Annotated in this window: 105 protein-coding genes and 1 riboswitch (1 of these 106 running past the window's edge); of the genes, 50 read left to right on the top strand and 55 right to left on the bottom strand. The window is 38.2% G+C overall.

The annotated features are described in order from the left end of the window. On the bottom strand, positions 1-65 hold the 5' end (the start) of the coding sequence (locus H4J52_RS08140; protein WP_182224498.1) for a hypothetical protein. It extends 811 nt beyond the left edge of the window; the window shows 65 of its 876 coding nt (coding positions 1-65); it begins with the start codon at positions 63-65; the stop codon falls past the left edge of the window. A 298-nt stretch (positions 66-363) separates the two neighbouring features. On the opposite strand from H4J52_RS08140, the gene H4J52_RS08135 reads away from it, so the two are divergent. Beyond that, positions 364-588 (top strand): hypothetical protein, encoded by a 225-nt coding sequence (locus tag H4J52_RS08135; protein ID WP_182224497.1) that lies wholly within the window; start codon positions 364-366, stop codon positions 586-588. Next, positions 582-779, top strand: coding sequence for a hypothetical protein (locus H4J52_RS08130; protein WP_182224496.1), 198 nt, complete (start codon positions 582-584; stop codon positions 777-779). Before H4J52_RS08135 ends, H4J52_RS08130 begins: the two co-directional genes overlap by 7 nt. A 399-nt stretch (positions 780-1178) precedes the next feature. On the opposite strand, the gene H4J52_RS08125 is transcribed toward H4J52_RS08130, so the two are convergent. Further along, positions 1179-2702, bottom strand: coding sequence for a YifB family Mg chelatase-like AAA ATPase (locus H4J52_RS08125; RefSeq protein WP_182182347.1), 1524 nt, complete (start codon positions 2700-2702; stop codon positions 1179-1181). 502 nt (positions 2703-3204) lie between these two features. Between H4J52_RS08125 and ilvG the strand changes: the two genes are divergently transcribed. The 7 genes from ilvG to H4J52_RS08090 all read left to right on the top strand — a co-directional run bounded on the left by ilvG (position 3205) and on the right by H4J52_RS08090 (position 12391). Continuing rightward, complete coding sequence (ilvG, locus tag H4J52_RS08120; RefSeq protein WP_182223760.1) at positions 3205-4869, top strand: acetolactate synthase 2 catalytic subunit; 1665 nt, start codon at positions 3205-3207, stop codon at positions 4867-4869. A gap of 1 nt (position 4870) precedes the next feature. Beyond that, positions 4871-5116 (top strand): acetolactate synthase 2 small subunit, encoded by a 246-nt coding sequence (gene ilvM / locus H4J52_RS08115; RefSeq protein WP_182182345.1) that lies wholly within the window; start codon positions 4871-4873, stop codon positions 5114-5116. 115 nt (positions 5117-5231) lie between these two features. Further along, positions 5232-6158 (top strand): branched-chain amino acid transaminase, encoded by a 927-nt coding sequence (locus tag H4J52_RS08110; protein WP_182182344.1) that lies wholly within the window; start codon positions 5232-5234, stop codon positions 6156-6158. 236 nt (positions 6159-6394) lie between these two features. Then, positions 6395-8257 carry a dihydroxy-acid dehydratase gene (ilvD, locus tag H4J52_RS08105; RefSeq protein WP_182224495.1) on the top strand — a complete coding sequence of 621 codons (1863 nt, stop codon included), beginning with the start codon at positions 6395-6397 and terminating at the stop codon, positions 8255-8257. Between the two features lie 35 nt (positions 8258-8292). Then, positions 8293-9864: a threonine ammonia-lyase, biosynthetic gene (ilvA, locus tag H4J52_RS08100; protein ID WP_182224494.1), complete on the top strand. Its 1572-nt coding sequence runs from the start codon at positions 8293-8295 to the stop codon at positions 9862-9864. A 137-nt stretch (positions 9865-10001) separates the two neighbouring features. Further along, positions 10002-11444, top strand: coding sequence for a DUF418 domain-containing protein (locus H4J52_RS19980; RefSeq protein ID WP_259367838.1), 1443 nt, complete (start codon positions 10002-10004; stop codon positions 11442-11444). Positions 11445-11668: 224 nt separating this feature from the next. Next, positions 11669-12391, top strand: coding sequence for a helix-turn-helix domain-containing protein (locus H4J52_RS08090; protein ID WP_182224493.1), 723 nt, complete (start codon positions 11669-11671; stop codon positions 12389-12391). Positions 12392-12448: 57 nt separating this feature from the next. On the opposite strand, the gene H4J52_RS08085 is transcribed toward H4J52_RS08090, so the two are convergent. Then, positions 12449-12697 (bottom strand): ubiquinone biosynthesis accessory factor UbiK, encoded by a 249-nt coding sequence (locus H4J52_RS08085; RefSeq protein ID WP_182182340.1) that lies wholly within the window; start codon positions 12695-12697, stop codon positions 12449-12451. A 137-nt stretch (positions 12698-12834) separates the two neighbouring features. On the opposite strand from H4J52_RS08085, the gene rep reads away from it, so the two are divergent. From rep to H4J52_RS08035, 10 genes are all read left to right on the top strand, one after another. Next, complete coding sequence (rep, locus tag H4J52_RS08080) at positions 12835-14853, top strand: DNA helicase Rep (protein ID WP_182224492.1); 2019 nt, start codon at positions 12835-12837, stop codon at positions 14851-14853. A gap of 194 nt (positions 14854-15047) precedes the next feature. Then, positions 15048-15602, top strand: a complete 555-nt coding sequence (locus H4J52_RS08075) for an LPP20 family lipoprotein (RefSeq protein ID WP_182224491.1) — start codon at positions 15048-15050, stop codon at positions 15600-15602. Between the two features lie 42 nt (positions 15603-15644). Next, positions 15645-16397: an ETEC_3214 domain-containing protein gene (locus H4J52_RS08070; protein WP_182224490.1), complete on the top strand. Its 753-nt coding sequence runs from the start codon at positions 15645-15647 to the stop codon at positions 16395-16397. 27 nt (positions 16398-16424) lie between these two features. Next, positions 16425-17735 (top strand): murein transglycosylase domain-containing protein, encoded by a 1311-nt coding sequence (locus tag H4J52_RS08065; RefSeq protein WP_182224489.1) that lies wholly within the window; start codon positions 16425-16427, stop codon positions 17733-17735. Between the two features lie 3 nt (positions 17736-17738). Further along, positions 17739-18662 (top strand): LPP20 family lipoprotein, encoded by a 924-nt coding sequence (locus tag H4J52_RS08060; protein WP_182224488.1) that lies wholly within the window; start codon positions 17739-17741, stop codon positions 18660-18662. A gap of 15 nt (positions 18663-18677) precedes the next feature. Beyond that, positions 18678-19673 carry a hypothetical protein gene (locus H4J52_RS08055; RefSeq protein ID WP_182224487.1) on the top strand — a complete coding sequence of 332 codons (996 nt, stop codon included), beginning with the start codon at positions 18678-18680 and terminating at the stop codon, positions 19671-19673. 44 nt (positions 19674-19717) lie between these two features. Then, positions 19718-20746 (top strand): bifunctional oligoribonuclease/PAP phosphatase NrnA, encoded by a 1029-nt coding sequence (locus H4J52_RS08050; protein WP_182224486.1) that lies wholly within the window; start codon positions 19718-19720, stop codon positions 20744-20746. A 35-nt stretch (positions 20747-20781) separates the two neighbouring features. Continuing rightward, the gene (locus H4J52_RS08045) at positions 20782-21279 is read left to right on the top strand and encodes a YqhA family protein (protein ID WP_182224485.1); all 498 of its coding nucleotides are present in this window, start codon (positions 20782-20784) and stop codon (positions 21277-21279) included. A 128-nt stretch (positions 21280-21407) separates the two neighbouring features. Beyond that, on the top strand, positions 21408-21590 hold the full coding sequence (locus tag H4J52_RS08040) for a hypothetical protein (RefSeq protein ID WP_182224484.1): 183 nt from the start codon (positions 21408-21410) through the stop codon (positions 21588-21590). 342 nt (positions 21591-21932) lie between these two features. Then, positions 21933-22199 carry a DUF1232 domain-containing protein gene (locus H4J52_RS08035; RefSeq protein ID WP_182224483.1) on the top strand — a complete coding sequence of 89 codons (267 nt, stop codon included), beginning with the start codon at positions 21933-21935 and terminating at the stop codon, positions 22197-22199. Between the two features lie 117 nt (positions 22200-22316). Here H4J52_RS08035 and ubiB read toward each other — a convergent pair whose 3' ends face one another. The 3 genes from ubiB to ubiE are packed head-to-tail and all read right to left on the bottom strand — an operon-like array spanning position 22317 to position 25330. Further along, positions 22317-23882 carry a ubiquinone biosynthesis regulatory protein kinase UbiB gene (ubiB, locus tag H4J52_RS08030; protein ID WP_182224482.1) on the bottom strand — a complete coding sequence of 522 codons (1566 nt, stop codon included), beginning with the start codon at positions 23880-23882 and terminating at the stop codon, positions 22317-22319. A 15-nt stretch (positions 23883-23897) separates the two neighbouring features. Next, positions 23898-24536, bottom strand: coding sequence for an SCP2 domain-containing protein (locus H4J52_RS08025; protein WP_182223757.1), 639 nt, complete (start codon positions 24534-24536; stop codon positions 23898-23900). A gap of 2 nt (positions 24537-24538) precedes the next feature. Continuing rightward, positions 24539-25330 carry a bifunctional demethylmenaquinone methyltransferase/2-methoxy-6-polyprenyl-1,4-benzoquinol methylase UbiE gene (gene ubiE, locus H4J52_RS08020; protein ID WP_182224481.1) on the bottom strand — a complete coding sequence of 264 codons (792 nt, stop codon included), beginning with the start codon at positions 25328-25330 and terminating at the stop codon, positions 24539-24541. Positions 25331-25503: 173 nt separating this feature from the next. Here ubiE and H4J52_RS08015 point away from each other — a divergent pair, with 173 nt between their 5' ends. Next, complete coding sequence (locus H4J52_RS08015; RefSeq protein WP_182224480.1) at positions 25504-25779, top strand: hypothetical protein; 276 nt, start codon at positions 25504-25506, stop codon at positions 25777-25779. A gap of 21 nt (positions 25780-25800) precedes the next feature. Continuing rightward, on the top strand, positions 25801-28419 hold the full coding sequence (locus tag H4J52_RS08010; RefSeq protein ID WP_182224479.1) for an immune inhibitor A domain-containing protein: 2619 nt from the start codon (positions 25801-25803) through the stop codon (positions 28417-28419). 61 nt (positions 28420-28480) lie between these two features. On the opposite strand, the gene recG is transcribed toward H4J52_RS08010, so the two are convergent. From recG to H4J52_RS07970, 8 genes are all read right to left on the bottom strand, one after another. After that, on the bottom strand, positions 28481-30571 hold the full coding sequence (recG, locus tag H4J52_RS08005; protein ID WP_182182333.1) for an ATP-dependent DNA helicase RecG: 2091 nt from the start codon (positions 30569-30571) through the stop codon (positions 28481-28483). 64 nt (positions 30572-30635) lie between these two features. Continuing rightward, the gene (trmH, locus tag H4J52_RS08000; protein WP_182182332.1) at positions 30636-31343 is read right to left on the bottom strand and encodes a tRNA (guanosine(18)-2'-O)-methyltransferase TrmH; all 708 of its coding nucleotides are present in this window, start codon (positions 31341-31343) and stop codon (positions 30636-30638) included. 170 nt (positions 31344-31513) lie between these two features. After that, the gene (locus H4J52_RS07995) at positions 31514-31906 is read right to left on the bottom strand and encodes a RidA family protein (RefSeq protein WP_182182373.1); all 393 of its coding nucleotides are present in this window, start codon (positions 31904-31906) and stop codon (positions 31514-31516) included. Positions 31907-31940: 34 nt separating this feature from the next. Continuing rightward, on the bottom strand, positions 31941-34058 hold the full coding sequence (spoT, locus tag H4J52_RS07990; RefSeq protein WP_182182331.1) for a bifunctional GTP diphosphokinase/guanosine-3',5'-bis pyrophosphate 3'-pyrophosphohydrolase: 2118 nt from the start codon (positions 34056-34058) through the stop codon (positions 31941-31943). A gap of 170 nt (positions 34059-34228) precedes the next feature. Continuing rightward, positions 34229-34513 (bottom strand): DNA-directed RNA polymerase subunit omega, encoded by a 285-nt coding sequence (gene rpoZ / locus H4J52_RS07985; RefSeq protein ID WP_182182330.1) that lies wholly within the window; start codon positions 34511-34513, stop codon positions 34229-34231. 107 nt (positions 34514-34620) lie between these two features. Further along, positions 34621-35250: a guanylate kinase gene (gmk, locus tag H4J52_RS07980; RefSeq protein ID WP_310649609.1), complete on the bottom strand. Its 630-nt coding sequence runs from the start codon at positions 35248-35250 to the stop codon at positions 34621-34623. A gap of 177 nt (positions 35251-35427) precedes the next feature. Beyond that, entirely contained in the window at positions 35428-36456 is a 1029-nt protein-coding gene (gene tdh, locus H4J52_RS07975; RefSeq protein ID WP_182182328.1) for an L-threonine 3-dehydrogenase, read from the bottom strand. A gap of 22 nt (positions 36457-36478) precedes the next feature. Then, complete coding sequence (locus tag H4J52_RS07970) at positions 36479-37690, bottom strand: glycine C-acetyltransferase (protein WP_182224478.1); 1212 nt, start codon at positions 37688-37690, stop codon at positions 36479-36481. A gap of 178 nt (positions 37691-37868) precedes the next feature. Here H4J52_RS07970 and H4J52_RS07965 point away from each other — a divergent pair, with 178 nt between their 5' ends. After that, positions 37869-38297 (top strand): Lrp/AsnC family transcriptional regulator, encoded by a 429-nt coding sequence (locus H4J52_RS07965; protein WP_182182326.1) that lies wholly within the window; start codon positions 37869-37871, stop codon positions 38295-38297. A gap of 14 nt (positions 38298-38311) precedes the next feature. Here H4J52_RS07965 and H4J52_RS07960 read toward each other — a convergent pair whose 3' ends face one another. Beyond that, on the bottom strand, positions 38312-39151 hold the full coding sequence (locus H4J52_RS07960; protein ID WP_182182325.1) for a hypothetical protein: 840 nt from the start codon (positions 39149-39151) through the stop codon (positions 38312-38314). A gap of 122 nt (positions 39152-39273) precedes the next feature. Here H4J52_RS07960 and waaA point away from each other — a divergent pair, with 122 nt between their 5' ends. Further along, positions 39274-40575, top strand: coding sequence for a lipid IV(A) 3-deoxy-D-manno-octulosonic acid transferase (waaA, locus tag H4J52_RS07955; protein WP_182224477.1), 1302 nt, complete (start codon positions 39274-39276; stop codon positions 40573-40575). A gap of 67 nt (positions 40576-40642) precedes the next feature. On the opposite strand, the gene H4J52_RS07950 is transcribed toward waaA, so the two are convergent. From H4J52_RS07950 to H4J52_RS07930, 5 genes are all read right to left on the bottom strand, one after another. Continuing rightward, entirely contained in the window at positions 40643-41449 is an 807-nt protein-coding gene (locus H4J52_RS07950) for a DUF4198 domain-containing protein (RefSeq protein ID WP_182182323.1), read from the bottom strand. A 59-nt stretch (positions 41450-41508) separates the two neighbouring features. Then, a complete protein-coding gene (locus tag H4J52_RS07945; protein ID WP_182224476.1) occupies positions 41509-42027 on the bottom strand; it encodes a DUF2271 domain-containing protein in 519 nt (172 codons plus the stop codon). A gap of 54 nt (positions 42028-42081) precedes the next feature. After that, positions 42082-42672 (bottom strand): PepSY-associated TM helix domain-containing protein, encoded by a 591-nt coding sequence (locus tag H4J52_RS07940; protein ID WP_182182321.1) that lies wholly within the window; start codon positions 42670-42672, stop codon positions 42082-42084. Positions 42673-42742: 70 nt separating this feature from the next. Then, positions 42743-44836: a TonB-dependent siderophore receptor gene (locus tag H4J52_RS07935; RefSeq protein WP_182182320.1), complete on the bottom strand. Its 2094-nt coding sequence runs from the start codon at positions 44834-44836 to the stop codon at positions 42743-42745. Between the two features lie 247 nt (positions 44837-45083). Then, a complete protein-coding gene (locus H4J52_RS07930; RefSeq protein WP_182182319.1) occupies positions 45084-46157 on the bottom strand; it encodes a glycosyltransferase family 9 protein in 1074 nt (357 codons plus the stop codon). A 52-nt stretch (positions 46158-46209) separates the two neighbouring features. On the opposite strand from H4J52_RS07930, the gene H4J52_RS07925 reads away from it, so the two are divergent. Continuing rightward, positions 46210-46980: a 3-deoxy-D-manno-octulosonic acid kinase gene (locus H4J52_RS07925; protein ID WP_220460156.1), complete on the top strand. Its 771-nt coding sequence runs from the start codon at positions 46210-46212 to the stop codon at positions 46978-46980. A 25-nt stretch (positions 46981-47005) separates the two neighbouring features. On the opposite strand, the gene H4J52_RS07920 is transcribed toward H4J52_RS07925, so the two are convergent. Both H4J52_RS07920 and H4J52_RS07915 read right to left on the bottom strand, forming a co-directional pair. Beyond that, entirely contained in the window at positions 47006-51184 is a 4179-nt protein-coding gene (locus H4J52_RS07920; RefSeq protein ID WP_182224475.1) for a two-component regulator propeller domain-containing protein, read from the bottom strand. Between the two features lie 26 nt (positions 51185-51210). Continuing rightward, positions 51211-51453, bottom strand: coding sequence for a hypothetical protein (locus H4J52_RS07915; protein ID WP_182182317.1), 243 nt, complete (start codon positions 51451-51453; stop codon positions 51211-51213). Between the two features lie 766 nt (positions 51454-52219). On the opposite strand from H4J52_RS07915, the gene H4J52_RS07910 reads away from it, so the two are divergent. Beyond that, a complete protein-coding gene (locus tag H4J52_RS07910; protein WP_182182316.1) occupies positions 52220-52879 on the top strand; it encodes an AMP-binding protein in 660 nt (219 codons plus the stop codon). Positions 52880-52952: 73 nt separating this feature from the next. Here the strand turns inward: H4J52_RS07910 and H4J52_RS07905 are convergent, their stop codons facing one another. Next, positions 52953-53609: a TetR/AcrR family transcriptional regulator gene (locus tag H4J52_RS07905; protein WP_182182315.1), complete on the bottom strand. Its 657-nt coding sequence runs from the start codon at positions 53607-53609 to the stop codon at positions 52953-52955. 170 nt (positions 53610-53779) lie between these two features. On the opposite strand from H4J52_RS07905, the gene coaD reads away from it, so the two are divergent. Next, positions 53780-54253, top strand: coding sequence for a pantetheine-phosphate adenylyltransferase (gene coaD, locus H4J52_RS07900; protein WP_182182314.1), 474 nt, complete (start codon positions 53780-53782; stop codon positions 54251-54253). Between the two features lie 19 nt (positions 54254-54272). Here the strand turns inward: coaD and mutM are convergent, their stop codons facing one another. The 9 genes from mutM to radC all read right to left on the bottom strand — a co-directional run bounded on the left by mutM (position 54273) and on the right by radC (position 59421). Beyond that, a complete protein-coding gene (gene mutM / locus H4J52_RS07895) occupies positions 54273-55088 on the bottom strand; it encodes a bifunctional DNA-formamidopyrimidine glycosylase/DNA-(apurinic or apyrimidinic site) lyase (RefSeq protein ID WP_182182313.1) in 816 nt (271 codons plus the stop codon). Positions 55089-55118: 30 nt separating this feature from the next. Further along, positions 55119-56018, bottom strand: a complete 900-nt coding sequence (locus H4J52_RS07890; RefSeq protein ID WP_220461079.1) for a RimK family alpha-L-glutamate ligase — start codon at positions 56016-56018, stop codon at positions 55119-55121. Between the two features lie 41 nt (positions 56019-56059). After that, on the bottom strand, positions 56060-56542 hold the full coding sequence (locus tag H4J52_RS07885) for a hypothetical protein (protein WP_182182312.1): 483 nt from the start codon (positions 56540-56542) through the stop codon (positions 56060-56062). A gap of 97 nt (positions 56543-56639) precedes the next feature. Next, positions 56640-56795 carry a 50S ribosomal protein L33 gene (rpmG, locus tag H4J52_RS07880; protein WP_070375415.1) on the bottom strand — a complete coding sequence of 52 codons (156 nt, stop codon included), beginning with the start codon at positions 56793-56795 and terminating at the stop codon, positions 56640-56642. 24 nt (positions 56796-56819) lie between these two features. Next, positions 56820-57056, bottom strand: a complete 237-nt coding sequence (rpmB, locus tag H4J52_RS07875) for a 50S ribosomal protein L28 (RefSeq protein WP_070375416.1) — start codon at positions 57054-57056, stop codon at positions 56820-56822. 233 nt (positions 57057-57289) lie between these two features. Further along, positions 57290-57670, bottom strand: coding sequence for a hypothetical protein (locus H4J52_RS07870; RefSeq protein WP_182182311.1), 381 nt, complete (start codon positions 57668-57670; stop codon positions 57290-57292). After that, entirely contained in the window at positions 57657-58325 is a 669-nt protein-coding gene (locus H4J52_RS07865; RefSeq protein WP_182182310.1) for an AAA family ATPase, read from the bottom strand. Before H4J52_RS07865 ends, H4J52_RS07870 begins: the two co-directional genes overlap by 14 nt. Before the next feature lie 65 nt (positions 58326-58390). Next, complete coding sequence (locus tag H4J52_RS07860; RefSeq protein ID WP_182182309.1) at positions 58391-58723, bottom strand: PilZ domain-containing protein; 333 nt, start codon at positions 58721-58723, stop codon at positions 58391-58393. A 26-nt stretch (positions 58724-58749) separates the two neighbouring features. Further along, the gene (gene radC / locus H4J52_RS07855) at positions 58750-59421 is read right to left on the bottom strand and encodes a DNA repair protein RadC (RefSeq protein ID WP_182182308.1); all 672 of its coding nucleotides are present in this window, start codon (positions 59419-59421) and stop codon (positions 58750-58752) included. Positions 59422-59505: 84 nt separating this feature from the next. Here radC and coaBC point away from each other — a divergent pair, with 84 nt between their 5' ends. The 4 genes from coaBC to H4J52_RS07835 all read left to right on the top strand — a co-directional run bounded on the left by coaBC (position 59506) and on the right by H4J52_RS07835 (position 63743). Continuing rightward, positions 59506-60726, top strand: coding sequence for a bifunctional phosphopantothenoylcysteine decarboxylase/phosphopantothenate--cysteine ligase CoaBC (coaBC, locus tag H4J52_RS07850; protein ID WP_182224474.1), 1221 nt, complete (start codon positions 59506-59508; stop codon positions 60724-60726). An 11-nt stretch (positions 60727-60737) separates the two neighbouring features. Beyond that, on the top strand, positions 60738-61322 hold the full coding sequence (gene slmA / locus H4J52_RS07845) for a nucleoid occlusion factor SlmA (protein WP_182182306.1): 585 nt from the start codon (positions 60738-60740) through the stop codon (positions 61320-61322). Between the two features lie 95 nt (positions 61323-61417). After that, on the top strand, positions 61418-62890 hold the full coding sequence (locus tag H4J52_RS07840) for an aminoacyl-histidine dipeptidase (RefSeq protein ID WP_182224473.1): 1473 nt from the start codon (positions 61418-61420) through the stop codon (positions 62888-62890). A 193-nt stretch (positions 62891-63083) separates the two neighbouring features. Next, positions 63084-63743, top strand: a complete 660-nt coding sequence (locus H4J52_RS07835) for a response regulator (protein WP_404851873.1) — start codon at positions 63084-63086, stop codon at positions 63741-63743. 23 nt (positions 63744-63766) lie between these two features. On the opposite strand, the gene H4J52_RS07830 is transcribed toward H4J52_RS07835, so the two are convergent. After that, positions 63767-67204, bottom strand: coding sequence for a PAS-domain containing protein (locus H4J52_RS07830; RefSeq protein ID WP_182182303.1), 3438 nt, complete (start codon positions 67202-67204; stop codon positions 63767-63769). Positions 67205-67391: 187 nt separating this feature from the next. On the opposite strand from H4J52_RS07830, the gene H4J52_RS07825 reads away from it, so the two are divergent. Genes H4J52_RS07825 through H4J52_RS07815 form a run of 3 tightly spaced genes read left to right on the top strand, consistent with a single transcriptional unit; the run spans position 67392 to position 72347 of the window. Then, complete coding sequence (locus tag H4J52_RS07825) at positions 67392-68114, top strand: TetR/AcrR family transcriptional regulator (protein ID WP_182224472.1); 723 nt, start codon at positions 67392-67394, stop codon at positions 68112-68114. Between the two features lie 28 nt (positions 68115-68142). Next, positions 68143-69249: an efflux RND transporter periplasmic adaptor subunit gene (locus H4J52_RS07820; RefSeq protein ID WP_182224471.1), complete on the top strand. Its 1107-nt coding sequence runs from the start codon at positions 68143-68145 to the stop codon at positions 69247-69249. Next, a complete protein-coding gene (locus H4J52_RS07815; RefSeq protein WP_404851975.1) occupies positions 69249-72347 on the top strand; it encodes an efflux RND transporter permease subunit in 3099 nt (1032 codons plus the stop codon). Before H4J52_RS07820 ends, H4J52_RS07815 begins: the two co-directional genes overlap by 1 nt. A 96-nt stretch (positions 72348-72443) precedes the next feature. On the opposite strand, the gene H4J52_RS07810 is transcribed toward H4J52_RS07815, so the two are convergent. Beyond that, positions 72444-72866, bottom strand: a complete 423-nt coding sequence (locus H4J52_RS07810; RefSeq protein WP_182182300.1) for a VOC family protein — start codon at positions 72864-72866, stop codon at positions 72444-72446. A 265-nt stretch (positions 72867-73131) separates the two neighbouring features. Between H4J52_RS07810 and H4J52_RS07805 the strand changes: the two genes are divergently transcribed. From H4J52_RS07805 to H4J52_RS20260, 3 genes are all read left to right on the top strand, one after another. Further along, positions 73132-74004, top strand: coding sequence for a DMT family transporter (locus tag H4J52_RS07805; RefSeq protein ID WP_182224470.1), 873 nt, complete (start codon positions 73132-73134; stop codon positions 74002-74004). 1146 nt (positions 74005-75150) lie between these two features. Then, a complete protein-coding gene (locus tag H4J52_RS07800) occupies positions 75151-75612 on the top strand; it encodes a hypothetical protein (protein WP_182224526.1) in 462 nt (153 codons plus the stop codon). Further along, entirely contained in the window at positions 75609-75734 is a 126-nt protein-coding gene (locus H4J52_RS20260; protein WP_310649977.1) for a PEP-CTERM sorting domain-containing protein, read from the top strand. The genes H4J52_RS07800 and H4J52_RS20260 overlap by 4 nt, the downstream gene beginning before the upstream one ends. On the opposite strand, the gene H4J52_RS07790 is transcribed toward H4J52_RS20260, so the two are convergent. The 4 genes from H4J52_RS07790 to H4J52_RS07775 form a co-directional block, all read right to left on the bottom strand. Continuing rightward, positions 75702-76721, bottom strand: coding sequence for a reverse transcriptase/maturase family protein (locus tag H4J52_RS07790; protein ID WP_259367837.1), 1020 nt, complete (start codon positions 76719-76721; stop codon positions 75702-75704). The genes H4J52_RS20260 and H4J52_RS07790 overlap by 33 nt on opposite strands. Positions 76722-77404: 683 nt before the next feature. Next, the gene (locus H4J52_RS07785; RefSeq protein WP_182182297.1) at positions 77405-77845 is read right to left on the bottom strand and encodes a hypothetical protein; all 441 of its coding nucleotides are present in this window, start codon (positions 77843-77845) and stop codon (positions 77405-77407) included. 236 nt (positions 77846-78081) lie between these two features. Next, positions 78082-79821: a sodium:solute symporter family protein gene (locus H4J52_RS07780; protein ID WP_182224469.1), complete on the bottom strand. Its 1740-nt coding sequence runs from the start codon at positions 79819-79821 to the stop codon at positions 78082-78084. After that, positions 79821-80072, bottom strand: coding sequence for a DUF4212 domain-containing protein (locus tag H4J52_RS07775; protein WP_182182295.1), 252 nt, complete (start codon positions 80070-80072; stop codon positions 79821-79823). Before H4J52_RS07775 ends, H4J52_RS07780 begins: the two co-directional genes overlap by 1 nt. 315 nt (positions 80073-80387) lie before the next feature. On the opposite strand from H4J52_RS07775, the gene H4J52_RS07770 reads away from it, so the two are divergent. Both H4J52_RS07770 and H4J52_RS07765 read left to right on the top strand, forming a co-directional pair. Beyond that, positions 80388-82265, top strand: a complete 1878-nt coding sequence (locus tag H4J52_RS07770; RefSeq protein ID WP_182182294.1) for a putative nucleotidyltransferase substrate binding domain-containing protein — start codon at positions 80388-80390, stop codon at positions 82263-82265. A 16-nt stretch (positions 82266-82281) separates the two neighbouring features. Beyond that, positions 82282-82983, top strand: coding sequence for an exonuclease domain-containing protein (locus tag H4J52_RS07765; RefSeq protein ID WP_182182293.1), 702 nt, complete (start codon positions 82282-82284; stop codon positions 82981-82983). 143 nt (positions 82984-83126) lie between these two features. Here the strand turns inward: H4J52_RS07765 and H4J52_RS07760 are convergent, their stop codons facing one another. From H4J52_RS07760 to H4J52_RS07745, 4 genes are all read right to left on the bottom strand, one after another. Then, complete coding sequence (locus H4J52_RS07760; RefSeq protein ID WP_182182292.1) at positions 83127-83420, bottom strand: hypothetical protein; 294 nt, start codon at positions 83418-83420, stop codon at positions 83127-83129. Positions 83421-83536: 116 nt separating this feature from the next. Beyond that, positions 83537-83788 carry a YdcH family protein gene (locus H4J52_RS07755; RefSeq protein ID WP_182182291.1) on the bottom strand — a complete coding sequence of 84 codons (252 nt, stop codon included), beginning with the start codon at positions 83786-83788 and terminating at the stop codon, positions 83537-83539. Positions 83789-83797: 9 nt separating this feature from the next. Continuing rightward, positions 83798-84112, bottom strand: coding sequence for a TraR/DksA C4-type zinc finger protein (locus tag H4J52_RS07750; RefSeq protein ID WP_182182290.1), 315 nt, complete (start codon positions 84110-84112; stop codon positions 83798-83800). A gap of 172 nt (positions 84113-84284) precedes the next feature. Continuing rightward, positions 84285-86576, bottom strand: coding sequence for a DPP IV N-terminal domain-containing protein (locus tag H4J52_RS07745; RefSeq protein ID WP_182224468.1), 2292 nt, complete (start codon positions 86574-86576; stop codon positions 84285-84287). Between the two features lie 298 nt (positions 86577-86874). Here H4J52_RS07745 and H4J52_RS07740 point away from each other — a divergent pair, with 298 nt between their 5' ends. Further along, a complete protein-coding gene (locus tag H4J52_RS07740; protein ID WP_182182288.1) occupies positions 86875-87921 on the top strand; it encodes a DcaP family trimeric outer membrane transporter in 1047 nt (348 codons plus the stop codon). 292 nt (positions 87922-88213) lie between these two features. Here the strand turns inward: H4J52_RS07740 and H4J52_RS07735 are convergent, their stop codons facing one another. Together H4J52_RS07735 and yihA are read right to left on the bottom strand one after the other, a co-directional pair. Beyond that, entirely contained in the window at positions 88214-90562 is a 2349-nt protein-coding gene (locus H4J52_RS07735; RefSeq protein ID WP_182182287.1) for a Tex family protein, read from the bottom strand. A gap of 191 nt (positions 90563-90753) precedes the next feature. After that, positions 90754-91395 carry a ribosome biogenesis GTP-binding protein YihA/YsxC gene (yihA, locus tag H4J52_RS07730; protein ID WP_182224467.1) on the bottom strand — a complete coding sequence of 214 codons (642 nt, stop codon included), beginning with the start codon at positions 91393-91395 and terminating at the stop codon, positions 90754-90756. A 201-nt stretch (positions 91396-91596) separates the two neighbouring features. Between yihA and H4J52_RS07725 the strand changes: the two genes are divergently transcribed. From H4J52_RS07725 to H4J52_RS07710, 4 genes are all read left to right on the top strand, one after another. After that, positions 91597-92832 (top strand): cytochrome c, encoded by a 1236-nt coding sequence (locus tag H4J52_RS07725; protein WP_182182285.1) that lies wholly within the window; start codon positions 91597-91599, stop codon positions 92830-92832. Between the two features lie 180 nt (positions 92833-93012). Further along, a complete protein-coding gene (locus tag H4J52_RS07720) occupies positions 93013-93636 on the top strand; it encodes a cytochrome c (protein WP_182182284.1) in 624 nt (207 codons plus the stop codon). A gap of 346 nt (positions 93637-93982) precedes the next feature. Beyond that, positions 93983-94261 (top strand): paraquat-inducible protein A, encoded by a 279-nt coding sequence (locus H4J52_RS07715; RefSeq protein WP_182182283.1) that lies wholly within the window; start codon positions 93983-93985, stop codon positions 94259-94261. Between the two features lie 217 nt (positions 94262-94478). After that, the gene (locus H4J52_RS07710; RefSeq protein WP_182224466.1) at positions 94479-96014 is read left to right on the top strand and encodes a DUF418 domain-containing protein; all 1536 of its coding nucleotides are present in this window, start codon (positions 94479-94481) and stop codon (positions 96012-96014) included. Between the two features lie 11 nt (positions 96015-96025). On the opposite strand, the gene thiE is transcribed toward H4J52_RS07710, so the two are convergent. The 5 genes from thiE to thiC are packed head-to-tail and all read right to left on the bottom strand — an operon-like array spanning position 96026 to position 101764. Then, positions 96026-97555, bottom strand: a complete 1530-nt coding sequence (gene thiE / locus H4J52_RS07705; protein WP_259366526.1) for a thiamine phosphate synthase — start codon at positions 97553-97555, stop codon at positions 96026-96028. A gap of 4 nt (positions 97556-97559) precedes the next feature. Continuing rightward, entirely contained in the window at positions 97560-98369 is an 810-nt protein-coding gene (locus H4J52_RS07700; RefSeq protein ID WP_182224521.1) for a thiazole synthase, read from the bottom strand. A gap of 2 nt (positions 98370-98371) precedes the next feature. Then, on the bottom strand, positions 98372-98584 hold the full coding sequence (thiS, locus tag H4J52_RS07695; RefSeq protein ID WP_182182281.1) for a sulfur carrier protein ThiS: 213 nt from the start codon (positions 98582-98584) through the stop codon (positions 98372-98374). A 21-nt stretch (positions 98585-98605) separates the two neighbouring features. After that, positions 98606-99796 (bottom strand): glycine oxidase ThiO, encoded by a 1191-nt coding sequence (gene thiO / locus H4J52_RS07690; protein ID WP_182224465.1) that lies wholly within the window; start codon positions 99794-99796, stop codon positions 98606-98608. Positions 99797-99802: 6 nt separating this feature from the next. Continuing rightward, positions 99803-101764: a phosphomethylpyrimidine synthase ThiC gene (thiC, locus tag H4J52_RS07685; protein WP_220461078.1), complete on the bottom strand. Its 1962-nt coding sequence runs from the start codon at positions 101762-101764 to the stop codon at positions 99803-99805. 105 nt (positions 101765-101869) lie between these two features. Next, a riboswitch (TPP riboswitch) is annotated at positions 101870-101992 on the bottom strand. A 174-nt stretch (positions 101993-102166) separates the two neighbouring features. Here thiC and H4J52_RS07680 point away from each other — a divergent pair. Further along, the gene (locus H4J52_RS07680) at positions 102167-103843 is read left to right on the top strand and encodes a M1 family metallopeptidase (protein ID WP_220461077.1); all 1677 of its coding nucleotides are present in this window, start codon (positions 102167-102169) and stop codon (positions 103841-103843) included. A gap of 82 nt (positions 103844-103925) precedes the next feature. Here H4J52_RS07680 and H4J52_RS07675 read toward each other — a convergent pair whose 3' ends face one another. After that, positions 103926-104486: an outer membrane beta-barrel protein gene (locus tag H4J52_RS07675; RefSeq protein WP_182182279.1), complete on the bottom strand. Its 561-nt coding sequence runs from the start codon at positions 104484-104486 to the stop codon at positions 103926-103928. Between the two features lie 154 nt (positions 104487-104640). Here H4J52_RS07675 and H4J52_RS07670 point away from each other — a divergent pair, with 154 nt between their 5' ends. The 5 genes from H4J52_RS07670 (at position 104641) to H4J52_RS07650 (ending at position 110182) form a co-directional block, all read left to right on the top strand. Beyond that, the gene (locus H4J52_RS07670; protein ID WP_182182278.1) at positions 104641-105582 is read left to right on the top strand and encodes a tetratricopeptide repeat protein; all 942 of its coding nucleotides are present in this window, start codon (positions 104641-104643) and stop codon (positions 105580-105582) included. Between the two features lie 343 nt (positions 105583-105925). Continuing rightward, complete coding sequence (locus H4J52_RS07665) at positions 105926-107074, top strand: S-(hydroxymethyl)glutathione dehydrogenase/class III alcohol dehydrogenase (RefSeq protein WP_220460153.1); 1149 nt, start codon at positions 105926-105928, stop codon at positions 107072-107074. A gap of 18 nt (positions 107075-107092) precedes the next feature. Next, positions 107093-107944 (top strand): S-formylglutathione hydrolase, encoded by an 852-nt coding sequence (gene fghA / locus H4J52_RS07660; RefSeq protein ID WP_310649978.1) that lies wholly within the window; start codon positions 107093-107095, stop codon positions 107942-107944. Beyond that, complete coding sequence (locus H4J52_RS07655; protein WP_182223755.1) at positions 107941-108513, top strand: HutD family protein; 573 nt, start codon at positions 107941-107943, stop codon at positions 108511-108513. Before fghA ends, H4J52_RS07655 begins: the two co-directional genes overlap by 4 nt. A gap of 166 nt (positions 108514-108679) precedes the next feature. Continuing rightward, entirely contained in the window at positions 108680-110182 is a 1503-nt protein-coding gene (locus H4J52_RS07650) for a S10 family peptidase (RefSeq protein ID WP_404851976.1), read from the top strand. 71 nt (positions 110183-110253) lie between these two features. Here the strand turns inward: H4J52_RS07650 and H4J52_RS07645 are convergent, their stop codons facing one another. The 5 genes from H4J52_RS07645 to H4J52_RS07625 form a co-directional block, all read right to left on the bottom strand. Next, entirely contained in the window at positions 110254-110844 is a 591-nt protein-coding gene (locus H4J52_RS07645; protein WP_182224462.1) for a DUF4252 domain-containing protein, read from the bottom strand. Positions 110845-110854: 10 nt separating this feature from the next. Next, a complete protein-coding gene (locus H4J52_RS07640) occupies positions 110855-111397 on the bottom strand; it encodes a DUF4252 domain-containing protein (protein WP_182224461.1) in 543 nt (180 codons plus the stop codon). After that, the gene (locus H4J52_RS07635) at positions 111394-111945 is read right to left on the bottom strand and encodes a hypothetical protein (RefSeq protein WP_182182272.1); all 552 of its coding nucleotides are present in this window, start codon (positions 111943-111945) and stop codon (positions 111394-111396) included. The genes H4J52_RS07640 and H4J52_RS07635 overlap by 4 nt, the downstream gene beginning before the upstream one ends. Further along, positions 111935-112435 (bottom strand): RNA polymerase sigma factor, encoded by a 501-nt coding sequence (locus H4J52_RS07630; RefSeq protein ID WP_182223754.1) that lies wholly within the window; start codon positions 112433-112435, stop codon positions 111935-111937. The genes H4J52_RS07635 and H4J52_RS07630 overlap by 11 nt, the downstream gene beginning before the upstream one ends. A gap of 62 nt (positions 112436-112497) precedes the next feature. Then, positions 112498-113763, bottom strand: a complete 1266-nt coding sequence (locus H4J52_RS07625; protein WP_182224460.1) for an acyltransferase family protein — start codon at positions 113761-113763, stop codon at positions 112498-112500. Positions 113764-113919: 156 nt separating this feature from the next. Here H4J52_RS07625 and H4J52_RS07620 point away from each other — a divergent pair, with 156 nt between their 5' ends. Then, positions 113920-114768, top strand: a complete 849-nt coding sequence (locus H4J52_RS07620; protein ID WP_182223752.1) for a LytTR family DNA-binding domain-containing protein — start codon at positions 113920-113922, stop codon at positions 114766-114768. The last annotated feature ends 575 nt before the right edge of the window (positions 114769-115343 follow it).

The following is a 115343-nucleotide window of genomic DNA, read 5'->3' as shown; positions in this document are numbered from 1 at the left end:
TCAAAAGATAGTGAACTTGATATGACAAGCGCGGATGTTAATACGGTTAGTGCTTTTTTGAACACGAATCATTCTGGTAGACTTTTTAAATCTTGTCAATGAGATGTATATTTTTTGTTAAATAAGTTGGCGGTGAGCGGAATTACAAGGTAAACTTTACATTTATTGCTCTATTGCTCTATTGCTCTATTGCTCTGTTACAGCGGCTTACAGCCATTTGCCTCATTGTTGTAAAGTTTTCGAAATCAACATCCTTTAGTTGAAATAGTATTAATAACTGGGAATGCGGCTCATGCTTTTGATCAAGTTCAACAGCAAGCAGTTGATTTTGTCATGGGTATAAAACCATAAAGTCTGTCATGTATGTTTTATTTTCAGTACATTGCTAATGTACCTTTAGCTGCGATAGCGCCAAACATGGCCTGTAGGGTTCATCAACAACTTCAAGAAGACATTATTGTTTGGTCTAAAACTCCAATCATTTACCCGAACTCGATGCAGCACGTACGCGCTTGGAATATTGGTATCGAAAAAAGCAATAAGGAAAATCAAACATTTATGCCACAGTTTCAGGGCATGATGTGTTGATGAGTATGGTTGCTTTAGGCTGTGGGATGGGTATTGCCCTTAAAGTGGTTGTTGCGAATAGCCCTGTAAAAGATCGTGTTCAATATTTAAAAGACATTGGTGACATAGCGCCTTTTGATTTGGTGATTTGTTGTTTAAACCAAAGTAGAGAAAAAACCTTAGTGAAAGCCTTTTTTGAAGCGATTAAATAACGGTAGCATCAGTATCAAAAGTTGTATCAGTAGTCGGTCCATTGCTGAGTAATTATCAGAACAATGCTTGAATATTATTGAGTGGATGTTTGGTTAAAGAGAAACAGTATCGGTATTGAAAGTTGTCTCAGTAGTTGCTCCATCACTGAGTAATTATCAGAAGAATGCTTGAAAATTATTGAGTGTAATGTTTAGTTAAAGAGAAATAGCATCGGTATTGAAAGTTGTCTCAGTAGTCGCTCTATCACTGAGTAATTATCAGAAGAGTGCTTGAAAATTATTGAGTGTAATGTTTAGTTAAAGACAAGTCGCATCAGTATCGGAAGTTGTCTCAGTAGTCGGTCTATTGCTGAGTAATTATCAGAAGAGTGCTTGAAAATTATTGAGTGTAATGTTTGATTAAAGAGAAACAGCATCGGTTAAGTGCCTCAGCAGTCGGTCCATGGCTCGATAAGACAAAGCTTCGATGATATGTTCATGCTGTATATCCTCAATGCCATTCATGTCTGCCAAGGTGCGCGCTATCTTCAATATTTTGTGGTGGGCGCGGGTAGACAAACCTAGTTTTTCAACGGCGAGCTCTAAGAGTTCATGTTCAATAGCACTAAGTTTACAAAATACACGTGTTTCAGCACTGCTTAAATGAGCATTCGCTTTTCCCTGTCGGTGTAATTGTAATTCTCTGCAGAGCGCAACCCTTTCTTGAATTTGTGCAGAACTTTCATTGTGATGGTCATTTTTTGCCCACATACCTTTTGGTAAACGGGTGACTTCAATTTGAATATCAATGCGGTCAAGAAAAGGGCCGGATAAACGATTTAAATAACGTAAAACTTGCTCGGGAGTACTACGATTATCATTGTAAAATCCGGTAGGGCTAGGATTCATCGCGGCCACTAACTGAAACTTGGCTGGAAAAGTTTGCTTGTACATCGCACGTGAAATAGTGACCTCGCCTGACTCCATCGGTTCACGTAAAACATCGAGCACTTTACGTTCAAACTCTGGTAACTCATCAAGAAATAAAACGCCGTTATGTGCTAAAGAAATCTCTCCTGCCTGCGGTTGACTGCCTCCGCCAACAAGTGCTGCTGACGATGCGGTATGGTGTGGGGCACGAAAAGGTCGAGTTAACCAAGATTTATGGTTTATTTTTTGATGGCTAATGGAGGCAATAGCAGCGGCTTCTAATGCTTCACTTTCACTCATGGGGGGTAAAATTCCAGGTAGACGACACGCTAGCATGGTTTTTCCTGTACCGGGTGGACCAATAAACAGAAGATTGTGGGCACCACAAGCAGCAATTTCTAAGGCTCTTTTTGCTAAAGGCTGTCCAATAACATCAGCAATGTCTTTACTGGTTGGCAGATGATAATGTTCGACTTCTTTTGTGGTAACCAAAGGTAGAGGGCTTTGCTTTAAAAAGTGTGGATATAACTGGTTTAAATGCTCTATAGATAAAATATTGGCTTGTTTAACCCAGCTGGCTTGTTCAGCATTTTGCTTAGGAATAACTAAGGTTCTTTTACTTTCAGCACAAGCCATTGCCATAGGAATTTCACCCAAAATTTCGCGTAGCTCACCAGAAAGTGCAAGTTCACCAGCAAATTCATATTGGTTTAAATTTGCCTTAGGTAATTGATCACTAGCGACTAAAATACCTAGGGCAATGGGTAAGTCGAAGCGGCCACCTTCTTTTGGTAAGTCAGCTGGCGCAAGGTTTATGGTAATACGCTTCGCTGGAAACTCATAACCACAATTGATGATTGCACTGCGAACGCGATCTTTTGATTCACGTACTGAAGTTTCTGGTAAACCAACAATATTAAAAGCAGGCAGTCCATTCGCTAAATGTACTTCAACGCTAACAAGGGGAGATTCAAGGCCAACTCGGGCTCTACTGTAAATACAAGCGAGACTCATAAAATTCCATTTTATTAACAATCCTATAACGTTAGTTTAGGCAGACTTTATTCAAAGCGCCAACAGAGCATATAACTAAATTTTTTATTTAAATTTAAAAAGGCTAATAAAAAAACTTGCACTTGATATTAGAGCTATGGTACTAATTTAAATAGGCAGTGAAACAGCCAACACATTTAAAAAATTTTCATTTTGTTTTTATAAAAAATCAAGGTAATTGAATAAACATGCAAATATTTAGCTCAGTGATTATTAGCATTCTCGTCGTGGTGATTATTAAATCATCGCGGGGTTGTTTGTTGAGCTAAGAAAAATTTAAGCAAAAAACAAACCCTCGCTCCGAAAGGAACGGGGGTTTTTTTATAGATAAATATTTGAATAATAGCGTGCAGCGTTTAAATCAATATTTTGTATCAATAAATCATAAAAATTTAGCATAAGGGAGAAAGCTCAAACTAACAGTTATGCAAAATATATTCAGTTGGGTGGGGTTAAAAAAAAGATGACAAGTGAAAAGAAACAAACAGGCGGTTCTTTACTTTTTGACGTACTTCAGCAGCATGGTGTTGAGCATGTTTTTGGTTATCCTGGTGGCGCTATAATGCCAATTTATGATGCACTTACCGATAGTGATATCCAACACTTTTTGTGTCGTCATGAACAAGGTGCCGCATTCTCAGCGGTAGGTTATGCAAGAGCCGCCGGCAAAGTAGGGGTTTGTTTTGCGACTTCTGGTCCTGGTGCGACTAACCTCATTACCGGCCTTGCTGATGCGCTTGCTGATTCTATTCCGATTGTTGCCATAACCGGACAAGTTGCTACCTCGGTGATGGGCTCTGATGCTTTTCAAGAAATTGATATTTTTGGTTTGTCATTAGCCTGTACCAAGCATTCCTTTCAGGTGACAGATATTAATGATCTCGAAAAAGTATTGCACCAAGCTTTTGCTATAGCACTTGAAGGCAGGCAGGGACCTGTTCTTGTTGATATTCCTAAAGATATTCAGATGGCACATGTAGTTAGCCAAGGCAGTGTTGTATCAACGTTGAAAAATAAAGTTAACTTACCACCTGCTAATGTTGGTTCTGCAATTGCTATGCTTTGTCATGCTAAACAACCTGTTTTATATGTGGGTGGTGGCGTCGGCATGGCAAATGCTGTTGATGAATTGCGCGGTTTTATTGATATTACTCATATACCGAGCGTTTCAACATTAAAAGGCTTAGGTTCTATTTCACCAGACAACGAAAACTACTTAGGCATGCTCGGCATGCACGGCACAAAAGCGGCAAATTTAGCGGTTCAAGGAAGTGATTTATTAGTGGTTGTTGGTGCACGTTTTGATGACCGGGTTACGGGGAAGTTAAGTGAATTTGCGCCCAATGCAAAAGTTATTCATTTTGATATTGATACCGCTGAAATTAATAAACGCCGAGCGGCTGACTCTGCTATTTTAGGTGATTTAAAAACAAATTTGCCCGCCTTAGCTATTCCTTTAGAAATCAAAAGTTGGCAACAAAAATGTCAACAAATGAAAGCTGATTTTGGTTGGGATTACAATCATCCTGGTCAGACTATTTTTGCGCCAGCCGTCCTTAAAGAAATCAGTGAAAAAATGCCCCAAAACACCTGCGTTACCACTGATGTTGGTCAACATCAAATGTGGGCGGCACAGCATATGTCATTTGATCATCCGAGTAACTTTCTAACCAGTGCTGGTATGGGCACTATGGGCTTTGGTTTACCAGCAGCGATCGGTGCACAAGTGAGTCGTCCAACAGATTGCATTATTACTGTTTCTGGTGATGGTTCCATCATGATGAATATTCAGGAATTAGCGACAATTAAGCGTTTTCAGTTACCAGTAAAAATTGTGCTAATAGATAATGCCAAGCTAGGTATGGTCCGCCAATGGCAAGATTTATTTTTTCAAGGGCGCTTAAGTGAAACCGATCTTTCTGACAACCCAGACTTTGTCATGCTCGCTAATGCTTTTGATATCAAAGCTAAACAGGTGAGTCGTAAAGAAGAGGTTTCTGCAGCAATAGAAGAGATGCTTGAACATGACGGCCCTTACCTTTTACAAGTTAAAATAGATGCAGCAGACAATGTTTGGCCGCTAGTACCCCCTAATACAGCCAATGATAAAATGATGGAGAGTACTTAAGATGAATCATTATCAATTACGTATAAAGGCTGATGATAAGCAAGTGGTTTTAGAACGTATTTTACAAGTTGCTCGCTACCGTGGTTTTCTAATCGAAGGTATTAAAGCGAAGGTTAATACAGGGACTAATATTGGCACGATAGAATTAATGGTGCGAAGTGAGCGACCTATTTCACTTTTGGTTGATCAAATTAATAAATTGATTGATATCAAAGACGTTAAGGTAGACAAAAATACCACGCAGTAATATCGCGCATAACCAGTTATAATCATTGCGCGACAAGCACCCATAAAAATTTAGAGTTAGTTGGGTGATTAAACTACAACTAACTCGTTAAAAATATTATAAATTAGGAAACAAAATGGCTAAAGTAAATGCAGAACTCATTTGGTTTAATGGCGAACTCATGCCGTGGCAAAACGCTACCGTACATGTAATGAGTCACGCGTTGCATTATGGTTCTTCAGTATTTGAAGGTATTCGCGCATACGATACTCACAAAGGCACGTGTATTTTTCGTCTAGAAGAACATATTAAACGTTTATTCGATTCAGCAAAAATTTATCGCATGAATATCCCTTTTACCCAAGAAGAAATTGTTCAAGCTTGTAAAGATGCCGTTGCTAAAAATGGTTTAGCTTCAGCTTATTTACGTCCATTGGCCTTTCTAGGCGATATTGGTATGGGCTTACGTCCACCTATTGATGCAAAAGCGGATGTCATGATTGCCGCATTTAGCTGGGAAGCCTATTTAGGCGCTGACGCTATTGAAAACGGCGTAGAAGTTGGGGTGTCAAGTTGGAATCGACTAGCTCCGAATACTATGCCAACAGCTGCAAAAGCTGGCGGTAATTACCTTTCATCACAATTGATTTCAGCGGAAGCTGCTCGTCATGGTTATGCTGAAGGTGTCGCACTTGATATCAATAATATGGTCAGTGAAGGTGCAGGACAAAATTTATTTTTGATCCGCAAAGGTATTCTTTATACACCTCCTGGAACGGCTTCTATTTTACAAGGTTTAACGCGCGATACCGTATTCTTCCTTGCCGAGCAGCTTGGCTATGAAGTTCGTGAAGAGCCCATTTCTCGTGAGTCTTTATACTTAGTTGATGAGTTCTTTATGTGTGGCACAGCAACGGAAGTGGTACCGGTGAAATCAGTTGACGGCATGCTAGTAGGTAATGGTTCTCGTGGGCCTATTACTAAAGCTATTCAAGAAGCATTTTTTGGTATTTTTAACGGAACTACAGAAGTACCTGACAACTGGTTAGATCCAGTTAAATAGTTGTAATAACTCAACTCACTGTTATGTAGACTTTATCGGCATCCGGAATGCTCATTTATACTTATAAGCTCCGTGTTCCTTCTTTGTTAAAGAGCTAAATGACGTAGAGTTGAGTCATCACAGAAAACGATAAATAAAACCCTTAAGGTTTTATTTTAAAAGCTTACCGATTAAGTCGCTTTCAAAATAAAACTTTCACAGTATTAATTCACATTATCAATTGGAATGTAACTATTATGCCTAAATTAAGATCTGCAACTTCTACTCAAGGCCGTAATATGGCTGGTGCTCGCGCTTTATGGCGCGCAACAGGAATGACGGATAATGATTTTGGCAAACCAATTATTGCGGTTGTTAACTCTTTTACTCAGTTTGTACCAGGTCATGTGCATTTAAAAGATATGGGGCAACTTGTCGCTGGCGCTATCGAAGAAGCGGGTGGTGTTGCTAAAGAATTTAATACCATTGCGGTTGATGACGGTATTGCTATGGGACACAGCGGCATGCTTTACAGTTTGCCATCACGCGATTTAATAGCCGACTCAGTTGAATACATGGTCAATGCTCATTGCGCTGATGCCATGGTTTGTATCTCCAACTGTGACAAAATTACACCGGGCATGTTAATGGCCGCTATGCGCTTAAATATTCCTGTGATCTTTGTTTCCGGTGGCCCAATGGAAGCTGGAAAAACTAAACTATCAAACCAAATTATCAAACTTGATCTTGTTGATGCGATGATTCAAGGGGCTGACCCAAAAGTCTCTGATGCACAAAGTGATCAAGTTGAACGTTCCGCTTGTCCTACTTGTGGTTCATGTTCAGGCATGTTCACCGCTAATTCAATGAACTGTTTAGCTGAAGCGTTAGGTTTAGCACAACCGGGTAACGGTTCAATGCTTGCAACCCATGCTGACCGTGAGCAATTATTTTTAAATGCAGGTAAAGAAATTGTAAAATTAACCAAGCGCTATTATCAAGAAAACGACGAATCAGCCTTACCACGTAATATCGCTAACAAAGCGGCGTTCGAAAATGCCACCTGTTTAGATATTGCGATGGGTGGTTCAACGAATACGGTGCTGCATTTAATCGCCGCAGCGCAAGAAGCTAATATCGATTTTACTATGAAAGACATGGACCGCTTATCTAGAATTGTGCCGCAGTTATGTAAAGTTGCGCCTTCTACCCCTAAATACCATATGGAAGATGTGCATCGCGCTGGTGGTGTCATTGCTATTTTAGGTGAGTTAGCACGCGCCAACTTATTAACCATGAATATCAAAAACGTGCTCGGTTTAACACTTGATGAAATGTTAGAAAAATATGACATCACGTTAACGAAAGACCAAAGTGTTATTGACTTTTTCCGTGCGGGACCAGCGGGTATCCGCACGGTTAAAGCATTTAGCCAAGATTGTCGTTGGGATACCGTTGATGACGATCGTGAAAACGGTTGTATACGTTCACTTGAGCACGCGTATTCATTGGAAGGCGGTTTAGCGGTATTAGCCGGCAATATTGCCCCTGATGGTTGTGTTGTTAAAACGGCTGGAGTATCCGATGATAATCTAGTCTTTACCGGCCCAGCTCATGTTTTTGAAAGCCAAGATGATGCGGTTTCTGGTATTTTGGCGGGCAAGGTTGTTGCTGGTGAGGTGGTTGTTATTCGTTACGAGGGCCCTAAAGGGGGTCCAGGCATGCAAGAAATGCTTTACCCAACCACTTACTTAAAATCGATGGGTTTAGGTAAAGAATGTGCGTTGTTAACCGATGGCCGTTTCTCTGGTGGTACTTCTGGGTTATCTATTGGTCATGTTTCTCCTGAAGCTGGTAGTGGCGGCACTATCGCCTTAGTAGAGCAAGGTGACATTATTCATATTGATATCCCTAATCGTGAGATTACATTAAATGTCAGCGAAGAAATATTAGCTGAACGTCGCGCTAACATGGAAGCAAAAGGCAAGGATGCTTGGAAACCACTTAACCGTGTACGCCCTATTAGCTATGCGTTGAAAAATTACGCGATGTTAGCAACAAGTGCTGACAAAGGTGCTGTACGTAACCGTGATTTACTTGACGGTTTAGTTGGGGCGTAAGGTGAATTTCTTGATGACCTTTTGGAATAAATATAATGACTGAAGCTGAACAGCAAGCTTTAGTGCTTGCGAAAGAAACTCAAGAACAAGCGCTCGACTATTTACGAAGAATTCTCTTGGCGCCTGTCTATGATGTTGCTATTGAAAGTGATTTAACACCGCTCACTAAGTTGTCATCACGGTTAGGTAATCAAATTTTTCTTAAACGTGAAGACCAGCAACCTGTTCATTCTTTTAAGATCCGTGGTGCTTATAATAAGCTTGTTAATTTAACCGAAGAACAGTGTATTCATGGAGTGATCGCTGCTTCTGCTGGTAATCATGCTCAGGGCTTGGCACTTGCGGCAAATAAACTCGGTATTAGAGCCACGATTGTTATGCCGATAACAACTCCTGATATAAAAGTTGATAATGTTCGACGTTTTGGCGCCGAAGTACGTTTAGTGGGTAAAAGCTTCAATGAAGCGCAAGTGGCTTCATTAGATTTTGCTCGTGATGAAAATAAAACGATAGTTCCTCCTTTTGATGATGTTGATATTATCGCTGGACAAGGCACGGTTGCCAAAGAACTTTTACAGCAGCACCCAAAAGTTGAAGTCGTTTTTATTCCAGTCGGTGGTGGTGGTTTACTGGCAGGTATGTCGGTTTATTTAAAGCAGCTACGACCCAATATAAAAGTGATCGGTGTTGAAGCAGAAGATTCTGCTTGCTTAAAAGCCGCGATGGCAGCGGGTAAACCTGTCGACTTGGAACAAGTGGGACTTTTTGCTGACGGGGTTGCAGTAAAGAGGATTGGAGAACACACCTTTAATGTCATTAAACATTATTGCGATGACGTGATCACTGTTACAACGGATGAAATTTGTAGCTCTATCAAAGATATATTTGAACAAACACGGGTGATTTCTGAACCGGCTGGCGCACTTTCATTGGCGGGTTTACAGAAGTATTGTAAAACGAGTGTTGGAAATGAAGCATTAGTTGCCATACTGTCTGGCGCTAATATGAACTTTCATACGTTACGATATATTTCAGAGCGATGTGAATTAGGTGAGCAAAAAGAAGCGGTGCTCGCCGTAAAAATTCCAGAAAAGAAAGGGAGTTTTAGAACATTCTGTCATGCCTTAGACGGACGAGTGATCACTGAATTTAATTATCGTTATGCAACAAAAGCTGATGGTAGTCATAAAAATGCTAATATTTTCGTTGGTGTTAGAACCAGTGGCGAAGAAGACAGATATCACTTACTTTCACAGTTAACTGAAAAAGATTATCGAGCAACAGATCTTACAGATAACGAATTAGCTAAACTTCATGTCCGTTATATGATTGGCGGCCAAAATTCTTCACCAACCCCAGAGCGTATTTTTCGTTTTCAGTTTCCTGAATACCCAGGCGCATTGGAAAAATTCTTAGATACCTTAGGTGAGCATTGGAATATTACTTTATTTCATTACCGTAATCATGGTGCTGCTTTTGGTCAAGTATTAGCCGGCTTTGAAGTCAAAAATGATGACCAGCTCGCCTTTTTTAATCATCTCAAAGATTTAGGTTATGAATGGCAAGAAGAAACGGAAAATAAAGCCTATCAAGCGTTTTTAAGTTAAGTCGAGAAATTATTTAAATAACCTTTACTGATCAAGTACTAAAGCCACTTTAATTGAAGTGGCTTTTTACATTTTATACTTTTCAATTGCATAAAAATTAGTTTATTCTATATCCATAAAAATTATATGGACAATTCATGATGCAAGTAAGCCAAGAAGATGAATCAGTAATACCCACTCCTCAGTTACAACCCTTAGATAAACATAAACGTGTTGATGCCTTAGATATTTTACGCGGGCTAGCCCTCGTGGGTATTTTATTGATGAATATTGAATGGTTTAACCGTGCAATTATTTCTTTAGGTGCCCACGACACAACATTAACGGGTATTGACCATGCGGTTGGTTGGTTAATTCGTTGTTTTGTTGAAGGTAAATTTTATAAATTATTTGCCCTTATCTTTGGAATGGGCTTTGCGGTTATGCTCTTACGTGCCAAAGAAGTCGGTCGGCCCTTTGGCGCTTGGTTTATTCGTCGCATGGTTGTGCTGTTAATTATCGGACTAGCCCATATGATTTTCTTATGGGGTGGCGATATTTTACATGACTACGCTATTGCAGGCTTACTTTTATTAGCATGGGTTTCTTATAAGAAAACAGAAGACCCAAAAGCTTATCTTAAATTAGCATTGATGTGGCTCATGATACCTATTTTTATTGTCAGTGTTGGAGCCTCTATCTTTGGTATGTTTTTTAGTGAGCCTAAGTATCAAGAAATGTGGCAAAACGAACTTGATATTTTTACGGTTGTTGAGCAACAACTAGAAAATAATGTTGAGATTATTCCACCAACGAATAAAATTACTGAGGATTTAGACCCAATATCAGCAGAAACTTCATCTGTTATGCCTTCAGATGAAGAAATAAGAGAAATAACGATTGCAGATACATTAGAGCAGCGTAAAGAGTTACTCGCCGATATCGCTGAAGAAGACGCAGCCTTTATGAAAGGCAATTACTGGGAGGCAACAAAATATCGTTTTAGTTTTACTGGCTTTATGTTGATGTTCGCGCCAGTAATGTCACTTGTGGTTCTCATGCCTATTTTTATCTTAGGTTTTTGGTTGGTTGTTACCGAAAAAATAACGAAACACCAAGAGCACCATAGTTTCTTTAAAGTGTTAACGCGTGTTGGCTTAGGTATTGGAATCCCACTAAATATTGCGAGTATTTTAATTATACAACACCCTGCTACCGCTATTTCTGGAGTCCTTCAGGGAGTAGGACAAATGATTTTTTATGTGGGTCAATATTTATTGTCGGCTGGATATTTAGGTCTGGTTATTTGTGCGTTAAATAAGCAAAAATGGCAAAAATTCTTTTCAGCATTTTCACCTATGGGGCAAATGGCACTGACCAATTATTTGATGCACTCTGTTATCTTAACCAGTATCTTTTATGGTTATGCAGGCGGTCAATACGGAGAAATATCAAGAGCACCACAAATGCTGATTGTTTTAGCGATTATTGTTGCGCAAATATTCTTGTCTAAATGGTGGTTAAACCGCTACCGGTTTGGCCCTATGGAATGGTTATGGCGTAGTTTAACTTATAAAAAAATGCAGACAATGAAGTTATAAGTACTGTAAATTTACCCGCGTTTATGCGTAAAAATAACAAGCAGCCGTTGGCTGCTTTTTTATTTTTAAAGGTAAAAATTGTTATAATTATTAAGTAAACTTAAAAAACACCACTATATTCAACGGTATTCTTAAATATTCACCTTTATATTATTGCAGGAATAACCAAGAATAGTTCTGCTGTCGACGGCATTTCAATATAATTATTTAAAAAGGAAAAGCAAATGACGCTTGGTGAACAATTAAAAAAATTAAGAAATGCAAAAGTAATGAGTCAACCTGATTTAGCCAGTATCGCTGGGATAGAACAATCATATTTATCCAAGTTAGAAAATGATAAATCAATACCCTCCAACGATACCTTTAGAAAGTTGTTAGCCGCTTTTGAGTTATCGTTACCTCAGTTTATCGCTGATTTTGACAAAAACTACTTAGTGACTCAATTAAGTCAAATCCCTGATATTGAACATTGGTTAAAGCAGCAACAACAATCACAAGTGATGAACCAGCGTAGGTATCTCTATTTATGTAGCGCACTAATTGTTTTCGCTATTACATTATTTTACGCAGGGCAAAGTAAAATACTGTTTCCTGAGTTACAGTTTAAATACTACTCAGAAGGGATTGTGTTGGCAGGTGAGCCAAAAGATATATTTGATGACTGGGAAAAGTTAATTCCACGAAAAGCCAGTATTAATATCCATAACCAAAAGAAGATTGAGATGACTCAACGTCGGGATGTAAAGTATATATTTTCTACTCAATTTTTAGGAGAAGAATTTGTAGAGAACTTACCCCAAGGTTTACGACTATATAGTCGCAGAAGTAGTCAATTGATTGCTAACCCCGTTAATGCTTGGCTGAGAATCGCGGGTGTGTTTTTCTTTATAATGGGCATCATGGGCTTTATTATAGAAAGACGTTTATATAAAACATCCTCATTGTAATGCTCAAGCAAGCGATAAGTTATTTGTTATGGCAATAACTTATCGTAATCACCCGAGTTATTCAGCTAATTTAGCTTCAATTTCAGCAAGCTTATTTTCTAATTCAGCGAGTTTCTGACGCGTTTTTAATAATACTTGTGTTTGCACATCAAACTCTTCACGCGACACTACGTCAAGCTGTGATAATTTACGTTGTAAAACCACTTTGGTTTTCTCTTCTATATCGTTAGCAATGTCTTTGAATTTAGGTGGAATAGCATCAGCAACTTGTTGGGCGATTTCTTCAATCTTTTTAGCGTTAAACATTATTTTTATCCATAGTTCATCAATGCGCTTATTGTAATGCATTTAATGATTTTACCAAGGTCTATTTCACTATACGGTTTAGAGCAAACAGGGTAAAATCAGCGCCCAGAAAACAGACAAACTAAAGTAGAAATACGATGAAACTTAACCCCGGACAAAATGAAGCGGTAAAATATGTTACTGGCCCGTGCTTAGTACTTGCGGGTGCGGGTAGCGGTAAAACAGGGGTTATTTGTCAGAAAATTGCTTATCTTATTCAAAAATGTGATTACAAAGCACGTAACATTGCTGCAGTAACGTTTACCAACAAAGCCGCCCGAGAAATGAAAGAGCGTGTGGTAAAGATGATGGATAAAAGCTTAACGCGTGGTCTCACGGTTTCTACTTTTCATTCCATGGGCCTTGATATCATTCGTAAAGAAATTAAAACTTTAGGTTATAAACCAGGTTTTACTTTATTTGATGATCAAGACTCATTGTCTTTATTGAAAGAACTCACTAACGAACAGCTTGATGGCGACAAAGACTTACTCAGCAAATTACAAAGTATGATTTCCAATTGGAAAAATGATTTGTTATTGCCTGACGCGGCACTAAAAATGGCTGGTGATGCAGACACCATCATGTTCGCCGAATTTTATCAACTCTATCAAAAGCATATGAAAGCTTATAATGCGCTTGATTTTGACGACTTGATTTTAGCGCCAACCCTTTTATTAAAAAACTTTCCAGAAGTGCGCGCTCGCTGGCAGAAAAAAATTAAATATCTGTTGGTCGATGAATATCAAGATACCAATGCTAGCCAATATGAATTAGTTAAATTAATTGCCGGAGAACAAGGTCTTTTAACAGTGGTTGGTGACGATGACCAATCTATATATTCTTGGCGTGGCGCTAAGCCGCAAAACTTAGTGTTACTCGGCCAAGATTTTCCACAACTTAAACTCATTAAATTAGAGCAAAATTATCGCTCTAGTGGCCGTATTTTAAAATGTGCTAATACCTTAATAGCCAACAATCCTCATGTTTATGACAAGGCATTATTTAGTCAGCTCGCTTACGGTGTAGAGCTACGTGTTATTCAGGCTAAAAATGAAGAGCATGAAATTGAGCGTGTTGTTGGAGAGCTTATTGGCCATAAGTTCTTAAATAAAAGTAAATTCAAAAACTATGCGATTTTATATCGGGGTAATCATCAGTCACGCTTATTAGAAAAGTCACTGATGCTCAATCGTATTCCATATAAGATTAGTGGCGGAACGTCTTTTTTTTCTCGCAGTGAAATTAAAGACATGATGGCGTTCTTACGCGTACTTGTGAACCCAGATGACGACAATGCTTTTTTAAGAATAGTAAACGTACCACGCAGAGAAATTGGACCAACTACGTTAGAAAAACTGGGTAATTACGCCAATATTCGGCAAATAAGCATGTTTGCCGCTAGCTTTGAATTAGGGCTTGAGCAGCATTTAACGGGCCGAGGTTTAGTGCACGTACAACGCTTTACTCGCTGGTTAGTTGAAACGGGTGATCACGCTGAACGAGGCGACACCCCTGCGGTTTTGCGCGCGATGATCCGTGAAATAAATTATGAAGATTGGTTGTACGATACATCCCCTAGCCCCAAAGCCGCAGAAATGCGCATGAAAAACGTCACAACACTTTTTAGCTGGGTGACTCAAATGTTAGAAGGTGATGATGAAAATGACCCGATGTTGTTGCCTGAGATTGTTATTCGTTTAACGTTACGTGAAATGATGGAGCGTGGCGAAGATGAAGATGATGCCGACCAAGTACAACTGATGACACTGCATGCTTCGAAAGGGCTAGAATTTCCCTACGTATTTTTGATTGGTATGGAAGAAGGTTTATTACCTCATCAAACCAGTATGGATGAAGGAAACGTTGAAGAAGAGCGCCGCTTAGCTTATGTGGGTATTACGCGAGCACAACGAGAATTAATATTCACTTATGCCCGTGAACGTCGACAATACGGAGAAGTTTCTCGCACTGAAGCTAGCCGATTCTTGCATGAACTCCCGCAAGACGATTTAAGTTGGGAGCTAACAGAAACTAAAAAAAGCCAAGAACATAAAGACAAAACCACCAAAATGGGTGTAGCGAATTTACGCGATATGCTGAAGAAAAAAGGATAGTATCACCCATTATCGGCGATACTTTGTAAAATTAGTGTTGATTTTTTTAGATAAGGTGTTGGTATTTATATTGAATTCCCTGTTTGCAACAAAATGTATTGATTTCTTTTTTTTTTTGGCTACTATAGGTTAGCGTTAATAAATGTTACATTTACGTAAGTAATTACTTATAAAACAAAGTTTAAGGGAATAAAATGTTTAATAAATATACCAGGGTTTCATCATTAATTGCCATTTCAATATTTGTCGTAGGTTGCAACTCTACCCCAAAAAATAATGCTGCAGATATGGGCATGAATATTCCTCAATGGGTACTTAACCCAACAGTTGACAAAGGCTTAGCCGCATCGTCATGTGTTAGCGCTTCAAACAGTTTTTCAATGGACAAATCTCAAGCTGCGACACAAGCTCGCGCAGAATTAGCTAGCCAAATTGAAACAAGAGTTTCTACTTTACAAGAAGAATATAGTACGAAAATTTCTTCGATGGGTAATAGCAATACCGAAAGTAAAATCAGTATCACTACGGCTCAATTAACTGATCAATACTTACGTGGCTCAAAAGTGGTTAAAGTTGATTACGCTCAAATGGATAAAGTGAAAAACTTGTGTGCGATGGTCACTTTATCAGAAGATAAAACTCAAGAACTTTTTAGCCAGCTATTAAAACAAGCGCCAATTAAATTAGATCCTGAAAACGAAACCTTATTATATTTGAACTTTATGAAGTCTGAAAACTCAGTTAAATAATTAATACTCAAATAAAAATAAAATAAGCTATAGGGTTTTTGTATGTTTTTTTGGGAAGAAATGAAGTTTAATAAAGGGACGTTTAAAGAAAAGTTCCTTTTTGTTGCAATATCTATCATGGCGCTTGGTCAGTGGGCTGACTCTAAAGAAATGGCTGAAGAGGCTTATGTAGCTTTTGTCTCTAATTTTACTCATAAATATGAATATGAAAGTTTAAATACGATTAATATTGGTAGTAATGTTGAGTATATTTCACAAACGTTTGGCTCCCCCCAACTCATCAAAAAAAGTAAATATGTCGATGATATTAGCTTCGCTTATTATCTACATGACAAATATATACTTACTTTAATTTTAAAAGAAAACAGAGTCACGGCATACACGATTAGCGCATTGGAAGATGACTTCATACCTAATAGCTTACTCAATAAAGTTCCATCAGGAAGTAAGTTTACCGTTGCCGACAACACTAAAGAAATAATGAACTTCACTTTAGATCATAATAATGTCGACTTCTTTTTAGTGAGCGAAGAGCAAGGTAAAGATAAATTATTTATTAACCAATATTTTGGTGCTCTAGGCTATCAGAAAGATATTAATCTTAGCTCAGCAGAGTTACGCAAGTTATATGATCAAGTAAACCTTGAAGAAGAAAGTGAATCAATCAAAGAACAAGCATTAGCAATAAGTCGCAAAGCTAGAAATAACTTTTACGGAGCAGGTGAAGTCGACTTGTCTGTGATTGCGGATTCAGTGCTAACAAATTTTGAGTATTCATTTTACTATAAACAGTAGGATTGACAGAAATAATAAGGATATATCATGTCTCATTTTTTTAAAATGGTGCTTGTCTCTGTGATTGTTTGCTTTATTGGCGCTAGCCCAGCAACAAATGCCGCTCAAGATAGTAAATTTACAGAATATAGTAAACAACAAAAAGAAAAATATAAAAAATTTAAGACTGATTACTTAGATCGCTATGAAAAGTATCGCACCGAAATAAAAGAAAAATGGGGCGTTGCCGAACTTAGTTCTAAAACTGAATATGTTTACTATAACGAAGAAAATAAAACTAAAGTCCTAACGGATTTTGAACACGATACAATAGAAGTGAGCATTTTAGAAAGTGATGATTTATCTGATCAAGACGTTGATACAATAATACGTAAAGCGATTATTGATTCATTAGATAAACAACCAGAGGTTATTGCTCACAGTCAAATAGAATTTGACACTGTCGATGATACAAAAGAGCTTCCCCCTCTACCTATTGAAAGCCTCGTACCAACAGTTTTAAAACACTTAGGCATAGAGTCCCCAGAAAAGTTAAACATGCTGCTTAAAAGTATTGAAATTGTTCCTGCAAAGCAACAAGTACAAGTTGTTGTTAAGCGCACAGAGGCGCGTTTAGCAAAGCAAATTGCTAACTTAGAAAACTTCACCAACAATACCGACGTTGCCTCTGAACAAATTCAAGCCTCAAAAGCACTTATCGTTAGTATAAAAAAAGAAAAGAGTGTGGTTATTCATGACGCCAATGAGCTGACTAAAAAGAACATTAAAACCTATAAAATTAATCTGAAAAGAGATCGGTATAAAAAAGCTGAGCAGTATTTGAAAATGGTCAGAAATAATGCTGAGAAATGGTCACTTTCGGATCAATTTATTTTAGCGATTATGGAAACAGAGAGTCATTTTAATCCACTTGCTAAGTCATATGTTCCAGCATACGGTTTAATGCAAATAGTGCCATCAACGGCCGGTGCTGACGTTAAAACAAAAATATTAGGCGAAAAGGGAAAACCTACACCTAGCCTTCTTTTTAATGGCCGCGATAATATTAAATATGGTTCTGCCTATATTCATATTTTAATGACTCGATATTTAAAAGAGATTAAAAATCCAACCAGCCGCTTGTATTGCGCAATTGCTTCTTATAATACCGGTATTGGTAATATTGCCCGTGCTTTTAATAAGGGAAAAAAAGGCCGCCTTAAAGCAATGAAAGTGATTAATACGCTATCGCCTGATGAAGTTTACGACATTATTAAAAAACGGACTCATACAGAAACACAACGATATTTAGATAAAGTACTTGAAAGTAAAAAATATTTTACTCAACAAAAGGCATAGCTTGTGAACAAAATAATCGTAGTTTTATTATTGTTAATAGCGCCTATTGTGAACGCGATTGAAAAAATTCCAGCGGATGATGAAACTTATATTTATGGGTTAGGTATCGATGCTGATCACAGCAATGCACAGAAATTTGCGCTTGCTGATATCACGCAAAAATTATCAACCAGAGTACAATCAAGTGTCGGTATTAGCCAAAGTAAAAGTGGCAATGTTACCAATACAGACACTAAACAAAGAACAACTGCTGTATCACAAGAAATAGAATTACCTAATGTTCATGTTTTGGAAAGTGTTAAAAAAGATAACCAATGGCGAGTGTTAATTCGTGTAGAACGTAAACTTGTACAATTAGCACTGAAGCAACAACTTGAAGATTTAAATGATGAGCTTTCTTTTCTACTTGAAGACTTTGTTGAATCTCAAGGTCCTGCGTGTTGGTATGCTTTAACAACAAACAATCATAAAAAAGAAAAACTATTCGCTTTGATCCCTGCCTATATTGGTAGCGGTATGAAAGAAGAATCAACGGTCACATTTAAGAAACAGGCAACAAGTTTCGATCGCCTTTTAAAGCGTTGCAAATATAAAAATAAATATACAATTAACTACCCTAAGCAAACACCTATTGATTTCAAAAACTCGTTTGAACAATTAATGAAAAAACAAGGCTACAAAGTCACGAACCAGAAAAAAAATGCCGGAACAATCGACGTTAAATTCACAGAAAAAAAAACCTATGCATATAAAAACCACTTAAATATCATCAGTGCGGAAGTGAGTGTATTAGATGAATTTGGTGACACTAAAAAGCACGTAAAATTCAAAAGCAAAGGTTCATCATTTAATAACAAAAAAGAAGCCAGTAGAAAAGCAGTTGTTAATTTAATAAAAAAAATAGAAACACTCATTATAAAGTCGTAATAAAAGGGAATAAAAATGAAAAAATCACTTAAAACTATAGCATTAGTCGCTTCGTCAATCATGGCCGTAGGTTGTGGCTCTACCACACCTCCAATGCCCACCTTGGCAGATGTAAATATTCCTTCAATTGATGGCTACACGGGCGATAAATTTGATATAAAGAATAGTAAAATTATTGTTGCACCAGGTGTTAAACTTGATATCCCTGAGCATATGCAAACTCGCTTTTCGGGTGAAATAACGACTATTATCGTTGATAGCGGTTCAGAAGTTATTGATAGAAAAATGGCCTCACGATTTATTGATGAAATACAATTAAAAGAAAATCTTAGTGAAGACTATCGAGCTTATGAAGGTCCTGTAGAAGCGAAATTTGCTGTTATTCCAACCATTACTGACATCTCTTATGGTGGTGAATATGAAAAATCATACAGCACAACCGATAAAAAAGGTAAAACAACACATCATGCCGCTGAGTGTGATTACAGTGCTAAAGCTAAAGCGAATGTACAAATTCGAGAATTACCTTCAATGAAGCAAATCATGTCATTTAATGTTGAAGGACGCTCTACAAGCAGTAAAGAAAATCCACCGAGCCGTTCATGTAAAGAGTCATCAATGTATAACGGTGTCATTGCGGGTGCCATTGGTGACTTACTTGAAAAAGGTGATGACGACTATGTCACGTTAAGCAAATATGTGGGTTCACAAGGTGTAATTACGGGTGCAAAAACTTTTGGTGGTGACTTATATTTCGAAACCAATTTAGGCCGCTTGCACGGAGCTAAAGAAGAAGCACAAGTTGCGATCTATCAAGATATTGATGGCGAACTCGTTTTAATTGCTGAAGGTGAGATGATGGATGCAAAAAATGTTTTACGTAAAAAATCTTACATTGAAGTCGATAGCGATATTGCTCCTACGCTGAAAAAAGGCATGATTGTTATGTTATCAGGTAAGTGTGTAGGCTATATATGTTCAATGAACAGTGCTATTAAATCAATAAGATAAAGCAATAATAAAAGGAGAGCTAAGCTCTTCTTTTAAGGGGTACCATGGATAGAGATACTATTAGTCAATTTTTTAAGCAGTTAAAACCCCTTAAAAGAGTCGTTATACAAGCACATGACTTCCCTGACCATGATGCGATTTCAGCCGCTTATGGTTTATCCATTATTTTGCAATCATTAGGGTTGAAAACTTTGATTGTCTATAACGGAAATATAGACAGGATATCATTGTCAAACATGATTGAATGGCTAGAAATACCTATTGTACATTGTAGTAAAGCTAGCTTAACACCGCATGATAAAATTATTACCGTAGACGGTTGTATTGGTGAGAAAAATGTCACGGATATGCCAGGTACTGAAATAGCGGTAATTGATCACCATACAGTTACGCCACCCAATAAGCTTTGGTTCTGTGATGTTCGACCACATTATGGTGCGACAGCGACAATTATTTATGAGTACTTTCAATTGTTGAATATTGAATTACCACAGAATGTTGCTACCGCATTACTGGTCGGACTTAATATTGACACAGCAAACTTAACCCGTGGTTTTTGTAATGCTGACTTAAAAGCCTTTTTAGCTTTTAATCAAATGGCCGATTTAGATTTAGTGAATAGAATTTGTCGTAACTCTTTGGTTGAGAATGAGCTGACAAGTTTTTATCAAGTGTGTGATAGCGTCACTAGTACCGATGGTATTGCTATGGTGTTATTAAAAGAACCATGTGCAAAAAATTTACTCGGTGTTTTAGCTGACTTTTTATTAAGTGTAAATGAATACGATATTGTGATTGTAGCAATGAATTATAATCAAGGTATTCAACTATCGTTGCGGTCCGAGTGCCCAAAAGTTAATGTTGGAAAGCTGCTAAGAGAGACCTTAAATTATAAGCAAAGAGGTTTTGGAGGCGGGCATGCTCATATGGCAGGAGGCATCATTTTAAGTGATCAAAAACATCATTTTGTTGAATCTAAAGAGGCTCATTTCAAACCCATTTTAGATGTCATCAAATTATTAAGAGCTAACACTCCGAAAAAAATTACAGAGCACGAAGTTGTTATTTGTTAGCTTAACTTTATATTAGCTTAGAAAAGAAGAGAGAAATGGAAAATTTTTTTGAATCATTATTGTGGAAAAGTCGTTTAGTTTTAATTGTTGCAGTTGTCTGTTGCCTTGCTACAGCATTCTCTTTAATTGGCTTAGGTGCTTATGAAGTTATTCACTTTATTGGCAATCTTGTTACTTATTTCATCGGTGGTAATGAGAATATTACCAGAGATGTATTAGTATTAAGCGTAATAGAAGTGCTTGATACCTTTTTAATATCATCAATATTATTTATATTCTCTTTTGGTTTATATGAACTATTTATTAGTTCTATTGATGAAACTGGAAAACATACCTCTCAAGCTTTTCAAATTAATAGTATTGATCAACTAAAAACAAAGTTAGGCAATGTCATTGTTATGCTTTTAGTGATTAAGGTTTTTGCATATTTAATTGAGTTAAGACCATCGAGTATTATCGAAACCTTATATCTTGCTATTATCGTTTTATTAGTTTCAATTAGCTTATGGTTAGGACATGCTCATAAAAAGTAGTTATATTCCTTTTTTTGCACGCTAAATAATAAGGAATTATGATTGAAAAGGTTAAAATAGAGGTAAAGTATCTTCTAGAAATATTACTTCTAGAAATATTACTTCTGGAATAGGAAGATTATTAAATAATGACCTCGAGCAATTTGTTGAACAATAAGTTAGATCCAATTTTCAGAAAAATAACAACTGAATCAAGGGCTTTTGCTGACAGTCCACTTCCTAATCATTTTATTGTGGAAATGAAAGATGATATGGGTGAAATTCGTCAAAAATCTCTTGCTGTATTATTTGAGTACTTTGCGTGCACCTAATGGGTTATTAGCTATTTATTCAAAACAACAATGCACAGCTTAAACATTTGTTAACCTGCTTGATGCATGGTATAGCTGCTGGTGAAAAGTAAATTTAACACGTACATAAGCGATTTAGGTTTTTAACATCAGTTTGAATTTAGACCTAAAGTTATATATGGATCTCTCTCTAACCAAAAATTTTAACAACCATGGGGCTTTTTTATAGATAGCACTTCCATAATAAATTTATATAACTTTATTTCTAATTAAGGGTTTAGCTACCAGAGTCAGTTTTTAGAAAACATGTTGTATTGCATATTACATCAAGATAAGGTCAAGTTCTTAGTTGGAATACCTCAAGTGATGATTAAATTGCTGTTAGTCGACGAACTTAATAGTTATACGGTTGATTTAGATAATAGTAAGTCATCAATGAATACTGAATTAATATCTCAAATATCTATTTTAATGACACTTTTAGCAACGAGGCCTGAAAATATCGCGGTTTCTGCGCTCAGTTATTATTTTTTACCTGAAGATTATATAAAAAATGACATACCCGATGTAGGCTTAATGGATGATCTTTATGTATTTAGAACGGCTGCGTATTACTCAACGAACGGATGATAGCGAATAGCTAGAGGTCTTTGATGATATGTATTATGTCGATACTTTATCAGGTAAAGTCACTATCATTGTTGGATCGATAATTCTTTTAAGCTGACGTTATGTCAGCTAATGAAGTTACTTAAAGAATAGAGTTAAACTGATCATGATTGCACCAAAAATGATGGTCAATATTAACTGTTTATGTTGCTTGCTTTGTTGTTCTTTTAATTGATTAATTAACTGTGTTTGTTGCTCATGACCTTTCCGGCCAGTTTTCAAATAGTCATAAACTAAATCAGGCATCTCAGGCAGCTTTTCATTCCAAAATGGCAAGTTTTCTTTTATTTTTTTGAACACTGCTTTCACACCCATTTGCTCTTTTACCCAATTTTCTAAGAAAGGTTTGGCGGTTTGCCATAAATCGAGCTGTGGGTAAAGTTGTCGTCCAAGTCCTTCGATGTAGAGTAAGGTTTTCTGTAATAAAACCAATTGAGGTTGCACTTCCATATTGAATCGTCGTGCGGTGTTAAATAAACTCACTAATACTTGTCCGAAAGATATTTCAGCTAATGGCTTATTAAATATTGGTTCACAAACGGTGCGAATAGCAAATTCGAATTCATCAACACTGGTATTGCTGGGTACCCAGCCAGAATCGACATGCAGTTCTGCTACTTTACGGTAATCTCTATTAAAAAAGGCGACAAAATTTTCAGCTAAATAGCGTTTATCTTCACGATTTAATGTACCACAAATCCCAAAATCTATGGCTATCCATGTTGGATCTTCAGGGTTTGTTGCATCAACGAATACATTTCCAGGATGCATATCTGCATGAAAAAAACTGTCACGAAATACTTGCGTAAAAAACACTTCAACACCACGTTCAGCAAGTGATTTCATATCTACTCCAAGCTGTTGAAGTGTCTCTATTTCTCCTACGCCGATACCATAAATCCGTTCCATCACCATTACGTTGATATGACTGAACTCACTATAAACCTTGGGCACATATAATACGCTATCGCTAGCACGACCTTGAGAGAAGTTATGATTTAGTAAGGTGGCATTAGCCGCTTCACGGTTCAGGTCAAGCTCGTCAATAATTGTTTTACGGTACTCATTAACGACTTCTTTCGGACGCAGGCGTTTACCATCGGGTAAAAATTTGGCAACAATACCCGCAAAGAGAGACATCACTTTTACGTCAGCTACAATTGTTTTGGTAATATTTGGGCGCAAAACCTTAAGCACGACTTCAATAGGCTGTCCGTCTTGTATTAATGTTGCCGTATGTACTTGTGCAATTGACGCTGAAGCGAGTGGTTGGGTGTCAAAATGGTTAAAGTGTTGATTAAATGTCTCTTCTCCAATCGCGTCTAGAACAATCGCTTTGGCTAACTCGCCATCAAAGGCAGGTACCTGATCTTGAAGTAAGGCAAGTTCCTTAGCAAAGTCATCAGGGAGCAAATCTCGGCGGGTTGAAAGCATCTGACCAAACTTTACAAATACAGGTCCTAAAGATTCAATCGCTAAGCGAAGACGCAAGGCTTCAGGCTTATTCTTGTGTTTATTACGTAACCAAAACAAGGTAAAGCGCATAAGTTTCGCATACCAAGGTAGCATATGGCTGGGGATAAGTTCATCAAGACCAAATTGAAGAAATGTTTTAATGATGCGATAAAGTCGTAAACTGCTCACAATGTTCCTTGAAAATTAGGTTGGCGTACTGGCTTTTTTAGCAAGTCGCTGAATACGTTCAGATAAAGTATCTGCTTGTTTAGATACATCGGCAACTTTTTGGCTAAAAGACTGTATTTGACTTGAAGTAACCACTAAGCGCTTTTCATGCACTAACCATTCGCTAGCGTCAGCTTGTATTTGTTGAGTGGCAAAATTAAATTTTTTCGTTAAATTTTTACTTATCTGAGAGAGCTTATATGTTGGAATATCACCGATATGTTTGGCTATTTCTGTTTGCCAATCAATTTCGAGTGATTGTGCGATACTCGCAAACACCTGAGCAACTTTGATGTCTCCATGAACATCGAGTTTCTCTTGTTTGATCAGTTCGGTAATCTGTTGTTCTTTTTTGAGTTCAAGTAAGGTTTTTATACTGGTTTTTATTGTACAGTTGCTGCGCTCGATTAAGCGGGTTACTAGAACCTTATTGTCATTAATAGAAAAACTTAAAGGGAAACCTAATTCTTTTAATGAAAGGGTTAATGTTTTTTGTTCTAAAGGTTGTAAGACACTCGCCCCCTTAACACTGAGTAACAGTGTTTGGTTAATTGCAAACTCTAGTGCTGAACAGAGTATTTGCTGAGGCATTAACTGAGGGCTAATTTTTATCACAATTAAAATTTATAACCTTTGTGCAGAGCAACAACGCCACCCGTTAGGTTTTTGAAACTGGTTTGTTCAAAACCCGCCGAATCCATCATATCTTTTAATGTATCTTGGTCAGGGTGCATACGAATCGATTCTGCTAAATATTGATAGCTGTCACCATCTTTAGCGACTAACTCACCCATTTTAGGAAGAATGTTAAAAGAATAAAAGTCGTAAGCTTTACTGATTAATTCGTGCTCTGGCTTGGAAAACTCTAGCACTAATAAGCGCCCACCTGGTTTTAATACACGGTAAATAGAGCGCAGAGCCATGTCTTTATCAGTAACGTTACGTAAACCGAAGGCGATAGTGACAATATCAAAGGTATTATCTTCAAAGGGTAAGTGTTGTGCGTTAGCTTGTACATATTCAATATTTTGTACTAAACCTTTATCGCGTAACTTATCTCGACCAACATTTAGCATCGAGCTATTAATATCAGCAAGAATTACCTTACCTTCGCGGCCAACAAGTTGTGAAAATTTTGCGGTCAAATCGCCAGTACCGCCAGCTAAATCAAGCACTTTGTTGCCTGGACGTACACCACTTGCATCAATAGTGAAGCGCTTCCATAAACGATGAATGCCAAAAGACATTAAATCATTCATTACATCATATTGTGCGGCAACAGAATGAAATACACTGGCAACTTTTGACTCTTTCTCGTTTTTATCTACCGTTTGAAAGCCAAAATGTGTGGTGTTGTCACTTGAAGAATCTGAACTATTTTCCTGATGATTATCTTGTTGAGCAGTCATCTAACATTCACTTATCACTAAAATTACCGATAGTTTACCGCATTTTTTAGCAATTATTAACACTTCAAATCAAGTGGTGGTGTTTTTTATTAAATGGACTGTGCTGGTTAAACTTTATCCGTTAATTAATATGCGGTATTATGGTTAACATTATTGTTACAGGTAGCGACGTTATGAAGTTTTATTTATTTTTAGTTGTTTTATTACTACAGGGGTGCCAGCAAAAATCAGCACCATTAGTCGCTAAAAACAGCAGTGAAAAAGTCGTTAACCATAAAATTATTTGTCAGCAATCAACGACCCCACCACTTAAGAATATCCAAAAGCTAAAAGAGATGTTAGTGACCAATGGCACCATTGACGCTTCATTATCTGAAGAAGAGATACAGCGCCAAGTCAATGCGTATATTCGTAAGAAAAATGCGGCCTTTAAAAGCTGTCAGAAATAAGAACTCATAGTAGGAAAACTCATGAAAATAGCACACTTATTAGGTTTGTTTTTGCTGATCAATAACTTACCTTTACAAGCGAAAAATGTTGATAAGGTTAACGCTTTTTCTAAAAGTGCGCCAGCAGATGCAGGCGTTATAAATAAAGAGCGGATTCTCTATTGGTTAGAAAAAAGAGGTGAGTTGTCGATTAATGCAACGGATGAGCAGAAAAAACAAGCATTGACTGACTATCTGACTAAAAAATCATTCAAGCCTAACGTATTGCCGTTAGCATTATCAAAGAAAGTCTCTGCAGCGGAAAGTTTTAATAGTCGTGAATTTCGTGAAAGTATGAGTTTTAATAACGAGTTGAAAAAAACTCAATTAGCACATCATTTATTACAAAGAACGGCGGATGCTGACGTTGAAACGACCGTTAATATTTTAGCGATACTTATCGATTTCAATGATCTCAAACATGATGAAAATGGCTTGACGTCTAATGATACTGATATGTTTTACCCAAATTATTCTGTTGCACATTACAATGAGCTTTTGTTCTCTGCAACAGGATTTGATGGCCCTTCAGGGCAAAATATTGAATCCGCTTTCCAATATTACCAACATGAATCAGGTCAACAATTCTTCTTTACCGGTGGTGTTAATGGCTGGGTAACCGCGGCAAATGATGCCAGCTACTATGGTGGTAATGATGAAGAAACCGACAATGATCAAAATGTTAAGGAACTTGTTGTTGAAGCGGTAACGCAGCTTGTTGCTAATGGGCTTGACTTGTCGGATTACGATAAAACGGATTTGTTTGATTTTGATGGTGACGGCAATGTTAATGAGCCTGATGGTATTATTGATCATATTATGCTTTTTCATGCCAGTATTGGTGAAGAGGCAGGTGGCGGAGGTTTAGCAGAAGATGCTATTTGGTCACATCGTAGTTTTGTGCTCAATGAAGCAGGAACACAACCGGCAACTATTCTCGGTTCAGATATTAAAGCTTTTGGTTATACAATTAACCCTATTGATGCCGCTCCCGGTGTTGTTGTTCATGAATTTGGACATGATTTAGGTTTGCTTGATGAATACGATATTGACAGTAGTGATATCGGCGCACCTGTTTCAGAGTGGTCAGTCATGGCTTCAGGTACTTGGTTAGGTACTCCTGCAGGAACTCGTCCCTCTGCTTTTAGCCCTTTAGCGAGAGATTATTTACAAGAGCGCTATCAAGGTAATTGGATTAACCAACGTGAAGTCAATTTCGCTACGTTAAATAATGAAAGTATCTCCTTGGTGAGCACGGTTGATCATAACGCAATTAACCAAATCAAGGTGAATTTACCTCCTTTAGCATTAGACTTTCCGGTGGCTTATGCCGGTGCATACCAATTTTATTCTGATAAAGGCAATATGTTAGAAAACAGTCTGTCATTTTCTGTCGATTTACCTGCCGGTACTTCGACATTATCGATGAAAGCTCGTTGGGAAATTGAACAAGATTATGACTACGTGCAGGTGCTCGTCAACAATACAGCGATAAAAGGAAATCATACTAAAGACAGCAATCCTTACTACCCCTTGCTAGGAGAGTATCTCAGTGGAGAATCTGCCAGTATTGTTGGTGCAGAGGGCGACTTAAAATGGGTCGGCTTAACTTTTGACCTCTCTAGCTTTGTAGGTCAACGTGTCACGATTAAAATGAATTATGTGACTGACCAAGCAGAAGGTGGTTATGGTTTTGTGACCGATGAAATAAAAGTAACCAATGGGGGAAGTGAGCTTATTATCATTGATGGCGAAACTGAAAACCAAGCAACATTGAATGGCTTTAGGCGATTATCTGATAAAGTTGCTGGTTTACCTCATCATTATTATATTCAATTACGCAGCCATACGAGCGTTGATAGTCGTTTAAAAAACATCGGTTATGATGCGGGTGTTTTACTTTGGTATCGTAATGATAATATTGCTGATAACAAAGTTGATGAACATGCGGGCAAGTTATTTATAGGCGTTGTTGATGCCGACCAAAATCTTGTTAAAGCTGTAAATGGTAGTGTCCGAAATTCAGCGTATCAGCTCCATGATGCTGCTTTTAGCTTGTATGATCAACAGCCATTTAGCGGTGACAGCCACAGTGTAGCGACAAGTTTATTTAAAGACTCCGATGATTATTCTTCACCGGAACAACCTGAGTCTGGTTTGATTTTACCCAAACTTGATTTTAGTATGCAGGTCGATTTGCAAAGCTCTGATAGTACCTCTGCAACGGTAACACTTTCAAGTTCCACCGAGCCTTCTGATTTAAGCGTATCATTCACTCATTCAGCGAATGATTTAGCGGTGAACTTTACCTCAACCCCAGTAGGCGGCAATTCACAATATACCTATGCTTGGGATTTTGGTGATAGCAGTAGTAGTAATATACAAAACCCAAGTCACCTTTATACTCAGGCTGGAAATTATAATGTTGAATTAACACTAACAGATAGTACGGGGCTTAGTATTAAAGCCGCACGTAGTGTTACTGTGAGTGCTGCGCCAGTGGTAGTGGCTCCGTCAAAAGTGAAGAGTTCAGGTGGCGGTGGCTCAATGGGGGTTGGTTTATTATTGGCTTTATGTTTTTTAAGAATCGTTAGAAAGTAATACGCTGAGCTCAATCTTAGCCTTTGCTTAAGCTTCAAATCTGAATGTTATATAAGGAAGCCTAAGCATTGGTAAAGTATTCGCGATCGCCCATCCAACGCTGAATAATTGCTTGGGCATTTTGTGGGTGCTTCTTCCAAATAAGATAAGCATGTTGCTGTACTTCTGGAATTAAATGCGCATCTCTGAGCAAATCTGCTATTTTCAAATCAGCGAGACCCGTTTGCTTGGTCCCTAAAAATTCACCTGGACCTCGTATTTCTAAGTCTTTTTGTGCAATAACAAAGCCATCATTACTTTCACGCAATACCGCTAAGCGTTTGGTTGCTGTTTTTGAAAGCGGGCTTTTATACATTAAGACACAATGTGAAGCGACTTTGCCTCGACCAACCCGGCCTCTTAGCTGATGGAGTTGCGCTAAACCTAAGCGCTCAGGGTTCTCAATGACCATTAAGCTGGAATTGGGGACATCAACACCGACCTCAATAACGGTTGTTGCCACCAATAAGTCTAGTTCACCTTTTTTAAACGTTTCCATTACTGACTGTTTTTCAGCGGCTTTCATTCTTCCGTGTATCAAACCAATTTTTAATTCTGTCAGTTGCTCTTGTAAATACACCGCCGTATCTTCTGCTGCTTGGCATTGTAATACTTCAGACTCTTCAATTAACGTACACACCCAATAAGCTTGTCGATTGTCTTCTACACAGCCTTTTCGAATGCGTTCAACGACATCTTCACGGCGTGTGTCAGGTAAGGCGATGGTATTTATCGGGGTTCTTCCTGGGGGAAGTTCATCAATAATAGAGGTGTCTAAATCGGCATAGGCAGTCATGGCTAATGTGCGAGGGATTGGCGTTGCTGTCATAATCAATTGATGCGGATAATTACCGTCAAACGCGCCTTTCTCGCGCAGTGATAAACGCTGATGTACACCAAAGCGATGTTGTTCATCAATAATAATCAGTGTTAAATTATGAAAGATAACTTTATCTTGAAATAAAGCATGGGTACCAACAATCATCTGCATATTACCATTTTCGATATGCTCTAGTGCGCTACGTCTTGCTTTTGCCTTCGTTTTTCCAGCTAGCCAGCCGACGCTGATATCAAGCGGTTCAAACCAGTTTTTAAAATTAAGGGCATGTTGTTCTGCTAATATTTCTGTTGGCGCCATTAAAGCAACCTGAAAGCCTTTACTGATAGCGGTGAGTGCCGCAAGTGCCGCGACTAAGGTTTTTCCTGAACCTACATCACCTTGTACTAAGCGCATCATTGGCTGAGTTTTTATCAGGTCCTGACGAATTTCTTGTACCACTCTTACTTGAGCATTGGTGGGTGAAAAAGGTAATGAGGCTAAAAACTTATCACTGAGTACTTTATCATCGATTAAAGAGATTGATCGATGAGCATCACTAGACTGGCGTAATTTCAGCATACTTAAATTATGCGCCAATAATTCTTCTTTTATTAATCGTAACTGTGCGGGATGCTTACCCTCTTCCAACTGTATTACTGAAGTTTCAGGGGGCGGACGATGAATAAGCGCCAAAGCTTGCGCGAGAGAATAATTTTGCAAATTAAACTCATCGGGTAATAACTCTTCAACTTGGCCTCGTTCTAATTTAATTAACGCTTGCTCGGTTAAGTTACGTAAAGTTATTTGCCGTAAGCCTTCAGTCGTTGGGTAAACGGGGGTTAGTGTTTCTTCTACCTCGGTTAAAGCTTGGTCCTCATCAAGGGATTTATACTCAGGATGAATTATTTCAAAACCACGAGCGCCACGTTTAATTTCACCATAACAGCGAATGTTCAGCCCCAATGCTAAGCTATTTTTTTGTGCAGCGCTAAAGCGAAAAAAACGTAAGTTTACGGTTCCTGAAGCATCTTGAACGGTAACCAGTAACATACGTCCCTTGCCATTAATGATTTGGCTACCGGTGATTTCACCAATAATATTAGTGAAAACACCAGGAAAACAGTCTCGTATTGCGGTAACACGCGTCCGGTCTTCATAACGATTGGGTAAATGAAAAAGTAAATCTTGAAGCGAATGCAAGCCGACTTTTTCAAGCTTTTCAGCCATGCTTGGTCCAACACCCTTTAAACTGGTGATGGCTATTTGTGCAAGCTTTGCTAGCCCTGTTGACACGGATTTTAGTCCTTTTCTATCATTGACCTAAAAATTTAGGTTTAAAAGTTCAGCAACACTAGGGTTAGTTATCGAGTGCTTTCCATGCCGCTTGGGTCATTTGCATCTGTTCCCACCATCGTTCAGAGGCAATGATTTGTCCTTCTTCATCAATTATTGGGTAAGATAATCCCTTGCGTTTACAGGCTTCGGCGAAAATAGGATGTCCACCTTCGAATAAGAAACGTTGACGACGGCTTTCATCTATACGGGGAGCGTTATACATTCCGGCTAATTGACGCTGGCGTTGTGCTTCATATAATACAACAGAACAGGCGACGGAAACATTTAACGACTGCACCATGCCTACCATCGGTATGACAATATGTTGGTCTGCCATTTCAAGCGCAATATCTGAAGCACCAAATTTTTCTTGGCCTAAAATAATAGCCGTTGGCTTGGTGTAATCGATTTCACGAAAATCAACAGCGTTATCAGAAAGGTTGGTGACTAAAACTTGCATGCCTTGCTTTTTTAATGCGTCAATTGCGTCGCTCGTTTTACTGTAGTTGTGAACATCTATCCAGTTTTGACTACCCGCCGCACTGCCACCACGGACTTCCATTTCATCACTTTTCCATATCGCATGCACATCACTAACGCCAATGGCGTCAGCGGTGCGAACAACGGCGGCAAGGTTATGTGATTTATGTACTCCTTCCATGCAAACCGTTAAATCTGGTTGGCGTTTATCGAGCATCTTATTTATTCTTTCTAATCTTTCAGGTGTCATTACACTTCACATTTAAACTTTATGGTTCATTGTCTAAATAAATTTAAACAAGTCACTTATAAAACATAAGCTCATTGTTTAAATTTATTTGACGGCTTCCCCTAAAATTTAACTGTTATGTGTAACACTTATATTTAAGGGGTAATATACTTTAACGTTTAACGCTTGAATTAACCTACGTTAGGTAATTCCATCACGCCATCAATTTCAATTAATACGTCTTTTGGCAAACGAGAAACTTGCACCGCAGCACGGGCAGGGTAAGGTTTTTGAAAGTACTGACTCATTACCTCGTTAACGGTTGCAAAGTTAGCTAAGTCCATCATGAAAATATTCACTTTAACCATATCGTTAATATTACCACCAGTGGCTTCACATACGGCCACAAGGTTTTTGAATACTTGGTGAGTTTGCTCGGTAAAGTCATCAGACACAACCGCCATTGTTGCAGGAACGAGTGGGATTTGACCGGAAAGATAAACAGTATTATTAACTTTTACTGCTTGGCTGTATGTGCCGATTGCACTGGGTGCGTTATCTGTACTGATAATTGTTTTCATAATACTTCCTACTAGGTAATTTGTTAAATATGATTGACTATTTGTTACGAACTACACGCTGAACATCAATCATTACTTTTATTTTTCGAATAATATCGGCTAGATGCACTCGGTTACGACAGGTTATTTCCATGTCAATGGCATAGAGACCTGAGTCTTTTTCACCAGAATTTAATGTATGAACGTTTGATTCACACTTAGCGACAACATTGGTTAAAGCCGCTAATGCACCTTGATGATTCATTATTTCAATACGTAATTTTGCAATGAAGTCTCGGTTAATGTCGCTGTCCCACTTCACTGGAAATAAGCTACCTTGTTCATGACCTTTAATGTTTCTACAGCCTTGCTGATGGACCATCAAACCTTTGCCAGGGCTTAAGTAAGCAAGAATGGTATCCCCAGGAATAGGACGGCAACATTTACCATAGCTTACCAACATACCTTCAGTGCCTTTTATTGGCATTTTTGTTTTGCTGTTCGGATCGGCGAAGCCACTTTCAGCACTGTCTATAGTAAACTCATCGGTTAATCGCCTTGCAATACCGATGCTTAACGCATTACCTAAGCCTATATTGACGAGTAGGCCATCAAGATTGGTATTACCTGTTTCCTTCACAACTTGATCAATTTTTGTTTGATCAATATCTTCAATCTTAACTTTACCTAAAGCATGACTCAACAAACGACGCCCTAAACCATAAGATTCTGTTTGTTCTTGTGAACGCAGATAAGTACGAATTTGTAAGCGTGCTTTAGCTGTTACAACAAAATTTAACCACGTTGCATTAGGTCGAGCGGCAGAAGAAGTAATAACCTCAATGGTTTGCCCTGAATCAATAGCTCTACTTAATGGATAAGGCTTACGATCAACCTTAACACCGACACATGAATTACCGACATCAGTATGAACGGCATAAGCAAAATCGACTGCAGTTGCGCCCATGGGTAATTCAATGATGCGTCCGTCTGGCGTAAAGACATAAATTTCTTCAGGAAATAAGTCTGACTTTACATTTTCAATAAATTCAAAGGAACTACCGGCACTTTGTTGTAGTTCTAATAAACTTTGCATCCAACGACGCGCTTTCATTTGAGCTGTGGTGCCACTCTTATCGCCGTCTTGTTTATACAACCAGTGAGCTGCAACCCCTTTGTCTGCCATTTGATCCATATCTTGCGTACGAATTTGAATTTCAACAGGGATACCATGTGGGCCAATCAGCGAAGTGTGCAGCGATTGATAACCGTTGGTTTTTGGAATAGCGATATAATCTTTAAAGCGGCTTTCAATCGGTTTAAATAAGTTGTGCACGGCGCCAAGTGTTCGGTAACAATTATCAATTTTATTTTCTACGATGACACGAAAAGCGTATATGTCCATGACTTCGTTGAACATTAATTCTTTGTTAAGCATCTTTCTGTAGATGGAGTAAAGGTGTTTTTCTCGACCAATAACTTGCGCATCAATACCACTTTCTTTAAGGCGAGCAGTGATTTCTTGTTGAATGTTATTAATAATTTCTTTGCGATTACCACGGGCTTTTTTTACCGCCGACTTTAACGCACGTGCACGCATCGGGTAAAGGGCCTCAAAACCTAAAACTTCTAATTCACTTTTAATATCGTGAATACCCAAGCGGTTGGCAATAGGTGCATAAATTTCTAATGTTTCACGGGCAATACGTCGACGTTTATCTGGGCGTAAAGATTCAAGTGTACGCATGTTATGTGTGCGGTCGGCAAGCTTAATAAGAATTACGCGAATGTCTTGCACCATGGCAAGTATCATTTTACGGAAGTTTTCTGCTTGCATTTCTTCTTTATTATCAAACTTTAATTTATCAAGCTTACTCACGCCTTCAACTAATTCCGCAACGGTATAGCCAAATAATTCGGCTAACTCGTCTTTAGTTACTGGCGTATCTTCAATAACATCATGGAGTAATGCTGCCATTAAGGTTTCGTGGTCCAAGTGCATTCTTGCTAAATTCAAAGCAACCGCTACCGGATGAGTGATATAAGGTTCACCGCTTGAACGCATTTGCCCTTCATGCGCTTCACGCGCAACGAGGTAAGCTTGTTTTAATAAGTCAATTTGTACTTTAGAAAGATAGCTTGAAACAAGTTCTTTTAATGGTTCAAAAAGGTACACGCATTAAATCCTTGATAATTAAGCTGAACGGAAATATTACCGCCAGTCAATGCTTTGAGTCAGCATTACACAATACGTTATTCGTTAAATACTGACAATAAAAAACGCGTATCATTAGTCATGATTACGCGTTTAGTTTACATCTTGTCGCTATAAGGCGACAAAAGATTTTATAGCTGTGGTTGAGCGCCACCAACAATGGCTGCTACAGCGGCTAGCTCTGCAGAATCTTGCTGAACTTGTTCATGACGATCGCTACTGTTCATTACTTCAGTTGTGATTAAACCGGCTTCAATTTCACGTAAAGCGATAACGGTTGGCTTGTCATTTTCTGGATCCACTAAAGGCTCTTTACCGCCTGTGGCAATTTGACGAGCACGACGAGATGCGATTAACACCAAATCAAAACGATTGCCTACTTTTTCTACAGCACCTTCAACAGTTACGCGAGCCATTTGGTTACTCCAACTTAAAATTTATAAAATAGTGCCGTAGTTTACTGGGCTACAGCCGATTAAGCAAGATATAGTTCTATTTTAGGGGCAATAATGACACAGTAATGTTAGTCCTTTAATAATTCTTCAAACATCGATTGATGCGTTATTGCTTGTTGCTGACACCTTAGACGTTGGTTGTTAACGATGGTGGTTAATTCACTCAATGCTTGAGTGAAGTCGTTATTAACAATAATGTAGTCGAACTCAGTATAGTGTGAGCACTCTGCTTTTGCTTGTGCCATTCGAGACTTAATGGTGGCATCGCTGTCTTGACCACGATTCTTAAGGCGATTTTCAAGCTCTACTTTTGAGGGCGGGCTAATAAAAATCGTGGTAACACTGGGTTGTTTTATCCGTACTTGCTTGGCACCTTGCCAGTCGATATCAAGAAAAACATCAATACCTTGAGCAAGTTGCTTATCTATCGCAGATGCTGAGGTACCGTAATAGTTACCAAAAACTTCAGCATACTCATAAAATTCATTTTGTTTAATCTGCTTTTGAAATTGATCAACACTAATAAAATGGTAATGTTCGCCATTATTTTCACCCGGACGAGGCGCTCGTGTGGTGTGAGAAACCGACACTTGCATCGGTCTGGCCGATTCTTGAGATAATAAGGCTTTAATTAAACTAGATTTTCCTGCGCCACTAGGTGCAGAAAGAATAAATAAATTACCGGGAGTTGTCACAATATTGCCTTTTAAAAGAGGTAAACACATAAATAATGTACATTATAACGAATTGATAAGGTATTTCACCCCTAAAGTTGCAGTGTTCTGGGGGGATATATAGGATATGAGAATTAAAAAAGCCAGCTTTATTGAGCTGGCTTAACGTCGGGGTTTACCTATTGATTTTTATCAGAAAAACTAGCTTTCCCAGTTTAAGATAACTTTACCAGAAAGGCCTGAACGCATGGTATCAAAGCCATTTTGAAAATCATCAATATCAAAATGGTGAGTGATAATAGGTGATAAGTCTAAACCTGATTGAATTAAACTCGCCATTTTGTACCACGTTTCAAACATTTCACGGCCATAAATACCCTTAATCGTCAAACCTTTAAAAATGACCTGACTCCAATCAATAGCCATATCTTGACCTGGAATACCGAGCATGGCTATTTTGCCACCGTTATTCATGTTTTCTAACATTGCAGTAAAGGCCATAGGGACCCCTGACATTTCCATACCGACATCAAAACCTTCACTCATACCCAATTCGGTCATCACATCTGTTAAGTTTTCTGTACTTACATTTACAGCACGCGTAGCGCCCATTTTACGGGCTAAGTCTAAGCGATATTCATTAATGTCGGTAATAACAACATGGCGCGCACCCACATGCTTAGCGACTGCTGCGGCCATAATACCAATAGGACCTGCGCCAGTAATAAGAACGTCCTCACCCACTAAGTCAAAAGATAAAGCGGTATGAACAGCATTGCCAAAGGGGTCAAATATTGCGGCTAAATCATCAGAAATTTCATCAGGTAACTTAAACGCATTGTAAGCGGGTATCACTAAATACTCAGCAAACGAACCTGTCCGGTTAACACCTACGCCAACAGTATTGCGGCATAAATGCGTACGACCACCACGACAGTTTCGACAATGGCCACAAGTAATATGCCCTTCACCAGACACCCGGTCACCTAAAGTAAAACCTTTAACTTCTTGACCAATACCCACGACTTCGCCCGCATATTCATGCCCAACAACCATGGGAACGGGAATGGTTTTTTGTGCCCATTCGTCCCAGTTGTAAATATGAATATCGGTGCCACAAATAGCGGTTTTTTTAATTTTAATTAATAAATCATTGTGACCCAATTGTGGCTTTTCACTGTCAGTCATCCAAATGCCGGGTTCCGCTTTTAACTTTGCTAATGCTTTCATCGTGTTTCCTTAAAGAGTAACCTTAGCCAATAATGTTCATTGCTTTGCCGATACGAATAAAGGCTGAAATGGCTTTATCAAGTTGTTCTTTGGTATGAGCTGCTGAAATTTGAGTACGAATACGTGCCTGGCCTTTGGGTACTACCGGGAATGAAAAGCCAATGACATAAATACCCTCTGCTAATAGGCGACTCGCCATTTCGCTGGCTACTTTTGCATCGCCTAACATCACGGGGATGATTGCGTGATCGGCACCGGCACAGGTAAAGCCTGCCGCTTCCATATTCGTACGGAAATAATGGGCGTTATCTTTTAATGTTTTGCGTAACTTGCCACCCTTAGCTAACAAGTCAATCACGGTAATTGAAGCATTAACAATGGCGGGGGCTAACGAGTTAGAGAATAAGTAAGGGCGTGAACGTTGTCGCAACCATTCAATCGTTTCTTTTTTACCTGAAGTGTAGCCGCCTGATGCGCCGCCCATCGCTTTGCCTAATGTACCGGTAATAATATCAACACGGCCCATGACTTCACAGTATTCGTGGCTACCGCGACCTTCTTCACCGACAAAACCTACCGCGTGTGAATCATCAACCATCACTAAAGCGTTGTACTTATCAGCTAAATCACAAACCGCTTTTAGGTTAGCGATAACACCGTCCATAGAAAACACGCCATCGGTGGCAATTAATTTAAAACGTGCGCCAGCAGCATCAGCAGCAATGAGTTGTTGCTCTAAATCGCTCGCATCATTATTGGCATAACGATAACGTTTGGCTTTACATAAACGCACACCATCAATAATTGAGGCATGGTTTAATGAATCACTGATAATGGCATCTTCAGCACTTAATAAGGTTTCAAATAAACCGGCATTAGCATCAAAACACGAAGAATAAAGAATGGTATCTTCCATACCTAAAAAGGTACTTAATTTTGCTTCTAGTGTTTTGTGAATATCTTGGGTACCACAAATAAAGCGTACTGATGCCATACCAAAACCATGCTCGTCTAAGCCTGCTTTTGCGGCAGCAATGAGCTCAGGGTGATTGGCTAAACCTAAGTAATTATTAGCACAGAAGTTTACAACAGCTTCACCAGTTGTCACGGCAATGTTGGGTTGTTGTGCGGTAGTAATAACACGCTCGGCTTTATATAGGCCGTCTTCTTTAACTTGTTCAATTTGATCATTTAAATGCGCGTAAAAACTTGCGTTGTTTGAAGAGTCGCTCACAAAAATTCCTTATTAATAGGTTTGAATAATAATAGTATTATTATCCTAGACCAACTTTTAAGAAAGTGACACTAGTTAAATTAATGCTTATTTCATTAGATAAAATGACATGTCATGCTGTTAAATTGACTATTATTGGTGTCTAATTGGTTTTTAACGATGTTGTTGAGTATTTAACATGATCACAGAAAAAGATGAAGAACTGCTTTCTATATTAAGATGTAATGCCCGAGCAAGTGTTTCCGACATTGCGAGAGCGACAGGCGTTTCACGTACAGCGATACAAAACCGCTTAACCAAGCTAGAAAATAGTGGTGTTATTAAAGCGTATAGTATTGTCTTGGGGAGTGAGTATAGTAATAAATTAATTTCGGCTAATGTCTCACTAAAAGTAAATCCTAATCTAAGACGTAATATTTGTATCGCATTAAGAAAAATTCATAATATCAGCCACATATATTCTATTAGCGGTGAGTATGATTTATTAGCGACTATTCAGGCACAAACATTAGAGAAATTAAATGAAATTCTTAATATGGTTTGTTCTTTAGAAGGGATTGAACGGACAAATTCTTCGATTATTCTCGATACTGTTTTTGAAAAATAAAACCTATGAATAACTTATTTCATTGTTTCGTTAAGCCATGCAGCAAGGTTTTGTGGTAAAAATTTATTACGCCGTAATAAATTGTGTCCTTGGTTAACGCCTTTAAAAACTTGCGTTGTAGAGCTGCTGTCACCATTCCACGAAAATAATTCCTGGGCGGTTAAAAAACTATCGGCATGATGTGCTGAGCTAACGAAGTAAGCAGGAATATCAATTAAATTTTTATAATGCTCCTTTTCCATATGGCTCATTATTGGTGAAAGAATAACAAAGCTGTGGATACGCATTTTTTCAGCTAACCGAACGGCTTCACTTACTGAACAACCACTTGCTACAATTGAGATAGGTTGGTCGTTGCCTATTTGACTGCGCAAATAGTTATAGGCAAAAAGTACATCTTTTTCCCAATACGAGGTGAGCATTGCAACTTCAGCTTGATAACTAACAATATTTTTTACTTGGTGTTTTATCGTCTTGTGAGAAAACGCCGTTGATTCACTATCACCATAGCCTCTAAAGTCAATAGCAAGGGCGTTTACTCCTTTTTTTGCTAATAACTCACCGAGTGTTACATAGCTTTTACTGCTGTGGGAACAGTCATGGAGTAGCAATACACCAGGACCAAGCATATCACCAAGATAATAATCCCCCGATAATAGAAAATCGTCATCAGCAGTGAATTTTATTTGTTGTGCCGCCGTTTTTTTTGTTGTGGACGTTGAAGTAGAAAGATTATTTGTGGGCTGAGAGGACTCTTGCGCAGATAAAAAGGGCACAACAAATAAAAGACTAACAACAGTGATTAAACGACTGCATAACAACTTGTTGTAGAAAATACCATCCATTTTAAACACGACTATTTTATTCCCTTTATCTTATAGAATACAGACGATAACAAACTCCATCGGTTTTGGGTATTTTTATTGTTTGCTTTAATCGCTATACTGAATTCATAAACTACTAAAGAGCTTTTTCTGTGCGTTATCAAATTTCCTTAATGTTATACCGAGTTGTTTTTCTTTGTTTACTACCCGTTATTTGGGTGTTGTTGTTATTGCGTTCAATCAAACAGAAAGCTTACCGACAGAGAATAAGTGAACGTTTTGGTTTTTTACCTCGGGAATTAAAGGCTGGAGGAATTATTGTTCATGCGGCGAGTGTCGGTGAAGTTATGGCGCTGAAGAGTTTCATTACTCAGTTACTTGAAAAAAAACCTAAAAGTGTCATAACCTTAACTACCTTTACCCCAACCGGCTCTGAACAAGTTATAAAGCTTTTTGGTGATCGTGTGCAACATTGTTATTTACCCCTTGATAGTACTTTCTGTGTTGCGGCATTTTTGAATAAATTGAAACCACAGGCTATGGTTTTTATGGAAACTGAACTGTGGCCAAATTTAATTGCGCAAAGTCGTGAACAAGGTATCAAGCTCTTACTGATTAATGGTCGTTTATCGCAAAAGTCAATGAACAGTTATTGTAAGCTTGCTTGGTTAATCACACCGACGATTAATCGTTTTGATAAAGTTCTGTGTCAAAGCCAAGTAAACTATGACAATTTTATCGCATTAGGAGCTGACGTCTCCCGCTGTAAGGTATCAGGCAATGTAAAATTCGATATTAGTGTTAACCAAACGGTAAAAGATAAACAGCAAGAGCTAGCTGGCTTTGTTGAAGACGACCGATTGATTTGGGTGGTTGCTAGTACGCATAAAGGCGATGAAACTATTGCATTAAATGCTTTCGCATTGCTAGTAAAAAACTTTCCACAACTCCTCTTAATTCTTGTTCCTCGTCATCCAGAGCGCTCTAATGACGTGGCAACATTATGCCAAGAGCAAGGTTATGCTTTAGTGCGAAGAAGTAGCAAAGACAAGGTTACAAGCGATAAACAAATTTGGCTACTTGATACGCTAGGAGAGCTGTTACCGACGTGTGCATTAGCGAGTGTTGTTACTATGGGTGGGAGCTTTTCAGACGTTGGCGGACATAATCCACTTGAGCCGGCGTTATTTAAAAAGCCGATTGTGGTTGGCGCTAATATGAGTAATTTTGTTGAGGTTATGCATCAACTTGCTGTGGAGCAAGGTATTATTCAACTGGCTAGGCAAGATGATGCAACAACTGTAACGGTCGCGCATGATTTGTCTAAAGAGGTAGCCGCTATTTTGTCGTCAGAAAAAACGCAGCAAACACTAGGGGATAATGCCTACCGCGTGGTAACACAGAACCAAGGTGCAAGTGCTCGCACCTTGAAACAATTATTGACGTTACTTTAGTGAATTACCGATTCTACTTATAGGTACTAAAACCGATGTTTTGAGGGTGAATCGGTATAAATCATCTTTAATTAAGTTGAGCTTCAAACGTTAAAAACACACTGCCCATTTGTTGGTCTGCTAAAGGCGATTTTGGTGTATTTTCTTGGTGCTCAGCAATTAATAAATATCGCCCAGCTGCTTTTGGCATGAAGTTAATTTCACCTTTTTCATTAGACACCAATGTTAATGTTTGCGGGTTATTGCGGTAACGGGCACCGTCGGCAGTAATTTCTACAGAAACATCTTTCTGCGCTTTACCATTAAACAAAAACTTAAAGGTTACCTTTTCATTTTCAGCAATGTCTGACGGATGAGTTACGGGGATCAATTCTAATAATTGACCATCTGTTTTAAAGTTATCACTTGGGGTGTTCATCGTGACATAGCTTTCAATTCTCGAGTAACGGTAAGTGGTTTTTATCTCCTTCGCTTCGTTAGGCAATTGCCCGCTTAACTCTGCTTTATTAGCGGATAACCTTTTACGGTCGCCATTCATCGTGTAAGAAGTCATGTAAGATGGATGACTATTATTGGTGATTTTATATGTACCAGACTCTGCTAGAAAGTAATCAGCAACACTTTTACGATGGCCCTTATATGTTGATGAGGGTCTTGATGATTTTCCATCAGGTGTGATAATTCTTACTAAATCTGCGCCCATAGCTTTATCAACATTAAAGGTTTCATTTGATGCAGTAATGTCTACCATGATCCATTCGCCTTGCTCGGCAGACAAATTAAAATGTGTCGGTAAAACCCAACGAGAATGAGCGAACGTTTGCGTACTGATTGCACAAGCAATTGTTAGCGCGATAATTTTTTTTAAATTCATTTTTTAATATTCCTAAATCTGTGTGTGGTAGAGGGCTGACTAATATAAAGCCAGTTAAATTATCGAGGCGACACTGAAAATGACATTTCATCCGTTTCATGGGTGGCCGCTAACGTAAAGGTTTCTTTTTCTCCATTTAAGGTAAAGGGCTGGCGGATAATAGAGCGGCCGCCGTTTTCTCTAACCACCTCAATGAATAAAGTGTACTGTCCTTTTTTGAGTGTTGTATTTCTATCATCTTGTGCAAGAAAATTGAGAGGGTACTTTCCTGCGGCGCGAGTAGCAGAGGTTATGCCGTCAACAAATTCAGCATCTTTCTTACCGACTTTTCGCCACCACCGACGAATATCTTTTAACCATTTAGCTTTTTCTCGCCAAAGCAATAATGTACGTACCGGTTTTCCTTGTGAATTTTCAATCCAGCTAGCGACATAGGGAGGGTGATATTCACCAAGCTGCTGCTTTAAATTAAGCTCAATGTTTAATTCTGCTGGCGTTGAGTTACTCGGGTTTGCAAAAACGGTAAAATTTATAAAGGTTAAGACAATAAGTAATAATCTAACAGTTTTTATATTCATGTAATTTCCTTTGTGTAGTCACCAAAGAGGGTGACGTAGATTGTTTTTAAGGGGTTAAGCCCACAATACAGAAGTAAAAATTATCGCTACGGTAACAGCTAAACTCACTGATAATGTTCGATTAAACCGTTTTTGAGGCATGGCTAAAATAAAACCGCTTAGTGCAAAAAAAATGCACAGCACACTGGTTATATCAATGATCCATCCCCAAAAAACAGTGGTGTTTCTTCCTTTATGTAAATCATTCATCAGCGCCCACCAACCATAGTTGGTATATTCAAAAAATAATTCGCCGCTGACTAAGTCGAGAGAAATCGCTGTATTTTTCCCTGCTTTTTTAATGCTGTAAAATAGTTCGTTTTTGCTACTTTCGATAACAGAATGACTTAACGATATTGATAACTTTTGTTCTATCACCTCAGAAATATTGACAATTTGCTGAAGGGATAAAGGAGGATTTTCAATAAGGGCTAAATCAATCATGATTTCTTTTTCTTCAATACTTGCTTTATTTTCACTAAACCACTCGGGGTGATTTAAGGTAATCCCCGTCACTGAAAAAAAGAGCAGTAAAGTCAGTAATGCCATCGAAACATAAATATGTATAAGGCGAGAAAAACGTAAAGTATTTTTATTGATTTGCATAAATAACAATAGCTTATTTTGTCTTTGCAGAAGCAACAAATTGATTTTTGTTACTCCTGCCTTCGTTAGTTTAGAATGAAATTTGTGTCGCTAAACGAAAACTTGTGCCGTCTCCAGCGGTTACATTCGATACGCCACCACCACCAAGATAGTCAGTATCAAGTAAGTTTTGGATATTCAGGCGGAAGTTAACGGCTTTATTACTAATAACCGTTTTATAAGTTGCACCGACATCAATGCGTGTATAAGCGTCTTTTGTTATCGTGTTATTGCTATCTGCAAAACGTTCACCTTCGTAAAAGGCGCCAATATTTACAGCAAGCTGGTCATTAAATTCATAACGAGACCAGATTGAAGCTGACCACTGAGGAGCATCAACAGGGGTTTTTCCTTGATAATTTTCATCTTTATCGTATTGTGCGTCTAACTTCATCACCGATGCCATCACAAAAATTTTATCGTTTACTGCACCCTGTGCAGCCACTTCAAAACCTTTATGGCGTTGCTCGCCCGCTTGTTCTGTTCGAGTATCAAAATTTCGATTGTCGTTGATTGCTTCAGTGATTAATTTTCCTGTTTTGGTTATATCAAAAAGGGCTGCTGTTAACAGTAATCGTTCATTAAAAAGTTGCCATTTTGCACCTATTTCCATTTGCTTAGAGGTCATCGCATCGAGCTTCATACCATTGTTGATATCACGATCATTTTCTAATTTTTCGCTTCTTTGCGGTTCAAATCCTTCTGAGTAACTGGCGTAAAACGTTGTTTTTTCATCGGGATGAAATAAAAACCCTGCTTTAGGTAATAATGATTCATTGTTAGCATTCTTTTTACTTTGCTTGTCGTAACGCCCTCCTACCGATACTTGCCACTGGTCATTTAAAGTGATTAAGTCTTGTATATAAACACCGTAATAATCATATGCACTAGAGTATAACGAGTCGTCAGTTTTGTAGCTGATATCAGGTCGAGCAGGTTCTACTTGGTTGGCCGAGTAGTTAATCGATTCGCCATTTACTTTTAGTTGTCCGTAGTAATAGTCTAAAGAATTAGCGCCAATTAATAATTGATGTTTAACATCTGAAAGAGTGAATTCACTGGTAAAATCAATAAAAGCAGTTTTAAATTGCCAATCGTCAAATCGGTCATAGGGCTTTGAAGTATACGTATCAACTTCTGTGAAAATTGATGGCTTCTTCGGAGATGATTCAAAACGTTGGCGTTCAAAATTTTGTTCGTTGTAACCTAAGTTAACCTGCCATTGATCAGACAATGCATAGTTGAAATCAACACCAATATTTTCGACGGTAATATCAGTAAATGCCCAAGACATATCACGAATGGTTTTTTCATTCCCGATGATATTACCCTTTTCGTCTAACCAAGCACCAGTATCTAATCCAGCTTCATCATCTGTTCGGTCATAATGGACGCGTACCATAGCATTGTCTGAAATATCATAATCGATCACTAAAGCGCCTAAAAAACGATCGCGCTGGCGCTGTTCATTATTTTGATAGTTACGTTGATATTTAGCCTCTTGCTTAACGAGTACACCTCTGTAGCGTAAGGATTTATCATCAGTTAATGAACCCCCAGCATCTAGTGAAAATCGAGTAGCCCCCTCTTGGTCAACATCTATACCCAGATTAAACAACGTTTTTGCTGTTGGTTTTTTGGTCACCATATTAACTAAGCCTCCAGGGCCAGACTGGCCATACAATATACTCGAAGGGCCTTTTATTACTTCAATGTTTTCTAATATTTCAATGGGTTGTTGGTAATGTGACCAATGTTGGTGACCATCTCTAAGGTAACCATTTGATGAACTTAGTTCAAAACCACGTAAATTAAAAACTTCACGATTACGCTGCTTAGAGCCTGCGGTTAAGCTTGCGTCGTTAGTTAATACTTCGCCTAAAGTCGTTGCGAGTTGCTCTGTTATCACTGAGTTTGGAATAACAGTGACTGATTGAGATGTTTCTAATAAGGAGATATTGGTACGCATTGCGCCATGTGCTTCATCAACTTTATAGTTATTAAAATAACTACCTTTTACTTCAATAACCTCAACGGCGGTATTATTGCCAGAGACTCCATTGGCATTGGATGAGTAAGGCATTAAGCCAACGATAATTGCTAAGCACACAGGTGAATACTTCATTGTTATTCCTAAGAGAAAAAGAGAGAGATAAATTACTTGGTGCGAATACTAATGGTAATGATTATCATTTGCAATAAGTAAGTTGGTTTTATTGTTCTTTTTAATAATGGTCATGCCAGTGAGTTAACTTAGTCTGATGAGCGTTTGCCATGAGTGAAAAATGGAAGCAAGCGAAGATAGGCCTCGTTTAGATAACGTAGGCCTTAGGTCGGATTTTTATTTATTTGGAGTAGATTCGGAGGGGAATTTATTTAATGATAAATTCTGGGTAATAATCGTTAATGAGAAGTAATAACTTTTCTTTCACCTGCGTAAAAGTAATACTGTTCATTAAGTCACTGCCCTTTGCGCGAATGCCCCAAGGTAGATGTTCAAGTTTTTGTTTGTATTGCTCTTGTACCGTATGTTGATAGCAGCTGACGACATAGTTTTGATATAAATAGGGGCCAGTACGATTAGGATTACTGTGTGCATATAAGCCAATAACAGGCGTGTCAACAGTCACCGCCATATGTGCTGGGCCAGTATCAGGTGCAATGACTAAATGAGAAAGTTTAAGAACAGCAAGCAGTTGTTTTAAATTAGTTTTGCCCACTAAATTAACAATATCGCATTTACTGAAGCTGATAATTTCAGTGGCTAATAATTGTTCTAATGTGGTTGGCCCACCACAAATTACCACATGAAAACCTAGCTGGGTTAAATAGTCAGCTGTTTGTGCATAGCCTTCTGCATGCCAGTTTCTTTCTGCTTTACTGGCAGCAGGTGAAATAACGGCAATGGGTTTATTAGACTCTACAGACAATAGCTCACTTGCCCAACGTTCGTTTTCGTCACCGATAGGCATTTCCCAACGAGGACTCTCGGTAGGCACACCAATAGCTTTTGCAAACCCCATAAAACCATCAAGTACATGCGGCTGGTGTTGAGGTGCTATCTGGTGATTCGTGAACAGCCATTGACCTTCTTTCGCACGTTTACTGTCGAAACCTATTTTTACTTTTGCTTTGATACACCAGCTGGCTAAGCTAGCACGCAAAGCAACTTGCATATGCAATAACACATCAAACTTTTGATGCGCAAGTTCGGCTCGTAAATTTTGATATCCCTTAAAACCCGCTTTTTTATCAAAAATGACAAATTCCACGTTGGGTAACCCTTGCAATAAATTAGCTTCAACTTTTCCTATTACCCAAGTGATTTTAGTTTTTGGGTAATAATGTTGAATTTGTTGCACCATAGCTACGGCATGACAAACGTCTCCAATAGCGGATAAACGTAATAAACATAAATTTTTTGGCGCTGTTAATTGACCCAGCATAAAGGAATCACCACAATAGAGCATATAAAGTATTTGAATTGAGCCTATTATCTTGAACAAGCCAGCAATTGTAAAACCCTACCAAGAAAAAACTTATCAAGAAGGTAATGTTTATTGTCGTTATAACGCGAATGCGATAGATGATTTTTCTCCCGAAATGTTAAATAGTCAATATTGGCAAGATAAAAAGGCTATAACGGGAAGTGCTCAAGGCCGTGGTACGACTTGGTTTATTGAATATAATTCGTTAGGCTCAAAGTTATCCGAAAAACAACAGTGGGTTCTACGTCATTATTATCGTGGTGGCTTAATTGGTAAAATTATTAACGATAAGTATTTATTTATAGGACAAAAAAATACACGTGCTGCACAGGAATACCAACTTTTAGATATTTTACAGTCGTTGGCATTACCGGCGCCAAAACCGATTGCGTTTCGAGTGACTAAAAAAGGGCTTTTTTATCAGGCTGACTTATTATCGTCACGTATTGAACATGCCCAGGATTTAGTCGCAATATTATCAAAAGAAGCATTAGCCGAAGAGGTTTGGCGAGAAATCGGTAAGGTTATTCGTCGTTTTCATGATGCCGGAATTTATCATCATGATTTAAATAGTCATAATATTTTACTGGATGCAAATAAAGAAGTTTGGCTGATTGATTTTGATCGTGGTGATCAACGCGCTGTTTCATCAGCTTGGCAACAAGCAAATATCGCCAGATTACTACGTTCTTTTGAAAAAGAAAAAAATAAACTGCTTACTTTTCATTGGACAAAAGAAGATTGGAATATGTTACTCGATGGGTATTTACTCGTCAGTTAATGGTGGTGTGAGCTTAGGGTCGAAGCTATAAACCTTCTTCGTTTTTCACGAATAATTTTTTTTGAAAATCGCTTGGTGTGCAACCATATTCACTTTTAAAACACTTACTAAAATAACTTTGAGATGAAAAACCGGTATCAAAAGTAGTATTTATTGCGCTTTGTCCTTGTGCTAATAATAAGCATGCTTTCTCTAAACGAAAACGTCTTAAATAATCAGTAGGTGTCGCACCTAAAATACTTTTAAGCTTCCTAAATAATTGTCTCTCGCTCATCGCCATTGCTTTAGCTACACTGTTAACTGTTGTTGATGTGTCAGGGTATTTTTTTTCTAATACTTCATTCAATTTTTCTATAAAAATATCTTGTTTACTAATCTGTTCAATCGAAGCAGCATCGATAAGTTTATCTAACAGGCTTTGTTCTATATGAGGCGACTTTGCTGCCTTTTGATTTTTTTTGTTTTTAAGTATATTCCTAATTGCCAGTAAACTTTCAATACGTAGTCTTAATTCTTCGAGATTGAAAGGTTTAGTCAGATATTCATCCACTTGATGATGCCACCCTTTAAGTTTACTCTCTAAATCATGTCGAGACGTAAGTAAAATAATGGGAATGTGATCAGTTATGGGGTTTGCTCTAATTTTCTGGGTCGCTTGATAACCATCAAGTTTTGGCATCATAATATCGCTAATAATTAAGTCAGGGACTTCTTGAATGGCGAGATTTACACCTTCTAAACCGTCATAGGCACTGAGTACAATATAATCATCAGCCAGACAATCAACTATATATTGATTCATATCATGGTTATCTTCGATGATTAATATTTTTATTTTTTCCTCTTGCGCAGTAGAAGAAAAGTTAGCACTGTTTTTTATAGGTGAAAGTGCGGTCTGTTGGGTTAAACTCATTAATTCCATGGCAACAATATTATCTATTTGTACATTTTTCAGTATGGCATTGCTCTGCTGCTTTTCTTTACCTTCGTTAATTATTGGCAGTAATACTGTTATTGTAGTGCCACTTCCTAATTCGCTGGCTAAGGTAATGCTTCCGCTGTGGCTAATGATAAGTTCTTTGATTAAAGCCAACCCAATGCCAGCTCCTGTTATTTGCTCACTTTCTTTACTGAGTACTCGGTTATATTTTTCGAAAACACTGTCGAGCTGATCGCGGGGTATACCGATACCCGTATCAACAATTTGAATATAGAGTTCATTATTTAGAGTGCGTTTGGTTTCTAAAGTAATACTGCCACCGTTATGGGTGTATTTTATTGCATTTGAAAGTAAATTTACGACGATTTTCTCAAGTGCATCATCCACCAATTCAAAGTCAATATCCTCGATATTAATTATTTGTAATTTAATGCCTTTTTCTAAAGCAAGATCTGTAAAAGCATCAACAAGTTGCTTGATGATATTACCGGTATTTTGTAGCGATTTTTGTGAGATAGCTTTCACGCGAAAAGTTTCTATATTCAGAAGCTGATCAACCATTCGAAGGAGTCGATACCCATTTCTTTTAATAACTTCAATTCGATTGAGCTGATTATCAGCCATGCGGGCAGTGAGTAACTGTGAACTTGTTCCTAAAATAAGGGTTAGTGGTGTTCTAAACTCATGAGACAGGTTGGCAAACTCTTCATTTTTTTGTTCAAGCAGTCGCTCTACTTTATCTTTTTCTTGAGCAAGTTCTATGGTACGGCGTTGAACGGAGCGCTCTAATTCATTGGTCTTATTTCTAAGCACTCGGGTGCGAAAATGAATAACTAAATAGATAGAGATAATGATCAGTAGTGAGTAAATGATTAATGCCAATGTCGTTAACCACCAAGGGGGTAAAATAAGAATAGAAATACTTGTCTCGGCACCATTCCATTGTCCATTGTTATTCGTTACACGCACTTGAAATTGGTATTCACCGGCAGGAATATTGGTATAATTTGCGGTGAGATTTTCACGGGCAACCTCACTCCAATAGTCATATCCTGCTAGCTGGTATTGATAACTGAGCTTGTCAGTATTTTGGTAATTAATATTTGCAAAATTAAAGGCAAAATTGTTTTCTTTATGGGTTAACGTTAATTGCTGTGCGCTTATAATATTTTCTTTTAATGGGCTTGTTTTTTTATCGTCACTTACGGAAACTTTCTCTCCATTAATCTTTAAACTTGTTAAGTATAAAGACGAACTATCGTCCTTTTTACGTAATGTATTCGTATGAATACGGTTAATACCGTTCATTCCTCCTAGCCATAGATCACCGGTTTTTGCATCAAAGAAACTCCCTAGTGAAGAGTCATTCGATTGCATACCGTCTTTTTCATAATAATTAGTAAAGGATGATGTGTTTTGATTAAATATAGATAAGCCGTTATAGGTACCTATCCAAAGATTATTGTTATTATCAACTTGGATATCAAATATATTATTATTAGCTAAGCTATCTTTGGCTTGATAATTAATATACTCACCTGTTGTTGGTGTAAATTTGATTATTCCATTATCTCTAGTACCTAGCCAAATATTTTGTTGGTTATCGAGAGCGGTTGTAACGATGCGTAAATTTTTATTGTCTAATAAATATGATTTTATCTGACCTGTTGCTTCATTATAAGAAATCAATCCAGCAAAGGCGGTTCCTAGCCAAAGAGTATCATTTATTTGCTTGATACTTTTTACGGTTAATTTATTACGTTGGAGCTTTTTAGCTATGCTTTCCCCAAGTAATTCCAAAGTGTTAAGTGATTGATTGTACTTTACTAAGCCATGATCAATCATTCCGAGTAACAAGTTATTGTCTCTATCAATAAAAATATCTAGAATTTCCCCGTGTTGGATTATTTGTGTTTTTTTTGTATCAGAAAAGCTTAATTGGCTGAATTTTTCTGTTTGTGGGTTATATTTTATTAATCCTTCGTTGAAGCTAGCAATCCAAATATTTCCTTCTAGATCTTCTTTTATATCCATAATCAGTTGGAAAGTTATATTGGGTAAATTGATATTATCTTTATTAAAAAATTTGCAAGTATTATTGGTTTGATTAATTAAATTTAAGCCTTTTCCTTTTGCCCCTAACCACATATTATTCTGTGAATCTAAAAATACGGCATGATTTTCATTACTCGTAATACACTGTGAGCTATTATCTTTAACGCGATATAAATCAATGGAGCTATCACTATAAGTTAATTTATTAATACCGACTTTTGTGCCTAGCCAAATATTCCCTGTACTGTCAGAAAAAGTGGTATAAACTCTATTTGAATTCAATTCAGAGTTTTCATTTTGGCTATTGTTGAGCTTTATTATTTCTTTTGTTTTTGGATTAATTATCATTAATCCATTAATCTTACTCCCGACTATTAAATGATTGTCTTGAGAGTATTTCACGGTAAAAACAAGTGATGCAAGTAACTTATCAGTTGAATATAAAGAACCAGTAGAAGTGTATCTATTGAACTCAATCAAACCAATATTACTGCCAAGCAATAAATTCTCTTTTAGCTTGATTATGCTATATACAGTTAGTTTTTTTTGAAGATTCGACGGCATATTAATCTTATGGTCAGTTATTCGCTTGTTTGCAAATGAATAACTACTTAGGCCATTTTTTGTGCCAAACCATAATTCATTATCGTTAGCTTGATACAAACTTCGAATTTGATTGCTCGATATTTTCAAGGAATTTTTTGCTGTTTTATGAAAATGAGAAACAGTATTACTAGTTGGACTTTGTTCTATTTTGAATAAGCCATTATCTCTTGTACCCACCCAAATGTTATTTTTATTGTCTTCAAGTAATACAAGTATGGAAAATGAATAACCGTCGCTATTTAACTCGACTTTATGGAATGTTTCACTCTTTTCATTGTATTTCAATAAACGTTTATTCGTGCCTACCCAAAGCTTGTTATTACTATCGATCAATAAGGATTTTACTTCGAGTGGATCCTTATCATTAATAGTTTGAAGTGAGTGTTTTTTAACATTTAAGCCATCGAAGCGAAAGAGACCTGAATTAGAGGCAAACCAAATAAAGCCATTTGAATCTTGTGTGATGGCTTTAACGTCTTGTTGGTCTCGAATTTTAGATGTAGTAAAATTAATGACGTTGTAAGTCTTTTGTAATGTACTGGCTAATATAGTAGCGCAGTGAAACTGCAAAATAATAAACAAGATCAGACAACGTTTTAACATGATATTAGATCTACCCAAATAGTCTGTTATTCATCGATATCGATTTCTGTAGGGTCAGTATTCAGAGATTCCGTTTCATATTTTACATCATAATTTACTTCCTGTTCTTCAATAACAGGAAGTATGCTGGTACACGTTTTATCACTACTACAAAAGCTAATAACGTCAATTATACTGGGTAGTGTCACTTGCTCTTGTGTAGATGTATTTGCAAAGCTTGCAGAGCTAATAAAAAAAGTTGAGATTAATAAACATTTAGTTATTTTCATGGTAATTATCCTAATGTGATTGGCGTGTCTTTGTATAAGGTGCCGGGTTAAGTTACTTCTGATTTTTGATCAGGCTGATCCCAAAATATTAAATATAAGCGTCTTATGTTAAAGGTAATAGTTAACACTCTACATTCTTATTATTAACATTCCATAATTTAATCATCGGTTAGCAAAGATATTAGCATCGCGTAAAGATTGACACAATAAATCAATATCAACACTCGTGTAACGACTAAATCTTTAGATAGGTGAGTAAGGTACCTGTAAACGTTACTGTCTTATGATGTTAATATTTCTCATTACTATCAAATACTCAGTGTTGTAGAGGCATTCGATAAGCAAGCTAATGACTAGAAGTCGATGACAAATAAAAATTGGTAGAAATATTAAGTCATGCGTTATTTTATAACGTTGATTAAGGGATCGCGTTATAAAATATAAACTTAATATTTCTACCAAAACCTCTGGAGAGGGCCACAATAATTTATCTATTTATTAACAATAAAATATGTAAACGATAAAACTATAATGAGATTTATAATAATGAGCTATCAATATTAAGCCTATTATTTGTGTTTGTTCGCCAATTTTTTCTAAAGTGTCGGTGTTATAGGTGGTCAGTGAATAATGAAGTTTGGCAGTATTCAGCAAAATATTGGCAGGGTCATAGTAGCCATTTACAGACAATGTAATTATATTTTAAGTAATAAATGAGCGATGTTTTTTTACGTAAATACGTAAACCTATAAAGAGTGATTACACTATGCCAAATACAATTATTGAATATTTACACCACCACGTTGCCGCTAAACCTGATGAAGTTGCTTTTAGCTTTTTACCTTCTAAAACAGAGCCACTGACTGAATTAACCTTCAGAGAGTTTTGGTCTGAAGCATTGTCGGTTGCTAACTTTTTAAAAAGTAAAACACAAACGGGTGATAAGGTTTTATTGCTTTACCCTCCAAATATTGACTATGTCGTTGCATTTTATGGTTGTCTTTTGGCGGGTGTTATTGCCGTACCGGCACCCTTACCGCAAAATAATTCGAAACAAACACTTGAGATTGTCAATAAATGCCAACCTGTTTTGATGCTTACAACGTTAAAAGAAGTGTCTCAGATTAGAAGTTTCTGTCAAGAACAGACAGGGATATTAAAATCAATCAGTATTTTTACCTCAGAAAATTCAGTGTCTCTTTTGGGGGCTCTTGAAGCCATTGTTGAAATAGCACCAAGGACACCTGCTTTTTTAAACTATTTTTCTGATTCAAATAATATAAATGAAGACGTTACTATAACTCACCGTGATATTATCGAAAATTTGAAGCGGTTACCAATAAAGTCGCCGGAAAGTTCAGATGATGTTTTTGTCGGGTGGCTACCTTTCTTTAGTGAGATGGACCTAATAGCACTTGGGTCATAGTAGTAGAATGTAATACGACTTTTAAATCAAGATATGGCCTAAGGGTCATATCTTTTATAACGTTATAGCCTAGTTAAGCAACGTCAGCGACTTCTAAACAACGTTTACGGTACATGGTACGAGCTTCTAAAAACTCAGGCATCGCAGACTCTGTGATGTAGGGTTGAATAATCACAAGTATCTTCAGTACACCTTCGTAAAAAACGGCATCAGTAATTTCAATGTTCTTATTTTGTGTTTGATAAAAACTTAACCAAAAGGTATTTACTAAACGTAATATACTGACAATATCAGGTAAGTCTTCGTCAGCGAACTTCATCATTTTAGTCGTGCGTAATGACAAAAGCATTTCACTGACACGCGAAGCGATTGATGATTGAACCTCAACATACTTCTCATGTAATAAAGGATTTTTGGCTAACAAGACAGGAAGATTACTGTAGAAGAAACGAAATTTCATCAGTGCTTGAAAAACAGCGTCCATGTATAAAATAATGGTATCGAGTGGTTTTACATCAGGGGAAACAAAAGGAACGGTTTCTAGCAGTAGGTTACGCGCATATTCTTCGTAGATAGAAAGAATAATGTCTTCTTTATTACGAAAGTGATAATACAAGTTACCTGGGCTAATACTTAAATGCGCAGCAATGTGGTTCGTTGTAACGTTGCGCTCGCCTTGGTCATTGAAAAGCTCAATGCTAGCTTGAATAATTTTATCACGGGTTTTCATGTCAGTTACTTCTGTTTATGTGCCATTGTATTATTTTCCATCATACTATCAAAATTGAACTGACGGAAAGGCTTTTCGAGTAAATACTTTAACAAATTCACCTTTGTTAGTTTCCATTCACTAAAAATAGCCTTTACAATGTTTTCAAGTTTATAAAGAAGATACAACTCATGACAATAAAAGCGATTTATCCAGGAACCTTTGATCCCGTGACTAACGGTCATACTGATTTAATTGAGCGTGCGAGCGCGCTATTTTCTGAAGTTATTGTGGGGGTTGCTGCAAGCCCAAGCAAAAAACCTCGTTTTGACCTAGCCCAACGCGTTGCGATGATTGAGGAGGTCAGCCGTCACCTACCCAATATCACTGTCGTTGGCTTTAGTGGTTTATTAGTGGATTTTGCTCAGAAGAAGCAAGCCAAAGTACTGATCCGTGGCTTGAGGGCAGTATCTGACTTTGATTATGAATTTCAATTAGCGAATATGAATAGACGTTTAGCCCCTGAATTGGAAAGTGTTTTTTTAACCCCCTCAGAAGGAAATTCTTTTATTTCCTCAACGTTAGTTAAAGAAGTGTCCTTGCATAATGGCGATGTCAGCCAATTTGTTCATCCTATTGTAAAAGCGGCCTTAGACAAGAGCTAACCGCCATTTTAATCAATGACTAATCAGTTTGGCAGTTTGGACAAAAAACTGAACTGCGATTTGACTGTCTAACCTCTTCTAATGTTGTTTGGCAAGTTTTACATTGCTTGCCTGCTCGACCATAAACTAATAGTTCTTGCGCAAAATACCCTGGACGCCCATCGGCTTGGGTAAAGTCTTTTAAGGTTGTGCCCCCCTGAGCAATCGCGGCGGTTAACACTGTTTTGATGATATCAGTGAGTTGGTCAAAACGTGACTCACAAATGGTACCTGCTAGTGCGGTTGGCAAAATCCCAGCTTTAAACAAGGCTTCGTTTGCATAAATATTGCCAACACCGACGACAACAGGGTTTGACATTAAGAAGGTTTTTATTGGCATTTTTCTATTTTTAGCTTTATTAAATAAATAACCATAACAAAAATCGTCAGTGAGTGGTTCAGGGCCTAATTTACTTAATAAGCCTCGTTCGTCTATATTGTCTTTAAACCAGAGTACTGCGCCAAAGCGGCGAGGGTCATTCAGCCGTAACGCTTTGCCGTGCGTGAAGACTAAATCAAAGTGATCATGCTTTGCGACAGGCATATTGTCATCAATAACTCTAATGGTTCCCGACATGCCTAAATGTAAAACTAAAGTGCCATGCGAAAATTTTATTAACAAATATTTTGAACGTCGTTCTACCGCATGTACACGATAACCAATCATGGTTTGTACCGTTTCAGGGATAGGCCAACGTAACTTAGCATTACGTACCACGACCTTAGAGACGGTTTGTTTTAAAATATGGGGACTAATGCCTTGTCGGCAAACTTCTACTTCAGGTAATTCAGGCATAGTAACTCTGGATCGGGTTTAATTTAAAAATTACAGCGTTAAAGACTGCATACGATTAACAAAAGCTTGAGCAAAGCGGTTTGCGGAATGTTCATCCATATTAAAATATAATGAAGGCTCAATTAGCTCAGCTTCCATAAGCCCAAAGCCTTGTTCGCTTCGAACAAAATCCATACGAGCGTAGAGTGGCATGCCTATTTGTGCTTTTATGGCATTCAGGGATTGCTCAGCATGGTTTATCAAACTTTTTTCGGGTGTTATTGAAGCTAAACGTCCGCCATGTTCTTCTTGAACACGAAAATCATGGTCTTTTGGTGTTTTCAAAATAGCATGGCTGTACTGACCATTAAAATAAAACAGTGAAAATTCACCTTCATCAATAACACTTTCCATAAAAGGTTGTACTAAAAATTCGCTTGCTGAAAACGCTTTCTCAAGTTGTGAATAAAATTTGGTGTGATTGTCTTTCGTTAACCAAAAAGTATTATCTGCATTGGCACTAATACGTGGCTTTATCACTAATTGATCAACATTGAGTTCAGTAAAGTATTCGGCAACCTGTTGTTGAGTTAGGTTTTTTCGCCATAATGTTTTTACAATATTGATACCGTTACGGGCTAATTCACGTAAATATATTTTATCAATATTCCATGCAACTGTAATTAAGCTATTCTCAAGGTGAGCACTCGATTGTTCAATACTATTTAGTACGTTTAAAAAAGCAGGAGCGTCATCTTGGTAATCCCATGGCGAGCGAATGATAACGGCCGCATAATCATTCCAATTAACGCTTTTATCATGCCACGATACCATGTGCATTTGCCAGCCTAAGACAAGGAGTGGCTGCTCTAGTAAGTTGTCGTATGCCTCAAAATCGTCAAGGTTGTTCATGGTCAGTATCGCGCAGTGCTGTATTTTATCATGAGTCATTGGCATGGTCTTCTTAATAGTTAGAGTGAAGGACGTAACGTTTAACTTGCTAATATTTCATTGGGAATGAGTTGAGAAAATATTGCCAGAGGAAAAGATAGCCACTTTTTTTGTTGCTGATTAAAAACGAGTAATTCATTATTAGTAATAAAGAGGTTAAGTAATTGAGAGTGTGCCTCACCGGCTAATTCAACCGAAACAACTAACGCCATTTGGTGGTCAAGTGCGGGTGGTTCAGTCACAACAATGCCCTGTGTTTCATGCCAGGAGAGCATCATTTGATCCAATGCTTGTCCTGAAATCTTTACGGGAGTGGCTCGCCAAGTTCGTCCGATACGTTCAATGGTTACTTGCTGATTAATCGCTAACGATAAAATGACAGTATGCTTGGCAAACAATGTTTGTTCATTGCTTTGCTTGTTATCTGATGGATATAATTTTTTATTGGTTACGTTAATCACAAGAATAAAAATCATCACTGAAAAAATGATAACGTTATTCCAACCAGTACGAGAAAGTTTCATGAAAATATTCATCAGTAAGTAAAAGAGTAACGATGATACTAAATTTTAGGCAATAAAAAACCCAGCAATTGCTGGGTTTTTCAAAACTAAATTAAAATTACTTAATTTTAGCTTCTTTGTACATAACGTGCTGACGGATACGTGGATCAAATTTCTTGATCTCCATCTTTTCAGGCATAGTCTTTTTATTCTTATCTGTAGTATAAAAATGACCAGTACCGGCACTAGAAACTAAACGAATTTTATCGCGCATAATAATTTCCTCTAAAAGTAGTTGTTAAACTTTTCCGCCACGGGCACGGATGTCAGTTAATACTACATCAATACCTTTCTTATCGATAATACGCATTCCTTTCGGAGTTAAACGTAATTTAACGAAACGATTTTCACTCTCAACCCAAAAACGGTGAGATTGAAGGTTTGGTAAAAAACGACGACGAGTCGCGTTTCTTGCATGTGAACGGTTGTTTCCAACCATTGGCACTTTGCCTGTTACTTGGCAAACTTTAGACATTCTGAGTACTCCAAAAATTAATTCCAGGTCGAACTATTATTCCCCAAGACCGTCGCCTCGAGATCCTGAAAAAGGTGGCATATTATAGTGAAACTGAAAAATGAAAGCCAGCTTTTATAAAAAAAAACTATGTTAACCTGATATTATGTGGCTTTACAAGAGTTTATGAGGGTATTCCAGTAATATGATGTGAAGATTGGGGAGTAATTGAACAGATAAATAAAAGATTGTTGTTAATTTATCCCAGAGTCGAGCAATTTTTTGAGTTTGTTGTGTTGTTCTTCATTACACAATTCGTTAATTAGAATGCGAATAATATGTGATTTAGCTAATTTGGTTTCTTTTGCTAGATTTTGTAGTTGATGAATAGCCTGTTCGCTAAGGGTGAAAGTCGCATGACGAAATGGTTTCTCACGTTTCGTATTCTTACTGGCCAATTGCTGTTTTGCCGCAATAATGGCTTGCTCAATAGAAACATTTTGGGTGTTGTCGTTGTTCAGAATTTCGGGATGACCTAACGCATAATTTTCTGCGTCAGCAATAAATTCATCAACAGTAAACTCCCTTTTCTTTTCCTTTGCTTTTGTGGTTTTTTTTAGGTCAGTTAAACTCATGTGAGTTGTCCGGCTTCATTGCTAATAATTCTTCAGCTATTGCAGTCATTTCTATTGCTGCTTTACCCTGAGGCTCTATTTCTAGTACTGACGATCCTTGTTCTTCGCTATCATCATAGACATTACGGCTAAAGGTTACTGCGTTTAATACGTTAATACCATATGAATGACAGACCTCTTTGGCTTCTAAAATTCGTTTGCCTTGATTGGGTAGTGATGGACATTGAGTGATGACAAAAGAGGCGATCATTTTTGGATTAACCATTTTACAAGTACTGAGCATATCTTCCATGTGTGGCACTGTTTTTAAATCTCGGCGTTTAGGGCGAAGTGGAATAATGACATGGTCAGCAACCGACATTGCTGCACGTAGTGCTAAGTTATCTTGGCCACCACAATCAACAATCACGTAATCATAATGCTGTACCAAACTGAGCAAATCGTTGCGGATCTTTCCGTAGAGCTGAATACAATTTATCGCTGGCAATGAAGGGTCAGAGTTTCTTGCTTGTATCCAGTCAGACGTTGTTCTTTGTGGATCACAGTCAACCATCAGTACAATTGCTTTTTTATCACGGGCAAAATAAACAGCTAAATTCTGTGCTAAACAGCTTTTACCACTTCCCCCCTTTTCGCCACCTACTAGAATCATCATAATATAAAATGTCCTTACCTCTTGTTGTAACATCAGCATCAAGAATTAATTATAGTGCAACTATTTTATTTTGCTGTTTGATTTTCTAAGCGCAACGCTAACTCGAAATAACCATTGGGTTGTTTGATACACCTGATCACTGTGCCATATAAATTCTGGCTATCGGGGTTGGCCACTTTAAAAACCACCGTAACTTTAGTATGAAGTGGAATAATATGGTCGCAATCAAGCTTTAAACCACCACGAGAAAAGTCTAAACAAGTGATTTTTCGTTGCACCGATTTTTGTTGGTCATTTATCCAGAGAATATCAACTAACTCTTTTTCCATGTCTAAACGAAAAGTTTGTCGTCGTTCGCTATCGTCTACAATACTTTGATCTAATTCAGCGTCATTCATTTCACTCTCCTAACCTATCGTGTTTATTATAATTCACCATGCTCAGCAAATGAGTAACATTGGTTACCAGCAACAATGATGTGGTCGAGCACTCGAATGTCAATTAAGCTTAGCGCTTGCTCTAACCTTTTGGTAATTTTTTTATCAGCAATACTTGCTTCGGCGATACCAGAAGGATGATTGTGCGCTAATATAACAGCGGCGGCCTGTTGCTTTAAGGCGTGTTCAACCACTATTCGGGGGTAAACAGCTGCCGCATCAATCGTACCAAAAAACAAGCGTTCAAAAGTTAATACCTGATGTTGGTTGTTGAGAAACATCACCGCAAAAATCTCTCTGCTTTCTCCCCGTAATTCACTGGTTAAATAATCTCGCGTTGCTTGTGACGAGGTTAATGCTGTCCCTTGCTGTAATTGCTCGCTAAGGTATCGCTTCGACATTTCTAAACAAGCTTGTAACTGCACGTATTTAGCCACACCTAAACCATGGTGCTGACAAAATTCTTTTTCTGTCGCGCGATAAATGGCCGCAATACTGCCAAAGTTTTTTAAAAGCTGCTGAGCCAGCTCAACAACATGGCAACCTTTTACCCCCGTACGTAAAAATATTGCTAATAATTCAGCGTCACTTAAACTGCTGGGGCCTCTGTAGAGTAACTTCTCCCTCGGTTTTTCATTTTCTAACCAATCTTTTAACATCGCCGCATCCTTGCAAAGCCAATTTGTAAATGAACAAATTAATGGTATCTTATCGCCACTTATCGTTATTAAGACTAGCAGTTTATGCAAATTTTACAGGGGAAAAAAATAGTTCTGGGTATTACTGGCGGTATTGCTGCTTATAAAACACCAGAATTAGTGCGCCGTTTAAAAGAACGTGGCGCGGATGTTCGTGTCGTAATGACCACAGCGGCGAAAGCCTTTATTACGCCATTAACACTTCAAGCTGTTTCGGCAAATGCTGTTTCAGATAGCCTACTTGATACCCAAGCTGAATTAGCCATGGGACATATTGAACTAGCAAAGTGGGCCGATTTTGTTTTAATCGCACCAGCGACTGCCGACGCCATCGCGCGTATTACTTGTGGCATGGCAAATGATTTATTAACGACAATATGTTTAGCAACGACTGCCCCAATAGCGATTGCTCCCGCGATGAATCAACAAATGTGGCATGCTGAAGTTACCCAAGAAAATATGAGTAAACTTATTGCTCGAAAAGTGGTTGTCTTCGGCCCAGGCGCTGGAGAACAAGCTTGTGGTGATGTTGGTTTAGGGCGGATGTTAGACGTTGATAAATTAGTAACACATATGTGTGAATTTTTTCAGCAGCCTTTGATTGCTTCCCAGGTAAATCTATTAGGTCAAACATGGGTCGTTACCGCAGGGCCAACGCGTGAAGCTATTGATCCTGTGCGTTATATCTCTAATCACAGTTCAGGAAAAATGGGTTATGCGATCGCACAAGCGGCTCAGTTGGCTGGCGCAAAAGTACATATTATTTCAGGCCCAGTAAATATTTCCGTACCAAACGGTTGTGAGAAAATAGCTGTAGAAAGTGCGTTGCAAATGCACGAGCAAGCGCTTGAATTTGCAAAGAAAGCAGATGTTTTTGTCGCTTGTGCGGCTGTTGCTGACTACCGTGTTAGTGAGGTAGCTATACAGAAAATTAAAAAATCAGCCGATGCAATGCAACTTAATTTAGTGAAAAATCCAGATATTATTGCGAATGTCGCTGCTTTGTCATCAAAACCTTTTACCGTGGGTTTTGCGGCAGAAACACAAGATGTTGAACACTATGCGTTAGATAAATTAAAAAGAAAAAATCTTGATATGATTGCCGCCAATAATGTTGCACTTTTAGGCCAAGGTTTTAACAGTGATGATAATGCGTTAACGATTTTTTCCAGTAAAAATAAAACGGAGTTACCGTTAGCTTCAAAAAAAATACTTGCCGAGCAATTAGTACAACTAATTTCGCAACATTATATTGAAAAAAAATAAGAGAACGATTTATGACCGTAGCGCAAAAAACTAATCGCAAACAACAAATTTTAGAGTGTTTAGCCAAAATGCTAGAGACTTGTCCTGGTCAGAGAATAACGACCGCGAAACTTGCCGCAGAAGTTGGCGTATCAGAAGCTGCGCTTTATCGTCACTTCCCTTCTAAGGCACGTATGTTCGAAGGCTTAATTGATTTTATTGAAGAATCAACTTTTTCAAGGGTAAATTTAATTCTCAGTGATCACAAAGAAGCGTTGGTGCGTTGTCATCATATTTTGCATGTTTTGTTGGTTTTTTCTGAGCGTAACCCAGGTATGTGCCGTATTCTAGCAGGGGATGCGCTAATGGGCGAAAACGAAAGGTTACGTGCACGGGTTAATCAATATTTTGAAAAGTTAGAAACACAATTTAAACAAGTTTTACGTGAACGAAAATTACGTGAAGGTAAAGGCTTTAGTATTTCAGAGCAAGCATTAGCCAATATATTAGGCGCCTTTGTTGAAGGGAAAATTAGCCAGTATGTGCGTTCAGGTTTTACCAAGAAACCCAGTGAAGACTTCAATGACCAATGGCAATTTTTAATGGCGGGTAAATAAAATTCGCGCAAAAAGGCTATAAGGCGATTCTTAGCAATACCGATTTCAGCAAGTAGATAAACTAACAAGTATTAAAATAAAATTAAGGAAACAATGTGAGTAATTTATCACAACTTCAACCAACGAATTTATGGCAGTTATTTGAAAAAGTATGCAGCATTCCGCACCCTTCAAAGCATGAGCAAAAGATATCAGCTTGGATCCAATCTTGGGCAAAAGAGCAAGGTTTAGCGGTAAAAGAAGATGCCGTAGGTAATATTTTCATTAAGAAGCCAGCAACATTAGGCATGGAAAATTGCCAAGGTGTTATTCTTCAATCACATATGGATATGGTACCGCAAAAGAATGCGGATTCCGATCATGACTTTTTAACGGATGCTATAAAGCCTTATATCGTTGAAGAAGCTGACGGACAATGGGTAACGGCAGAAGGCACCACATTAGGTGCTGATAATGGCATTGGCTTATGCTCAGCTTTAGCGGTTTTAGCAAGTAACGATATTGTTCATGGGCCTTTAGAAGTTTTAGTGACCATAGATGAAGAAGCTGGCATGAGCGGTGCTTTTGGCTTAGAGGCGGGCTGGTTAGACGGTGATATTTTAATTAATACCGATTCTGAACAAGAAGGCGAAATATATATGGGTTGCGCGGGTGGCATTGACGCTGAAGCTACCTTTACACTAGTTTTTGAAGATGTTGCACAAGATTTTACTTCATTTACCTTGTCTCTTTCTGGTTTAAAAGGCGGGCATTCAGGGGTCGACATTGATACAGGTCGCGCTAACGCAAATAAACTTTTAGTGCGCTTTTTACTTGAAGCGAGCCAAAAGTTCGACCTGCGCTTAGTTGATTTAAACGGTGGTAGCTTACGCAATGCTATTCCTCGTGAAGCTGATGCCAGTTTCGTTATTACAACAAAGGACGTTGCAGCATTTAAAGTAAGCGTAGCCACTTATTTAGCCACATTGCGTACGACATTAGGTAGCATTGAAACTGATATCGATATGTTACTTATTTCACCAGAGATTTTCGACCAGTGTTGGAATAGTAAAACACAATCGTTAATTTTAAATGCGCTTAACGCCTGTCCAAATGGTGTTGTTCGCATGAGTGATGATATTGAAGGTATTGTAGAAACGTCGCTTAATTTAGGCGTTGTTCGCTGTAAAGGGCATAAATTTGTGGCAATGTCTCTCATTCGTAGTTTACATGACGATGGCCGTTTAATGGCAGAGTCTATGGTGAATTCAGTCTTTACATTGGCAGGAGCAAAGGTTGAGTTTGCTGGCGCTTATCCCGGGTGGAAGCCTGATACGAGTTCCCGTATTATGAAAACGGTCCGTGATACCTACCAAGCACTGTTTAATAAAGTCCCTGAAATTATGGTGATTCATGCCGGTTTAGAGTGTGGCTTATTTAAAACCGCTTATCCAAACTGGGATATGGTCTCGTTTGGACCGACCATTAAGTTTCCTCATTCACCCGATGAAAAAGTGAATGTCGCTGCGGTTGCGCTTTATTGGCAGTTACTGGTTGCGGTATTGAAGAATATTCCCAAAAAAGCGTAGTTTATCGTTTGAGCAGTTAGATACGTTGTTGAATCTATTAAGGGGCATAATGTTAATCGTGCCTAAAGATATTCAACAGCGTTGTTAAATAAAGCTCAGAACTATCGCGTAAGGTATCACTTGTTAGCCTAAAGTCTAGTAACATTTTTTTTGAGTTCCGTTACACTAAAAATAATAACTTTTAAGGTATAACATTATGTTCCAGCCAGAAAAAATAATAGTTGCTGACGACCACCCTTTATTTAGACAGGCGTTATTAGCGGCTCTCGATGTTAAGTTTAATAAAACGCAGTGGCTAGAAGCACAAACAATAGAACAACTTGATCAGCAATTGTTAGCCAATACTGACAGTGATTTAGTGCTGTTAGATTTGAATATTCCAGGTGCGCATGGTTTTAATACTTTGATTCACGTACGTAATCACTTTCCACAAATACCTGTAGTCATGATTTCTGCGCATGAAGATAATGACACCATTTGTAAAGCTATGGAGTATGGTGCAGCAGGTTTTGTACCAAAATCTACGCCCGTAGACACTATTATTTATGCTATTCAACAGATTTTAGCGGGTGAAGTATGGGTGCCAGAAAGTTTTGAACAGGCCAGTAAAGGTGATGGTGAAAGTAATATTGCTGAACGTGTTGCAAGTTTGACCCAACAACAATATCGAATTTTAATGATGTTCGCACAAGGTCTATTAAATAAGCAAATTGCATATGACCTTAATGTATCAGAAGCGACAATAAAAGCTCACGCAACCGCTATTTTTCGTAAACTCAATGTTCGTAATAGAACGCAAGCCGTTATCGCTATTGCACCACTTAATGTCTCTGAACCGAATATCAATAATTAAAATTGGCTTGTTTTTAATTGACACTACTCAGCATAATTATCTTTTAACTTCTTCGCCAACATCGCGCTCATCATAGCGCGAAGTGCTGCTGGCTTAACAAGCTTCCTCATAAAACCAACGTCAGCTTTCTGAGTCTTTTCTTCAATATCACTATCGGTGGTCGCTGTAATTAATATCGCAGGAATATAATGATTACTGCTGGCGCGTAAGGCTTTTATCAGGATTAAGCCATCTTGGTTATTATTGAGTTGGTAGTCGACTAATAAAATTTCAACTTCATTTTCGTGCAGTGAAAATATTTTTTTTGCTTGCTCAAAAGAGTTAGCTGACAGCACATTACACTGCCAAGCACTTAATAGCTCAGTCATACCGTTAAGTACATCAAGATCATTATCAATACACATAACGGTAACATCTTTTAACCCTATTTTAGCGATGGGCTGTTCAATGTTAATTTTAACTTGTCGCTGAGCTTTGGGAATAGCGAGTGAGAATTTACAACCTTGCTGATCTTTAGATTTTAACGACAGTGGGTGTTCTAATAACTGGGCTAAACTTTGGGTAATGTTAAGGCCAAGCCCCAAGCCTCTGCTCGTATGACGGGTACTATTTTCTAGTTGGGTAAACTGCTCGAAAACAATTTTTTGTTTTTCAAGAGGAATACCTGGACCACTATCTACTACTTGAATGTTAACGTCCTTGCCCACAATGCGTGCCCCTAATAAAATTTTACCTGGGCTGGCGTAACGAAAGGCATTACCAATTAAGTTTTGTAAAATACGACGTAATAAATTTCGATCAGACGTAATCCATGCTTTACAAGAAGCGACTCTAAATTCAACGTGATATTCAGCGGCGGAAGCTGAGAATTCTTGTGCTAAATCTTTGAATAAATCATTCACAGAAAAAATTGTATAATGGGCGGTAATATTACCACTTTCAATACGTGCTATTTCACCTAAATCAGACAGTAAATCGTTGGCAACTTTTAAAGAATGATCGATGTTTTTGACTTGTCTTAATTGATTTTCACTTAAACTCCCTTGGCTACTCAGCGCTGAAGTAAACAACCTAGCGGCCTCTAATGGTTGCATTAAATCATGACTACAGGCTTTCAAATATAAACTTTTCTTAATATGTGCCTGTTCAGCTTTTGTTCTGGCAATATCTAAGTCTTCATTGGTTTTTTCTAATTTTTGGGTACGCTCGGCAATAATGGCTTCTAAATCAATATTAGTATCTTTTAATACTCGTTCAGCATCTTTATAGGCGGTAACATCAGAAAATAACATGACGAAGCCACCACCAGGTAAAGGGTTACCTTGAATTCTAATGACTTGCCCATTTGGATTTTGGCGTTCAGAGCTATGAGGGCTTCCGTTTCTTAAATACTCTAAACGTTTTTCCACTTGTCGACTAATTTCGCCTTCACCACACAAACCGCGTGAGGCATTGTATCGAATAAGATGCTTTATTGGACACCCTTTATAAATCAACTCTTTAGGGTAAGAAAACATGTCAATATATTTATTGTTCCACGCGACGAGTTTAAGTTCATTATCGACAATGGAAATGCCTTCACTCGCATTTTCAATTGCACTTTGTAATAAGTTTTGACTAAATGTTCGTTGCTGACTTGAGGCATCTTCAACTAATACCGCAATTTCATCGAGGGCAATATCACGACCGTCTAAGGCTGAAGACAAGACTAAGCAAGCTGAAGACGCGCCCATAACACTGGCGAGTGTATTTTCAGTATGTAGTAATAACTGTTGGTTATAATCGCTTTGTGTAACCTCTTTTTTGACAATGCTTTGTTGAAATTGCTTAAAGCTTATTTTTGCTTTTCCTTCACCAACAAAACGTGAAACTAATACTTCTAAATCGCGTTCATCAACATGACGTTTTTTCTGGGAACTGAGCAATTTAGGTACTTGCCACTCTAAAAATAGCGACGCTTGTACACGCTCTTGTACGCTTTGCCGACTTATTTGTGACAATGCCCACATTACAATAATATTTACGGTCAAACTGAGCAAGCTTGCGGTGGTATTGGCTGACAATAATCCGCCAGTAAAGGGTTGTTCATATAAACCAAACTGTGGAAGAAAATTCAGTATTAGCCAAAGCGAAAAGCCAATTAAGATACCGGCATATACGCCAGTTAAACTGGCTCTTCGCCAATAAAATGCAGCAACCAGTGCCGGCGTTAATTGAGCAAAAGCACCAAAAGCAATCTCACCTAACGAACTAAGGGTGTCTGGTGAGGTCATTAAGAAAACACCATAACCGAGTAAAATAACAAGTAAAACAAGTGCTTTACGAATGTTGAGTAAGCGAATTCGAAACTCATCAAAGTCGGTGTTTTTAGTTTCGCTTGCACGAAAAATATAGGGAAAAACGATTTCATTACTAAGCATGGTACTCAGCGCAATAGAAGAAATAATAACCATAGAGCTCGCGGCAGAAATCGCGCCAAGAAAAGCAAACAGGGTTAGCCAGGTTTGTTGATGATGCCAAGGTAAGAACAAAACATAGGCATCAGAGGGCACAGTATCACCCAAGATCATTTGGCCTGCGATGCCAAGTGGCGCAGCAAAAATAGCAAAAACTAATAAATAGAGCGGGAAGACTTTTCGACTAAGCTTGGTATCTTTAGGGTTTTTAAGTTCAACGACCATCACTTGAAACTGTCGAGGTAAAGACAAGAATGCCGCCATTACAATCACTAACATAGCCAACATTGACATCATGTTGGGGAAGTTAAGTTGTTGCTCAAGTTGTAAATTTGCTCCTGATTTGTACCAAATATCCATGGGCGAATCGAAAACGAAAAAAGTGACAAATATACCTACAGCCAGAAAGGCAAAAAGCTTTACTAAAGATTCAAAAGCAATGGCAAGCATAACGCCAGGGTGGCGTTCTGTAACATCGATATGACGAATTCCAAATATAACGGTGAAGCCGGCAAGTACTAAGCTTGAAATAAGCCCAAAGCGCCAAGTGACTAACGTTTGTTCTGCTTGAAGTTGTTGAAAAGAATAGACAATCGCTTTTAACTGTAGTGCGATATAGGGCATGGTGCCGACTAAAGCGACAATCGTGACCATAATTGCTAGGTTATGTGATTTTCCGTAACGAGAAGCGAGTAAGTCGGCAAGAGAGGTTAAGTTTAATTTTAAACTGACACGAACAATACGTTGAATAAAAGGCCAAGCAAAAGCAAATAATAATATAGGGCCTAAATAAATAGGAATATGGGAAAGAAAGTTTGTCGACGCTTGTCCGGTGGTCCCTAAGAAACTCCAAGACGTGCAGTACACACCTAACGTTAATGCATAAATAATGCCCTGACTTTTGCGAACGATTTTATGTCGGTATTTATTGCCTAAATAGGCAATAAGAAAAAGCAGGCCAATATAACCAATACTCAATACAGACAATTGCCAGTTGGGAAACATAATACATCTCAATTTTTATTTTTATACGTTCTACAATACCAAGCCTCTACGCTTATTTATACTAAAGTTAGTGGCTAATGAATAAAACATTTTTAACGGATTAATTGTTGAGTATTGCACTTCAATAACAATACTATATAATTACATTCGAACTTCATTCGAATTGATAGGGTTATAAGAGGTTGTCATGGCACCAGCACCAAAGTTTAGTATCGAAGAGCAAGAAAAGTTAATTTTGTTTGCCGCAGTTACCGCGATAGAAAAAAGTACATTGTTAGACTTTTCTATGTCATCCATTGCTAAATCTGCGGGTCTATCCATGGGCTCAGTGTATAAGTTTGTGCAATGTAAAGAAGATTTACTGATTGCTTTAGCAACAAAAATGTATCAAGAAAAGCATCGGGTTTTTAGTCAAGTGCTTGCACTCTCACTAACGACACCTGAACGAATTATTGCTTTGAGCTTACTCGATTTTTCAAAAGTACAAATGTTTAGCTTTGATGATCAACTAGAAAGTATCGTAAACACTCGTGCCATTATGAAACGATGTTCGCAACGCTGGCTTGATTATATGATCAACTGTAGCAAAGTCTGTGAGGATTCTTTTCAGGTACTGTTACAAACGGCAGTAGATACTAAAGAATTACAATCTGGCATCAATGCCATGGAACAAATAAACATTGGAGCATGGTCTTTAAATGTAGGGTATTTTCAAACAGTAAGAATTCATCATGGTAGAAGCACCAACCAAGAAAACGAAATACAAGAGAGTATCGCCTCTTTATCAACCGATAATGTACATATTCTTAACTTACAGCGTTTTATTAATACCTTTGATTGGCAACAAAAAGTCAGTGAACAAGATATTGAAAAAGTAGCTCAGCAACTCGTTATATCAGAGCTTAGATAACAAAATGATAAAAAACAAAGGAAAGTATATGAAAATCCGTCAATGGATCATGACTATTATAATTTTAGCCGCGGTGATTAGTGGCTTGTATTTTTATAAAACATTCTTACAAGAAGCATCCTCTTCAGGGGCGCAAATGCCAGAGCCTTCAGCAACGGTAAATGCGACTAAAGCCGTGCTTGTTGACTATCAAAAAATGCTGAAAGTTAGTGGCGAAGTACAAGCGTTTAAAGCATTGTCATTGAATAATGAATTTGCTGGGCAAATTATCGAAATCAATGCTGAGTCAGGACATTTAGTTAAAAAAGGCCAAGTACTTGTTGAAATTGACCACCGTGATGAAGACGCTCGGTTAATCGCCGCACAAGCACAGCTAACATTTACTAAAAAAACCTATCGTCGCTATATTGAGTTGAAGAAAAATAACGAAATTAGTGCCGAGCTTGTCGATCAAGCTGAAGCCGCGTTTGAAGTGGCTAAGTCAGATGTAGCGATATTAGAAACAACTATCTATAAGAAAAAACTGAGTGCACCTTTTGATGCAAAAGTGGCTATTCATAATCTGGAAATAGGACAATATTTAGATAAAAATAGTCAAGTACTCACTTTGATTGGTGTGAATGAATTTACTTGGGTTGATTTCTACTTGCCACAAGTCTACAAAGAGCTTGTGGTTGGCTCGGTTGTTAAAATCAACCCAATGAACCAGCTGAAATCTTTTGATGCCACAATTATTGCTATCGACCCACAACTTAAACGTGCATCACGTAGCTTGAAATATCGAGCACAAGTGAAATCGTCATTATTAGCCTTAAAACCTAATACCCTAGTCAGTGTTTACTCGCCCATTGCCGCGAAGGCCCTGGTTATTTCAGTTCCGGATGTAGCTATTACGCGTGATCCTCTAGGCAGTTATGTCTTTATTCTAGAGGCTGAAGGCGAAGGAGCCTACCGCGCTAAAAAAGTGAGCGTTATATTAGGAGACCGAAATGATGACCGTGTATTAGTGCTATCGGGTATTAAAGAAGGACAACTCATTGCCACAAAAGGCGCCTTCAAATTATTTCCACAAATGAAAGTGTATGTTGCTGAGTCTTTGTCGGCTAATACGGCTGATAAAACTAGGGCGCTATAATGAAAAAAACTTCAAGCCCAATGTCGAGTAGCAAAGCTTCAGTCATGGACATCTTTGTCCGCCGTCCTGTGGTCGCTTTAGTTTTGTCTATTATCATTTGTTTAGCTGGTCTTTGGTCTATTAGTAAAATACCTGTTTTACAGTTTCCAAAAATAGAAAGTGCTTCGTTAGTCATCGATACCTATTACATTGGCGCCTCTGCCGAAGTGGTACAAGGGTTTGTTACTGAACCTATAGAGCGCGCTGCCGCAACAGTTCCGGGAGTTGAGTATGTTGAGTCTAAAACGACTTCCGGTAGCAGTAAAGTCACAGCATGGCTTAACTTAAATGAAAACAGTACATTGGCTTTAGCTGAATTAACCGCGCGACTGAGTCAAATTCGTTATGAATTACCCGCAGGTTCGCAAGACCCTATCGTGTCGGTGAGCCGAGCCGATCGTCCTTTTGCCGTGTTCTATTTAAATGTTAATGCTAATGGCAATGACTTATCTAAAGTTACCGATTACTTGACGCGACAAGTGAATCCGGTGCTCAACGCGATAGAAGGTGTACAACGTGTTGGTATTGAAGGTGCTAGAACACCAGCGATGCGCATTTGGTTGAATACACAAGCGCTTACGGCCTTTAACTTAAGTTCAAAAGATGTGTATCAAGCTTTAGCTACCAATAACAGTATTGCAACGATGGGCTATGCTGAAAATAGTCGGCAGCGTATTGATATTGTTGCGAATAGCCAATTAACATCAGTAAGTGAATTTGAAGAATTAGTGGTAGCAAATCGTGACGGTGCAACGATTCATTTAACAGATATTGCTCGTATAGAAATAGCCGCAGAAGATGCCAGTATCACGGCAAGACTCAATGATAAAGACACCGTTTATATTTCAATTTGGCCATTACCGGGTGCCAATGAAATTGATATCGGTGACAACCTATATAAAAAAATTGCTGAGTTAAATCAGACACTACCCTTAGGTATGACAATTGATTTTGCCTTTGACGGCACACTTTATATGCGTGATGCATTAAGTGAAATTTTTATCACCTTAATGGAAACTGTCGTCTTAGTGGGTTTGGTCGTTCTCTTGTTAATGGGGTCATTTAGAAGTGCAATGGTACCTTTGATCACCATACCTATTTCTATTCTTGGCGCGGTAGCTGCAATGTCATTTATGGGTTTTTCACTGAACTTATTAACGGTATTAGCGATTGTACTATCGGTTGGCTTAGTTGTTGATGATGCGATTGTGGTCGTTGAAAACGTTGCCCGATTAATGCGCAAGGGCTATTCAAAATTTGACGCGGCTTTAGAAAGTTCACGACAGCTGCTCGTTCCTATTATTTCAATGACCTTAACTCTGGCTGCGGTATATGCACCGATTGGTTTTTTATCAGGTTTAACCGGTGTTTTATTTAAAGAGTTTGCTTTTACACTGGCAATTGCGGTGATTATTTCAGGTATTGTTGCGATTACTTTATCATCGGTAATGAGCGCACATATACTGCCTAAAGGCGGAGAAGAAGGTTGGTTAACGCGAAAAGTGAACCAACTCTTTGAGAATATTCAGCAAGCCTATGGAAAATTATTACAGCGTATTTTTAAGTGGCAGGGGCAAGTTTTTTTGATTGCAGCGGTAGTGTCTTTACTCTCGGTACCTTTTTATTTGCAATCAAAGAAAGAGCTAGCGCCTGTTGAAGATCAAGCAATGGTCATGTTTGTTGTTATGTCACCTCCTGATTCTTCATTGACCTATAACGTTGCTCAAATGGATCCAGTGGTGGAAACACTGCAAGACATTGAAGGTGGTTTAAAAGTTTGGCAACTACTGTTTACTTCAGGTGGGTTTGGTGGTTTAGAACTAGTGGGTGCTGACGACCGTGATTATTCATCACAGGAACTTGTTCCTCAAATGTATGGCAAATTGGCACAAATTCCGGGTTTAAATATGTTACCCATATTACCAGGTTCACTGCCAACGGCAGGACAGTTTGAGATTGAAATGGTGGTTAAATCTTCGGCTTCATATGCCGAAATGAAAAGCTATGCGGATCAATTAGTAGGTGCTGCCTTTGCGAGTGGTAATTTTCTTTTTGCAGACACTGATTTGAAAATAGATTTACCACAAGTTGAATTACAACTTGATCGTCAAAAAATTGCAGATCTTGGTATGAGTGTTGCTGATATTAGTGAGCAAATGAGTATTTTGCTATCAAGTAACTTCGTTAACCGTTTTGATGCTAACGGCAAAGCATATCGCGTTATTCCTATGGTCGATAATAACGTGCGCGGAAAAACAGAAGAAATTCTAGCATTGAACATTAAAATACCTTCAGGGGAATTAATACCTGTTTCAGCCGTTGCTGATTTAAAGTGGAAAACAGTACCACGAGAATTATCAACGTTCGCTCAACAAGCTTCATTTAAAGTTTATGGTGGCGTTGCGCCAGGTGTTAACAAAGAACAAGCACTAGCAACATTAGAAAATGCCGCAAGAAACATGTTACCTACAGGTTACAGTATCGACTATGCAGGTGAATCACGTCAGCTTCGCAAAGAAGGTAGTACTTTAGTGATGGTGCTAGGTGTGTCATTACTGATCGTGTTTTTAGTCTTAGCGGTACAATTTAACAGCTTCAGGGATCCCCTTGTGGTGTTGTTAGGTTGTGTGCCATTAGCCTTGTCAGGAGCATTGGTAATACCTTATATGGAGCTAACAACCATTAATATTTACTCACAAATTGGCTTGATCACCTTAATTGGTTTGATTGCTAAAAATGGTATTTTGATTGTTGAATTTGCTAATCATGCGCAGGAAGCGGGTGCTAATAAATTAGCGGCCGTTACCGAGGCGGCAACGACACGTTTGCGTCCAATACTCATGACTACTGCGGCGACTATTTTAGGTCACTTTCCGCTAGTGTTGGTGACTGGAGCCGGAGCAGAAGCTCGAAATAGTATTGGTATTATTCTTGTGGCTGGTATGTTTATAGGTACAATATTTACACTGTTTGTGCTACCCAGTTTTTACCTGTTATTTGCAGAGCGCAGAGAGGCTTTAGCGGAACATAAACAAGACATCACAACCGCCGTAATCTGAATTTAACGGTTAAGACTTTTGTTTTAAACGTTTACTTCAAAAGAAAAGGGCATCACTTATTGTTAAGTGATGCCCTTTCGCTTTTAGCGTATTAAGTTACTCATCGCTACTATTACGCTGTTCGGGTAAATCGCTAGAATATTCGACAAATTCTACTTCAAAGCCATTAGGGTCTAGAAAATACAAGTTAGCCCGATATGGATTTTCAGCCCCTTGTTTATGCACTGCAAAGCCTGCTTCAGCCAATCTACTTTTCATTGCAGACAAGTTAGGGGTTACAAAGGCAAAATGCGCTAAACCTACTTGGTGACCCGTTAAATCACGATTTTCTTCTATGCCATCATCATTGAACGTTAGGTATTGATAATCGTCACCAAAGTGTAGCCAATTGCGCGCCACGCCGTGCCACTCAGCGGTGCCTTTAGCTCTCACTTTCCAATGAGGAAAGGCGGCTTGGTAGAAAGTAAGAGTTTCTGGAATATCATGTACGACTAAGTTTATATGTTCAATGTGTAGCATAAAGATCCTTGGTTATTAAAAGTGACGGCACTATAAAACCTTAAGTTAACTTGAGGGAAGCTGTTTGTAATACATTTATATTATTACCCTTACTGTCGAGAATCTCAAGGAAAGTGAAATATGGTAACGCTGCTAGCTGCTAATTTAACGATAGGTAAGTTAGCTAGCGTTATGGCATAAAGTCATTATTATAAAAACCCAATGGAGAGATTTTATTTTTTATAAGAGATAGACTGTCGCCATTAATTAATTAACGATGATATTTATGGGCTATTTATTTGCAGTGACCCTGCTTTGGGCATTTTCATTTAGTTTAATTGGGGTTTATTTAGCCGGTCAAGTTGATGCGTGGTTTAGCGTTTTGCTGCGCATTGCGCTGGCTACTTTAGTTTTTTTACCGTTTTTAAGTTTTAAAAAAACACCAAAGCCCTTAGCTATAAAGCTCATGTTTATTGGCGCGATACAACTTGGCGCCATGTATAGTTTTTACTATCACTCCTTTTTATATTTATCTGTGCCTGAAGTATTATTATTTACGGTAATGACCCCCATTTATATTACGCTACTAAACGATGCGCTTGAAAAGCATTTTAACCCTCGTTTTTTTGTTATAGCCCTTATTGCCGTATGTGGTGCGTTAGCTATTCGCTATGAAAGTATTAATAGTAACTTTTTGATGGGCTTGTTATTAGTGCAAGCGGCCAATATGTGTTTTGCCACAGGGCAAGTGACTTACAAACGTTTAATGAGCAACAGTAAGGTGGATCATAAAACTGTATTTGGGTGGTTTTTTATTGGCGCATTAATAGTCGCTACTGTGTGTTATGTTTTATTTGGCAATACAGATAAGTTACCCAGTACACCAACTCAATGGGGAGTACTCATTTACTTGGGCATCGTTGCTTCGGGCTTAGGCTACTTTGGGTGGAATAAAGGCGCGACGTTAGTCAATGTAGGTGCGTTAGCCGCAATGAATAACTTACTCATTCCAGCAGGTATTGTTGTTAATGTACTGATATGGAACCGGGAGGCGGACATACTGAGGTTAAGCATTGGTGGTGGAATTATTTTGGTCGCTTTATTACTTAATCAGATAAGCACTATACCTTCGAAGGACAAAGTCTTGCCTGTTGGCTAGCCGACAATATTAAAGGATGACAAAAACCAAGTTTTTGTTGGCAACGTTAACCAGACCGCCAAGATAAGAAAATCAAAGGGTCAGAGCAATTGATTGTAGCGAGTGATATTCAATTGTCGATAGGTATTTTAGTACTTTTAAGTTATGCCAATACAAGTAAATGAATGAACGAAATGGTGGCACAGGATCCTGCTGGGTAGACCTCTGAACGCTAACTTTTGCCACAAAGTCGACCTAATTTAGACTCATATTTATCACAATAAATAGTCCGCTTAGACACCACAGCGGTCGTTCACGGTTAAGCTGGCAATGATCACTTTGTGCGCAAAGAGGAAGTAGCCACATTGCTCTGCCTTAGGTCTGCTTTAAGTCTCAAAGCCGACTGTGGAATTAAATTTTAGATGTTAACAGTAAAGCTAAAGTTACAATTATAAATCAAAAATCGCTTTGACAATATTTAACTCCCCCTAACTACGGATAAAACTCCGTTAGTACGCATATATTAAATCTTATCACCTTGTTTTATTCGAAAATCATAAATGTTACAGGGTATGATTTGTGATTTTAAATCAATAGCTTGTGCTTTTAATAATAGCAACGGATGATATATCAAACCAACTGATTACAAGACAGTTGCTAGATGGTTGGTATGTGTTGTTATTGCTGCTCTGTAGTGGTGCTCATGCTATGGATTACAACAATTAGCACCACTGATTTTTAATCAATTACACTACTAAAACACGTGTTTTATGTGGTTTAAACATGAATATTGTTGAGGTTTATATCAGGCTAAAGGTGAAATTTAATCACACAATGATACTTTTATACTGAAACTATTTTCAAATATAGTTTGTAAATATTATGTAATAAACACAACTGATTGATGAGTTATTTGGTGTCAGGTTATTTTACAGTGTTACATAATTTAAAATTATTTAAATTATCATCACAATGAAATTGTTAAGTATTATTGTCTTGGCGTATTTTTTGCTTTAATATGAAAAAAATATTAATTTACTATTTTATCAATAACCATCCAAATATATGGAAAGGTATGAAAAAGGAATACATATGAAATATAAATCCACAAAGACTTGTGCTGCTGTTTTATTACTACTGTAATGTAATTTAGCAAATGCCGGTCTTATGGTCACCAATGTTGATCTAACAATCACAGGGGTGTTGGGTAACTATTCGAGCGTAAGTGTTGATGATGTTTTCCAGTTCACCGCCATATATGATGATGCCTCCACCCACTTCTTAGCTAACGAAACACAGTCGATTTGCTTAACGACGCACGTAAGTTCGCCCGGTGTCGATTGTGTGAATAGTTTGAACGCGTCTGGTTTCAATTTTTTATCCAATGCGTCTTTGAATTTTATTATGATGTTCGATACCACTGCATTGTTAGACGCCAACGGGTCATTTTATGATAGAAACGCTGGTCCGGCACAATATACGTACCAACGAGCCTCGGCAGCGGCCCTTCACTTCTGGCAAATGGATGATGCGATCGCAGGACAATTCGATACGAGCACACCTGGGGCGGCAGGACAAGTGCATTTGTACTATAGAGACGGGACTAACGAGAAAGGTCATCCCGCGTGACATGGACATGGGGCGAGGCATCTACGAAAGAGTATTTAGACGTCCCTGAACCTTCCACACTTGCTATTTTTGCATTAGGAATGATTGGTTTAGTATCTCGTCGATTTAAGAAACAATCTTAAAAAATTAGTTTCACAATCAAAATCGATTATCGACGACGGTATGCCTGAATAAACCCATGTAACCCAATGTTGTCGATAATCATCAAGAAGCATCTTCCAGTTTGGTAGATGCTTTTTTTGCTCATAAAGCTGCGATATTCGACGATTGTGATTTTGTAGTGTTCGTTTTGATACTGTTATTTTTTCTTGTCCAAACTGATAACCTAAAAAGTCAAACCCATCAGTAATTCTACCAATCGTGGTTTTATCAGGATGTTGTTTTAACTTTAGTTTTTCAAAATGGTGATTAACCGTTTTTATCGCTTTACGTAATTTCCACCTTGATGGTGATAATACGATAATATCATCCATATAACGTCGATAGAAAACGGGTTTATCTTCCATTTCTTTATCTAACTCATAAAGGTAGAAACTCGATATCAAGGGACTTAACGGACAACCCGATGATATACCTTGTTTTATATCCTTAAATAAACCACCTGATTCAACACTTCGTTTTAAGTATTGTGATAATAAATTCATCACCATTTTATCTCTGATGTAAACCGATAGCTTATCTAACAATATCTCGTGGTTTATCGATTCGTAATACGATTTAACATCGGTTCGAAATACAAACGTATTGTTGTGTAAATCATGTTGTATCTCTGTAACGGTGTGTTTGCTACCACCATGCCCTTTTAAATGTGTACACAGCTTAGATGATGGTAAATGACGTTGTAATACCAGTGATAACAACTTCAACACCACACTATCGATTGATGCATATAAGTGAATAACTTCACCTGAAGATTTAGTTACCTTTTGTAAAGGTTGAAAATTGAAGGTATTTGATATTAATTCATCAATAAGTTCTGGCTTAATTTTATTCCAATGAAAACGTACATCCCATACATCACTGTTATCGGGAAAGTGTTTTCGTTGTTTACATAACCAACTAAACGATTCATTCAATAGGTCAGTATTTACCAGTTCATTTATCATCATCTATAATAATAAATCTCATTTTTATAACGGAAAATCACTATCATAGGATACTTAATCCTTTGTTAATTCTGATTAATAAAGACTTCTAGCGATTACCACTAATTAATTAGCACTACTTGAGTATAGTTTTTCTTTTTATACCAATAAAACATTCATGTCGAGTGTCGGCAATGGTGGCTTTGTTGTCTATCAAGATGAAGGTAGCTCAACGTCTAATAAACACTAAAAATAGCTCGAAAACCCATTGGTGTTAATGTCCGGTTTCGTATCTTTGTTGACATAAACCTGCCTAATTTTGAGGACTAATTTAGGTCAGGAGAGTGGCATTAGTTAGCGTTAATATATGAAATAGCACCGCCCGCAATGAGCTTAAACTTGCCTCACAAACGAGCAGTAAAATTCGGTTGGTATACCCCTAAATATGCTCCTGAATTTGCAAAAGTTACTGTTAGCTTTTTGCATGAGCTGAAGTCTTGAGTTAGTCACTGGTAGCTTACGTTTAGCACACTTTGTTAGCGTTAACTGATAAGTTATGAATGACCACAGTGGTGGCTTGTCGGACTATTTAAAAGGATAATATGAAGCCAATAAATAGTCAGCAATGCTGCATTAATGAGAGGTAATATCAAACAATAAGTGTCGTCACACGTACTGAATGAACGAAGGCTGTCTATGTTTGAGGTTTAATTAATTGTTTGGGTATAAAACTCAGAAAAATATTTACCCCCCTTAATCTCAATGATTAAGCGTAATTTGTAGCTTTCGCCTTTATTGGCAATCAAACTGCCGAGAGGTGTTTCGCGCTTCCAGTAATAAGGAGAGTCTTTCATTCCCAGCTGAAAAGGGGTCGCTTGGTTGGCTTTATCGACCAGGAATAAAGTCGCGGTGTCGATAGGAAATGTAGAGTTTACCGTTGTTATTCCTTTCTCATCCATGACATTAACTTCAAATTCTCCAGTTTTTAATATACATTTTTGATTACTCACATCGCAATGCCCAAACGGTACTAATTCAAAGGCTCGCGCTTGGCTCGCGCTATTTTCTTCCCATAAATCAGCTAATGCAAAACCTAAAATAGTCAGAATAGGGGCAACAATAATAGCTGTTTTGGTGTGTTTGTTCATAAAATTTCCTATGAGTGTATGTTACTTCGTCATGCTGAATTTATTTTAGTATCTTAAATCGAGATCCTGAAATAAATTTAGGATGACGGCTACTTAGCCAGTTCGAAGGTAAGAATTATGTCTGCTTTGGCAGATTAGATTGATTGAGTATATCGTAATTAGAAAATAAACAGCCCTATTTATAAACGTTAAATAGGGCTTTAGTTTAATCAATCAATAAGTCGTTGTTAGACTAATTAGTGATCATGTGCTTCTGAAACACCACCATGTGGCGTACGGAAGTTTTCAACCATTTGTTGAATATGAGCGGGCGCTGGACCTGTTACTTTTAACATAGCGAAAGCTACTGCAAAGTTAACAACGGCCCCTACTGAACCAAAAGCATTGGGTGAAATTCCGAAGAACCAGTTTGGACCCATATCACCAAGGAATGAAGTGCCAGGAATAAACATAATGCCTTTATGTTGGAATACGTACAACATAGTGACACCGATACCTGAAATCATACCAGCAACCGCTGCTTTACCGCTCATTTTTTTAGCGAATATCCCCATCATTAACGCTGGGAATATTGACGATGCGGCTAAACCAAAGGCTAGCGCCACCGTTCCTGCGGCAAAGCCAGGCGGATTTAAACCCAGCCAGCCAGCAACGAGTACTGATATTGTCATCACCACACGACCGGCCAGTAGCTCATTTTTCTCTGATAAGTCAGGTGTTAGTATACCTTTCATTAAATCATGAGAAATAGAGGACGATATCGCTAGTAATAAGCCAGCTGCGGTAGATAATGCGGCAGCTAAACCACCTGCGGCAACTAAAGCAATGACCCAGTTTGGTAAGTTAGCGATTGCAGGATTAGCCAATACCATAATGTCGCGGTCAACTTTAACCATTTCATTGGTCGCTTTATCTGCAGTGTACTGAATTTTACCATCGCCATTTTTTTCTTCATACTTTAATAGGCCAGTTTTTTCCCAATCTTTAAACCACTGAGGACGCTCAGCATAATCTAAATTTTGACCCGCTACTGGTTCTATAGTATTCATTAGGTTTAAACGCGCCATTGCGCCAACTGCAGGAGCAACTGTGTACAACAATGCGATGAAAACTAACGCATAGCCTGCTGACTGACGTGCCGCTTTTACTGATGGTACCGTGAAAAAGCGCATAATAACGTGAGGCAAACCTGCAGTACCTATCATCAGTGACAAGGTATAAGCGAACATATTTACTGTGCCACCCATGTTGTCAGTGGTGTACTCTTTAAAGCCGAGTTCAGTCACTACAAGATCTAACTTATCGAGTAAGTAAACACCACTACCGTCGGCTAATGTAGAGCCTAAACCTAACTGTGGAATAGGGTTACCTGTTAACTGAAGTGATATGAAGACTGCTGGAATTGTATAAGCAAAAATTAATACTATGTACTGAGCGATTTGCGTGTAAGTAATACCTTTCATACCACCGAGTACGGCATAAACCCAAACAACAAACATACCGATGTAAAGACCATTATCATACTCAACTTCTAAGAAGCGAGAGAAAGCAACACCAACACCTTTCATTTGACCGATGATGTAAGTTAAAGACGCGATGATTAAACAAACAACGGCAACAACACGTGCGGTTTTTGAGTAGTAACGGTCAAAAATGAATTCAGGTACGGTAAATTTACCGTGTTTTCGCATGTAAGGTGCAAGTAACATGGCCAGAAGTACATAACCACCAGTCCAGCCCATTAAGAAAACTGAGCCACCGTAACCTAGGAAAGAAATCATGCCCGCCATTGAAATAAATGACGCAGCACTCATCCAATCGGCACCAATCGCCATACCATTTTGCAAGGGTGTAACGCCACCACCGGCAACATAAAAGTCACTGGTTGAACCTGCACGTGCCCACCAGGCAATAGCAAAGTAAAGGGCAAAAGAACCGAATACCGCAATGTATGTATAGAGTTTTAACTCATCCATTATGATTCCTCGACGTTATATTTTTTATCAAGATCGTTCATTTTTTTGGTATACCAAAAAACTAATCCGACAAATGTGTAAATTGAACCTTGTTGTGCAAACCAGAAACCAAGTTTGTACCCACCGAGACGAATTTCATTTAAAGGTTCAACTAATAGCAAGCCGAACCCAAATGAAACCACGAACCAGATAACAAGACATATAAATATTAGGCGCAGATTTTCTGACCAATATGACTGTTTCTCTTCCATTATCCTCTCCTAGCAACTTAACTTATCTGGGTTTAACCCAGTTATTATGTAAAGCGTTTATTATTTTTTTACGCTTGATTTATCACCTGTTTTACCAATTAAGGTAGTCGTTAGATTTACTATTAATTCGGACCAATGATAAAACCCAGATCAAAATTCATAGTGAAATTTAACTAGTATTGACACTAACAAGGTTTTTAGCGTTGAGGTATTACACTTTAGTCTAGATCTTGTGTTTTATGGTTGACGCGAGAGGGTTAAATGCACTAAAAATAGCTATCTACTAAGTTTTTCTTCGTTAAAGGCAGCAACAATATGGACAGTGAACTCGCCGAAATTAGTGCTTTTATTCAAGCTATTCCACCCTTCGACACCTTACCAGCAACGGTGACCTTACAGCTGGTCAAAGAAATTAATATTTGTTACGTAAGGGCTAAACAGCCCTTGCCACCCAAAGGTATTGAAGAGGCGCGTCTTTATATATTACGCAAAGGCGCATTGGTTTATACCGATCATAATGGCCAGTTAGTCGGGAAATATACTGAAGGGGAAATTTGCAGTGTATTTTGTCGCCCCGCGCAACGTAATGAAGTGAATGTAAACACAGAAGAAGACACTTTACTGTACAGTCTTAACTATCAAAAATTGTTATCTTTAGTGACTGATTATCCGCAAATAGACGCCTTTTTTATGCAAACAGCCGCAGAGCGTTTAAAAGGCAAAATGAGTAAGGTAAATGAAGAGGCGATTATCAATTCTTCGTTGATTAATAACCCGATTAGCCAATTTTATCATAAGCCAGTATTAACCATTAATAGCGAACAAAGTATTCAACAAGCGGCGATAGAAATGACAGCAAAAGATGTTTCTTGTTTAGTGGTGATTAATCCTGAAAAAGATACAGCAAGTGTACCTGTTGGCATAGTTACTGACAAAGATATTCGTCGACGGTGCGTAGCGGAAGGTTTACCTTTTACTCGCCCCGTAAGTGAAATCATGACAATAGATATGGCAACGTTACCCGAGCAAAGTAGCGCCTATGACGCGCTCATGTTGATGACCAGTAAGCGCATTCACCATTTACCCATTACTGGTTTTAGCCAATCTGGAGAATACGGTGAATTAGTGGCAATGGTTACTATCACTGACTTAATGAATAATGAAGGTCATAATGCTGTGAATATCACCAGCATTATCCGTAAAGCGGGTACTATTAATGATTTGATTCGTATTAGTAAGTTGTTGCCAAAATTACAGATCCGTATGGCTAAACTTGGTACAAGTGCTGATCATGTTGGTAAAAGCATTAGCGCGATAACTATGGCATTTACCATTCGAATTATTGAAATGTCAGAAAAAATCAATGGTAAAGCGCCCGTGCCTTATGCGTGGTTAGCCTGTGGCTCTCAAGGGAGACAAGAGCAACTTGCTCATTCTGATCAAGATAATGCCTTGATTATTTCTGACGATTTAAGGCCTGAACATGAGGCATGGTTTGAAAATTTAGCCTCTTTTGTTTGTGATGGTCTTGCCGCGTGTGGTTTTGTGTTATGTCCTGGCGATATTATGGCAACTAACCCTAAATGGCGACAGCCTCAAAAAAAATGGCACAAATACTTTGAACAATGGGTAAATACGCCACGTCCACAAGCGTTGCTAAACGGGTGTGTTTTTTTTGATTTAACAACAGTACACGGTGATGAATCTTTGCTTAATGACGTACGCGTTAAGCTATTGAAAAAAACGAGTGGCAATAGTTTGTTTCTCGCACACATGTCAAGAAATGCTTTGATGTTAAGACCTCCACTGGGCTTTTTTCGTGATTTTGTTCTTATTTCGGATGGCGACCATAAATCAAGCTTAGACATTAAACATAACGGTATTGCGCCGATTGTTGATCTAGCAAGAATTTACGCGTTGGCCGAAGGCATTGCATCAGTAAATACCATTGAACGCTTACAAAAAGCAGCGGGAACTCCTTCTATCTCTAGAGAGTCAGCCGCTAATTTAATTGATGCTTATGAATTTTTGGGGATTTTACGTTTAGAGCACCAAGCTAATTTATTGCAAGTAAACAAAGAGGCTAATAATTATTTGTCTCCTAAGAAATTATCTAAACTCGAACGTGAGCATTTAAAAGATGCTTTTAAAGTTATTAAAGCATTGCAAGACAGTCGTCAGTCAACGTCTTAAAGAGAAGGGTATAAGTATGATCAGCAATCACCCCTTTTTTTATAGGTTACTCGGCTATGAAGCGCAGCGTAAACGTGCTTGGGCACGTGCCCCCAAAGGAGCATTAAAAGACTTTCTTTCAATAGAATTTCCTGACCCCAATACACCTTTAAGTGATATTGATATCTTGTCAGTTGATTTTGAAACCACAGGCCTTCACGCCATTAATGATAAATTACTAAGTGTGGGCTTTATCGGGATAAAACAGCAGCAGATATCGTTAAAAGACAGTTATCACCAAATAATAAAGACCAAAGATGAGCTTTCAGCAGATAACGTGATTATTCATCAGATAACCGATCAGCAAAAAGAACAAGGTGCGCCATTAAAAGAAGTAGTTGAAGTGTTGCTCAACGCATTAGCTGGAAAAGTGATGTTAGTGCATTTTGCACGAATTGAAAGGCAGTTTTTGCAACAAGCATGCCTTGAACTTTATGGCGTAGCGCCGGTTTTTCCTATGATAGACACCTTAATGATAGCGAAACGGCAATTAGATAAAAAAGATGTCGCTTACGACCCTTCAGACTTAAGATTGTCAGCTTTACGTTATCAGCATGGCTTGCCTAATCATTTTGCTCATAATGCTTTAAATGACGCAATAGCAACGGCTGAGTTATTAATGGTACAAGTGAGCAATATGCCTAATAGTACACTTAAACTCAACGATTTATTGCTGTAATTGTTGTTGAGTTTGCTGGTTAAAATGATGCGTAAGTCATTCGTGCAAAGTGGCAGTGGTATTTTTAAGCGAAAAATTAAATTTGAAAAAATACCACTGTGTAAATGGACCTATTTTTATTTGAAATGAGATTTTGTGTCCGCTTATGCTTTATCGATTGAGGGCGATTTAGCATTCGCTTTGATTATTTCAATATCAACTTTATCGATGAGTAATAATACGTCAGCTAATTTTTTTCGTAAATCGGCAGAAAGCTTATTAGGGAAGCTACTTTTCTTAGCGACAGAAAGCGATTCACGGCGAATAACGATATCGAGTAAATTTTTAATAGAGTCGGTATTTGACAGTGCTAATGCGGGGAGTTGCTTTTCTACTGCTTGGTTAAAACAATCGTATGACTCTTGTAATGCTACTTTTGCCTGTTTTAGTCTAGCCATGAAACCACCTATTTTTTTGTTGTTAGAGGCCTCGTGGTGTTTATTTTTGAAAAATAAAAGCACCCAGAGGCATTAACTACAATAAATAGATTTTAAACTTTGTCTAGTGTTATTCGTTAGGTGCTGGTTTTTTCTTTTTTGATGATTGCAAATAATTCATCTTTTAAATGTAAGCGCTGCTTTTTTTGTTGGTCTAGATATTCGTCAGAAGTATTTTCAACACCTTGTTCTATATGGCGTACCTCTTGATTTAGCTCATGGTAGGCTTTGAATAAGCGATCAAAATGTGCGTCATTCATTTTAAGGTTATGTATTTCATCCGTAAACTCTGGGAATTCATGGTGTAAATCATGTTTTTCTATTATCATTTTTCTTCCTTATTGTGCGCAGTTGATACAAGTGATTGTGTAAGGTAAAACGTGTAACCTTTTCGTGTTAATCGCGGTATCACAGCTGGCACAAAAACCATATTTATCATTTTTTAAACGATCTAACGCGGCAATAACATGCTTTAATTCAGCTTTCGCTTCGTGATGAATTTTATCGAGTACTTCATCATTTTCTGTTTCGGTAGCTTGTTCAGCAAAGTCTGGCGAGCGGCCTTTGTGAAAGTCGGCTTCGATAGCACTAATACGATGTTCCAACTGAGATTTTTTCTCCGTTAAAGAGGCGAGTATTTCTTGATTTTTCATATCATTTTCCTTTTTATGTTAACGGCCATAACTTCATTTTATGCAAATGTTAGCTAATTTCCTTGATCTAGCTCATGCAAACGTGAACAAGCAAATGATTATAAATATATTTCGAAGCAATAAAAAAAAGACGCTTGAAACGTCTTTTTTAAGAATTATTTACGAACTTTTTTTATTTTTTAGAGAAAACAAATTCTTTTGGTGGCGTTGCACCCATTAAGTGTTCTACGAAATAATCCCAACGTTTACGCATCATATAAGGTTCGCGCGCAAAACCGTGACCACGGTTTGGCAGCATTAACATATCGAAATCTTTGTTAGCCTTGATCAAAGCTTCAACCACAATCAAGGTATTGTAAGGCGGAACATTAGTATCGGTTGTGCCGTGAGCAATCAATAACTTGCCCTTTAAGCTTTCAACCGATAACTGGTTTGCTTGGCTATCGTAGTTGCTGGTGCCATCTTCATTTTTTACTTCAAGACCATGGTATTTCTCGCCCCATTCGTCAGCATAGTTACGGTTATCATGATTACCGGCTTGTGATACCGCCACTTTGTAGAAATCTGGGAAAGTTAATAAAGCACGAGTTGATGCAAAACCACCACCTGAATGCCCCCAAATACCCACGCGCGTTGCATCAATCCAGCTATGTTTTTTAGCTAACTGCTGAATAGCTGACACTTGATCAGGAATACCACTGTCACCCATGTTGCCGTAATAAAAGTCATGAAACGCTTTCGAGCGACTCGGCGTGCCTAACGCGTCAATTTCAATCACAATAAAGCCTAATTCAGCAATTGATTGATTGTCTCCACGAGAACTGCGGAAATGACGACCTCGGATACTTCCTACCTGTGGACCCGGATATAAATAGTTAACGACAGGGTAAGACTTACTCGCGTCAAAATTTGTTGGTTTGTACAGTAAACCGTAAATGTCATTTTCACCGTTTCTGTCTTTTACAATAAATTCAACGGGAGCTTTCCAACCAGAATCTTTTAACTTACTGATATCCATAGTTTCAATGGTGAATTCTTTTTTATTATCAATTGCGCGAACCCTACTCGTTTCAGCAATTGTTGGTGTCGCGGTGCGATCTAAGAAGTGTGTTCCTGCTTTGTTTAACGTAATACGGTGATGTTTTTTCTCTGGTGTTAATAAGGTTAAATCAGAACCATCTTTGTTTACGCTATAGAGGTAATGGTAATAGGGATCGCCACCTTCTTTACCTGCGCCAGTGAAAATTAGCTTACCTGTGTTTTGGTCAACATGCAGTAATTCAATAACGGTCCAATCGCCTTGGGTAATCGGTTGTTTAATTTTACCTGTCGCTAAATCAACAAGGTATAAATGTCCCCAATTACTTCGCTGTGAAAACCAAATGGCTTCATTGCTTTTCTCTAGGTATTTCCAACTAATACCGTCAACACCTGACTCAAAAAAGCTATTTTGCGTTTCAGACATAACAACTTTTATTTTACCCGTATTAGCATCAGCAATTTTTAACGTGGCAGTTTTGTGATCGCGCGTTGAAGAAACAAAAGCAAACGTGTTGCTGTCATCAGCCCAATCTATATCTAATAACTCGCCATTACGTCCTGCGACATGGTCAGTAATTGTTGAGCGATGAGCATCGGGTTCCATATCAAGTGGTGTCACTTTTTGAGTCTCAATGTCGATAACGACTCGATGAATAGCAAAAATATGTTCGTCACCCGGGAGCGGGTATTTCCATACGTCAATGTCAGGATGACCCACAGCGGTTGAAACAATGCCCATGTCGCCAACTTTACGACCATCATGCTTAAAGGTAGTTAATTTTTTTGAATTAGGTGCCCAAGTCACTACGGGTGAGTCACGACGCACCCAACCTGCGTTATTGGTCGCGTAACCAAAATCTTTAACGCCGTCTGTGGTTAGCTGGCTTTCTTTATCTGTTGTTAAGTCACGCAACCATAAATTATGTGCACGAATAAATACCGCTTGTTTGCCGTCAGGCGATACATTCTCATCACTTTTTTGTGCTAATTCATCAAGATTACATAAGTAAGTCTCTAAATCACACTGGTAACTTTTCGCTTTTACTGAGAGTTTAATGTTGCTTGCTGAGGTGAATTCTACTTGATAAAAAGGGAGTTCATCGTGATTTATTTCGGTTTCTGTAACACGGGCCAGTGAGTCAGCTAGCTTTTTATGATCGAAAGCAAGCGATTTTTTTTGGCTGTTAGTATTAACTTTAAAAAACTGGTCACCGTCTTTTGTATGACTGCGGTAAACCAACGTACCATTGTCTGACCATAAAGGATAATCAACAGTACCGGTTACTAACTTACTGGTATGGCTTGCTAGTTGCTGTTCTGCCTTTTTGTAGTCGTTAACGCTGAGCTGTTTTGCTGACAAAACGGTTGGCGTCAGAGCAGAGATAAGCGCAACGCCACTGGCAAGAATAAGAGATTTTCTCATCTAAATTTACCTTTTTTCATTATGAGTTATTCACCTGATAATAATACAAGTAATGCTATTGCCAGCCTAACATTTCCTTATGGTTTCGAGTGTGATTATCGTTAAATATACGACTTTATAAGGTGAATTAATCAAAATTAGCAATAAAAAACATCCGCTTTAGACTTATGTCTAATTTCTAAATACCCATTAACGTTTTAAGTTATGAAAATAAAATAATAATAAAACGATAAAAAGTAGCCAACGGATCGTATCTGCAGTTTTCCTAGGCTAATACACAATAAACGGGGATAGCAAAATGTTCAATAAGAAAAAGCTTCTATTAGCAACAGGATTATTAGCGTTGGCGGGCAGTGCAAATGCGGCTTACGAAATTAAATTAGACAATAACGATACCATTACTTTCGGTGGTTATATAAAAGCTGATGCACGCTACACCGATGGCACCGTTGCAGCAACAGATTATTGGTATGGTAGTGGTACTGCCTTAACCGAAAGTATTTCGAACTTTGGTATTGCGGTTAATGAATCGCGTATTAATACCAAATATCAACATGGTGATTTAACCGGTTTTATTGAAATGGATTTCTATGGCGAGGCGGTTAGAGGGGGGGGCAACGAAATTATTTCTAATTCATCAAACCCACGTATTCGTCACGCTTTTATTAAATACAAAAATCTATTAATTGGTGAAACATGGTCAACTTTTGTCAATACCAGCGCGCTCGCTGAAGCGGCTGATTTTGGTGGACCATTAGTAGCAGCAGCATTTATTCGTCAGGGACAAGTACGTTACACCATGGGTAATTTTCAAGTTTCTGTTGAAAATCCAGAATCATACGGTGGTGTAAGTGGTAACGACTCAATGCCGGATATTATTGGTCGTTATAATTTCAAAGGTGATTGGGGTAACGTGGCTATTGCTGCAGTAGCTAAGCAATTACAAACCGTTGGTGGTAACGAAGAGTCAGCATTGGGCTATGGTATTTCTGGCCGTATAAATACCTTTGGCAAAGATGATTTTCGCTTCCAATTTCATGGTGGTGAAGTTGGTCGTTATGTCGGTGTTACGGCTTCAAAAGATTTAATTGGTGAAGAAGTTGAAGAAACAACGTCAATTAGTGTTGCCTATCGTCACTTTTGGTCTGAAGGGTTACGAAGCACAGCATTTTATGGCAATACAACCACAGATGTCGCTGATTATGACCGTACCCATTGGGGCGTAAATTTATTCAAAAATGTGACCAAGCAATTATCATTTGGTGTTGAAGTGGGTAACTTTGAAATGGAAGATAAAAATGTTGACTCCGATTACCTACAATTTTCAGCAAAATATGTTTTATAGGTCATAAATCGACATACAGACAAAAGAAATTCACACGTTCTTGCGTTAGTTGACCTCCTATTCTGAGGTTGTTTGGGGAAGCTTTTGCTTCCCCTTTTTTATGTTCAGGATGAACGGTATGTCGTGGTGCCATGGATGGCAAGTAGCGACGAATGTTCAGGATGGCCTTTCTCAGATATCCTGTATTTCAAGGCATTAGTGCATCCTTGCACGTCAACGGTGATGATTTTTTTTCAGATAAATCATTAGTACCTACGTCGATGTAGTCAATGTCGTAGTGCCAAGACTGTTTTTACTTTTTTAACTTAGCAAAAGCATCGGCAAAGGCATTACCCATTGCCGCATTGTCATTCGTCTTCGGTTGTGGTTTTGCACTTCGTTGCTGATTGGGTTTGGTATTTTTTGCAACGGTATTCTGTGAACGGTCATGAGGCTTATTGGCAGAAGTTTTTTGCTCTGACTTCGAGGTAACTGTTTCATCTAAACGCATTGATAAGCTAATACGTTTTCTTGCCGCATCAACCTCCATCACTTTTACCTTAACAATATCGCCTGCTTTAACCACTTCACGTGGGTCGCTAACAAACTTATCAGTGAGTGAGGAGATATGTACTAAGCCATCTTGATGAACACCTAAATCGACAAAAGCACCAAAGTTGGCAACGTTTGAAATCACGCCTTCGAGTATCATACCGACAGTTAAGTCGTTAATCGTATTCACCCCTTCCTTAAATTGTGCTGCTTTAAACTCAGGGCGAGGGTCACGGCCGGGTTTTTCTAGTTCACTAACAATATCTTTAAACGTTAACTCACCAATATTGATATCTTTGAGATCTGTGATATTAATTTGATTTAATTGCTCACTGTTGCCTATTAAATCAGTAATATTACTCTTAAGTTGAGCGATGATTTTTTCAATCACGGGATAGCTTTCAGGGTGAACCCCTGAATTGTCGAGTGGGTTTTTACCCCCCGCAATACGTAAAAAACCTGCCGCTTGTTCAAAGGCTTTCGGCCCCAAACGCGCGACTTTTTTGAGTTCTTTTCGATCATTAAAGCGACCATGCTCGTCTCGGTAGGCCACTACGTTATCAGCCATGGTTTTATTTAAACCGGAAACTCGAGTTAACAATGCCGCTGAAGCACTGTTTAAATCAACGCCAACATTATTTACACAATCTTCTATAACATTGTCGAGGGTTTTACTGAGTTGGCTTTGACTAACGTCATGTTGATATTGACCAACCCCAATCGCTTTAGGGTCAATTTTTACTAATTCAGCTAAGGGGTCTTGTAATCGTCGTGCGATAGAAACAGCGCCACGAATAGAAACATCTAAATCAGGAAACTCTTTCGCTGCAAATTCTGAGGCAGAATACACAGAAGCACCTGCTTCACTGACCATCACTTTTTGTGGTTTATTTTTTTCTAAAGCTTGAATAACCTCTGCCGCAAGTTTGTCACTTTCACGCGAGCCGGTACCATTACCAATGGCCAGTAATTGTACTTTGTGCTGCTGACATAAACTTACTAACGTTCGTAATGACTTCTCCCAATGATTTTGTGGTGCATGGGGGAAAATAGTAGCGGTTTGTAATAACTTACCTGTCGCATCAACAATCGCAATTTTACAACCTGTGCGCATACCGGGGTCTAAACCTAAGGTTGTTTTCGCGCCAGCTGGAGCGGCCATTAACAAATCACTTAGATTAGTGGCAAAAACTTTTATTGCGCCAGTTTCTGCTTGTTCACGCAAGTTACCCAGCAACTCTGTCTCTAAACTCAGGCTTAATTTGATTTTCCATGCCCAACGAACGACCTTAGTCATAAATTCAGCGGCAGCTTGTCCGGTTAAGCGCAAATTATAGTGTTCACAAATAATTTGTTCTGCACTTGAGTAATGACTATCTTCTTGAGTTGGGTCTACATTAATGCTGAGTTGTAGAATTTTTTCATTACGACCACGAAGCATCGCCAAAGCGCGATGTGAAGGAACATTTTTTAATAATTCTGAGTGCTCGAAATAGTCGCGATACTTTGCCCCTTCTTGCTGTTTTCCTTTGGCAACAACGCTTGATAAATGCGCTTGTTTTAATAAATGTTTACGCAATTTCTGTAATAAATTGGCATCTTGAGCAAAACGTTCGATGAGGATGTAAATTGCGCCCTCAAGTACTGATTTTTCATCGCTAAACCCAGCATTATCATTGATAAAAGCCTTTGCTTCAACTTCTGGTGTTAATGTCCAGTTGTTATAAAGATTATTGGCAAGGGGTTCTAAACCGCCCTCTATCGCTATGTGACCTTTAGTGCGACGTTTGGGTTTGAAGGGTAAATATAAATCTTCTAAACGGGTTTTGTTGTCAGCTTGTTGTAATTCTTTTTCTAATGATGGCGTTAATTTATCTTGTTGCGTAATGCTGGTAATAATAACTTTTCGACGGTCTTCAAGTTCACGTAAATAGCTTAAACGCTGGTCAATATGGCGCAGATGATTATCGTCTAACCCTTGGGTAACCTCTTTTCGGTAACGGGCAATAAAAGGTACAGTTGCACCATCATCAAGCAAACTAATTGCTGAAGTTATTTGAGCGGTTTTAACGTTAAGTTCTGTTGCGATGAGTTCAGCAATGGTAGCCATTAATTGACGAGCCTTTTTGAAAGAGTAAATTTAAAGCATTATATTGCCATGGTTCGATACTGGCATCAATTTGCATGTTTAGTTGGTGTAGACGAGTGTTTGAAAAACGAATGTGTCTTGTTGTTTTTTATTTTAATGAAGACGTTAAGCCAAGTTAACTTCAATGAGCTCACTTGGCTTTAAATGGGATATTATAATACTTCGTTTTCGGAGACGTCGGTGGATAAATCAGCCGATAACCACTGACAAATCAGGTCGTTTGCTGATTCTAAACCGGTATATTTTAAAGATGAAAAAGCTTGTACAGTAATATCAGCATTTAATGGTGCTAACGTTTTCTTTACCTGTAACACTTCCGAGCTTCTTTTGCCCTGTGAAAGCTTATCGCATTTTGTTAATAACGCTAATATTGGCAAATCGCTGTCAGCAGCCCATTGAATAAGATCCATATCCAAATCTTTTAATGGATGGCGTATATCCATTAAAATAACAAGACCTTTTAAGCAATCACGTTTTTCTAGGTATTCCCCTAACGCCTTTTGCCATTTCTTTTTCATTTCAATCGGCACTTTAGCGAAGCCATACCCAGGTAAATCAACTAAGCGTCTGTTAGGTGCGACTTCAAAAATGTTTATTAACTGCGTACGACCCGGAGTTTTACTGACACGAGCTAAACCTCGTTGATTTGTTAAGGTGTTTAATGCGCTTGATTTACCTGCGTTTGAACGTCCGGCAAAGGCCACTTCGATACCGCTGTCTTCAGGCAAGCGACGAATATCCGGCGCACTTAATGTGAAAGTGGCTTTACTTAAATGAATAACAGGTGATGACAAAATAGCGTCCAATAGATAATAAAAAAAGCATTATATCTTTTTTTTCTCGTGAAACAGTAAAAAGTGTCATTTTTTAAGCTTAATTTTTACTGTGCTTATTACACAGGGGCAATATTAGTGTAAAATATTAATAGTTTTTATATCCACCCTTTTGTTTTTTAGTGAATACTTAATAAAAGTAGCAGAGCAGAGAGCCATTCAATGAATAAAATTATTTTTTCGTTAATTCTTGCCGTAACGAGTATTAATGTCGCATTCGCAGCAGTCGGAAACGCTGATGCAGGTAAAAGTAAAGCCGCTATGTGTGCAGCTTGTCATGGTGCTGATGGAATTAGTATAGTTGAAACATATCCTAATTTAGCCGGTCAACAGGCTGATTATATTGCCACTCAACTACAAGCTTTTAAAAGTGGGGCACGTGTTAACGCTACAATGGCGTCGATGTCTGCCGGTTTATCTGAACAAGACATGGACGACTTAGCGGCTTATTTCTCAAGTTTAGATAGAGGTGGTGCAACCGCTTCAACAGATGGCGCTGAAACAAATTCAGTTGTTGCTGTTGCCGAAGTGGCCCCAGTTGCTTATATTGCTAATGCGATCGCAGGTAAAAGCCTTTACGAACTAGGTGACCCGTCGCGTAACATTGCTAGCTGTATTGGTTGTCATGGTAAAGAGGGTAATAGTAAAGTATTAATTAACCCAAATTTAGCAAACCAACATGCGCAGTACATTGAAACACAGTTACATGCTTTTAAAGACAAAACTCGTATTAATTATGCAATGAATCAATTTGCGGGTGCAATGACTGATGAAGATATCGCCGATATGGGGGCATATTTTGCTGATACAAAAGCCGTTGCTCATGTTGTAGCGAAACGTGTTGCTACGGTTGCTGTTATTACTGAAGAAGCGATTGCGGGTAAGGCAAAATCAGCGGTTTGTTCTGCTTGTCACGGTGTAGGTGGTAACAGTATCGTGCCAATGTACCCTAAGTTAGCGGGGCAACATGCTGAGTACACGGCAAAACAACTTAAAGAATTTAAATCAGGTGCTCGAGAAAATGCGGTTATGGCTGGTATGGCTGCAGCGCTTTCTGAACAAGACATGGCTGAACTAGGTGCTTATTTTGCGAGTCAAAAACCTACGCCAGGTAATGGCAAGGAATCTGCTTTTGGGCGAAAACTATACTTTGGTGGTGATGCTGAACGCGGTATTACCGCCTGTATCGCTTGCCATGGTGTCTCTGGTAAAGGTATCGCAAAAGCCGGTTTTCCAGTGGTTGCTAACCAAAGTGTTGAATATTTAACGGCTCAGTTAACCAGTTTTAAAGCCGGTGAACGTTACAATGACCGTAATGGTATGATGCGCAACATAGCTAAACGCTTGAAGCAAAAAGATATTGATGCACTAGCGCAATTTATGTCTTCTTTGAAATAAAGTCGTGCTAAGGTAATATTGAAAAAAAGCAGCTTAATAAGCTGCTTTTTTATGCCTGTAACATTTAACAATGAGAAAATTCGTGTAAACTACTTTATATTAAAACTACAATGCTTAGGTTAACACCTTATTCATACATTTGTAGTTGCAGTTAATTAGCCACATACAGAGAGTTCATCGATGAAAAGAATACTATTAAGCTTGGTTTTATTAGGAACAGGTGTACTAAATATCTCCCATGCTGCTCAAGGCAATATTGAAGCGGGTAAAGCAAAATCGGCAATGTGTGCAGCATGCCACGGTGTCGATGGTAATAGCATGGTACCAATGTACCCAAGTCTTGCAGGGCAAAGCGCCAGCTATCTAGCCAAACAATTAGCTGAGTTTAAAGAAGGAATGACCTCGGGTGGTAAAAAGGGTCGTGCTAACGCTATTATGGGCGGTATGAGTATGGCGTTGAGCAACGAAGACATGCTTGATTTAGGTGCATATTATGGTGCTCAAACGTTAAAGTCTGCTGGCGGTGAAACAAGCGAAGTGGGTAAAGCATTATATTTTGGTGGTGATGCTGAACGCGGCATTACTGCTTGTATCGCTTGTCATGGCGCCGATGGAAAAGGCATGTCACAAGCTGGTTTTCCTGCGCTTGCTGGGCAACATGCTATGTACTTGAAATCTCAGCTTGACAACTTTCGTTCTGGTGCTCGTCATAATGACAGGAATGCTATGATGCGTAATGTTGCTGTTAAATTAGAAGATAGTGATATTGACGCTTTAGTGCAGTACATGTCGACGATAAAGTAATTTATCAAAATAATATCCTGAACATCGTCACTCTTTCACATCTACGTGATCATGACATACCGTTCACCCTGAACATTGTCACTCTTTCACATCCATGTAATCATGACATACCGTTCATCCTGAACATAAAGCAGCTAACTTGAGCTGCTTTTTTATTGGCTAAAATTCACTGATGTCGTACACTGAAATGGACCCTGCTAGTCGTAATATATTGATTCTAAAGTAAGGAGCAAATCTTTTAATGGAACAAGTTCTCTTGTGAAAAATCATTCAGTAGTGAACAACATGATTGCCTGTCATCAATGCGATTCATTATTGCCGATGCCTTTATTATTAGAAGGACAAAATGCGTTATACGATTAATCGTACAGCTGCGGTAGCTACTTTTTTCCCTGCGACTTTATTACCTATTATTGGTCTCGGTGCTGCTGGCCTTTATAAAGATGCCTCTTTACTCGACTGCATTACCTTTTTAATAAATAGTCGAAATTATGTGCTCGCTTTTGCTGTTTTTATGATTACTGTTGCGACACCAGAGGTCGGCGTAAACAAAATCTTTCAGTCAGCAGAGCAAGGACAATTATTCAAATTAGCTCCAAATGTTGATGAAAATTGGCAGACATGACAGCCTAAAATTAAATTATCTCAATAAATGGAGGAAGCAGCTCTCTATTTTTGAGAATCCGCTAAATGTGGTCTTAAAGCATGATTTTTATAGAATTATTAATCATTATTTGCATAAGACACACACAATTCGTTACAGATCAATAGGTAACGAATTGGCATAACTCATGCTATTAATTGAATATGTTAACTGATAATAATAATTAAGTGAAAACACAATGGAAAATGACCTCGCCCCTGTAAATAAGCAGCTATCCCCTTTAATAAACTCTGATCGCATTCAAGTGATGGACCTACTTCGTGGTTTTGCCTTAATTGGTATTATTATGATGAATATTGAATGGTTTAATCGCCCCGTTAGCGCCTTAATGAGTTTCGATTACAGTTTAACGGGATTTGATTGGGCGGCAAGTTGGTTAGTTAAAGTGTTCGTTGAAGGTAAATTCTACAAGCTTTTTTCTATACTGTTTGGGATGGGGTTTGCCATTATGCTTATCAGAGCACAAGCAGCAGAACGTAAGTTTGGCGTATGGTTTACTCGAAGAATGCTAGCATTATTCGTCTTTGGATTAGCGCATCTCATCTTCCTATGGGGGGGGGATATTATTCACGACTACGCAGTAGGAGGTTTGTTTTTATTAGGGTTTGTTTTACTTTTACGCACCAAAAAGTTAGCGCGATTTAATAAACCAGAAACATTTGCAAAAGTGGGTTTCTCCCTATTGCTTCTGCCGCTAGTGGTTTCAATGTTTGGTGCTCTTTACTTTGGTGTGACACGAGACAACACGGTAATTACTGAAGAGTGGCAACAAAAAATATCGATTAATCAACAGGTCGATTTATTGATGCAACAAGAAAAAGATAAACCTAATGATATAACGGTAGATGATAAAAATCTTGTTGAAGAGGACGCTATCTCGTCGGAAGAAATTGTCAATGAAGAAAGTATTAAAGAAGATGTTATCGAAGAAAAAGAAGTAGATGAAGACAGTATGAGTGATGAAGAGCTTATTGCTTATAAAGCTCAGCAACGCGTCGAAAGTAAGCTTAAACGTGAAAAACGCTTAGCCAAAGAAACCATTGCCTTTACTGAAGCTAGTTACATTGAAGCCACTAAATATCGAGTACAAAGCGCCCTCAAAGCTTTAGGTAACACGCCTATGTTTGCCTTTTTTGTCTGCTTACCCCTTTTTATGGTCGGCTATTGGTTAGTGGCCAGTGGTAGAATGAAAAATCCTGAGCAACATGAAAGTTTCTTTAGTGTTATGTGCTGGGGTGGCTTAAGTATTGGGCTTTTATTAAGTATTGTGGGAACTTTTATTAGCATACACCCTGTAACAAAAACAGCGATTGAAATTCAAGCGGGAGGACAAACGATTTTTTACTACGGGCAATTTGTTTTATGTGCAGGCTATATTGGCATGTTTGTAAAACTCGCTAGTAAAGCTTGGTTTATAAAGTGCTTTTCTTGGTTAGCGCCACTAGGAAAAATGGCATTAACCAATTACATCACGCATTCCATTATTTTAACCAGCATCTTTTATGGCTATGCCGGCGGTATGTTTGGCCAAATAGCGCGCGGACAGCAAATGTTGATTGTTGTTGTAGTTATTTTCGCTCAAGTTCTCTTTTGTCACTTTTGGTTGAAGTTCTTTAGATTTGGCCCACTAGAATGGCTATGGCGCTCTATTACTTATATGAAGCGTCAACCGTTATTATTAGAAAAACCGCTACCTACATCGGTACCTGTTTAGCTTTAAACGGATTAACGAAACGGCATAAAATGCTGAAATTGTTTAACTGCAATTTCAGCATTTTCACTTTCAGTAATTGCGGTAACGACAGCAATACCGCCAACGCCTGTTTGCCAAACTTGTTCTGCGTGTTGATGATTAATACCACCAATCGCCACCACGGGAATATTAGTGGCTAATTGTAGTATATACTTTAAGTTTTCGACCCCTTGTATTTGTCCAGTCATATTCTTGGTTTTTGTTGAAAATATAGCACCAATCGCCAAATAGGACGGTTTAAGCTGTTGCGCTAATAAAAACTCGTAACAACCATGAGTACTAATACCTAAACGCAAGCCTGCTTTTTGAATGGCTTTTAAATCAGCGTTTTGCAAGTCTTCTTGCCCAATATGTACACCGTAAGCACCATGCTTGATGGCTAGTTGCCAGTAATCATTGATAAACAAACGTGTTTTATATTGTTTACTCAGTGCTAACGCTTCAATAATAATCTGTTCAAGTTCTTGCCCCGTTTTATCTTTTAAGCGCAGCTGTATAATTTCTAAACCCAAAGGTAATAATCGTTTTAGCCAATAAATAGAATTAACAACCGGATAAAGTCCAAGGTTTTTTTCTTGTAGTTTTAATGAAAGAAAAGCTGGTAACGCTTGATGTACTTGCGCTAAATCAGAAGTAACCGTTGGGAAATTAATTGCGTTATCTGGCCAATGCGTTTGCTCAAATGCGCCATAATAATTTGGCTTATTGATTTCATTGATCACTGATTGAGCAAAACCTTGATTGATAAAAGCTTTGGTTAACGTAAAAGCATCACGTAACAAATAGCCTTGTGCTAGAAAAGCCGCTAAGGCGCTGGCAAAAGAGCAGCCACCGCCATGGCTGTAATGGGTATTTATTTTGGCTGACGTGAGTTGATAACGTATTGGAACCTCTTCAATATGATGTAAGCAATAATCGCGACTAATTTCTGGGTTAATTCCGGTTAAAGACTCAGTATGTCCGCCCTTTATTATTACGCTATTTACACCTAATTCAGCGATTTTTTTCGTCAATATATCAGGGGTAAAAGATGTCTGATTTGTCAATTGTTGAGCTTCGTTTATATTAGGGGTGATCACATCAACAAGCATGAGTAAATCGGTTAAGTCTTCACGCTGTAATGTAGATAAAGCACCGCCAACAGTGGCTTGTCCAACGGGGTCAAATACCACTTGTAAGGTTGGCACTTTAGTTTTAATCAAAGCTAGGGTAGTTGTAAGCCACTTAACTTGTGCACTATTGGCTATTAAACCTATTTTAATAACGCTGGGCGGTTTGTCATCAATGAGTATATTAACCTGTTGTTGAAGAATATTTATTTCAGTGGGGTTTACTGATAATAATTGTTCAGCGTTTTGTACGGTATTAGCGGTGATCAAATGACAAACTTCAACCCCTAAAGCATGACCTGTTTTTATATCGGCGGCAATACCTGCGCCACCTGAGCAATCGCTGCCTGAAATTGTCCAGATGATTGGTTTTTTGCTCATACTTGTCGACATAAAATTACCCTTGTTGATGCCAAAAAGGCGTTTCTAATGTTGGCGTACTCGGATGAGCAGTTTGTCGTTGCTGCATCATGCCCGCAATATAACCTTGCTCACCAGCAGTAACCGCTTGTGCGAAGGCTTTTGCCATGAGTACAGGGTTATCAGCTAACGCGACTGCAGAGTTTAACAATACACCGTCGTAGCCCATTTCCATGGCTAAACAAGCATCAGAAGGTTTACCAATACCGGCATCTAAAATGAGCGTAGCGTTGGGTAAACGCAAGCGGATTGTTTCCAAATTATACGGGTTCATCAAGCCTTTACCGGTACCTATTGGCGATGCCCAAGGCATGATCACCTGACAACCTAAATCATATAATCGCTGGCAAATAACTAAATCATCGGTGCAATAAGGGAGCACTTTAAATCCGTCATTTAAGAGCTGTTCAGTTGCGGTTAGTAGCTCTATGGGATCTGGCTGTAAATTATAGTCGTCACCGATGACCTCTAATTTAATCCAATCGGTTTGAAAAATTTCTCGACTCATTTTTGCTAATGTTACCGCTTCTTTTGCGGTTTTACAGCCCGCGGTATTCGGTAATAAAAAACCTTGGCTTTCTTTTACGATGTCTTGAATATATTGCCAAATTTTTGCACCCGATTGTTCCGCGGGGTTCTGCCGTTTTAATGAAAGGGTCACAATCTTTGACCCGCTGGCTAAAATGGCTTGTTTCATGATCTCAGGTGAAGGGTAAAGTGCACTACCGATCAATAACCTGCTCTGAACAGGTTGTCCGTATATAATGAGTTCTTGTGAAAGTTTCATCATTAACCTCCCTGAATAGGAAAGAGTAAATCAATACTATCTCCCTGATTAACATCAGTATGCTGATAATCTGTTTTGCCAATAAAGTTACCATTAAGCGCAACCGCGAAGCTTTGTTGGTGTTGCTCAGGCGTTAAATAGTGCTGTAATGCGATTATTATATTAGCGCTTTCGGTTGCTATCGTAATCGCTTGTCCGTTTATAAAAAATTTCATTTTAGCCGCTTTACTCTTTATTTATTGTTCTTCAGTTATGGGTAACCATTTATTATAAGGAGATTGTTGTATGTTGTTTTTTGCTAGAACATGATCAACCGCAAATATTAACTGTTTTAACACGACGGGTGCGATAAGGAAGCCGTGACGAAATAAGCCATTAACTTGAATAAGGCGTTGATGCACAAATATTTTAGGTTGGTTATCACTAAATGCAGGCCTTAGCTGGCTTAGTTGTTGACGAATACTCGCTTCGGCAAAACCAGGATGAACGCTGTAAGCAGCGCTAAGCAGTTCCATTGAAGAACGTACGGTCATAGGTCCACAGTTTTCACTTTCAACTTCGGTTGCCCCCACCACATAGAACCCCTTGGTTTTAGGGGCAATATATAATTGATATCGAGGGTGCATCAACCGAATAGGTCTTGTTAAGTGAACGTCTGGCGCAAATAGCTGAAATAATTCACCACGTACACCCCGTAAATCTCTTAAGGGTGCCGCCTCTGCATTGCTTTCGTTACTACGAGCACCAATACCACGGCAGTCAATCGCCAAATCACAAGCCAATACCTTTTTTGTTCCACTCCCTTGACCGCTATCAAGGTAGGTTACTAAGCAGTGAGAAGCTTGCTGATCAACTTTAACCACAGGAGCATTTTCTAACCAAGTAAGCTGACTTTTATCTAACTGTTGTTGGAGGGCAATCAGCAATTTACGATTACCAATTTGTCCTTCTTCAGGTAAAAATACGCCTTGATTAAAACTACGTCCTAGTTCTGGCTCAAGCTCAATTATCTGCTGGCGATTAAGCTGTAGTAGTGGATGTTGTGGATAATTATTTTTGATATAACGCACAAAACGAAGGTAGTCACCTTGGTCTTGCTCATGGCTAACCATTAACGCCCCCGCTTGTTGAAAATAGGTATAAGCGTCTAATTCAGCCAAAATTTCAGGCCAAAGCTTTAACGACTCAAAGCCCATTTCAACAATATTAGGCTCGCTATGCATGGCTTCACCCAAGGGGGTTAATAAGCCTGCTGCCGCATAAGCGGCACTTTGGCGACCATCTTTGTTATCTTTATCAATCAAGGTCACATCATGCCCTTTATTAACCAAAGATAATGCGATTAAGCGACCCACTAACCCCGCGCCAATAACGACAATATTGGTGGAGGTTTGAAGAGGCGGCACTTTTTTATCAAAAAGAGTCATCGTTCACTACTTCGCCTGATGGTAAATTTCACTACCGGTGGCTTTAAACTCAGCAGACTTTTCTGCCATACCTTGTTCTATATTCTCTGGCGTGGCATCTAAGACAATGACTTCGTCAAGCAGCTGTATTTCTATTTTATTGCTGGCTTCAAGACCCGCGGCATAATCGCGTACTTCTTGAGAAATTTTCATTGAACAGAATTTTGGGCCACACATTGAGCAAAAATGAGCCACTTTGCCAGACTCTTGTGGCAAAGTTTCATCATGGTAAGCTTTAGCTCTTTCTGGGTCTAAACCAATGTTGAATTGATCATACCAGCGAAACTCAAAGCGTGCTTTGCTCATCGCGTTATCACGTATTTGTGCACCCGGATGCCCTTTTGCTAAATCACCGGCATGGGCAGCAATTTTATAGGTCATTAACCCTTCTTTTACGTCTTCTTTATTGGGTAAGCCTAAATGTTCTTTGGGCGTTACATAACAAAGCATAGCGCAGCCGTACCAACCAATATTAGCAGCGCCAATACCTGAGGTAATATGGTCATAACCGGGAGCAATATCAGTGGTTAATGGTCCTAATGTATAGAAAGGCGCTTCACCACAATGCTTAAGTTGTTCTTCCATGTTCGCTTTAATCAGATGAAGAGGGACATGACCTGGGCCTTCAATAATGGTTTGAACATCGTGCTGCCAAGCAATTTTGGTTAATTCGCCTAAGGTATGTAATTCTGCAAATTGTGCTTCATCGTTAGCATCAGCGACTGAACCCGGGCGTAAACCATCACCTAATGAAAACGAAACATCGTACTGCTTTAAAATTTCACAGATATCTTCAAAATGGGTATAGAGAAAATTTTCTTTGTGGTGTGCTAAACACCATTTCGCCATAATTGAACCACCACGCGAGACGATACCTGTCACGCGTTTAGCCGTCATGGGTACATAGCGTAATAATACACCAGCATGAATAGTAAAGTAATCAACACCTTGCTCAGCCTGTTCGATAAGGGTATCGCGGAAGATTTCCCAAGTTAAGTCTTCAGCGACACCATTTACTTTTTCTAGCGCTTGATAAATAGGCACAGTGCCAATCGGTACGGGCGAGTTACGCATGATCCATTCACGGGTTTCATGAATATTTCTACCCGTTGATAAGTCCATTACGGTGTCTGCGCCCCATTTTGTTGACCAAACCAATTTTTCTACTTCTTCTTCAATAGAAGAGGTGACCGCAGAATTACCGATATTCGCGTTAACTTTAATTAAAAAATTACGGCCAATAATCATGGGTTCACATTCTGGATGGTTGATGTTTACCGGGATAATTGCCCGGCCACGCGCGACTTCTTCGCGGACAAATTCAGGGGTGATTTGTTCAGGAATACTGGCACCAAAAGACTGACCTTTATGCTGTAACAACAATGTTTTGTCTTTTACCTCTTCTCGTTTCAAGTTTTCACGTATTGCAATATATTCCATTTCTGGCGTGATAATTCCTTGGCGAGCATAGTGCATTTGAGTAACATTTTTACCTTTTTTCGCTACACGCATTTTAGGTAAATGTTCAAAACGAATAGCGTCAACACCATCATCAGTTAAACGTTGCTGTGCATAGGTAGAACTGTTTGCGGTTAATAATTCAACATCACCACGATTATCAATCCAGCTTTCACGCAGGCGAGGAATACCTTTGTGAACATTTACCTCAACGTTTTCATCGGTATAAAATCCAGAGGTGTCATATACACAAAGTGGTTCATTCTTTTCATAAGTTGGCTGGTCTTTATTACCGGCCAATAAAGTATCAGACAAGGTGATTTCACGCATACCCACCTTGATATCGTGAATTTTACCTTTTACATAGACTTTTTTAGAATTAGGGAATGACTGATCTGAAACGTTTTTTAAAAAAGCTTCAGCTTGCTCGCGACGTTCTCTGCGAGTGATTTTGTTAGCTGGTTTGGTCATTATGCTGCCTTTTAATAAGTTACATTTTGTTATAAATGCAGTAAAAAAAAGACGAAGTGTAGAGTGAGGAAAAAATAAAACGGTTTAGGTATTAATGCTTTAACCGCTATATTTTACCTTGTTCCCTTACGCAGATATTAATCTGATCAGGTTCTACGGATCCCGCTTTCGCGATCTCAGCTTTGAATATTTCTTTTAGAAATAATCTCAGCACTCCGACAAGTAATTGTGGTGATTCTATCGTATTAGTTTCAAAATACGCAATCTTAATGTTGTATTTGGTTATAATTAATTTTTAGATAACGATGTGAGCCGCTAATAGTTCTTACCCTTTTTAGGGTTCACCATTTATATTACACAATGCTAGTATGTTGTATACAAGAGAGAGTTGGGACAATAATAATGATAAAAAAACGGATAACGACTTCACTTGCCAGCTTAGTTTGCGCTATGGTTTTTGCTGGGCATGTTAGTGCGAGTAATTGGCAACAAGAAAGTGGCAAGATAACGCATCAAGAACAATTACGTGGTTCAATAACACCAGAAAGAATCTGGTGGGATCTAACGCATTATCATCTTAATGTAAAAGTTGACCCTGAAACTAAGCTTTTTTCAGGTAAAAACACCATGACTTATATGGTGTTAGCTCAAGGTGAACGTTTACAAATAGAGCTACAAGCGCCAATGAAGCTTGAGAAAGTGCACCAAAATGGTAAGGCGCTTGAAGTAGAGCAAGATGGCTATTCTTATTTTATCACCCCAGCCAGTAAGCAAGAAATAGGCTCAGAGCAGAAGATAACTCTTTACTTCTCTGGACAGCCCGTTACTGCAAAACGTGCCCCATGGGATGGCGGTATTACTTGGGAAAAAGACAGTAATGGCCTTGATTTTATTGCTACATCGAATCAAGGTATTGGCTCTAGCATTTGGTGGCCAAATAAAGATCATCCTAGCGACGAACCTGATAATGGAGTGCTAATCAGTGTTGAAGTACCTGAACATTTAATGGATGTTTCTAACGGGCGGTTAATCAAAACAGAACATAATAAAGCAGCGAAAACAAAAATATATCATTGGCAGGTTGTTAACCCAATAAATAACTATGGCGTAAATATTAATATTGGCGATTATGTTCATTTTGGTGAAAAGCATCAAGGTGAAAAAGGTCAGCTTGATATGGACTATTATGTTTTACGTGAAAATTTAGCCAAAGCTAAAAAGCAATTTAAAGAAGCCAAGCGCACTATTGAAGCTTTTGAGCATTGGTTCGGCCCTTACCCATTTTATGAAGACAGCTATAAATTGGTAGAAGCCCCTTATTTAGGTATGGAACACCAAAGTTCAGTGACTTATGGCAATGGTTATCAAAATGGCTATCTAGGGCGTGATCGCTCCAGTGCAGGCCCTGGCTTGTTATTCGATTTTATTATTGTGCACGAATCAGGGCACGAGTGGTTTGCCAATAATATTACCAATAAAGATGTGGCGGATATGTGGATCCATGAGAGCTTTACGAGTTATTCAGAGAGCCTCTTTTTAGAATATCATTTTACTCAAACGCAAGCCTTTGAATATATTCGTGGTCAACGGCTGAACATTGGTAATCAATCACCAATTATCGGTGAATATAATGCTAATCGTGGTGGCTCTGGTGATATGTATGATAAAGGTGGCAACATGTTGCATACCATTCGCCAAGTAATCAACGATGATAAAAAATGGCGTGAAATATTACGTGGTTTAGGCAACGTTTTTTATCATCAAACAGTGACCACTCAAGATATTGAAAGCTACATCAGCACGCAATCTGGCATAGACTTTAGTCAGGTTTTTGACCAATATTTACGTGATATTCGTATTCCAACCTTGGAGTATTTTGTTAAAGATAAAGTGATGAAAATTCGTTGGGGTAATGTTATTAAAGATTTTGACATGCCAGTTCGAGTTACTATTGCAGGTAAAGCACGTTGGTTGTCGCCAACAACACGTTGGACTGCTGTTGAGATAGATGAGGAAAATCCAAGTATTACCGTTGATGCTAATTTCTATATTTCGACACTCAATGTTCTAGGTAATTAGTTTTATAATTTTTAATCTAATATTTACACTGAAAAAGGAGAACGCTGAGTTCTCCTTTTTCAGTGTTAAAGAGTAAACTTAATTAAAATGCGTATTTGAAACCAACAGAAAGTAAGTCAGTCTCATCATAATTTTCATATGAGGCTTCAACACTGATTTTTTTATTAAGGTTATAACCAACACCAGCGCCAACACCAAATTCCCATGAATCATCAGAATCTGATTCGCCAGCGTAACTTATTTTACTTTTTAAATTTGCATAAGAAGGCGCAACATAAACGTATGCTCCGTTACTGAAGCCGTATTGACCACGAAGAGATAACGCAATAAAACGTTCTATTTCGACTTTTATATCACTACTGATCACTCTAGAATGTCCTGTGTACCCATCTTGATAACGCCAAGTTTCTGTTAGCGTGTCATCACCAAGACCGGTCCCGATTCGAAATTCAGGCATAAAGAAGTAATCTTTTCTTGAATTTTCAATTTTATAAGCAACTGAACCATAAATAATATTTAATGAAAGGTCGTCACCGTCAGTGCTATCAGAAAAATTAGCAAAACCTGCCCCTGTTTGCCAATTAGCGGAAGCCGTTAAAGAAAGGGATAACAAGATGAGGGCAAGAGCTGTGCATTTAAACATTATAAATCCTTTATTTTTTATTTGGGTTAACCTTAGATTAAGCTAGAGTTAAATTTTCGCGTGGAGCTTAACACCAAGATATTTTTTGTTCAATAATCTTTAATAAACACTTAAGGTACTTGGAAATTAACAATATCCGTGGCAATATTTAACAATGAAAAAACAATTTTCTATTCCCCATAAGCGCTATTTAATAAAACGTACGGCAATATTATTGTTGGTACTGAGCTTACCCGTCACTAAGGTTTATGCGATTAAAAGTGAAAGCATGGACAAGCTATGTCAGCGCTCTCCCACAGAATGTCTTGAACAAGTTGATTTTGAATTAAAAAGTGTACAACAGAAAAGTCGACTTTGGCTTCGCTTAATGCAGTTTAAACTCACATCGCTATTTATTTTACAACACAGTGACGAGCTATATAAAGAAACCAAACGCCTAATAAACGATGAAGATTTACCTACTCCTTTTCAGGTTACTCTTTATATGTATTATGCAAAATCTCTTCTTGGTCGCGGAGATCTAAAAGAAGGTAAGCGCTATATTTATAAAGCGAAAGCACAGTTAGCGATAATGAATGGGGCATACCCCTCTCCTATAAAGTTAATAGAAATAGCTAACTTACAAATGTTTATTGGTGAATTACCTGAAGCTTACGTGTCACTTAACGCCTTGAAAGATAAATATCAACATAGTCATAACCCATATTTTATGATGGAGCTATACGGTCATTTAGGGCACGTTGCGAAAAAACTTGAGTATAATGATGAAGCCTTAGAACACTGGAATAGCGCCGTTCCTTGGAGCTATAAATATGGTAATGAACAGCAAATAGCGGTTGTACACTTTAATTTAGCACAAGTGCAGCAAGAAGCTCAGCAGTATTCACTAGCTGAAACAAATTATGCCTCGGCTATCAAGTATGCAGAAATAGCTATTGATGTAATAAAGGCTGCTCATGCTCAATTATATTTAGCTGAAGTAAAGTTAATTATGGGGAAGAAAGAACAAGCAGAAGAGTTATTATTAGCTATTAATGAAAAGCTTCTCGTCTCACGTTATCTTTTAAAGCTCAATGGGCTTAAAAGCCAACTGTAAATGCTTTAGCCGATAACACTATTTTTATACGTTAATGACCGAACAATAAAGATTGTTACCATCATCTGGATAAAATCCCCGGATATCGTATGTCAACGCCCGCGTTTTTATTCCCCTTTCCTTTCTTGAATACGACGCATACTTCCCTTTAAATGTGAACGCGAGGCCACTTTTTTTTGCCAAAAAGGTGAATAAACGACTATTGGTAATGGCTAAATTTTTCATGGTTGTAAGGCAAGCTATCAATAGGCTTAAAAAATGACTTTTATACATTTCAATAAGCTATTATTCCAGATATTTATCCATTATCATTGTTGCAAAGAAAGCAGTCAGGACAACTTACATGTCAGCACCGAAGCAAAAACCTAACACGATCAAATCTAAAGCCGCCATAGCTTGGGGGCCAAATCAGCCATTAACCATTGAAGAAGTCGACGTAGAGCTACCTAAAAAAGGTGAAGTACTGGTTAAAATTATCGCTTCAGGTGTTTGTCATACCGATGCTTTTACACTTTCAGGCGAAGACCCGGAAGGAATATTTCCCGTAATTTTAGGTCATGAAGGTGGCGGAATTGTTGAACAAATAGGCGAGGGAGTAACTAGCGTTGCGGTTGGGGATCATGTCATTCCTTTATACACGCCAGAATGTGGCGAATGTAAGTTTTGTAAATCAGGTAAAACAAACCTTTGTCAAAAAATTCGCGAGACCCAAGGTAAAGGTTTAATGCCTGACGGTACTTCTCGATTTTCATTAAACGGCACTGTTATTTTTCACTATATGGGGTGCTCAACGTTTTCTGAATATACCGTTTTACCTGAAATATCTTTAGCAAAAGTTAACCCCAAAGCGCCACTTGAAGAAGTGTGTTTATTAGGCTGTGGCGTTACAACAGGCATGGGCGCGGTAATGAATACTGCAAAAGTAGAAGTAGGCGATACGGTTGCTATTTTTGGTTTAGGCGGTATTGGGCTTTCAGCGGTTATTGGCGCTACTATGGCGAAAGCGAGCCGTATTATTGCAATTGATATTAATGAAAGTAAATTTGAATTAGCCAAAAAATTAGGCGCAACTGATTGCATTAACCCAAAAGATTACGATAAACCCATTCAAGACGTTATTGTTGAATTAACCGATGGCGGCGTTGACTATTCTTTTGAATGTATCGGTAATGTTAATATTATGCGCTCAGCCTTAGAGTGTTGTCATAAAGGTTGGGGCGAATCTATTATTATTGGTGTTGCTGGCGCAGGACAAGAAATTTCAACTCGACCATTTCAGTTGGTTACCGGCCGGGTATGGCGTGGTACTGCCTTTGGTGGTGTAAAAGGTCGCAGTGAGTTACCCGAGTATGTTGAACGTTATCTCGCAGGTGAATTCGCTTTAAACGATTTTATTACCCATACCATGTCATTAGAAAAGATTAATGAAGCCTTTGAATTAATGCACAAAGGTAAGAGTATTCGTAGTGTTATTCATTTTAATCATTCATAAGCACCTAAAAGGTTGAAAATCATGTTAGAAGAAATTAGCAGTAATAAAATGTTTGCTGGCGTACAAGCACACTTTCAACATGATGCCGAAAGCTTGAAGTGTAAAATGCGTTTTGCTATTTATTTACCTGAATGTGCGAGCAAGAGTTCACCGGTGCCAGTTTTGTATTGGCTTTCAGGACTCACTTGTACAGATGAAAATTTTGTACAAAAAGCAGGTGGCCAGCGTATGGCATCAATACTGGGTATTGCCATTGTTTGTCCTGATACCAGCCCGCGCGGCGATGATGTTGCCGATGATGAAAATCAAGCTTACGATTTAGGGCTAGGTGCGGGGTTTTATATCAACGCAACAGAAAAACCGTGGTCTAGCCATTATCAAATGTATGATTATATTGTTGATGAATTACCAAAATTAATTGAAGCAAACTTCCCTGTATCGAGTAAAAAATCAATCAGTGGTCATTCAATGGGGGGGCATGGCGCACTAACCATCGCTCTTAAAAACCCAGATTTATATTGTTCAGTATCCGCTTTTAGCCCTATTGCCAATCCAGTAAATTGCGCTTGGGGACAAAAAGCGTTTAGTGCTTATTTGGGCAGTGATCAAACGTTATGGCAGCAACACGATGCTAGTCTTTTAATGAAAGCAAGTACGCACCATATACCGGCCTTGGTTGACCAAGGTTTAGACGATGATTTTTTGAAAGAACAACTTCATCCCAAATCATTAATTTCAGCGGCGCTAAGTAATAACTACCCACTGATACTTAACCAGCATCAAGGTTATGACCATAGCTACTTTTTTATTGCGAGCTTTATTGAAAACCACTTATGTTTTCATGCACAACATCTGCAAGATTCGCAATGATCACGGTGCTTTCTCCACAACAATTCAAGACTATTCCATGGAAAAACGGTCAAGGAGAAACGATTGAATTAGCCATTAACGCTGGGGGTAAATTAGATGATTTCATCTGGCGCTTAAGTATGGCAACGGTTGTTGAAGACGGTGTTTTTTCAGATTTTTCAGGTTATCAGCGTAACCTTATTCTGATTGAAGGTCATGGCATTAATTTACAGCACGATAACCGTAAAATTGATCAGCTGAATAATATCCTCGATATCGCCAATTTTGATGGGGGTTGTCGAACCGTTGGAAATTTACCAGCAGGCGAAATTACCGACTTTAATATTATTACAGATAAAGAAAAGTGCTCGGCCGTTGTGGAAACCTTGCTAGCTCAACAAACTGTTGAACTTAAAGCTGCAGATTTATGCTTTGTTTACAGTTTGTCGGGTGCATTTCAGTTAACGTCATACCAAAAGCACCCAATAATAAAGGCAGGGCATTTATTGAAATTGAATACCCTTAAAACAGGGGAAATGACGATTACAGGACAAAAGCTGATCGTGGTTTACTTAACATTAAATACCTAGGGTAAATTTAGTGACAACAGGTGTTTATCGCTGAAAAAGGCTATTTAAACTTTTATTTCAGCGGTAACATCTTTTCTGTTTTACAGTATAGGTATCTTAATAAAAATCTACTACACAGGACCTTAAAGTGAAAGCACTCTATTTAGTCAACGTATTGGCCTTATTGCTGATATTGTCACCGTTAGTTAATGCTAATAGTACGAGCGACAATACACGAAAATTAGCTATCGACGAAAGCTCAACCACAAAACATAGTACCAAGGTTAATGGTAAAAAATTCGACTACACCGCCACTACCGGTACTCAACCTGTTTGGGACAGTGAAGGTAACCCAACCGCTAGTTTATTCTATACCTATTACCAACGCAGCGATATTAAGAATAAAAGCGCACGACCTTTACTCATTTCTTTTAACGGTGGCCCAGGTTCAGCATCAGTTTGGATGCATGTTGCCTACACCGGACCACGTGTTTTAAATGTTGATAACGAAGGATATCCATTGCAGCCTTACGGTGTTAAGACCAATGACTATTCAATTTTAGATGTTGCCGACATTGTTTTTGTTAATCCGGTAAATACTGGCTATTCACGAGTTTTACCTGACAAAGAGGGTAAGATGCCTTCAAAAGACCAGCAAAAGTCGATGTTTTTTGGTGTTAATGCCGACATTAAATACTTAGCTGATTGGGTAAATACTTTTGTGACCCGAAACGATCGCTGGCGTTCACCAAAATATTTAATCGGAGAAAGTTATGGCACAACGCGGGTCTCAGGTTTAGCATTAGAGCTACAATCACGACAGTGGATGTATTTAAATGGCGTTATTTTGGTGTCACCTACTGATATTGGTATTAAGCGTGACGGTCCAGTAAAAGCGGCAAATCGCCTACCTTATTTTGCGGCGGCGGCTTGGTATCACAAAGCGTTAAAGAGTGAATTACAACAAAAAGATTTACTGGATATTCTACCAGAAGTTGAAAAGTTCACTATCGATCAATACATACCCGCACTTGCTAAAGGTGGCTTTATTAGCCAACAAGAAAAACAGGCGATTGCAGAAAAAGTGGCATACTACTCAGGGCTTTCGGTCACTGAAGTATTACGCAGTAATTTAGATATTAGCGCTTCATATTTTTGGAAAGAATTATTACGTGACCGTGAGCAAACAATAGGACGTTTAGATTCTCGCTATTTAGGTATTGATGAAAAAGTAACGGGTTCACGACCTGATTATAATGCAGAGCTAACATCATGGTTACACAGTTTCACGCCAGCCATTAATTACTATTTACGTGAAGAATTAAACTATAAAACAGACATTAAATATAATATGTTTGGTGATGTACATCCTTGGGATCGCAGCAATAATAATACTGGTAAGAACTTGCGTTTAGCGATGGCACAGAACCCTTATTTAAATGTCATGATCCAATCAGGCTACTACGATGGTGCGACTAATTATTTTGATGCTAAGTATACGATGTGGCAGTTAGATCAAAGTGGAAAAATGAAAGATCGTTTATCTTTTAAAGGCTACCGCAGTGGTCACATGATGTACCTTCGCTATGAAGATTTAAAAGCGTCTAATGATGATATTCGTCGGTTCATTAAAGCGTCGTTACCTCAAACTAAACAAGCGGCTAAATATAATGCGGCTGCGCCAAAGTAAATCGTAAATCAGTGAAGTAGTAATATCTGCCGATTAAGTTTTAATCTATGACCTAATCGGCAGCGTTATTATTATATTTTTTCTACTGCGACTTCTTCAGAGGGCTCTGTGGAGTTGGTTTTTTTATAAACTTGCTCCATAATCGGTTCAAAAGAGTTCGGATGAATATTACCAATAATATTGACAAAAAGAGCTTCATCTTCTGAAAGTAACAGTACAACTAAACCATCAATCACTTCCCCATTTGACTTAATAAACATAAGTGAATAATCACCTTGCTCATCGCCTTTCACGCGAGCAATAGGTTGCCAACCATCTGCACGTAAATTGGCTTGTGTTTCATCAAAATTTTCTATAAAGAGCTGACTATTTTCTTCAACTTTATAAACACTAATACGAACACCGTCTACGTCATTGAGCAAAGCATCAATTTCAGGATCTTTATCGGCATCAATAACCCAACGAGCGGTACCGATAGCTAAGGGGCCTAAAGACAAATTTAATTCGCTGTCGGCTTGCCACCAATAAGGTGATTCAATATCTGCATAGCCCGCATGGCTATGTAGGCCTCCTGCTGTAATGCCACAGCCCGTTAATAATAAGCTGGTGGTAATGGCTAATATTAATGTAACCTTTCTTAATAAAATAGTAGATAGTTTCATGGGGTACTCGCTATTTTAAGTCAATATCGATGTTAAGTGATTGGGTTACTTTATTAATTTGCGCCGGGTCTATTTCGCCAACAATATTAATAAATACCGCTTCTCTTGCTTCTCGTGAATCACTGTTATTCACAACCATCACCATTAAGCCGTCCATAACATCATCAGTAATTTTAGTGAATATTCGTACTTTTTCACCTTTTTCGTTCACTGAAACAATGGGGAGCCAATTTTTGTTTTGAATGTCTTTACTGACTTTAGCGATTAAGTCTAATGCGGGTTGGTCGTTGTCTGTCATATTGTAGATTTGTACACGCACGGCTTTCAATTTCTTGATTAACTCAGACGCTTCTGGGTCAGACATATTAATTTTGCTAATAAAGCCCAGCATGGTTTTATTTAAATTAACCATCACCTTAGGTTCGCCATAAGCAGAATCGAGGCTGGCGAAATCGACATAACCACGCTCTTGGGTAATATCATTAGCAAAAGCTAAGCTGCTAATAAACAATGACGAACTAAAGAAAATGACGGCGGATAATATTTTTTTCATGATGTTTCCTTAAAATGATTAAGTGGTTTAAATAACCCCTGATTCAATGGTTGTTGTATATTTTCGTCTAATGCCTGTTTTATTTGCTCTGTTGATACCTCTTTAGCAAACGAAATATATTCTAAAGCGATGGCTAACTCTTGCTGAGCATGCTGTATTTCTGCGAGTGAAGGTTGTTCATTTTTAGGCTCACTTAGCATATTGGTGTTAAGTAAAGCAACAGCGGTAACGGTTGCGGCTAGTGCACTGAGTTTTTTCCAGCTAGGTGTAAAGTAACCAAACACAACGTTACTGGTTGTTCTCGTTTTGCCAATGCCTTGTAACTTGTTTTTAAGATCTGTTGATAAAGGCTGTAAACCTATGTCATTTAAGTGTTGTTCAATATGTAAGGCTTTTTCTAACTCAGCAATGTGTTGATTACTGAGTTGTTCGCTATTTAATTCGCTGTGCTCGGACAATGCTCTTGCTAGCACGCGAGTGTCAGCTGAAATGTCATTGTTCGCTAAAAAGTTATCTAATGGTTTCTGCCATGATTCTTTATTGTTCATGGGTATACCCCTTTAAGTTATTTCGCAATTCACGTCGTGCACGATGCAAATAGACTTTTACTTGGCTGGTGGTTAAGTTAAGTGACTGAGCCGCAATACTTTGGCTGTTTTGCTGTACATCACATAACATAATCAACGAGCTATAAGGTTCTTTTAAACAAGAAATTGCGTGGCTTAACCAACGACTTAATTGTTGGTGTTGTAAATTCCCTGCGGGTTCTTCATGAGTTTTAGTGACTTGATACTCTTCTTCAACTTGGCTGAATTCTTTACGCTTACGTAATCTATCAATACAAGCGTTGCGAGTTACCGCTGAAAGCCAAGGCGACATTTTTTCAATATCTACTTGTTCGAAGCTATTCCATAAACGCGTAAAAACATCTTGTGTTATATCTTCCGCTTCGTGTTTGTCGCGTAAAATATAAAGAGCTAACGAATAAATTCGCTGCTGATGCTGTTCGAGTATTTTATTAAATTTATTTCCTTTCATAGTTATAATTACGCACGACTTTGCGAAAGGTTACAATTTAATTATCTTATTTTTAATTTATTTTAAAAAATGATCTCTAATCCAATTGGAATAATAAGCAAACATCCAAATATGTAACCCATATTTTTTATCGTTTTACTGTGGTTTTTCTTAATGCGAACGCCAAATAGTGGTTTTAAAATATCGGAACGCCGAATAATCTCAAAGCAAATAAAACATAATAAAATGGTAAGGAGAATAACGCTTAAAGGCTCTATTATCGGCCCTAACTCCAAAGGCGCTAAATTATAAGCAAGCACAATAATAATGGTTTGATGCACAATATAAAAAGGATACACAGCCTCATTAAAATAGCTTAATGAGGGTGACTTTTTATTCAAATATCTATAAGCGAGTGCCAATACGGTTAATACTCCTGCAACACGCACGACACTGTAAATAAGCATGCCCATTATAATTAACCACGATGGAGTCGAATCGTTTAACGTTAACCAAACGGTATTATAGAAACTGATAAAGACAATTACTAAAAACGCAAAAGTAAGCAGTAACGGTTTTAAATTAATTGTTAACTGTTGCCAAAAATGAGCATGCCAACCAATTAAATAGCCATAAAGTAAAAAAGTGAAACCCAATGGGTAACGATTAGTGTCTTGCTCCCACGTTATTTGAATTATAAATATCGGCACGCTTAATATTAATAAGATAACGCCAAGATGTTGCTTAAACAGCCAGTTGCTAGTATTTGTGATAAGTGAAGAATTTAACAACGGCAGTAGCAATATTATCGCCAACGAGTATTCCCACAATGAGCGTAAATACCATAAGTGATTAACGTCCCAGTGCGGCCAAATACCTGGCTGATAATTTACGAAAAGCGTATTGTTATCAGTAAACATAGCTAAATAGAATTGCCAATACGACATATCTAACGCACCATTTGTCGTCATTTCAACATAGAGTTGTGGTGGAACAATCACTAGAACGCCAAACAATAAGGGTAAAAGTAATCGTAAGCTTCTAACAAAGGTATAACGAAGCAAAGACACTTTGACTAAAATAAACCGAATGGCAATACCCGAAATTATCCATAAAGACGCCATGCGCCAAGGCTCAACTATAAGCATAAAATTTGCTAGTGTTTCTGACTGATAGACACTTTTGAAATGAAAGCCCCAATCCGCCACATATAACATTCCAATGTGATAAAAAATAAGTAAGCCAAAAATAAGAATGCGTAACCAGTCTAAATCGTAACGTCTTTCAGGCATTCCTTGTTGGACAGGAATAAAATATTTTATTAAGAAATCATTCGATTGAACCGTCATTTTCTGACCTTTATAAATGAAGAAGTTATTGGGATAATGACAGAGATTTTATTTATAAAAAGACAAAAAGGCTTAATAAACAATGCATAGGGATAAGCGGTGGCTGAGAGGGCTGAAATGTTTTTGCTTTAATGCTTGTTGTGCTACTTTATAAAGATGAATAAATTACACCACTTTCAAAAATACAAATTTTGCTATGAAGTATTAGGCATCTTTGGCTACCTTTTTATTAATAGTGTTATTTTGGCAACTTCAGTGATCATGGAAGCTAATCGTTCTGGTGTGCCAAGTTTTCAATTATGGGAACCTTTCGTTTGGGAATTCAGCAGTGCGATAGCGACTATTTTATTGTTGCCTGCGTGTGTGTGGCTCCTTAAAAAACATCCTTTCAATTGGTCGAAAGTAACATTTTCACTGGGCATGTATTTTATTAGTTCCATTATATTTTCTATTGTTCATGTCAGTGTGATGGTTACGATACGAGAGGTAATATATTGGACTCAATCGCTTAATTATGATTTTGGCAATATATTAATTGAGTTTATTTATGAACTCCGTAAAGACATATGGGGATTTATTTCCATTCTAATCGTTATTAAGGGCTATGGATTTATTCTCAGTCGTCTTCAAGGTGAAGCATGCCCAATTTCTGTAGGTGAAGAAGAAAATATCACTCAACGTTTTGACCGTTTATTGGTTAAAAAGCTAGGTAAAGAATTCATCGTTAAAGTGGAAGATATTGAGTGGCTAGAATCATCAGGAAATTACGTTAATTTACACAGTAAAGGAAGAATATACCCAACAAGAACAACATTGACTCAATTAATATCTCAAATTGAAGAGCAAGGATTTTGCCGTATTCATCGTTCATATGCCGTTAACTTAAATAATATTGATTCAATTACACCGCTGAGTAGTGGAGATAGTGAAGTAAAACTAAATAATGGAAAAATATTGAATTTATCGAGGCGATACAAAGACGCATTTAAATCGAAATTATTGTAAAAAAGAACTCACTTTATTTTCCCTCAAATTATAGGCATAAAAAAACCGATGAAAACTAGTTCATCGGCCGGATAGCTTGGGGAAGCTAAAATATAAAATTATTACAACAGGTGTTCGCTAAAAGGGAACAAAAACATTATAGAGTAACGACTCTATAAATGTAAAGTAAATAATAAAGTAATTACTCAACTTTTGTATTTTCAAATTATTATTGGTCAATTGTGGTTATGTGTGGATCGTCACAAATAATGAGAAATGCGTCAGCAGATGAGAAAATCTAATATATTGTGAATAGACATCACTAGTGAGATTATTGGACATTGAATGAGATTGAAACGTTTTATGCAATATTCACTATTGCCACACTGCGGACATCAACCTGTGAAGGCTTTAAGTTGATTTGGATTAGATATTGTATTGGTAACGCTCAAAATCGTCTGCGTTGCACGACTTATAGTTGGACCAATCCATTTATCAATCGATTAGTTTACTATATTTGATAAGTGGAATATGCCTCTGTTGGTTACGAATATTGAACGGCAAACATCCAATGTTTCTAACAAGACGTTCGAACC

This window comes from Colwellia sp. MB02u-14, assembly GCF_014076915.1.
Lineage (GTDB): Bacteria > Pseudomonadota > Gammaproteobacteria > Enterobacterales > Alteromonadaceae > Colwellia_A.
This window is presented reverse-complemented; position numbering and strand designations above follow the sequence as displayed.

Coding starts and splice junctions, on each gene's coding strand:
- H4J52_RS07665 (WP_220460153.1), top strand. CDS start 105,926: ATGTCAGCACCGAAGCAAAAACCTAACACGATCAAATCTAAAGCCGCC.
- H4J52_RS07640 (WP_182224461.1), bottom strand. CDS start 111,397: ATGAAAAAAATATTATCCGCCGTCATTTTCTTTAGTTCGTCATTGTTT.
- H4J52_RS07965 (WP_182182326.1), top strand. CDS start 37,869: ATGATCACAGAAAAAGATGAAGAACTGCTTTCTATATTAAGATGTAAT.
- H4J52_RS07655 (WP_182223755.1), top strand. CDS start 107,941: ATGATCACGGTGCTTTCTCCACAACAATTCAAGACTATTCCATGGAAA.
- H4J52_RS07885 (WP_182182312.1), bottom strand. CDS start 56,542: ATGAAACTTTCTCGTACTGGTTGGAATAACGTTATCATTTTTTCAGTG.
- H4J52_RS07805 (WP_182224470.1), top strand. CDS start 73,132: ATGGGCTATTTATTTGCAGTGACCCTGCTTTGGGCATTTTCATTTAGT.
- H4J52_RS07815 (WP_404851975.1), top strand. CDS start 69,249: ATGAAAAAAACTTCAAGCCCAATGTCGAGTAGCAAAGCTTCAGTCATG.
- H4J52_RS08070 (WP_182224490.1), top strand. CDS start 15,645: ATGTTTTTTTGGGAAGAAATGAAGTTTAATAAAGGGACGTTTAAAGAA.
- ubiE (WP_182224481.1), bottom strand. CDS start 25,330: ATGACTGCTCAACAAGATAATCATCAGGAAAATAGTTCAGATTCTTCA.
- H4J52_RS07920 (WP_182224475.1), bottom strand. CDS start 51,184: ATGTTAAAACGTTGTCTGATCTTGTTTATTATTTTGCAGTTTCACTGC.
- H4J52_RS07930 (WP_182182319.1), bottom strand. CDS start 46,157: ATGCTGGGTCAATTAACAGCGCCAAAAAATTTATGTTTATTACGTTTA.
- H4J52_RS07680 (WP_220461077.1), top strand. CDS start 102,167: ATGATAAAAAAACGGATAACGACTTCACTTGCCAGCTTAGTTTGCGCT.
- H4J52_RS08085 (WP_182182340.1), bottom strand. CDS start 12,697: ATGTTTAACGCTAAAAAGATTGAAGAAATCGCCCAACAAGTTGCTGAT.
- H4J52_RS07670 (WP_182182278.1), top strand. CDS start 104,641: ATGAAAAAACAATTTTCTATTCCCCATAAGCGCTATTTAATAAAACGT.
- H4J52_RS08045 (WP_182224485.1), top strand. CDS start 20,782: ATGGAAAATTTTTTTGAATCATTATTGTGGAAAAGTCGTTTAGTTTTA.
- H4J52_RS08110 (WP_182182344.1), top strand. CDS start 5,232: ATGGCTAAAGTAAATGCAGAACTCATTTGGTTTAATGGCGAACTCATG.
- H4J52_RS07720 (WP_182182284.1), top strand. CDS start 93,013: ATGAAAAGAATACTATTAAGCTTGGTTTTATTAGGAACAGGTGTACTA.
- H4J52_RS07810 (WP_182182300.1), bottom strand. CDS start 72,866: ATGCTACACATTGAACATATAAACTTAGTCGTACATGATATTCCAGAA.
- H4J52_RS07905 (WP_182182315.1), bottom strand. CDS start 53,609: ATGAAAACCCGTGATAAAATTATTCAAGCTAGCATTGAGCTTTTCAAT.
- H4J52_RS07760 (WP_182182292.1), bottom strand. CDS start 83,420: ATGGCTAGACTAAAACAGGCAAAAGTAGCATTACAAGAGTCATACGAT.
- slmA (WP_182182306.1), top strand. CDS start 60,738: ATGACCGTAGCGCAAAAAACTAATCGCAAACAACAAATTTTAGAGTGT.
- H4J52_RS07645 (WP_182224462.1), bottom strand. CDS start 110,844: ATGAAACTATCTACTATTTTATTAAGAAAGGTTACATTAATATTAGCC.
- H4J52_RS07735 (WP_182182287.1), bottom strand. CDS start 90,562: ATGGCTACCATTGCTGAACTCATCGCAACAGAACTTAACGTTAAAACC.
- H4J52_RS07910 (WP_182182316.1), top strand. CDS start 52,220: ATGCCAAATACAATTATTGAATATTTACACCACCACGTTGCCGCTAAA.
- H4J52_RS07715 (WP_182182283.1), top strand. CDS start 93,983: ATGCGTTATACGATTAATCGTACAGCTGCGGTAGCTACTTTTTTCCCT.
- H4J52_RS07765 (WP_182182293.1), top strand. CDS start 82,282: ATGATCAGCAATCACCCCTTTTTTTATAGGTTACTCGGCTATGAAGCG.
- H4J52_RS07625 (WP_182224460.1), bottom strand. CDS start 113,763: ATGACGGTTCAATCGAATGATTTCTTAATAAAATATTTTATTCCTGTC.
- H4J52_RS07870 (WP_182182311.1), bottom strand. CDS start 57,670: ATGAGTTTAACTGACCTAAAAAAAACCACAAAAGCAAAGGAAAAGAAA.
- coaD (WP_182182314.1), top strand. CDS start 53,780: ATGACAATAAAAGCGATTTATCCAGGAACCTTTGATCCCGTGACTAAC.
- H4J52_RS08075 (WP_182224491.1), top strand. CDS start 15,048: ATGTTTAATAAATATACCAGGGTTTCATCATTAATTGCCATTTCAATA.
- H4J52_RS08055 (WP_182224487.1), top strand. CDS start 18,678: ATGAAAAAATCACTTAAAACTATAGCATTAGTCGCTTCGTCAATCATG.
- H4J52_RS08050 (WP_182224486.1), top strand. CDS start 19,718: ATGGATAGAGATACTATTAGTCAATTTTTTAAGCAGTTAAAACCCCTT.
- H4J52_RS07755 (WP_182182291.1), bottom strand. CDS start 83,788: ATGATAATAGAAAAACATGATTTACACCATGAATTCCCAGAGTTTACG.
- H4J52_RS08015 (WP_182224480.1), top strand. CDS start 25,504: ATGAAGTTTTATTTATTTTTAGTTGTTTTATTACTACAGGGGTGCCAG.
- H4J52_RS07785 (WP_182182297.1), bottom strand. CDS start 77,845: ATGAACAAACACACCAAAACAGCTATTATTGTTGCCCCTATTCTGACT.
- rpoZ (WP_182182330.1), bottom strand. CDS start 34,513: ATGGCTCGCGTAACTGTTGAAGGTGCTGTAGAAAAAGTAGGCAATCGT.
- H4J52_RS07865 (WP_182182310.1), bottom strand. CDS start 58,325: ATGATGATTCTAGTAGGTGGCGAAAAGGGGGGAAGTGGTAAAAGCTGT.
- H4J52_RS08040 (WP_182224484.1), top strand. CDS start 21,408: ATGACCTCGAGCAATTTGTTGAACAATAAGTTAGATCCAATTTTCAGA.
- H4J52_RS07790 (WP_259367837.1), bottom strand. CDS start 76,721: ATGATGATAAATGAACTGGTAAATACTGACCTATTGAATGAATCGTTT.
- radC (WP_182182308.1), bottom strand. CDS start 59,421: ATGTTAAAAGATTGGTTAGAAAATGAAAAACCGAGGGAGAAGTTACTC.
- thiC (WP_220461078.1), bottom strand. CDS start 101,764: ATGACCAAACCAGCTAACAAAATCACTCGCAGAGAACGTCGCGAGCAA.
- H4J52_RS19980 (WP_259367838.1), top strand. CDS start 10,002: ATGATGCAAGTAAGCCAAGAAGATGAATCAGTAATACCCACTCCTCAG.
- ilvM (WP_182182345.1), top strand. CDS start 4,871: ATGAATCATTATCAATTACGTATAAAGGCTGATGATAAGCAAGTGGTT.
- H4J52_RS07915 (WP_182182317.1), bottom strand. CDS start 51,453: ATGAAAATAACTAAATGTTTATTAATCTCAACTTTTTTTATTAGCTCT.
- thiS (WP_182182281.1), bottom strand. CDS start 98,584: ATGAAATTTTTTATAAACGGACAAGCGATTACGATAGCAACCGAAAGC.
- H4J52_RS07740 (WP_182182288.1), top strand. CDS start 86,875: ATGTTCAATAAGAAAAAGCTTCTATTAGCAACAGGATTATTAGCGTTG.
- H4J52_RS07750 (WP_182182290.1), bottom strand. CDS start 84,112: ATGAAAAATCAAGAAATACTCGCCTCTTTAACGGAGAAAAAATCTCAG.
- H4J52_RS08090 (WP_182224493.1), top strand. CDS start 11,669: ATGACGCTTGGTGAACAATTAAAAAAATTAAGAAATGCAAAAGTAATG.
- ilvG (WP_182223760.1), top strand. CDS start 3,205: ATGACAAGTGAAAAGAAACAAACAGGCGGTTCTTTACTTTTTGACGTA.
- mutM (WP_182182313.1), bottom strand. CDS start 55,088: ATGCCTGAATTACCTGAAGTAGAAGTTTGCCGACAAGGCATTAGTCCC.
- H4J52_RS07635 (WP_182182272.1), bottom strand. CDS start 111,945: ATGAACAATAAAGAATCATGGCAGAAACCATTAGATAACTTTTTAGCG.
- H4J52_RS07725 (WP_182182285.1), top strand. CDS start 91,597: ATGAATAAAATTATTTTTTCGTTAATTCTTGCCGTAACGAGTATTAAT.
- H4J52_RS07630 (WP_182223754.1), bottom strand. CDS start 112,435: ATGAAAGGAAATAAATTTAATAAAATACTCGAACAGCATCAGCAGCGA.
- H4J52_RS07780 (WP_182224469.1), bottom strand. CDS start 79,821: ATGGATGAGTTAAAACTCTATACATACATTGCGGTATTCGGTTCTTTT.
- thiE (WP_259366526.1), bottom strand. CDS start 97,555: ATGTCGACAAGTATGAGCAAAAAACCAATCATCTGGACAATTTCAGGC.
- trmH (WP_182182332.1), bottom strand. CDS start 31,343: ATGACACCTGAAAGATTAGAAAGAATAAATAAGATGCTCGATAAACGC.
- H4J52_RS07820 (WP_182224471.1), top strand. CDS start 68,143: ATGAAAATCCGTCAATGGATCATGACTATTATAATTTTAGCCGCGGTG.
- H4J52_RS07935 (WP_182182320.1), bottom strand. CDS start 44,836: ATGAAGTATTCACCTGTGTGCTTAGCAATTATCGTTGGCTTAATGCCT.
- H4J52_RS07620 (WP_182223752.1), top strand. CDS start 113,920: ATGAATAAATTACACCACTTTCAAAAATACAAATTTTGCTATGAAGTA.
- H4J52_RS07940 (WP_182182321.1), bottom strand. CDS start 42,672: ATGCAAATCAATAAAAATACTTTACGTTTTTCTCGCCTTATACATATT.
- H4J52_RS07700 (WP_182224521.1), bottom strand. CDS start 98,369: ATGAAACTTTCACAAGAACTCATTATATACGGACAACCTGTTCAGAGC.
- thiO (WP_182224465.1), bottom strand. CDS start 99,796: ATGACTCTTTTTGATAAAAAAGTGCCGCCTCTTCAAACCTCCACCAAT.
- H4J52_RS08125 (WP_182182347.1), bottom strand. CDS start 2,702: ATGAGTCTCGCTTGTATTTACAGTAGAGCCCGAGTTGGCCTTGAATCT.
- rep (WP_182224492.1), top strand. CDS start 12,835: ATGAAACTTAACCCCGGACAAAATGAAGCGGTAAAATATGTTACTGGC.
- H4J52_RS07830 (WP_182182303.1), bottom strand. CDS start 67,204: ATGTTTCCCAACTGGCAATTGTCTGTATTGAGTATTGGTTATATTGGC.
- ilvA (WP_182224494.1), top strand. CDS start 8,293: ATGACTGAAGCTGAACAGCAAGCTTTAGTGCTTGCGAAAGAAACTCAA.
- ilvD (WP_182224495.1), top strand. CDS start 6,395: ATGCCTAAATTAAGATCTGCAACTTCTACTCAAGGCCGTAATATGGCT.
- H4J52_RS07950 (WP_182182323.1), bottom strand. CDS start 41,449: ATGAATTTAAAAAAAATTATCGCGCTAACAATTGCTTGTGCAATCAGT.
- H4J52_RS07890 (WP_220461079.1), bottom strand. CDS start 56,018: ATGACTCATGATAAAATACAGCACTGCGCGATACTGACCATGAACAAC.
- rpmB (WP_070375416.1), bottom strand. CDS start 57,056: ATGTCTAAAGTTTGCCAAGTAACAGGCAAAGTGCCAATGGTTGGAAAC.
- H4J52_RS08135 (WP_182224497.1), top strand. CDS start 364: ATGTTTTATTTTCAGTACATTGCTAATGTACCTTTAGCTGCGATAGCG.
- H4J52_RS07675 (WP_182182279.1), bottom strand. CDS start 104,486: ATGTTTAAATGCACAGCTCTTGCCCTCATCTTGTTATCCCTTTCTTTA.
- rpmG (WP_070375415.1), bottom strand. CDS start 56,795: ATGCGCGATAAAATTCGTTTAGTTTCTAGTGCCGGTACTGGTCATTTT.
- H4J52_RS08065 (WP_182224489.1), top strand. CDS start 16,425: ATGTCTCATTTTTTTAAAATGGTGCTTGTCTCTGTGATTGTTTGCTTT.
- H4J52_RS07800 (WP_182224526.1), top strand. CDS start 75,151: ATGGTCACCAATGTTGATCTAACAATCACAGGGGTGTTGGGTAACTAT.
- H4J52_RS07860 (WP_182182309.1), bottom strand. CDS start 58,723: ATGAATGACGCTGAATTAGATCAAAGTATTGTAGACGATAGCGAACGA.
- H4J52_RS07710 (WP_182224466.1), top strand. CDS start 94,479: ATGGAAAATGACCTCGCCCCTGTAAATAAGCAGCTATCCCCTTTAATA.
- H4J52_RS07945 (WP_182224476.1), bottom strand. CDS start 42,027: ATGAATATAAAAACTGTTAGATTATTACTTATTGTCTTAACCTTTATA.
- H4J52_RS07770 (WP_182182294.1), top strand. CDS start 80,388: ATGGACAGTGAACTCGCCGAAATTAGTGCTTTTATTCAAGCTATTCCA.
- H4J52_RS07745 (WP_182224468.1), bottom strand. CDS start 86,576: ATGAGAAAATCTCTTATTCTTGCCAGTGGCGTTGCGCTTATCTCTGCT.
- H4J52_RS07775 (WP_182182295.1), bottom strand. CDS start 80,072: ATGGAAGAGAAACAGTCATATTGGTCAGAAAATCTGCGCCTAATATTT.
- H4J52_RS08010 (WP_182224479.1), top strand. CDS start 25,801: ATGAAAATAGCACACTTATTAGGTTTGTTTTTGCTGATCAATAACTTA.
- H4J52_RS07825 (WP_182224472.1), top strand. CDS start 67,392: ATGGCACCAGCACCAAAGTTTAGTATCGAAGAGCAAGAAAAGTTAATT.
- tdh (WP_182182328.1), bottom strand. CDS start 36,456: ATGAAAGCATTAGCAAAGTTAAAAGCGGAACCCGGCATTTGGATGACT.
- coaBC (WP_182224474.1), top strand. CDS start 59,506: ATGCAAATTTTACAGGGGAAAAAAATAGTTCTGGGTATTACTGGCGGT.